At 33.2% G+C, this 115,343-nt stretch carries 102 protein-coding genes, 1 tRNA gene, 2 pseudogenes and 1 riboswitch (1 of these 106 running past the window's edge); of the genes and pseudogenes, 60 read left to right on the top strand and 45 right to left on the bottom strand.

From position 1 onward, the window contains the following. The 5 genes and pseudogenes from ACEN2I_RS11795 to ACEN2I_RS11775 form a co-directional block, all read right to left on the bottom strand. Positions 1-115: the 5' portion of a DUF3347 domain-containing protein gene (locus ACEN2I_RS11795; protein ID WP_441766299.1), read on the bottom strand. It extends 413 nt beyond the left edge of the window; 115 of the gene's 528 nt are visible here — the first part of the coding sequence; it begins with the start codon at positions 113-115; its stop codon lies off the left edge, out of view. A gap of 130 nt (positions 116-245) precedes the next feature. Continuing rightward, on the bottom strand, positions 246-569 hold the full coding sequence (locus ACEN2I_RS11790; protein ID WP_441766298.1) for a hypothetical protein: 324 nt from the start codon (positions 567-569) through the stop codon (positions 246-248). A gap of 126 nt (positions 570-695) precedes the next feature. Next, positions 696-887, bottom strand: a pseudogene (locus ACEN2I_RS11785) (helix-turn-helix domain-containing protein); the annotation flags it as partial. Positions 888-899: 12 nt separating this feature from the next. Beyond that, the gene (locus ACEN2I_RS11780; protein ID WP_441766297.1) at positions 900-1,223 is read right to left on the bottom strand and encodes a hypothetical protein; all 324 of its coding nucleotides are present in this window, start codon (positions 1,221-1,223) and stop codon (positions 900-902) included. 38 nt (positions 1,224-1,261) lie between these two features. Next, complete coding sequence (locus ACEN2I_RS11775; RefSeq protein ID WP_441766296.1) at positions 1,262-1,504, bottom strand: AraC family ligand binding domain-containing protein; 243 nt, start codon at positions 1,502-1,504, stop codon at positions 1,262-1,264. Between the two features lie 128 nt (positions 1,505-1,632). Between ACEN2I_RS11775 and ACEN2I_RS11770 the strand changes: the two genes are divergently transcribed. From ACEN2I_RS11770 to ACEN2I_RS11735, 8 genes are all read left to right on the top strand, one after another. Continuing rightward, positions 1,633-2,799: an MFS transporter gene (locus ACEN2I_RS11770; protein WP_441766295.1), complete on the top strand. Its 1,167-nt coding sequence runs from the start codon at positions 1,633-1,635 to the stop codon at positions 2,797-2,799. Between the two features lie 610 nt (positions 2,800-3,409). Next, on the top strand, positions 3,410-6,694 hold the full coding sequence (locus ACEN2I_RS11765; RefSeq protein ID WP_441766294.1) for a SusC/RagA family TonB-linked outer membrane protein: 3,285 nt from the start codon (positions 3,410-3,412) through the stop codon (positions 6,692-6,694). A 17-nt stretch (positions 6,695-6,711) separates the two neighbouring features. After that, complete coding sequence (locus ACEN2I_RS11760) at positions 6,712-8,559, top strand: RagB/SusD family nutrient uptake outer membrane protein (protein WP_441766293.1); 1,848 nt, start codon at positions 6,712-6,714, stop codon at positions 8,557-8,559. 31 nt (positions 8,560-8,590) lie between these two features. Continuing rightward, positions 8,591-10,168 (top strand): DUF5123 domain-containing protein, encoded by a 1,578-nt coding sequence (locus ACEN2I_RS11755; RefSeq protein ID WP_441766292.1) that lies wholly within the window; start codon positions 8,591-8,593, stop codon positions 10,166-10,168. 97 nt (positions 10,169-10,265) lie between these two features. Then, on the top strand, positions 10,266-11,723 hold the full coding sequence (locus ACEN2I_RS11750; protein ID WP_441766291.1) for a right-handed parallel beta-helix repeat-containing protein: 1,458 nt from the start codon (positions 10,266-10,268) through the stop codon (positions 11,721-11,723). A 169-nt stretch (positions 11,724-11,892) separates the two neighbouring features. Beyond that, positions 11,893-15,135 carry a pectinesterase family protein gene (locus tag ACEN2I_RS11745; RefSeq protein ID WP_441766290.1) on the top strand — a complete coding sequence of 1,081 codons (3,243 nt, stop codon included), beginning with the start codon at positions 11,893-11,895 and terminating at the stop codon, positions 15,133-15,135. Positions 15,136-15,349: 214 nt separating this feature from the next. Beyond that, a complete protein-coding gene (locus ACEN2I_RS11740; protein ID WP_441766289.1) occupies positions 15,350-16,234 on the top strand; it encodes a T9SS type A sorting domain-containing protein in 885 nt (294 codons plus the stop codon). 129 nt (positions 16,235-16,363) lie between these two features. Further along, on the top strand, positions 16,364-17,266 hold the full coding sequence (locus tag ACEN2I_RS11735) for a carbohydrate kinase family protein (protein ID WP_441766288.1): 903 nt from the start codon (positions 16,364-16,366) through the stop codon (positions 17,264-17,266). 50 nt (positions 17,267-17,316) lie between these two features. Here the strand turns inward: ACEN2I_RS11735 and ACEN2I_RS11730 are convergent, their stop codons facing one another. Then, positions 17,317-17,571 (bottom strand): hypothetical protein, encoded by a 255-nt coding sequence (locus ACEN2I_RS11730; RefSeq protein ID WP_441766287.1) that lies wholly within the window; start codon positions 17,569-17,571, stop codon positions 17,317-17,319. Between the two features lie 816 nt (positions 17,572-18,387). Here ACEN2I_RS11730 and ACEN2I_RS11725 point away from each other — a divergent pair. The 8 genes from ACEN2I_RS11725 to ACEN2I_RS11690 all read left to right on the top strand — a co-directional run bounded on the left by ACEN2I_RS11725 (position 18,388) and on the right by ACEN2I_RS11690 (position 31,436). Continuing rightward, positions 18,388-18,933 carry an RNA polymerase sigma-70 factor gene (locus ACEN2I_RS11725; RefSeq protein ID WP_441766374.1) on the top strand — a complete coding sequence of 182 codons (546 nt, stop codon included), beginning with the start codon at positions 18,388-18,390 and terminating at the stop codon, positions 18,931-18,933. A gap of 105 nt (positions 18,934-19,038) precedes the next feature. After that, positions 19,039-20,238, top strand: coding sequence for a FecR family protein (locus ACEN2I_RS11720; RefSeq protein WP_441766286.1), 1,200 nt, complete (start codon positions 19,039-19,041; stop codon positions 20,236-20,238). Between the two features lie 99 nt (positions 20,239-20,337). Next, entirely contained in the window at positions 20,338-23,925 is a 3,588-nt protein-coding gene (locus ACEN2I_RS11715; protein WP_441766285.1) for a SusC/RagA family TonB-linked outer membrane protein, read from the top strand. A 10-nt stretch (positions 23,926-23,935) separates the two neighbouring features. After that, entirely contained in the window at positions 23,936-25,333 is a 1,398-nt protein-coding gene (locus tag ACEN2I_RS11710) for a RagB/SusD family nutrient uptake outer membrane protein (protein ID WP_441766284.1), read from the top strand. A 61-nt stretch (positions 25,334-25,394) separates the two neighbouring features. After that, positions 25,395-27,401, top strand: a complete 2,007-nt coding sequence (locus ACEN2I_RS11705) for a redoxin domain-containing protein (RefSeq protein ID WP_441766283.1) — start codon at positions 25,395-25,397, stop codon at positions 27,399-27,401. Beyond that, entirely contained in the window at positions 27,401-28,816 is a 1,416-nt protein-coding gene (locus ACEN2I_RS11700) for an alpha/beta hydrolase family protein (protein WP_441766282.1), read from the top strand. Before ACEN2I_RS11705 ends, ACEN2I_RS11700 begins: the two co-directional genes overlap by 1 nt. Positions 28,817-28,915: 99 nt before the next feature. Beyond that, on the top strand, positions 28,916-30,985 hold the full coding sequence (locus ACEN2I_RS11695; RefSeq protein WP_441766281.1) for a cytochrome c biogenesis protein CcdA: 2,070 nt from the start codon (positions 28,916-28,918) through the stop codon (positions 30,983-30,985). A 178-nt stretch (positions 30,986-31,163) separates the two neighbouring features. Then, a complete protein-coding gene (locus tag ACEN2I_RS11690; protein ID WP_441766373.1) occupies positions 31,164-31,436 on the top strand; it encodes an insulinase family protein in 273 nt (90 codons plus the stop codon). Between the two features lie 1,032 nt (positions 31,437-32,468). Here ACEN2I_RS11690 and ACEN2I_RS11685 read toward each other — a convergent pair. Next, a tRNA-Met gene (locus ACEN2I_RS11685) sits at positions 32,469-32,542 on the bottom strand. 153 nt (positions 32,543-32,695) lie between these two features. Between ACEN2I_RS11685 and ACEN2I_RS11680 the strand changes: the two genes are divergently transcribed. Together ACEN2I_RS11680 and ACEN2I_RS11675 are read left to right on the top strand one after the other, a co-directional pair. Continuing rightward, entirely contained in the window at positions 32,696-33,088 is a 393-nt protein-coding gene (locus tag ACEN2I_RS11680) for an START-like domain-containing protein (RefSeq protein ID WP_294929927.1), read from the top strand. Between the two features lie 54 nt (positions 33,089-33,142). Then, positions 33,143-33,979 carry an aminotransferase class IV gene (locus ACEN2I_RS11675; protein WP_441766280.1) on the top strand — a complete coding sequence of 279 codons (837 nt, stop codon included), beginning with the start codon at positions 33,143-33,145 and terminating at the stop codon, positions 33,977-33,979. Here the strand turns inward: ACEN2I_RS11675 and ACEN2I_RS11670 are convergent. The 6 genes from ACEN2I_RS11670 to ACEN2I_RS11645 form a co-directional block, all read right to left on the bottom strand. Next, the gene (locus ACEN2I_RS11670) at positions 33,976-34,536 is read right to left on the bottom strand and encodes a YqgE/AlgH family protein (protein ID WP_441766279.1); all 561 of its coding nucleotides are present in this window, start codon (positions 34,534-34,536) and stop codon (positions 33,976-33,978) included. The genes ACEN2I_RS11675 and ACEN2I_RS11670 overlap by 4 nt on opposite strands. Before the next feature lie 129 nt (positions 34,537-34,665). Then, positions 34,666-34,938, bottom strand: coding sequence for an HU family DNA-binding protein (locus ACEN2I_RS11665; protein WP_017498096.1), 273 nt, complete (start codon positions 34,936-34,938; stop codon positions 34,666-34,668). Positions 34,939-35,120: 182 nt separating this feature from the next. Next, positions 35,121-36,068, bottom strand: coding sequence for a methionyl-tRNA formyltransferase (gene fmt / locus ACEN2I_RS11660; RefSeq protein WP_441766278.1), 948 nt, complete (start codon positions 36,066-36,068; stop codon positions 35,121-35,123). Further along, positions 36,068-37,963, bottom strand: a complete 1,896-nt coding sequence (locus tag ACEN2I_RS11655) for a RecQ family ATP-dependent DNA helicase (protein WP_441766277.1) — start codon at positions 37,961-37,963, stop codon at positions 36,068-36,070. Before ACEN2I_RS11655 ends, fmt begins: the two co-directional genes overlap by 1 nt. Before the next feature lie 64 nt (positions 37,964-38,027). Further along, positions 38,028-38,561, bottom strand: a complete 534-nt coding sequence (locus ACEN2I_RS11650) for an AAA family ATPase (protein ID WP_441766276.1) — start codon at positions 38,559-38,561, stop codon at positions 38,028-38,030. 291 nt (positions 38,562-38,852) lie between these two features. Beyond that, positions 38,853-39,767 (bottom strand): alpha/beta hydrolase, encoded by a 915-nt coding sequence (locus tag ACEN2I_RS11645; RefSeq protein ID WP_441766275.1) that lies wholly within the window; start codon positions 39,765-39,767, stop codon positions 38,853-38,855. Between the two features lie 246 nt (positions 39,768-40,013). Between ACEN2I_RS11645 and ACEN2I_RS11640 the strand changes: the two genes are divergently transcribed. The 4 genes from ACEN2I_RS11640 (at position 40,014) to ACEN2I_RS11625 (ending at position 43,329) form a co-directional block, all read left to right on the top strand. Then, complete coding sequence (locus tag ACEN2I_RS11640; RefSeq protein ID WP_441766274.1) at positions 40,014-40,310, top strand: DUF493 family protein; 297 nt, start codon at positions 40,014-40,016, stop codon at positions 40,308-40,310. 1 nt (position 40,311) lies between these two features. Beyond that, positions 40,312-41,025, top strand: a complete 714-nt coding sequence (locus tag ACEN2I_RS11635; protein ID WP_441766273.1) for a DUF4290 domain-containing protein — start codon at positions 40,312-40,314, stop codon at positions 41,023-41,025. Positions 41,026-41,124: 99 nt separating this feature from the next. Beyond that, the gene (gene murA / locus ACEN2I_RS11630; RefSeq protein WP_441766272.1) at positions 41,125-42,438 is read left to right on the top strand and encodes a UDP-N-acetylglucosamine 1-carboxyvinyltransferase; all 1,314 of its coding nucleotides are present in this window, start codon (positions 41,125-41,127) and stop codon (positions 42,436-42,438) included. A gap of 15 nt (positions 42,439-42,453) precedes the next feature. After that, on the top strand, positions 42,454-43,329 hold the full coding sequence (locus ACEN2I_RS11625; protein ID WP_441766271.1) for a cation diffusion facilitator family transporter: 876 nt from the start codon (positions 42,454-42,456) through the stop codon (positions 43,327-43,329). A 308-nt stretch (positions 43,330-43,637) separates the two neighbouring features. On the opposite strand, the gene ACEN2I_RS11620 is transcribed toward ACEN2I_RS11625, so the two are convergent. The 3 genes from ACEN2I_RS11620 to ACEN2I_RS11610 form a co-directional block, all read right to left on the bottom strand. Next, complete coding sequence (locus ACEN2I_RS11620) at positions 43,638-46,127, bottom strand: DUF5686 and carboxypeptidase regulatory-like domain-containing protein (protein WP_441766270.1); 2,490 nt, start codon at positions 46,125-46,127, stop codon at positions 43,638-43,640. 70 nt (positions 46,128-46,197) lie between these two features. Then, positions 46,198-46,611: a type II 3-dehydroquinate dehydratase gene (aroQ, locus tag ACEN2I_RS11615; RefSeq protein WP_441766269.1), complete on the bottom strand. Its 414-nt coding sequence runs from the start codon at positions 46,609-46,611 to the stop codon at positions 46,198-46,200. Positions 46,612-46,741: 130 nt separating this feature from the next. Further along, complete coding sequence (locus ACEN2I_RS11610) at positions 46,742-47,296, bottom strand: porin family protein (protein ID WP_441766268.1); 555 nt, start codon at positions 47,294-47,296, stop codon at positions 46,742-46,744. 345 nt (positions 47,297-47,641) lie between these two features. Between ACEN2I_RS11610 and ACEN2I_RS11605 the strand changes: the two genes are divergently transcribed. The 4 genes from ACEN2I_RS11605 (at position 47,642) to ACEN2I_RS11590 (ending at position 51,591) form a co-directional block, all read left to right on the top strand. Beyond that, the gene (locus ACEN2I_RS11605) at positions 47,642-48,214 is read left to right on the top strand and encodes a porin family protein (RefSeq protein ID WP_441766267.1); all 573 of its coding nucleotides are present in this window, start codon (positions 47,642-47,644) and stop codon (positions 48,212-48,214) included. 119 nt (positions 48,215-48,333) lie between these two features. Next, a complete protein-coding gene (locus ACEN2I_RS11600; RefSeq protein ID WP_441766266.1) occupies positions 48,334-48,954 on the top strand; it encodes a porin family protein in 621 nt (206 codons plus the stop codon). Between the two features lie 81 nt (positions 48,955-49,035). Then, positions 49,036-49,932, top strand: a complete 897-nt coding sequence (gene xerD / locus ACEN2I_RS11595; RefSeq protein ID WP_441766265.1) for a site-specific tyrosine recombinase XerD — start codon at positions 49,036-49,038, stop codon at positions 49,930-49,932. 135 nt (positions 49,933-50,067) lie between these two features. Next, positions 50,068-51,591, top strand: coding sequence for a PAS domain-containing sensor histidine kinase (locus ACEN2I_RS11590; RefSeq protein ID WP_441766264.1), 1,524 nt, complete (start codon positions 50,068-50,070; stop codon positions 51,589-51,591). A gap of 74 nt (positions 51,592-51,665) precedes the next feature. Here the strand turns inward: ACEN2I_RS11590 and rny are convergent, their stop codons facing one another. From rny to ACEN2I_RS11575, 3 genes are all read right to left on the bottom strand, one after another. Further along, complete coding sequence (gene rny / locus ACEN2I_RS11585) at positions 51,666-53,228, bottom strand: ribonuclease Y (RefSeq protein WP_441766263.1); 1,563 nt, start codon at positions 53,226-53,228, stop codon at positions 51,666-51,668. A 207-nt stretch (positions 53,229-53,435) separates the two neighbouring features. Further along, on the bottom strand, positions 53,436-53,729 hold the full coding sequence (locus ACEN2I_RS11580; protein WP_441766262.1) for a cell division protein ZapA: 294 nt from the start codon (positions 53,727-53,729) through the stop codon (positions 53,436-53,438). 5 nt (positions 53,730-53,734) lie between these two features. After that, positions 53,735-54,025, bottom strand: a complete 291-nt coding sequence (locus ACEN2I_RS11575; RefSeq protein WP_441766261.1) for a hypothetical protein — start codon at positions 54,023-54,025, stop codon at positions 53,735-53,737. 180 nt (positions 54,026-54,205) lie between these two features. Between ACEN2I_RS11575 and ACEN2I_RS11570 the strand changes: the two genes are divergently transcribed. The 4 genes from ACEN2I_RS11570 to ACEN2I_RS11555 all read left to right on the top strand — a co-directional run bounded on the left by ACEN2I_RS11570 (position 54,206) and on the right by ACEN2I_RS11555 (position 59,765). Then, positions 54,206-55,900: a M23 family metallopeptidase gene (locus tag ACEN2I_RS11570; RefSeq protein WP_441766260.1), complete on the top strand. Its 1,695-nt coding sequence runs from the start codon at positions 54,206-54,208 to the stop codon at positions 55,898-55,900. Positions 55,901-55,911: 11 nt separating this feature from the next. Further along, positions 55,912-58,371, top strand: coding sequence for a TonB-dependent receptor (locus ACEN2I_RS11565; RefSeq protein WP_441766259.1), 2,460 nt, complete (start codon positions 55,912-55,914; stop codon positions 58,369-58,371). 360 nt (positions 58,372-58,731) lie between these two features. Continuing rightward, positions 58,732-59,013: a hypothetical protein gene (locus ACEN2I_RS11560; RefSeq protein WP_441766258.1), complete on the top strand. Its 282-nt coding sequence runs from the start codon at positions 58,732-58,734 to the stop codon at positions 59,011-59,013. A 29-nt stretch (positions 59,014-59,042) separates the two neighbouring features. Then, positions 59,043-59,765 carry a hypothetical protein gene (locus ACEN2I_RS11555; RefSeq protein ID WP_441766257.1) on the top strand — a complete coding sequence of 241 codons (723 nt, stop codon included), beginning with the start codon at positions 59,043-59,045 and terminating at the stop codon, positions 59,763-59,765. A gap of 33 nt (positions 59,766-59,798) precedes the next feature. On the opposite strand, the gene ACEN2I_RS11550 is transcribed toward ACEN2I_RS11555, so the two are convergent. From ACEN2I_RS11550 to ACEN2I_RS11530, 5 genes are all read right to left on the bottom strand, one after another. Then, positions 59,799-60,500, bottom strand: coding sequence for a DUF2971 domain-containing protein (locus tag ACEN2I_RS11550; RefSeq protein WP_441766256.1), 702 nt, complete (start codon positions 60,498-60,500; stop codon positions 59,799-59,801). Between the two features lie 131 nt (positions 60,501-60,631). Continuing rightward, positions 60,632-62,461 (bottom strand): ABC transporter ATP-binding protein, encoded by a 1,830-nt coding sequence (locus ACEN2I_RS11545; protein ID WP_441766255.1) that lies wholly within the window; start codon positions 62,459-62,461, stop codon positions 60,632-60,634. Positions 62,462-62,802: 341 nt separating this feature from the next. Continuing rightward, positions 62,803-64,530 (bottom strand): phospho-sugar mutase, encoded by a 1,728-nt coding sequence (locus tag ACEN2I_RS11540; RefSeq protein WP_441766254.1) that lies wholly within the window; start codon positions 64,528-64,530, stop codon positions 62,803-62,805. A gap of 130 nt (positions 64,531-64,660) precedes the next feature. Continuing rightward, entirely contained in the window at positions 64,661-65,617 is a 957-nt protein-coding gene (locus ACEN2I_RS11535; RefSeq protein WP_441766253.1) for a glycosyltransferase family 2 protein, read from the bottom strand. A gap of 8 nt (positions 65,618-65,625) precedes the next feature. Further along, on the bottom strand, positions 65,626-66,156 hold the full coding sequence (locus ACEN2I_RS11530; protein WP_441766252.1) for a DUF4199 domain-containing protein: 531 nt from the start codon (positions 66,154-66,156) through the stop codon (positions 65,626-65,628). A gap of 249 nt (positions 66,157-66,405) precedes the next feature. On the opposite strand from ACEN2I_RS11530, the gene ACEN2I_RS11525 reads away from it, so the two are divergent. The 4 genes from ACEN2I_RS11525 (at position 66,406) to ACEN2I_RS11510 (ending at position 71,501) form a co-directional block, all read left to right on the top strand. After that, positions 66,406-66,663 carry a type B 50S ribosomal protein L31 gene (locus ACEN2I_RS11525; RefSeq protein WP_441766251.1) on the top strand — a complete coding sequence of 86 codons (258 nt, stop codon included), beginning with the start codon at positions 66,406-66,408 and terminating at the stop codon, positions 66,661-66,663. A 149-nt stretch (positions 66,664-66,812) separates the two neighbouring features. Next, positions 66,813-67,988, top strand: a complete 1,176-nt coding sequence (locus ACEN2I_RS11520; protein WP_441766250.1) for a GlmU family protein — start codon at positions 66,813-66,815, stop codon at positions 67,986-67,988. A gap of 218 nt (positions 67,989-68,206) precedes the next feature. Continuing rightward, positions 68,207-69,667, top strand: a complete 1,461-nt coding sequence (locus tag ACEN2I_RS11515; protein WP_441766249.1) for an alanine/glycine:cation symporter family protein — start codon at positions 68,207-68,209, stop codon at positions 69,665-69,667. Between the two features lie 199 nt (positions 69,668-69,866). After that, positions 69,867-71,501: an ABC-F family ATP-binding cassette domain-containing protein gene (locus ACEN2I_RS11510; protein ID WP_441766248.1), complete on the top strand. Its 1,635-nt coding sequence runs from the start codon at positions 69,867-69,869 to the stop codon at positions 71,499-71,501. Positions 71,502-71,585: 84 nt separating this feature from the next. Here ACEN2I_RS11510 and ACEN2I_RS11505 read toward each other — a convergent pair whose 3' ends face one another. Continuing rightward, positions 71,586-73,037 carry a S41 family peptidase gene (locus tag ACEN2I_RS11505; RefSeq protein WP_441766247.1) on the bottom strand — a complete coding sequence of 484 codons (1,452 nt, stop codon included), beginning with the start codon at positions 73,035-73,037 and terminating at the stop codon, positions 71,586-71,588. A 244-nt stretch (positions 73,038-73,281) separates the two neighbouring features. On the opposite strand from ACEN2I_RS11505, the gene ACEN2I_RS11500 reads away from it, so the two are divergent. From ACEN2I_RS11500 to yiaA, 6 genes are all read left to right on the top strand, one after another. Next, positions 73,282-73,791, top strand: coding sequence for an RNA polymerase sigma factor (locus ACEN2I_RS11500; protein WP_441766246.1), 510 nt, complete (start codon positions 73,282-73,284; stop codon positions 73,789-73,791). Continuing rightward, positions 73,778-74,236, top strand: a complete 459-nt coding sequence (locus ACEN2I_RS11495; RefSeq protein ID WP_441766245.1) for a hypothetical protein — start codon at positions 73,778-73,780, stop codon at positions 74,234-74,236. Before ACEN2I_RS11500 ends, ACEN2I_RS11495 begins: the two co-directional genes overlap by 14 nt. Before the next feature lie 13 nt (positions 74,237-74,249). Continuing rightward, entirely contained in the window at positions 74,250-74,777 is a 528-nt protein-coding gene (locus ACEN2I_RS11490) for a DUF4252 domain-containing protein (RefSeq protein ID WP_441766244.1), read from the top strand. Positions 74,778-74,789: 12 nt separating this feature from the next. Beyond that, a complete protein-coding gene (locus ACEN2I_RS11485; protein WP_441766243.1) occupies positions 74,790-75,326 on the top strand; it encodes a DUF4252 domain-containing protein in 537 nt (178 codons plus the stop codon). A gap of 152 nt (positions 75,327-75,478) precedes the next feature. Beyond that, complete coding sequence (locus ACEN2I_RS11480; protein ID WP_441766242.1) at positions 75,479-76,153, top strand: TIGR02117 family protein; 675 nt, start codon at positions 75,479-75,481, stop codon at positions 76,151-76,153. A gap of 13 nt (positions 76,154-76,166) precedes the next feature. Next, positions 76,167-76,562 carry an inner membrane protein YiaA gene (gene yiaA, locus ACEN2I_RS11475; RefSeq protein ID WP_441766241.1) on the top strand — a complete coding sequence of 132 codons (396 nt, stop codon included), beginning with the start codon at positions 76,167-76,169 and terminating at the stop codon, positions 76,560-76,562. A 98-nt stretch (positions 76,563-76,660) separates the two neighbouring features. Here the strand turns inward: yiaA and carB are convergent, their stop codons facing one another. Beyond that, complete coding sequence (gene carB, locus ACEN2I_RS11470; protein WP_441766240.1) at positions 76,661-79,516, bottom strand: carbamoyl-phosphate synthase large subunit; 2,856 nt, start codon at positions 79,514-79,516, stop codon at positions 76,661-76,663. Between the two features lie 143 nt (positions 79,517-79,659). Then, on the bottom strand, positions 79,660-79,821 hold the full coding sequence (gene rpmH / locus ACEN2I_RS11465) for a 50S ribosomal protein L34 (RefSeq protein WP_008464848.1): 162 nt from the start codon (positions 79,819-79,821) through the stop codon (positions 79,660-79,662). 166 nt (positions 79,822-79,987) lie between these two features. Between rpmH and ACEN2I_RS11460 the strand changes: the two genes are divergently transcribed. After that, positions 79,988-80,503, top strand: coding sequence for a DUF2892 domain-containing protein (locus ACEN2I_RS11460; RefSeq protein ID WP_441766239.1), 516 nt, complete (start codon positions 79,988-79,990; stop codon positions 80,501-80,503). Positions 80,504-80,713: 210 nt separating this feature from the next. On the opposite strand, the gene ACEN2I_RS11455 is transcribed toward ACEN2I_RS11460, so the two are convergent. Then, on the bottom strand, positions 80,714-81,373 hold the full coding sequence (locus ACEN2I_RS11455; RefSeq protein ID WP_441766238.1) for an alpha/beta hydrolase: 660 nt from the start codon (positions 81,371-81,373) through the stop codon (positions 80,714-80,716). Positions 81,374-81,655: 282 nt separating this feature from the next. Here ACEN2I_RS11455 and ACEN2I_RS11450 point away from each other — a divergent pair, with 282 nt between their 5' ends. Further along, positions 81,656-81,961, top strand: a complete 306-nt coding sequence (locus ACEN2I_RS11450; protein ID WP_441766237.1) for an N-acetyltransferase — start codon at positions 81,656-81,658, stop codon at positions 81,959-81,961. Between the two features lie 121 nt (positions 81,962-82,082). Here ACEN2I_RS11450 and ACEN2I_RS11445 read toward each other — a convergent pair whose 3' ends face one another. The 8 genes from ACEN2I_RS11445 to ACEN2I_RS11410 all read right to left on the bottom strand — a co-directional run bounded on the left by ACEN2I_RS11445 (position 82,083) and on the right by ACEN2I_RS11410 (position 90,603). Further along, the gene (locus ACEN2I_RS11445) at positions 82,083-83,051 is read right to left on the bottom strand and encodes a T9SS type A sorting domain-containing protein (protein ID WP_441766236.1); all 969 of its coding nucleotides are present in this window, start codon (positions 83,049-83,051) and stop codon (positions 82,083-82,085) included. 63 nt (positions 83,052-83,114) lie between these two features. Continuing rightward, a complete protein-coding gene (locus ACEN2I_RS11440) occupies positions 83,115-84,167 on the bottom strand; it encodes a DUF5074 domain-containing protein (protein ID WP_441766235.1) in 1,053 nt (350 codons plus the stop codon). Between the two features lie 4 nt (positions 84,168-84,171). After that, positions 84,172-86,025 carry a TonB-dependent receptor plug domain-containing protein gene (locus ACEN2I_RS11435; RefSeq protein WP_441766234.1) on the bottom strand — a complete coding sequence of 618 codons (1,854 nt, stop codon included), beginning with the start codon at positions 86,023-86,025 and terminating at the stop codon, positions 84,172-84,174. 27 nt (positions 86,026-86,052) lie between these two features. Then, positions 86,053-86,288: riboswitch (cobalamin riboswitch) on the bottom strand. 67 nt (positions 86,289-86,355) lie between these two features. Continuing rightward, positions 86,356-86,892 carry an alpha-ribazole phosphatase gene (cobC, locus tag ACEN2I_RS11430; RefSeq protein WP_441766233.1) on the bottom strand — a complete coding sequence of 179 codons (537 nt, stop codon included), beginning with the start codon at positions 86,890-86,892 and terminating at the stop codon, positions 86,356-86,358. Further along, positions 86,877-87,668 (bottom strand): adenosylcobinamide-GDP ribazoletransferase, encoded by a 792-nt coding sequence (locus tag ACEN2I_RS11425; RefSeq protein WP_441766232.1) that lies wholly within the window; start codon positions 87,666-87,668, stop codon positions 86,877-86,879. Before ACEN2I_RS11425 ends, cobC begins: the two co-directional genes overlap by 16 nt. Before the next feature lie 62 nt (positions 87,669-87,730). Beyond that, positions 87,731-89,410: a nicotinate-nucleotide--dimethylbenzimidazole phosphoribosyltransferase gene (gene cobT, locus ACEN2I_RS11420; RefSeq protein WP_441766231.1), complete on the bottom strand. Its 1,680-nt coding sequence runs from the start codon at positions 89,408-89,410 to the stop codon at positions 87,731-87,733. 128 nt (positions 89,411-89,538) lie between these two features. Then, the gene (cobU, locus tag ACEN2I_RS11415; protein WP_441766230.1) at positions 89,539-90,048 is read right to left on the bottom strand and encodes a bifunctional adenosylcobinamide kinase/adenosylcobinamide-phosphate guanylyltransferase; all 510 of its coding nucleotides are present in this window, start codon (positions 90,046-90,048) and stop codon (positions 89,539-89,541) included. Between the two features lie 192 nt (positions 90,049-90,240). Further along, a complete protein-coding gene (locus tag ACEN2I_RS11410) occupies positions 90,241-90,603 on the bottom strand; it encodes a DUF5522 domain-containing protein (protein ID WP_441766229.1) in 363 nt (120 codons plus the stop codon). A gap of 147 nt (positions 90,604-90,750) precedes the next feature. Between ACEN2I_RS11410 and ACEN2I_RS11405 the strand changes: the two genes are divergently transcribed. From ACEN2I_RS11405 to ACEN2I_RS11385, 5 genes and pseudogenes are all read left to right on the top strand, one after another. Continuing rightward, positions 90,751-91,893 (top strand): ABC transporter substrate-binding protein, encoded by a 1,143-nt coding sequence (locus tag ACEN2I_RS11405; protein WP_441766228.1) that lies wholly within the window; start codon positions 90,751-90,753, stop codon positions 91,891-91,893. Position 91,894: 1 nt separating this feature from the next. Next, positions 91,895-92,923: an iron chelate uptake ABC transporter family permease subunit gene (locus ACEN2I_RS11400; RefSeq protein ID WP_441766227.1), complete on the top strand. Its 1,029-nt coding sequence runs from the start codon at positions 91,895-91,897 to the stop codon at positions 92,921-92,923. A 172-nt stretch (positions 92,924-93,095) separates the two neighbouring features. Beyond that, a pseudogene (locus ACEN2I_RS11395) lies at positions 93,096-93,188 on the top strand (GxxExxY protein); the annotation flags it as partial. Between the two features lie 27 nt (positions 93,189-93,215). Next, positions 93,216-93,410, top strand: coding sequence for a GxxExxY protein (locus tag ACEN2I_RS11390; protein ID WP_441766226.1), 195 nt, complete (start codon positions 93,216-93,218; stop codon positions 93,408-93,410). Positions 93,411-93,510: 100 nt separating this feature from the next. Continuing rightward, positions 93,511-94,287 carry an ABC transporter ATP-binding protein gene (locus ACEN2I_RS11385; RefSeq protein WP_441766225.1) on the top strand — a complete coding sequence of 259 codons (777 nt, stop codon included), beginning with the start codon at positions 93,511-93,513 and terminating at the stop codon, positions 94,285-94,287. Between the two features lie 146 nt (positions 94,288-94,433). Here ACEN2I_RS11385 and ACEN2I_RS11380 read toward each other — a convergent pair whose 3' ends face one another. Beyond that, positions 94,434-94,889, bottom strand: a complete 456-nt coding sequence (locus ACEN2I_RS11380) for a tRNA (cytidine(34)-2'-O)-methyltransferase (protein ID WP_441766224.1) — start codon at positions 94,887-94,889, stop codon at positions 94,434-94,436. A 46-nt stretch (positions 94,890-94,935) separates the two neighbouring features. Next, entirely contained in the window at positions 94,936-95,499 is a 564-nt protein-coding gene (locus ACEN2I_RS11375; RefSeq protein WP_441766223.1) for a pseudouridine synthase, read from the bottom strand. Positions 95,500-95,634: 135 nt separating this feature from the next. Here ACEN2I_RS11375 and ACEN2I_RS11370 point away from each other — a divergent pair, with 135 nt between their 5' ends. The 3 genes from ACEN2I_RS11370 (at position 95,635) to ACEN2I_RS11360 (ending at position 100,603) form a co-directional block, all read left to right on the top strand. After that, the gene (locus ACEN2I_RS11370) at positions 95,635-96,012 is read left to right on the top strand and encodes a hypothetical protein (protein WP_441766222.1); all 378 of its coding nucleotides are present in this window, start codon (positions 95,635-95,637) and stop codon (positions 96,010-96,012) included. Between the two features lie 151 nt (positions 96,013-96,163). Further along, on the top strand, positions 96,164-96,916 hold the full coding sequence (locus ACEN2I_RS11365) for an SDR family NAD(P)-dependent oxidoreductase (RefSeq protein WP_441766221.1): 753 nt from the start codon (positions 96,164-96,166) through the stop codon (positions 96,914-96,916). Between the two features lie 276 nt (positions 96,917-97,192). Then, positions 97,193-100,603, top strand: coding sequence for a choice-of-anchor J domain-containing protein (locus tag ACEN2I_RS11360; protein ID WP_441766220.1), 3,411 nt, complete (start codon positions 97,193-97,195; stop codon positions 100,601-100,603). Between the two features lie 71 nt (positions 100,604-100,674). Here ACEN2I_RS11360 and ACEN2I_RS11355 read toward each other — a convergent pair whose 3' ends face one another. The 5 genes from ACEN2I_RS11355 to ACEN2I_RS11335 are packed head-to-tail and all read right to left on the bottom strand — an operon-like array spanning position 100,675 to position 104,898. Beyond that, a complete protein-coding gene (locus ACEN2I_RS11355) occupies positions 100,675-101,208 on the bottom strand; it encodes a MepB family protein (protein ID WP_441766219.1) in 534 nt (177 codons plus the stop codon). Positions 101,209-101,224: 16 nt separating this feature from the next. Continuing rightward, positions 101,225-103,039 carry a hypothetical protein gene (locus tag ACEN2I_RS11350; RefSeq protein WP_441766218.1) on the bottom strand — a complete coding sequence of 605 codons (1,815 nt, stop codon included), beginning with the start codon at positions 103,037-103,039 and terminating at the stop codon, positions 101,225-101,227. Further along, entirely contained in the window at positions 103,036-103,587 is a 552-nt protein-coding gene (locus tag ACEN2I_RS11345) for an RNA polymerase sigma factor (RefSeq protein ID WP_441766217.1), read from the bottom strand. The genes ACEN2I_RS11350 and ACEN2I_RS11345 overlap by 4 nt, the downstream gene beginning before the upstream one ends. 51 nt (positions 103,588-103,638) lie before the next feature. Further along, positions 103,639-104,031, bottom strand: a complete 393-nt coding sequence (locus tag ACEN2I_RS11340) for a hypothetical protein (RefSeq protein ID WP_441766216.1) — start codon at positions 104,029-104,031, stop codon at positions 103,639-103,641. A 6-nt stretch (positions 104,032-104,037) separates the two neighbouring features. Beyond that, the gene (locus tag ACEN2I_RS11335; RefSeq protein ID WP_441766215.1) at positions 104,038-104,898 is read right to left on the bottom strand and encodes a protease complex subunit PrcB family protein; all 861 of its coding nucleotides are present in this window, start codon (positions 104,896-104,898) and stop codon (positions 104,038-104,040) included. Between the two features lie 186 nt (positions 104,899-105,084). Between ACEN2I_RS11335 and rmuC the strand changes: the two genes are divergently transcribed. The 4 genes from rmuC to ACEN2I_RS11315 all read left to right on the top strand — a co-directional run bounded on the left by rmuC (position 105,085) and on the right by ACEN2I_RS11315 (position 108,257). Next, on the top strand, positions 105,085-106,458 hold the full coding sequence (gene rmuC / locus ACEN2I_RS11330; protein WP_441766214.1) for a DNA recombination protein RmuC: 1,374 nt from the start codon (positions 105,085-105,087) through the stop codon (positions 106,456-106,458). Between the two features lie 48 nt (positions 106,459-106,506). Beyond that, a complete protein-coding gene (locus ACEN2I_RS11325) occupies positions 106,507-107,055 on the top strand; it encodes an acyl-CoA thioesterase (RefSeq protein ID WP_441766213.1) in 549 nt (182 codons plus the stop codon). Positions 107,056-107,058: 3 nt separating this feature from the next. Then, on the top strand, positions 107,059-107,520 hold the full coding sequence (locus ACEN2I_RS11320) for a hypothetical protein (protein ID WP_441766212.1): 462 nt from the start codon (positions 107,059-107,061) through the stop codon (positions 107,518-107,520). A 167-nt stretch (positions 107,521-107,687) separates the two neighbouring features. Then, positions 107,688-108,257 carry a YceI family protein gene (locus ACEN2I_RS11315; protein ID WP_441766211.1) on the top strand — a complete coding sequence of 190 codons (570 nt, stop codon included), beginning with the start codon at positions 107,688-107,690 and terminating at the stop codon, positions 108,255-108,257. A gap of 3 nt (positions 108,258-108,260) precedes the next feature. Here the strand turns inward: ACEN2I_RS11315 and ACEN2I_RS11310 are convergent, their stop codons facing one another. Continuing rightward, positions 108,261-109,172 carry a TIGR01777 family oxidoreductase gene (locus tag ACEN2I_RS11310; RefSeq protein ID WP_441766210.1) on the bottom strand — a complete coding sequence of 304 codons (912 nt, stop codon included), beginning with the start codon at positions 109,170-109,172 and terminating at the stop codon, positions 108,261-108,263. Positions 109,173-109,269: 97 nt separating this feature from the next. Between ACEN2I_RS11310 and ACEN2I_RS11305 the strand changes: the two genes are divergently transcribed. From ACEN2I_RS11305 to ACEN2I_RS11280, 6 genes are all read left to right on the top strand, one after another. Continuing rightward, on the top strand, positions 109,270-109,932 hold the full coding sequence (locus ACEN2I_RS11305; protein ID WP_441766209.1) for a TetR family transcriptional regulator C-terminal domain-containing protein: 663 nt from the start codon (positions 109,270-109,272) through the stop codon (positions 109,930-109,932). Beyond that, complete coding sequence (locus ACEN2I_RS11300) at positions 109,929-111,236, top strand: ABC1 kinase family protein (RefSeq protein WP_441766208.1); 1,308 nt, start codon at positions 109,929-109,931, stop codon at positions 111,234-111,236. Before ACEN2I_RS11305 ends, ACEN2I_RS11300 begins: the two co-directional genes overlap by 4 nt. Beyond that, complete coding sequence (locus tag ACEN2I_RS11295; protein ID WP_441766207.1) at positions 111,233-111,514, top strand: TIGR03643 family protein; 282 nt, start codon at positions 111,233-111,235, stop codon at positions 111,512-111,514. Before ACEN2I_RS11300 ends, ACEN2I_RS11295 begins: the two co-directional genes overlap by 4 nt. Then, positions 111,511-112,194, top strand: coding sequence for an SDR family NAD(P)-dependent oxidoreductase (locus tag ACEN2I_RS11290; RefSeq protein WP_441766206.1), 684 nt, complete (start codon positions 111,511-111,513; stop codon positions 112,192-112,194). Before ACEN2I_RS11295 ends, ACEN2I_RS11290 begins: the two co-directional genes overlap by 4 nt. Positions 112,195-112,200: 6 nt before the next feature. Continuing rightward, the gene (locus ACEN2I_RS11285; RefSeq protein WP_441766205.1) at positions 112,201-113,619 is read left to right on the top strand and encodes an SDR family oxidoreductase; all 1,419 of its coding nucleotides are present in this window, start codon (positions 112,201-112,203) and stop codon (positions 113,617-113,619) included. 320 nt (positions 113,620-113,939) lie between these two features. Then, positions 113,940-115,178, top strand: a complete 1,239-nt coding sequence (locus ACEN2I_RS11280) for a TIR domain-containing protein (RefSeq protein WP_441766204.1) — start codon at positions 113,940-113,942, stop codon at positions 115,176-115,178. On the opposite strand, the gene ACEN2I_RS11275 is transcribed toward ACEN2I_RS11280, so the two are convergent. Further along, a partial coding sequence (locus tag ACEN2I_RS11275; protein WP_441766203.1) for a hypothetical protein occupies positions 115,159-115,343 on the bottom strand: 185 nt, incomplete at its 5' end. The genes ACEN2I_RS11280 and ACEN2I_RS11275 overlap by 20 nt on opposite strands.

Raw genomic sequence — 115,343 nt, 5'->3', positions numbered from 1 at the left:
GGCTGGAATCTGCAGTTTCAATTATTGGTTCTGTTTTTATTGCAGTTGCCTGAATAGTATTTACATTAGTTACTAATGCAATTATTGCTATTATTGTTGAAATTGATTTTTTCATTATGATAGGATTTTTTAGAGAATTGTAAATTTTTCTCTAAGTTAAATAAATTATTTTTTTGTGGTCTTTGCTTAAATCTTCGCTTGTTTTGCGTTTAAACTAAACGTAGTTATGGCTGTCAGGAATAACACTATTTTATTTTTGGTGGTGACCAAATAGAAGTAAACCCATCTGAAATACCGATTTCAGTGTAATATAAAACTTGTTTTTTAAGAGGGAAATTATAAGTGTTGTTGTTGAAATCAAATTCGTTTTCTGAAATCAAACTAAACTGTTGTCCAGATGTTGTACACCCGGAATGATCACATTTTCCACTGCAGCCGTGCTGGTCTTTTTTAGAATTTTGATTTTTTTTACAGCAATCTTTTTCACAAGAATCGCTAAGTTCTTTTTTAGAAATTGCTTTCTCGTTGCAGGATGTTTTTTCAAAAGATTCTCCAAAAGCATAATTCATATTTGACATCAAAGAGAAGCCAAGAGTTAGAACAAAAAATAATATGTGGATTTTTTTGGGCAATGAGTTTGTTTTACAGGTACAAATTTAGCTATTTTTTTTAAGAGCGGCTATTTATTTAAGATTTCAAATGTTACGTTTTTTAAAATCTGTCGACTTCATTTTTTTTCTCTTCTTAAAATAGTTTGAAAGAAGGCTTTCGTCTGTAAAACCAAATTCATGCGCAATTTGTTTAATAGGTAATTTGTTGTTGTGAAATCTTTTTTCAATTAGCGTTGTTCTCAAATTATGTATATAATTACGGTAGCTAATTGTGAAAGTCCTTTTAAACTAAGCACTAAAATAAGTCTGTGCAATATTAAAATTAGCTGCAATTACTTTTATCTGAACCAATTTTGGCTGATAAATATTCTGATGAATATATGACGTGATTTGTTCATTATCAATTGAATTTCCCTTAACAACAAGATTTTGACCGCGCATGTTTTCTTTAATTAATCCAAAAATCGAAAGAATCTGATAAAATACAATAGGCGAACTTGAAATATCTGTTTTACAATTGTATGCTGATAGATTGTCAATCGTGTTTTTTAAAATCGTTTTACATGGATCATCTAATTTTAAAACCGTTTCTTTTAATGTTTTATCACGCATGAAACTTTCTCTTGTATGAATTAAAAATTCATCGCAAGTTAGGTTTTGTTTCGAATTAAAATAGTTATCGGTAAACTTAATGTAAAAAAGCGAGTACTTTTTTTAATATTAATATAATGCTTGTCTTCTGGTGAAATCAAATATAAATCGCCTGATTTGTGAGGTAATAGATTGTTGTTCAAATGATGGATTCCGTTGCATTTTTTGATATAAATAATTTCGTAATACTTATGCGTGTGAGGCGGCAGATGAAATTTCTCGTCTTCAAATTCATCAATCATTAGGGTTTAATTGATTTAGCTTTGGCATAACTCAAATTTACAAGTTTATGTCCTAAATGTACAATTTATTTCTTAGGCTTATAATGTAAATTTGCATCATAGAAAACCTATTCTTTTCTTATAAATAAATGAAAAAAAGTCTTATTGCACTCTCCTTAGGAGGTTTAACAATTGGTATAACCGAATTTGTAATGATGGGTTTGCTGCCCGATATTGCTTCAGATATGAATGTTTCGATTCCGGTAGCGGGATACTTAATTTCGGCTTACGCATTGGGGGTAGTTATTGGTGCGCCGCTATTGGTGATCTTGGGGAGAAATTTTCCTCCAAAAAAAATGCTTTTGATTTTAGCTTTGATGCTAACAGTTTTCAATGCGCTTTCAATCATTGCACCAAATTATAATTTTTTATTCGCATCTAGGTTTCTTTCCGGATTACCACACGGTGCTTTTTTTGGAGTTGGGGCGGTAGTTGCAAGCCGTTTGGCTGATAAGGGAAAAGAAGCTCAGGCTATTTCGATAATGTTTTCGGGTTTAACTTTAGCAAATCTGATCGGTGTACCAATTGGTACATATATAGGACATCATTTTATATGGCGCTATACCTTTATATTAATTGCAATTGTAGGATTGCTCACTTTCCTTTTTATATTTCTATGGATGCCAAAGTTAGAAAAAAGTGGTGATGTGAATATGAAGACACAATTGCTGTTTTTCAAAAAGACTGAAGCTTGGTTAATCATCGGAATCACGGCAATTGGTTTTGGAGGATTGTTTGCCTGGATTAGTTACATTGCCCCTTTATTAATTAATGTTTCCAGATTTTCACCAGAGGATGTATCCTATATATTGATATTAGCTGGTTTTGGAATGGTGGTTGGAAATTTTGTTGGAGGTAAACTGGCTGATAAGTATTCACCTGCACCAACTGTTTTAGCTTTATTGTTTGTAATGGTTATCGATTTGATTATGGTTTATTTTCTCTCTTTTAATCAATATTTATCGTTGTTTTTTACTTTTTTAACGGGAGCCATTTCTTTTTCGGTTATAGCACCAATTCAGATGTTGATGATTAAAACGGCTAAAGATGCCGAGATGATTGCGTCGGCAGCACTTCAGGGAAGTTTTAACATTGGAAATGCTCTAGGGGCTTTTTTGGGTGGATTACCCTTGGCGGCAGGTTACAGTTATGCATCGCCTAATCTTATAGGTGTAGGAATGGCAATTATAGGAATGATAATAACTTTTGTATTAATGCAAAAACATAAAACTGTATTGAAATTACAAACACATTAATTGAATTGTGTTTACATTTAGAACCCTTAAATTTATGTTTAAGGGTTTTTTTATGTCTTTTTTCATTAGATAATACCTTTTTTATTTTTCTGAAGATAATATTGTGTGCATTGTTTTTATAAAGTAATTTTTAATATCAATTAATATGATGGGTTGTAATTTTAAATACAATTATGATAAAATTTCCTAAAAATATGTTTTTTTAAGGGAATTATCAAAATATCTACAGATTATGTAATCGATTGAATTTTGTGCAATAATTTTATCGCATTAAAAATATAAAAGAATATTTCTTAGTTTTCGAGCAAATAAATTACAGATATTATATTTTAAAATTGATTATTTTTTTATATGTAATTTTTTTTATGATTTTTTTATGAAATATAATTTTTTATATAAATTTTTTTTTTATGTTTGTGTAATCGATTACACATTGTTTTATAGTATTTTAAAATATTCATCTTTTGTTTGTTTTCAGGGGTTGCGGAAAGAAACCGAAAATTGGATTTTAACTAAAAATTATATGTTTAAAATATTTAAGGACTAAAATGTAATTCTAAAAACCATAATAAACTTTATAAACAATTAATAATTAACTAAACACTACACTATGAATTTTAAGGAGTTTTTTAATAAAGGAACAAATTGTTGCTTAACAGTTGTTTTCATGTTGTGTTTGCTTGTCAGTAATAAGGCAAATGCACAAGAAGTAACAGTTGAAGGTGTTGTAAAAGATGCTTCAGGTTTAACCTTGCCTGGTGTTAACGTTTTGGAAAAAGGTACAAAAAATGGGGTTTCAACTGATTTTGATGGAAAATACAAATTGAAACTTTCAAGTTCGAAAGCAATTGTAGAATTTTCCTTTATAGGATTTACAACACAGACTGTTCCTGTTGCCGGAAAAAAAACAATAAATGTTGTTTTGGCTGAAGAGGCAAATGCCTTAAATGAAGTTGTTGTTGTGGGGTATGGAAGTGTGAAAAAATCTGATTTAACTGGTTCAGTTGCTAGTATTTCTGGTTCAGATTTGAAAAAAGTACCTGTGTCAAATGTGGCAGAGGCTTTGACAGGTCGTATTGCGGGAGTTCAAGTGCAAACAACAGAAGGTTCTCCGGATGCTGAAGTTAATATAAAAATTCGTGGAGGAGGTTCTTTAACTCAAGCTGCGACACCTTTATATATAGTAGATGGTTTTCCTATAAACAGTCTTAGCGATATTTCTTCTTCGGATATTGAAACAATGACAGTTTTGAAAGATGCTTCATCTACTGCTATTTATGGTTCTCGTGGTGCTAATGGTGTAGTTTTAATTACAACTAAAAGCGGTAAAGATGGGAAGATGGCAGTTAGTTTTAATATGTTTTCAGGTATGAAAACTAGAGCTAAAGAATATGACGTTTTATCTGTAGAAGATTATACCAAATGGCAATACGAATACGCTTTATTGAGTCAGTCAGGTACTAAAGTCGCTAGTAATCCTACGTCGTATACCAAATATTTTGGTAATTGGCAAGATTATGATATGTATAAAGGAATGGCTAGTAATAATTGGCAAAAACAAATTTTTGGACGTACCGGTGAGGTACAAAGTCGTGATTTAGGTATTCGTGGTGGAACTGAAAAATTAAACTATAACTTTAATTACGCGCATTATGATGAAAGAGCAATTATGTTGGGCTCAAATTATAAGCGTAATAACTTATCGTTGGCTTTGAAGAATAAAGTAAATGATAAAATTGATTTAGCGTATACGGTTCGTTATTCTGATACTGAAATTAATGGAGGTGGAGTAAACGAACAAAATGAAAAATCTGCGAGTGACTCTCGTTTGAGAAATTCGGTTATTTATGCGCCACTACCAATTCCTGGTGTTTCTTCGGGAGACACAAATGAGGATGTAGCAAATAGTTTAGTTAATCCAATTGTTTCTGTTTGGGATAATGATCGTCAACAATTGCGTAAAAACTTCAATATGTTAGGGAGTTTTTCTTGGGAATTTGTAGAAAATTTGAAATTCAAAACTGAATTAGGTTTGGATAATTATACCTATCAAGATTCTCGTTTCTACGGTACATCAACATACTATGTAAATAGCGCGCCAGATGTAAGAGCTCCTTTTAAAGGAGAGCCAGCTTTGCTGTTGAGTGATAGAAAAGACAAACGTTTTAGAAATGCGAACACATTAAATTATAATTTCAAAAAGGTATTAAGTGAAAATCATAGGTTGGACTTATTATTGGGTGAAGAAGCAATTAGTACTAATTCTGTAACTTTATCTAACACTTTGCATGGTTTTCCAGATTTTTTTGATTTTAATTTAGCAAAAAAATTAACGACTCAGTCTGGTACTGTTAATCCAAATTATTCAGGAGTTGGTACGGTTAATGATCAAGCTCGTTTTGTTGATAATTTTTATGCGCCAGACGATAAATTATTGTCGTTTTTTGGACGTGCAAATTATAGTTTTAAAGACCGTTATTTGTTAACAGCTACTTTCCGTGCTGATGGGTCAAGTAAGTTTTTAGGCAATAATAAATGGGGATATTTCCCAGCATTTGCTGCAGCTTGGAAAATTTCAGAAGAAGGATTTTTGCAAGATCAAACGTGGTTAAGTCAATTAAAAATTAGAGCAAGTTATGGTGAGGCAGGTAATAATAATATTCCTACTGGCCAAACTGTTCAAAACTTTGTATCTATTCCAGTAACTACAATAGATGGAGTTTCAAATTCTTGGGGTACAAATAGTAAATTTATGGCAAACCCTGATTTGAAATGGGAAACTACGGTTACACAAAATATTGGATTGGATTTCGGTTTCTTCAATAATCGTTTAAGTGGTACAGTCGATTTTTACAACAATAAAACGAGTGATTTGTTAATTGCATTTCCGGTAGCAGGTACAGGTTATGAAAGTCAATATCGTAATATGGGGCAAACACAAAACACTGGTTTTGAGGTGGCTTTAAATATTTCAGCAATAGAGGCTGAAAAATACGGATTAAGTTTTTCTTTTAATGTTGGTGTAAATAAAAATAAAATCAACTCTCTAGGAATTATGGGTGATTTCCCATATTCTTCAAATTGGGCATCTACTCAAATCACAAATGACTACTTAGTTCAAGTAGGTTCTTCTTTAGGACAAATATATGGATATAGAAATGATGGACGTTATGAAGTTTCTGATTTTGATTGGGATGGAACAAAATACACTTTAAAAGGTGGTTTGATAGATAATACCGTAACAGGTGTTGTACAACCAGGTTCTATGAAATTAAAAGATTTGAACGGTGATAATATAATAGATGGAAAAGACCAAACGATTATTGGTAATGCAACTCCAAAAAATACAGGAGGGATGGTAATTAATGCCAATGCTTATGGATTTGATTTATCTGCTGCTTTTAACTGGTCTATTGGACAAGACGTATACAATGCAGATAAAATTGAATTTTCTACGGCTAGTCAAACAAATGGAGAATATAGAAATTTAAGTTCGGTTATGGCTGATGGAAAAAGGTGGACAAATTTAAATCCAATTTCGGGAGAATTAGTAACGGATCCAGTGGAGTTAACAGCTTTAAATGAGAATACATCAATGTGGTCACCATATATGTCACGTTTTGTATTGAGTGACTGGGCTGTAGAAGACGCTTCTTTCTTGCGTTTAAACACCTTGACTTTGGGTTATACAGCTCCAGATAGTTTTGTATCTCGTTTAGGTTTATCAAAATTGCGTGGATATTTTACTGCTAGCAATGTATTTGTATGGACTAACTACACAGGTTCTGATCCTGAAGTTTCAACTAGAAGACAATCGACTTTAACACCAGGTGTAGACGCATCGGCTTACCCACGTAGTAGACAGTTAATTTTCGGTTTAAATCTTAATTTTTAATTTTATAAAGAAACAAAATGAAACATAAAATAATAATTGCATGTTTGGCTTTGGTTACGTTATTTACGGCCTGTGAACAATATAAAGATGATTATTTAGAAGGACCAGCTCAATCAACCTTGGATGAGTCTGTGATTTTTTCAAGTCCTGGATTGACTAGAGGAGCTATAGATGGAATAATGATTCCCTTTGGAGAAACCAATTCATACCGTGGCCGTTTTTTACCGTTTTACGGATTGAACACGGATGTAGAATGGTATAATGCTTCACAAAGTGCAAGTTCTCAAACTGAATTGTGTAACTATGATACTCCTGTAACTAATCAACAAATGAATACATCAAATAATGCTTGGGCAATGATGTTTTCGGGTATAGAGCGTGCTAATATTGCAATTAAAGGTATACGTCAATACGGGAATCCAATGCAAGATGCTGAAATGGGGCAATTGTTGGGTGAGGCTTTAACTTTTCGAGCTATTTATTATGCTGATTTAATGAAGGCATGGGGAGATGTTCCTTATCGTTTTGAGCCTATTAACAATGAAAGTTTGTATCTTCCAAAAACAAATCGTGATGTGATTTACAAACAATTAATTGCCGACTTAGGAGAAGCAGCAACTTTAGTAGCTTGGCCTAATGCAAATTCAGCAACCACAACTGTAGAGCGTATCAATAAAGCATTTGTAAAATCTTTACGTGCTCGATTGGCAATGGTGGCTTCAGGCTATCAATTATATCCAGAAAACGGAGGTACAATTCGTAGAAGTAATGATCCTGAATTATCAGTTGCCAATATGTATGCTTTAGCTTTAAGTGAAACACGTTCTGTTATTCAAAGTGGAACAGTAAGTTTAAATCCTTCTTTTGAAGGTTTTTGGAAAAACGTAAATCAAGACTACATAGCGGCTGGAGGTGAATCGTTATGGGAAATTCCTTTTGCAGAAGGACGAGGACGTATGTTGTATAGTTTTGCAGTGCGGAATTTATCTCCAAATCAATTTCAAGCAAATGGAACTTCTTCGAATGGGGGAAGTGCAGGTCCGCTACCAACTGTATTTTATGATTTTGACGAAAAAGATACTCGTAGAGATGTAACCTGTATTCCGTATCGTTGGGGTACTGCTGTAAATGGTATTGCAAAGCAAGAGTTGGTTGCTTTAAATACATGGTATTTTGGTAAATACCGTTACGAGTGGATGAAACGAAAAGTTAATGCAGCTAGTGATGACGGGGTAAACAAAGTGTATATGCGTTACGCTGAAGTCTTATTAATTGCAGCTGAAGCAGCCAATGAATTAGAAGGTCCTGGTGGTGCTGCGCCTTATTTGAAACAAATCAGACAAAGGGCTTTTGCTGCTGCTGATCAATCGACCAAAGTAGATGCTTATGTAGATGCATTAGGCTCTAAAGAGGATATGTTTCAAGCCATTGTAAAAGAGCATAAATTTGAATTCACTGGGGAAATGGAACGTAAACAAGCTTTAATTCGTTGGAACCTTTTGAAAACAAAATTAGATGAGGCAAAAGTTAAAATGGCAAATCTAAGAGATAGATCTGGTGATTATCTAACGGTGCCTTCAATATTGTATTATAAATATATTAAGGATGCCGCTAATGAAGCTAAATACGAAGGAAAAGACAATACGACTATTTTGCAGGTTTATGGTTTGAATAGAGGTGAGTCTACAAATCCAGGTGCAGATTATTCATCTTTCTCATGGAATAATTTAAACGATGAAAAAGTAAATTCGTTGTATAAAATAGGGGTAAATCCAGACAACCGTCAATACTGGCCTATTTGGCAATATTTTATTAGTAGCAGTAATGGTCAATTAGTTAATGATTATGGGTATCCTGCAAATTAAGGAGTTGGTGTAATTATTTAAATATAGAATTATGAAAAAAACAAATATATTCAAAGGAATAGTTGCCACTTCGATGCTGGTTTTATTTTCGGGAAGTTGCGATAGTTATACAGAAGATGTTATTACAGAATTAAGCACTAATCGTGAATTTTCTCCTACTACTGTAAAAGCTATTGTACGGAATCAAACATCGGTTGAATTAAGTTGGGATGTAAAAGAAACGATAGATCATTACGTTGTAGAAGTTAGTGCCGATGATCCTAATTTTACTACAATTTTAAAGACTCTTGAAGTTACTGGTAAGGAATTACCTGTAACTTTAGCATTGGAAGGGGAAACCTTATATTCTATTCGTGTTAAGGCAATTAGTGGAGTGGGGTTGCAAGAGTCAAAATGGAGTGTTATAACAGCAACTACGCTTTCAGAACAATTGTTTTTACCAATTCAAAATACGGATATTGCTAGTAAACAAGCTACTTTGCGTTGGACTGCAGGCAGTAATGTGACTAAGATTGTTGTGACTCCAGGTGAAATAACTCATGTTATTACAGATGAAGAAAAGGCAGCTGGTGTGGCTATAGTAACAGGATTGAGTCCAGAAACCAATTATCAAGCGGATTTGTTTAACGGTAATAAAAGACGTGGTGCTACTACATTCTCAACCGGAGTTGATATTGGAGATGGAATATTAATTGAGAATGCGGAAGAATTAAAAGCAGCACTTGAAACAATAACATCTGGTGCAAAATTGTTTTTGATGCCAGGTGATTATCAAATGTTAAATAACGATGGTAGTTTGAAAACAGAAATTGCTTTGAGCGGAACAATAACTATTAGCAGTGTGCCTGGAAAAGAAAGACCTGTTTTACATTGTAAAATATCGGCGAATGCAGGTACAAATAACATATCATTATTGAATTTGGTTCTTGATGGGTCTGGTATTGAAAATGCTAGTGTAATTACGGTTTCATCATCAACTGCAGCAAATTTTGGAGATTTCCTAATTAGTGGATGTAGTGTTCACGATTATACAAGATCTATTTTAGGAGCTACTGCTGCTGGAAATTCTACTATAGCTTCATTTACGGTAGAAAATTCTGAAGTTACTAATGTTAATACCAACAACGGAGCTGAATTTATAAATGTGAGAAATGCTTATATAACAAGTTTAGTACTTAAAAATAGTACTTTCAACAAATGTTCTAATTCACGTGATTTTATTCGTATGGATGCAGTAGCAGCTATTACTGGAAAAACATCAAATGTATTGATCGATTCTTGTACATTTAATTTACCTGATATCTTAGTAACTAATAGATTTATGTATGTTCGTTTTGCGAATAATATTTGTGCGGTAAGAAATACTTTGTTTTCAAATACTTTGGCATTTTATTCTTCTAATCAAACAGGTACTACTGTGCCAACATTTTCTAATAATAATTACTTCAATTCTCCAACCTTCCAAGATAGTACTCTTGCAAGTAATAAAGTAGATGCAGCGGGTACTAGTTTAAATCCTGGTTTTACTAACGCATCTGCTGGCGACTTCACAATTAGTAATCAAACTTTAATTGATAATAGAGTAGGAGACCCACGTTGGATTAAATAAAAGAATAAAACTATTTTGTTAATTGAAAAAGGCATGCTGAATTTAAACGTTTATGCATGCCTTTTTTCTTAAAAAGAATTTCTTACGTTATTTTAAAATGAAAAATATAATTAGAATAGTAGTGCTTTTTGCATTATTCTCCTGCCAAAAAGACGATGACACCAATACCCAGATTTCTGATGTCCTGGTTCAAAAAATCGAAATAAAGGGAAATGATATAACATCCGGTTCTACAGGACAAATGACGGCTATAGTAATACCTGAAAATGCAGCTGATAAAACAGTTTTATGGAAAGTTTCTGATGCTGCGATTGCAGATATATCTTCCGCAGGTGTTATAACAGCCAAGAAAAACGGAACAATTACTATAACTGCTACAGCAGCAGATAAAAGTGATGTTGCAGCAACTAAAGTAATTAATATTGCGAGTTTTTCAACTACACCTGTAGCTGATTATGAGGTTTCGACTGTTGCTGAATTAAGTATGGCTTTAGGTAAAGTCAAACCAGGTGAAACTATTATTTTGAATGGAGGCACTTATGCCATGACTTCAAAAATTACCATAGCAACATCTGGGACTTCAGACAAAGTGATTACACTTAAAGCAAAAGCGGGAGGGTCAAGGCCAAAACTGGATTTTTCTGTTATGTCTGAAAATCCGGCTAATCAGGGAATTGTTTTAAGTGCAAATTACTGGCATATTAAAGGGATTGATATTTATAAAGCTGGAGACAATGGAATGCAGGTTAAAGGCAGTAATAATATAATCGAATTTATGACTTTCTCAGAATGTGCTGACTCAGGATTACAACTGGATAACGGTGCTGCAAATAATACGATTCTGAATTGCGATTCATATTTCAATGCCGATGCTACTCTTGAAAATGCTGATGGTTTTGCCTGTAAATTAAACGCCGGAACAGGTAATAAATTTATAGGATGCAGAGCGTGGCAAAATTTAGATGACGGCTGGGATGGTTATTTAAGAGGAACAGATAATATTTCGACAACTTATCAAAATTGTTGGTCGGTTAAAAATGGTTATCTGAAAGATGGAACTAAAGGAGCCGGAGACGGAAACGGATTTAAAACAGGTGGAAGTGATGATAAACTGTTAAGGCACAATGCAAAATACACCAATTGTATAGCGGCAGGAAATGTAGCGGATGGTTTTGATCACAATAGCAATAGAGGTGAAGTTACTATTTATAATTGTTCAGCTTATGATAATGGCAAAAATTATTCTTTTAGCACCTCAAATCCGTTAGCAAAATTGATTATTAAAAATAGCAATGTTTTAGGAGCTTACGGAACCACTCTTGCAGATGTTGTCGATATAACCAATAACAGCTGGCAAAACGGAATAAAAGTTACAGCAGATGACTTTACCAGTATTGATTATGCTCAGTTATTAGGTGCGAGAAAAGCAGATGGCAGTTTACCGGATGTTACCTTCTTTCATTTAAAAGCAGATAGTGATATGATCAACAAAGGAATCGATGTAGGTTTGCCATTTAATGGAACTTTGCCTGATTTAGGAACTTTTGAATTTTAAAAAAGATTTTTGTAATAGTAAAAGCCACTACTACATAAAAAAAGTAATCCGTTGGTATCCTTAGTTTACCATAATGAAACCAACGGATTCAATAATAACAATAATAAACAATTAGCCGGTTAAGCAAATAACCATTAAATATTTTACTTAATTAACCAATTTAACCCTTATGAAAACAAAATTACAATTGCTTATTTTAGCGATACTATTTTCTGTATCGTATGCTCACGCTCAAAAAACAGATGTCTGGGATTTTGGAGGCGCCACATTAGATGTTAATTTGTATAATAACAAATTAACATCTAATGATATTAATGCCTGGTATGCTGTTGCAGCAGGTACTGAAGGAACAAATTTACCCAGTTCGGTAGTTCTTACACTTACTTCAGGTGTGCTAACTCTAAAAACCGGAAATGGAGATAGATTATATACTACTAATGAAGCAATAACCCGAACAGCAACAGGGAATTTAGGAACAACTGATAAAGAGTATACTGCAAGATATTACTGTAATGGTGCGGCAAGTTCGACTACTCGTTTTTTTACTTTAAAATTAAATGAAGATGACGAAGTAACTGTAGTGGCTAGTACAGAAACATTGAGTTATCCATTAGTCGTGACTAATACAACAACCAACACCCAATCTGAATCGCTGCCAGTAGTTGCTTCTGGAACAGCTGTAAGTTTAGCTAAATTTGTTGCTAAACAAGCAGGTGATTTTAAAATAACGTGTTTAGCGGGTAAAGGAAATTATTATAGAATTTATAGAAAACCTGCCTCTTATGCAGCAATAACAGGTAATTTAGATATAGCTCAGGCACCGGGAATTCCTGCAGGATATTCCATTGTTTTTACAAGTACAACAGGTAAATCATGGACAGCTCCTGTAACTTCGGGTACTTACAGCGTGAATCTTCCAAAAGGATTTACCTATAAAATGAGTCTGCTTAATGCAAACGGTTTTGTAATTAGTAACGGAGATTATTTGGCGGTTTCAGATGCTACTACCACTTATGATATTGCTGTTTTAAAAGTAGATTTATTTACGGTAACAGGAAATGTTACAGGACTGGGAACCGATCTTTCTAAAGTAGCTTTGGTTTATACTGCCAATCCTGCAGCCAATAAAACCTATGTACCAAAACCAGTTATTAATACTGCTACAGGTGCATATTCAGTAGATTTAGAAGCGAATGTACCGTATACAATTTCCGGAACAGGGGTTAATAATTACGAAATTTTATCTAATTCTATTACTGCCTCAGCTGCCTCGACTGCTGATGTAGTTTTTTCTCCAAAACCAGTTTATGGAATAACAATTAATACAACCGGACTTGATGCTGCTCAAATTGATAAATTAAAATTAACGTTTACGAATTTAAATGAAAGTGGATATGTATATAATTTTAATTCACCTTCAGGTATTACCTTAAGAAACGGAACGTATAGCTTAGTATATAGTGGCTTGGATGATTATCCGGTTGATTTAGGATTGGTTTCTAATGTAACAGTTAATGGAGTAGCGACTTCAAAAGCATTAGATTTTAAACCCGTAAGCAATTGGTCTTTTGATGATAAAGTAATCAGTACAACCACGACTGCATCCTATAAAGGAATGATTTTTAATGGTACTGTATCAAATGAAATTGCTAAGGGCCATATTTTGGTTAAACCTGCGGCCACGATAAAAGTGCCTGTGAAAGTTGGCGATAAAATTACAGTTACTTATTATTATGCAGCAGATTTTTCTATAGACGGAGGTGCTGCAATTACAACAGCAAGTAATAGTACCAATATTTTTGAAAATGTAGAATATACCTATACAGGTGCAACTGATGGGTTTGTAACGATCACTGCGGGTTCAGGTACTGCCACTACTTATATAACAAATGTTGCTATTGGAGGCAGCATTGCTTATGCTCCAGTTCTTACAGTAGGAACAGATAAAACGTATAAAACCATAAATAGTGCTTTGGAGGCAGTTGCTAAAATGACCCGTACGACTACAGATCGTGTTACAATTATGGTTGATCCAGGTAATTACGAAGAAATGTTAGTCATTAGTCAGCCAAATGTAACATTGAAAAATGCTGCTTCAACACCAAGTATTGCTTTGTCAAATAAAGGAGTTGATATTGATGCTAATGCTGTTCGTGTAACTTCGTATTATGGTCACGGATACAGTTATTACAGTATGTCGTCTGATCAAAAATGGCATGCAGATGTTTTAAAAGTAAATAAAGAAAATGGATATTTATCTTATGCAAATGCAGGTTCAGGAACTACAAACGGTTCTTACTGGAATGCCACTGTTGTGGTAAGTGCAAATGGTTTTGAGGCCAATGATATTATTTTTGAGAATTCTTACAATCAATATATATCAAAAAAAGAATCCGAAGATGTTGTAGTAGAATGGGCAGTGGGAGGAAAAGGAACACGCCCAACAAATATTGGAAATACAACGGTTCAAAATAGAAGTTTTGTAGAGCGCGCTGCTGCAATTTCTATTGTTAATAATGTAGATAAAGTGGTGTTGAATAAATGTAGAGTGATAGGTCGTCAGGATTCTTTTTACGGAGGAACCGGAGCCAGAGTTGTGGTTTACAAAGGAGTAATGATGGGAGCTGTTGATTACATCTTTGGTGGTATGAATGCGGTTTTCTATAAAACTGATTTTGCCATGAATACGAGTGATGTAGGCAGCGATCAGGCTTATATTACAGCGGCTCAACAAGCTGCAGGAAGAGGATACTTGATGTATGAGTGTAAAGTAACAACAGCTATACCAGGTATAGAAACAGCATCTTTATATCGTGCAAAACCAGGTTATTTTGGTCGTCCATGGGCTGCAGCTACCAGTGAAGTTGTTTTTTATAATACAACTATTGAAACTTCAAATTTTCCGGCCAGTGAAAATTTATCTTTAATTGTACCAGCAGGCTGGAATGACACATTAAGCGGTCAGTCGGCTAAAATGTACGAGTACGGTACTATCGAACAATCTGGAGTAAATAATCAGGCAAGTCGTGCTTCATGGGCGACAACTTTGAGTACGGTTACCGGAAAAACAGCAGCAGTTCCGACACTTACAGACGGAACAGCAATTACGACTTTCAATTTCACAAAAGGAAGCGATGGTTGGGATCCCCTGCCACAATTAATTTCTAATGATAATTTAGGTGTAAAATATAATACGCCAACCTCTGCTGTAAACGTTGTGGCTTATAAAAACAGAATTGCCATTTCAAATGTTAAGTCAGAAACTGCAGTAGCAATTTACACGATTACAGGGGCTAAAGTGAAAACATTCAAAACAGCTCAGGATGTTGATTTTGAATTCCAAAACGGAATTTGGATTGTGTTTGTCAAAGCTGAAGATGGTCTAAAATCGGTAAAGGTGATTACACATTAAGAACTATATTTTTAATTATTTTAAAAGCAAGCCTCTGAATTTTTCTTAGGCTTGTTTTTTTGTATAATTACCATAAAACATTACCTTAAAGTTTACTAAGTAACTTATTTTCAAACTGATGTGTAAAAATAAATTGGTAAAAATTTTAGATTGATAAAAAAAATAGCTATTTTTAAGTAATCGATTACAATATAAACTATAAAAACTATCAATTATGAAAAGAAAATTACTTTATTTAACTACTGTTTTACTTTTTTCAGTAGGATTTATTAATGCTCAAACGACTGTTTGGGATTTTGGTAATAGTACTTCTAGTATAAATGGCGGTAATTCTACGGCATCATGGTCAATAACAGCAGCTGGTGTAGGTACTATAGGAGCTGATACAGATGCTGTTTTGAATAAATTAGGTTTATATTCTAACTCCCCAACTTCATTAAATGATATTGTGAATTTTGGAGCAGTTAATAATAGTGCTCCTGCAGATTTTACATCTGTTACTGATGGTGAATCCTATGCAGGTCAAAATCGTTTTCAATTAAATGGTGGAGGATCACCTACTGCGGGGACTTTTGTACCAACACAGCGATATCTTTATTTTAATGTTGATGGAGCTTGTACAGTTAAAGTTTGGTTCAAAACAGGAAGTAATGGTACAGCCCGTACCATTGTATGTACTAATGGGGCTGTAGTTCTGGGCTCAGGAACGTCAAATTCTGGAGGAACCGGTGATTTAGTTGTTTTTACTGCAACAATAACCGCACAACAGGCTGCTGTTGGTAAAATTTATATTTATGCAGACGGCAGTACTAGTAATCTTTATAAAATTCAGGTTTCAGGGGCAAATGTAACAACTCCATCCCTTGGCGTGAATGATTTTCAAGCTGATGCTTCATCAAATGTTTATTCAAACGGAAAATCGGTTTTTGTATCTAATGTAAAATCTGATACTCAGGTGGATGTTTACGGTATTAGCGGTGCTTTAGTTAAATCATTCAAAACAGGAGCAGATACAAGTTTTGATTTGAATACAGGTTTGTATGTAGTAAGATCAAAATCGGCTGAAGGAGAAAAAACTGCAAAAGTATTAGTAAACTAATTTAGTTCTAAGAATAGCAAAAGGGAATATTCATTTAATTGGATATTCCCTTTTTTTATGAAATAAATTTATGGATTGTTCGATCAATGAAAGTTTTAATTAAATCGTAATTTTAGAAAAAAATGTATAATGAACAACAATAAAAAAATAAAAGCTGTAGCATTTGGAGAAATTCTCTGGGATGTTTTTGAAAACGAAAAAAAGATTGGAGGAGCGCCACTAAATGTCGCCCTTCGAATGAAAAGCCTGGGTTGTGAAGTTTCAATGATCAGTGGTGTAGGAAATGATGATGATGGGGATGCAATACTTCTTGAAGTGGAAAGCTTAGGAATTGATACTAATACAATTTCAAAATCAATAATATATCCTACAGGCTTGGTAAATGTAATACTGGATAAAAATGGTTCAGCAACCTACAATATTCATTATCCATCTGCCTGGGACAAAATTGAAATGAACGATTATGCTCAAAAATTGGTAAGCAATGCAGATGTTTTAATTTACGGAAGTTTAGTTTGTAGGGATGACGTATCAAGAAAATCATTAGAATCATTATTACAAAATGAAGTTTTTAAAGTATTTGATGTCAATTTAAGAAAGCCACATTATTCATATGAAATTCTGGAGAGACTAATGTTGGCGGCTGATTTCATAAAGTTCAATTATGAGGAAATTTTTGAAATAAGTGCAGCTTTGCAGTCTCCTTATACTACACTTGAAGAAAATATTGATTTTATATCATCCCGAACCAATACAAAATCTATTTGTGTGACAAAAGGAAAAGACGGGGCTTTGTTGCTGTTGGAAGGGAAATTGTATAAAAATGAAGGTTATGCTGTTCAGGTAACGGATACGGTAGGAGCAGGTGATTCTTTTTTAGCATCATTGATTACTTGGCTCCTTACAGGAAAGTCGCCTCAAATGGCTATCAATTTTGCTTGTGCCGTTGGGGCATTAGTAGCTGCATCATCTGGAGCGAATCCTGAAATTTCTTTAGGAGCGATTGATAAATTGATTAAAAGGGATAAGTAAATTCAAAAAGAGCTCATTTACATATAAAGTTAGTTGTTTGCCTTTTGTTATTAATCATGTTCTAAATTATCGACAGCAGAAATCTGGTCAAGAATATTGGTTTGATTTGGAGAAATGTAATTTTTTACTTCGGTAGTGTTTTCCTTTCTGAAAAGAATATCTAAAGCATTGTATAGTTTTAATAAAACAGCTCTGTCTTCTTTTTCAATTTCTAAGGCAGTATTAAAATTAAAAACATAATTATTCGAATTTCGTACTTCTACTTTTATCGTTTTTGATGTGATTTTAAATTTGACTATATCCATGTGGTTTAAAATTACTTAGTTGGCAAAATGTTATTGTTAACTACATTTATCGCATCAAAGATAGGAAATTTGTCTGAACTCAAATGGTCTGCTGAGGTTTGTCCTAATGTATATCATTAAATTTTTGGTTTCTAAATCAGGATGGCAACTTGCAAAAAAAACATGGTGTTTTTATATTTGTTAGTCAATTGTTGTTTTTTGGAAATTAGATTTTTTTGCTTTTGGATATTTCATGACTGAAATTATATTTCTGACCATTAAATTCATTTGCATTAACAAGAACGTTGATATAATTATGAATTTCAATTCTAATAGTTTGAGATACTATTTCTGCAAGTAGCGAATTATTGTTAGTATTTGACCAAGATGCAAAATGAGTTATTAATATTACAATTCATGCTGCTCCCAAGTTGATTATAAATTTTCGTCTTGACCAATTGAAAAAAATTGAATTCATAAATTTATGTAGTATAACAGTAATTAAGTTTTGAAAACTCTTTAAAAACACTTTGATATGGTAATTCTTAGTTTTTGTAAATCTAGAATTAATTCAATCAATCGTATATAACGAGTTCACCCTTTTCCTTCAGATTTAGTGGTAATTCCTTCAGTAATTAGTTTAATTGTATCCAAAAATCTAAAAAGTATTTTTTAAACTGTAATTTATTTATGATTAAATTCTAAAAATCTCACCCCAGTTTGTTTTTTTAGATTGTTTTTAGAATTAAAGTTCTGAATATTTTATAATTTGCGTGATTAAAAAGACATAAGTATATAAGTATATAAGTGTATTTGTAACATAAAATTTAAACACTAATTAACCCACAACAAGAAAATATAAGAATTGATGAGACATATTATAAGGAACTTTTTTATTCCTTATATCCAAGACTTGTTGGCTATAGCCTCAATTTTGTCAAAGATGATTTTGCAGCGGAAGAAGTAGTAGAAAATGTAATGCTATTGTTATGGGAAAATCGAGTTAAGTTTGAAAAAGTCAATGATATCAAGTCTTATCTATATAAAATGGTAAAAAACGAATCATTATCTTATATAAAAAATAAACAAAAAAGCGTTGAATTGGATCACCATTTATCAGAAGAAGACACTGTTGATTTTGATTTCGCTATCCTTGAAGAAGAAGTTTATGCCACTTTATTAGAAGCATTACATTCTTTACCTCTTAAATGTAAAGAAGTCTTTGAACTGTCCTGTCTGGAAGGAATGAAATACAAAGATATTGCTGAACAACTTAATATTTCTGTCAATACGGTGAAATCGCAACGCGCCCGCGCTATTGAATTATTAAAGGAAAAACTTATAAATCACCCCGAACTTTTATTTATTTTGCTTTTTATTTAAAAAAAACAGAAATCTTTCCACCCATTTTTAGTGTTTTGTACTCTTAGTTATATAACATTTACTTAAACTGTTAATAACTGACACTTAATATTAAAAAATATGTCTTTGGAAAAGAAAGAATTTATAGTTGCCGATCTTATAAGAAAGGAGTTGCTTATTGGGAAACTTTCAGCAGAAGAAAATGTTTTTTTGCAAGAATGGTTTTCAATACCGGGTAATCAGGAATATTATCAAAAACTTATTGATTTCGAAACTTTAAAGTCAAAAGAGAAATTTTATAGTGGTATCAATACTGATATTGCTTTCGAAAGAATTAAAGAGAAAATTAATAAAACCAATACTCCTGTTGTTCCATTATTCAGATATAGAGAATACCTTAAATATGCAGCTGTGTTTTTAGTTTTATTAGGAATTACAGCAACTTTAATATATAATAATACTACAGAAAATAAAAAAGAGGGGATGGTGGTTACCACTATTCAGCCAAAATATAATAATCCAACTTTAGTTTTGGCAGATGGAACAGTAGTTTCATTAGAAACTAAAAAAGAAAAGATTGTTTCGAAAAATGGTGTTATCTCTAATCTTAATAAAGTTTTGGTCTATGATGCTAAAGATTTAAACGGAATAACTTCAACAGGAGATAATACTTTAATAGTTCCTATTGGCGGTATTTATGCTGTAAATCTTTCGGACGGAACAAAAGTGTGGTTGAACTCAGAATCCTCCTTACGATATCCTGTAGAATTTAGTGGAGATACAAGAACAGTGACTCTGGAAGGAGAAGCTTATTTTGAAGTAGCAAAAAATCCGCAGAGCCCCTTTACGGTAAAAACAAAATCGGGAGATGTGACGGTATTGGGAACCCATTTTAATGTTAGTTCGTATATAGAAGATCAAGTATTTGCCACGACCCTTGTTGAAGGAAAAGTTAAGGTTTCAGACATTACGGATGCTTCAAACAAAACAGTCGCTATTTTAACACCCGGGCAGCAAGCGATAATAAATCATAAAAAAGAAGGAATAGCAGTGGCAGAAGTTGACGCTTCAGTGTATACTGCATGGAAAGAGGGCAAATTTTATTTTGAAAATGAAAATCTGAAAAACATTTTGACCAAAATGGCGAGATGGTACAACTTTACTGTGAAGTTCGAACAAAAAGCATTAGAGCAGATTAAATTTACCGGGATCGTTTTAAAAGATGAGCCTGTAGATCGTTTTCTGGATATAATTAGTAAATCATCCAATGTTAAATATAAAATAACCAAAGTTAAACAAGCCTATGAAATAACCTTAAGTAAGTAAAAAAAGAAAACCGGAAAATATTGCAGTATTTCCCGGCTAGTATTTGTTCAGTCGAAAAAAGAGTTCAAAATCATTTAACCAACCAAAACATTTAAAAGTATGAAAAAAAACCTATCCGCAAAAGATTGTGGGGTAAAATCCGCTCTTTGGGATAAATTTCTTTCAATTATGAAGAAATCCCTAATATTATCAATATTCTTTTTCAATATAATAGCTTTTGCCTATTCGCAAAAAGTTACTATATCTGCAAAAAACGTGTCTGTTTCGACAGTTTTAAAATCAATTAGCAAAAAAACCAATGTTGAGTTTTTTTACAGTGATGATATTTTTAATGCTCAAAGAAGAGTAAATATATCCGTAAATAATGCAGATGTAATAAATGTAATTAAAGAGCTGATTGGTGAAGATTTTAAAGCAGAATTTGTAAACAACAAACTGATTGTTATCGCGCTAAATCCGAAAGCAAAAGCAAACCAAGTTTCTGTAATGGAAGAAAAAGTCAAGATTAAGGGGGTTGTAACGAATTCTAAAAAGGAGTTTTTAGTTGGAGCAACGATCTGGGTAAAGGGCACAAAAGATGGTGCGATGACTAATTTTGATGGTTCATACGAAATTATGGCCAAAAAAGGGGATGTGCTGATTTTTGAGTATATGGGTTACAAAAAACTAGAGGTTACAGTTTCGGACAGTTTGATTATCAATCCCATCATGCTGGAAGATATTAGCAAACTGGATGAAGTAAAAATCGTTTCTACAGGTTATCAAAATATTGATAAAGAACGTTCTACAGGTTCTTTTACTGTAATTACGGCAAAAGATTTAGAAAAAGTTCCTGTTAATAACGTATTACACAGACTTGAAGGTCAGGTTGCCGGTCTGCAGCTGGATATTCAGGATTCTGATAATACTTTTGTTTATCAAAATAAATTTGGCAGTAATCAGGGAAAAGGGAGTTATAATGTTACCATTAGAGGAAAATCTACTGTATCGCCTACATCCAATGCAATGCCATTAGTTGTACTTGACGGAACACCTACAGAATTGGACATCAGAATGATAAATCCAAATGATATAGAGAAAATTACTTTCTTAAAAGATGCAGCTGCGGCTTCTATTTATGGTGCAAGAGCAGCAAATGGTGTAATGGTAATTAATACCAAGAAAGGAAAATCTGGACAAACCAGAATTAATTTTTCTCAAAATTATAGTTTCTCCAACAAACCTTCCTTATCAAAATTACCCTTGATGAATTCTTCTCAGGTTTTAAATTTAGAACAGGAATTTGTAGATAAAAACCTGGTTACAGATCCGGCAAGTGTCACCTACATGCTGACTACGCCAGTCAGCCAGGGAATGGACCTGATGTTTCAGTACAAACGCGGGCAGATAACACAGGCTCAAAGAGATGCCGGGTTAGATGTTTTACGTAGTCGTAATACTTACGGCCAGACAGAGCAGTATTTACTGCAAGCTGCAACAAGCCAGAATTATGATTTGTCTTTTAGCGGAGCAGAGAATAATTATTCTTATTTCATGTCAGGTTCGTATTCTAAAGAAGAAACACAGGCAAAAGGAAATAGCGGACAGCGTTTGACTTTGCTATCTAATCAGGATTTTAAGCTTTTTAATTATGTAAAAATGACGACAAGCTTAAGAGGATCGATTTTTAAATACAATGATAATGGTCTAGGACTTTCTCCATTAGGAACCTCAGCAACAACTTTATTGCCTTACGATCAAATCGTTGGAGATAATGGTAATTCAGTTGATTATTACCGTCGTTATTATGCTGCACAAACAATTCCGTTGGAGCAAAAAGGATATCTGCCTTGGACGTACAATTACATCGATGAATTAAATAATATGGACAGAAAAATGGATGAGCAGAATTTTGGAGCTACCGTTTCTGCTACAATTCCTTTATTAAAAGGTTTAGATGCTGTTGGTACGTATTCTGTAGAAACTTCAACTTCATCAAGTGACAATATGTATAATGAAAATACATATTACGCTCGTGATATGATTAATTCTGCTACGTCAATAAACAGTAATGGTGACTTAGTATACGGAATTCCTTTAGGAGGAATTTTTCAAAATAATACATACGGAAAAACGAGTTCTACTATGAGAGGACAGCTAAATTATGATGGCATCATTGGAGAAGATCATTTGATTAATGCTATGGGAGGTATTGAGGCCAGAGAAACTGGAGACACTCAGGATTCGAGAACACTTTACGGCTACAACTCAAAAACGCAGACTTCTGTAGATGTCCCGTCAAAAAATTATGTAGATGTTAACGGATATAATTATCCTATAAGTAATGGTAATGTGCATAAAGATTTCCACAGAAGGTTTTTATCTTATTATGCTAATGCAGGTTATACTTTCAAAAATAGATATACAATTACAGGAAGCGCAAGATTAGACGACTATAACAATTTTGGTGTAGATAAAAAATTAAGAAGAACACCATTATGGTCTACAGGTGCAAAGTGGAATATTAAAGACGAATCTTTTCTTAAAGACGTCAACTTAGTTAATAATTTAGCTTTCAGAGCGAGTTACGGATTTAACGGAAACATCAACTTAGAGGTTTTTCCTTTTACAAATATTAGTATAAGTGATTTAGATACTTTTTCGCAGCAGCCTTATGCTTTTATCTCACAGCCTGCAAATCCAAATTTACGCTGGGAGAAAACAGGGATTTTAAACTTTGGAATTGATTTCTCGATCTTAAACAGCAGATTAAACGGTACAATAGAATATTATAAAAAAGACAGCAAAGATTTAATTGTAGAGTTTCCTGTTTCACCATTTTACGGAGTGTCAAACAATTCATTGGTACAAAATGCAGCAACTTTAGCTGGGCACGGAATCGATTTAAGTTTAACCGGAACCATTCTTAAAGCGAAAGATTTTTCATGGGATTCGGCTCTTGTAGTTTCTTTCAATAAGACAGATGTTACGGATTCTCGTTTCCAAAATTACAGCCAGTATTTAAATGGCTCTGGAACAACTCCGCCTGTTGAAGGCTACCCGCTTAACAGTATTTTTGCTTTTAGATCAGCAGGATTAGACGCAACCGGAAGAACTCAGGTATATGATAAGGACGGTAATATCGTAAATTCTTTTACATCTCTAAAAGATATTGCAGACATGAAGTACATGGGAACCAATATTCCTTCGTATTACGGAAGTTTCAGCCAGACTTTCACTTATAAAAAATTGTCATTGTACATTTTAGCAACTTACAAGTTTGATTATGTATTATTTAAGCCAACTTATGGAGGTTACGTTAACAGACAAGGAAGATTTAGTCAATATGATTTAAATACAGATATCGATCAAAGATGGAGAAATCCGGGTGATGAGGCGAATACTTCTGTACCAGGAATTCAGGGTTCAACAGGATTAAGTTATGTAAGATATATTTATGGAGATGATAGAATTATAGAAGGAGATCATATTCGCTTCAGAGAACTTTCATTAAAATATGATTTGACAAATCTTATTAACAGAGGATTTGTAAGAGGTGCTTCTTTAACGTTTACTGCCAGAAATCTTGGTTTCTTCTGGAGAAAAAATAAAGATGGCTTAGATCCTGACTTTTTACCTTACACAGGAACTAATATGAAACTGCCTGCAATGGCAATGTATTCAATTGGTTTTAATGTTAATTTTTAATTTTTTAAAGATGAAAAAATATTTAAAATATATTGCAATTGCTGCAGCAGGAGTTCTTGTTTTAAGCTGTGATAATTATGTGGATATCAAAACAGAAGGGAAGCTAATACCTGAAGAGACCTCAAATTACAGATATCTTCTAAACGATACATATACATTAGATAAAACTTATGGTAATGTAGATATACCATCAGATGATATCAGTTTTCAAAATGCAGCTCAGACAACAGCATTAGCGGCAGCAGATTACCTTCGCCCTTTTAGAAATTTGTATAAATGGTCTGATGTTGTCTATTTTGACGGCGAGACGGATAATGATATGAGTAATCTTTATAATGCATTATACACTGTTAATATAGTGATCAATGAAGTAATGAAAAGTAAAAATGGAACGGAAGCCGAAAAAGCTGCCATAAAAGGCGAAGCAGAAGTACACCGTGCCTTTATTTTCCTTACTCTGGTTAATGCTTTCGGAAAAGCGTATGATGCCAATACTTCGGCCACAGATCTTGGAATTGTTCTTTTTACAACACCAACTGTTTCGGATGACATTAAAAGAAGTTCTGTACAAGACGCTTATAATGTAATTCTTAGCGATCTTAATGATGCAGTAAATTCAGGATTAAAGCCTGTAAATTCGGGTAACAATGTGGCATTTCCATCCAGAGCAGCGGCCTATGCACTTTTGGCGAGAACCTATTTGTATATGCGCAATTATCCGCTGGCTTTAGAAAATGCCGAAAAAGCACTGGCATTACAAAGTACACTTAACAATCTGACAGATTATGAATTTGCGGCTTACCCTTCAAGAAAACTGGATAAAGAATTGATGTTGTCCAAATGGAATGGATACAACAGTTACTCGTATGCACCGCAAATATTATCGTTAAGCAATGAATTGATCAATTCGTTTGATACCAGTGATTTACGCTACGTATTGTTTACAAAGCCATCAAGCAGTTTTAATTCGGAATATACTTTAGGAAGAACGTATTCTAAAGAAGGCTTAACGGGAGAAAGCAGAAACGCAGGGCCAACTGTACCTGAAATGATGCTGATCAAAGCAGAATGTCTGGCAAGAGCAGGTTCTGGTGCATTAGCCATGGACGAAATAAATAAATTAAGACAAAAAAGATTCAGAGCCGGACAATATGTTGCCATGACTGCAACAGATAATAAAGACGCTTTAATTAAAGTTTTAGCAGAAAGAAGAAGAGAGTTAATGGGAACAGGAGGTTTTAGATGGTTTGATTTGAAACGTTTAAATAAAGAACCTGAATTTGCCAAAACCATTACCCATGATTTTGCCGGACAGACGTTTACACTTGCCCCAAATAGTGATCGTTATCAAATGCCTTTTGCCCCAATTTATTTTGAATATGCACCAAACTTACAACAGAATCCATAATTAAGTTAATTAAAAATGTGCACTCGAATTTTTCGGGTGCACTAAATTCAAAAAAAAGAAAATGAAAAAGTTAAAACTGGTACTATTTTTTCTAAGTATCACAACAGGTTTATTAGCTCAGGATGCAGCACCAATGCAAAAAATTGTGCTTTCTCCTGAACATCCGAACCCGGGTGATGAAATTACCATAACTTATAATGCTGCAAACGGCCCATTAGCCAATGCTATGTATGTAAACGGAGTAGTATATACGTATGATAATTTTAAATGGATTGCTAACGATGTCACTTTAAAAGCAGCTGGAGATAAAAAATGGGAAGCTAAAATGAAACTTTCAGATCATGCTTCGTTTATTAACTGTGTTTTTAAATCGGATACCCTAGTAGACAGAGGGGAAAGAATGCCAAATGCTTATATGTTTGCACAGGTTCCGGGAGCCTATACAGGCTGGGGGATTTTAAGAAGCAAAGCGTTTCAAAATGAAGTTCCAAATGTGGTGAGCGACAGTGCATACATTGCGGATCAGGTTGGATTGATGTGGATAAACTATGAATTGCAATACCATCCCGAAAGCCGCAAAAAAGTTTTTTACTACGGACTAAAATTAAAACAGCTTTCAACGGGTATCGATCAGTCTGCATCAATCAAAAAAGAATTACGAGGCATATTGGCTGAAAAGAACCTAGATAATACAACACAACATGATATTCAAAAGACGTTGTATTTATTAGATAATTCGACAAACAAAGTATTTACAGATTCTGTTCAAAAGGTTTTAGTAACGAAATATCCTTTTGGGGTTTTAGCCAGAGATAAACAAATTCAGGAAATATTTAAGGAGCCTGATTTTTCTAAAAAAGTAAAATCATATGCTGAATTCAATAAAAACTTTCCGCAAAACAAATTTGAAGATGTTTATACTGATGTAGAAAGTTTGTATTATGATAAAATGATTAAAGCAATCGTTTACGGCTATATCGTAAATAATAAAGATTATAATTATGCTCTTAACAGTGTAAAATCAGTTTCTTTTACAAACTTATTGGACTATCACTGGCATTTAGTTTCTATTCCTTTTGACAGAGATCATGAAGGAATCGAAAAAGCTTCTATAGAAACTTTAAAAAAATATGCTGATGTATTTATGGGAGAAATGGAATACAGATTAACCTATGTTCCAAAAATGTATGCCGGAAAATTATCACTAAAAGAATGGCAGGAGCAGGCTTTACAAATGATGGCAAGAGAATATTTTACGTATGCTAAATTGGCTGAAAGCACAAAAAAATATGATACAGAAGAAAAGTATATGGAAAAAATTAAACCCTTATACGGTTATAATGATGCTGTATACAATGAGGTTTATACCAGAATGCTGTTGAGAAAAGGACAAACAGCCGATGCTAAAAATTATATGGCACTTGCCGTAAAACAAAATCAGGTAACACCGCAGATGCTGGCTTCCTTAAAAGAAATTTACCTAAAAGAAGGCGGGGCGGCTGCAGGATTTGAGGCTTACGTAGAATCTTTAAAATCTTTAAGCAATATCGAAGAACATAAAAAGAAAGTAATTTCAGAATTGATAAACCTTCCAATTGCAGGTTTTGATTTAGAAAGCAGTAAAGGCGGCAGAGTAAAACTAGCTGATCAAAAAGGAAAAATTGTAGTACTTGATTTCTGGGCAATGTGGTGCGGACCATGTAAAAATGCCATGCCGGGAATGCAGATGGCAGTTGAGAAATACAAAAAAGATGCGAATGTAAAATTCTATTTTGTAGATACTCAGGAATACATCAAAGATTTTAAAGAGCAGACCCAGGCATTTATCAAAGAAAAAGGATTTGATTTTAACGTGCTGTATGATGGCAAAAATCCTAAAACAGGAAAGTTAGATTTAGTATATGAGCAGTACTCGAAAGCGTTCCAATTTTCTGGTATTCCAGAGAAAATGATCATTGATGCTGATGGAAAATTACGCTGGAAGTCAAACGGTTATTTTGGGAGTCCAAGCGAATTGGTAGATGAAATTTCAATTATTGTTGAATACCTAAAGTCTGAGAAAAAATAATGAAAGTATTATCTAATTTAAAGAAAGCAAACCTTCTTTTAAGATCGTTACTTTTCTTGATGATAACCAGCCAGTATAGTTTTGCACAAACTATCTGGCAAGGCCAGCATCATTCGTACCGTATTATTTTATCAGGAAATATGGACAGCTACAGGACAGATTCGCTGAGTGTCAGTATTCCAGAATTAGATATCAACAAGAAAGTGGTTACTGTAATAAAAGGGGATAGCATATCTTTTAAAAATGAAATGTATGGTTTTTCTTTTAAAGGAAAATTCAATTCTGATCAAAATGCCATTTCAGGAATTTTTAATTATTACTCCATTCCAAATACAGCGGTTGTTTTAAACAAGGAAAAAGAAATACAGCCGTTGTATTTTGCGCAGCATCCTAAAAAACCATATCCGTATCAGGTTATTGATATGACTTTTCTGGGAAAAAGCACCAAACTAACCTATGGGGCAACCTTAACGATTCCGCAGGATAAAAAGAAGTATCCTCTGGCGATTTTAATTTCCGGAACTGGACAGCATGACCGCAACTACACCTATATGGGCAGGGAATTTTTTACAGTTCTGGCTGATGAACTCGCCCGAAAAGGAATTGCTTCTCTGCGTGTTGATGACAGAGGAATTGGTAAAACATCCGGAGACTTTAAAAATGCTACAACAGGAGATTTTGCCGATGATGTTGATGCGCAGATTGCATACTTAAAAAGTGATAAAAATATTGATGCTTCTCATATTGGCTTAATCGGACATAGCGAAGGCGGCATGATTGCCTCCATTGTGAGTGCCAGAAATAAAAATGTAAAGTTTATGGTAAGTTTATCAGGTGTTGCCGTAAGCGGGCTTGAAATGCTTAACCTGCAAAACACGGCAATTCTCAAAAATTATGGTTTTTCAGACAAAGTGGTCAGTAAACAAATGGAAATGTACAACATCATGTTTAAAGCTGTTTATGATACAAAACCAACAGATTCTGTAACACCGGTGCTGCAGCTAAAGCTGGACCAGTGGCTCAAAACACAGGATTCGACTACTCTAAAAGAGATTCATATGTGGGGCGGACGCGAAAAAGATTTTATATACCGTTACGGTAAAGATGCAGAACGAAGATGGTACCGTTACTCGATTCATTACGATCCAAAGGGTTTTTTGCCAAAAATTGAAGTTCCAGTTTTAGCTGTAAACGGAGACAAAGACATTCAGGTTCCGGCACAGGAAAACCTGCAAAGTTTTAAAAAATACCTCAAAAGTTCTGATGTCACAACCAAAATCTATCCAAATCTAAATCATATGTATCAGCACTGCATAACCTGTAAGCAGAGTGAGAGTAAGGAAATTGATGAAGTTTTTGCCCCAGAAGTACTGCATGATATCTCGAAGTGGATTCTGGACAGGTATAAAAAATAACAATCTGAAAACATGTTCCTTACCATTGTCAGGGCTCAACTTTGATAATGGTGGAGAGGATTTGAAAGCTTAAAAAGGCAATTTTTAAATTCCAATAAAATGAAAAAAATATTTCTTTTTATCGTATTTCTCTTTACGATAAACAGCGTTACTGCCCAAATTTACGACCCCGTTTCTTTTATATCTTCGGTGAAAGAGTTAGGAGATAACAAATATGCCCTGACCATAACAGCCAAAATAGATACTGGCTGGCATATCTATTCGCAAAATGTACCAAAAGGCGGACCGGCACCTACAGCTTTCACTTTTCCTAAATCGAAAAATTACAAAACAATAGGAGGGGTTAGTGAACCAGAGGGACATGAAGTAGATGATCCGGTTTTTCAAATGAGGATTAAATATTTTGCAGATAAAGCAGTTTTTACACAAAATATAGAACGAAAATCTACAGATGCTTTTACTGTTAATGCCAGCATATTTTTTATGGTCTGCAATGATAACAGTTGTCTGCCGCCAACAGATAAAGAAGTAAAATTCACATTCAAAAAATCAGATCTGCCGGTTCAAAACCAAGAAACTTCAGAGGTAATTACAGCTCAAAAAAATACTGACTTGTCTGCAAAAGACGAATCTGCAGCTAAACAGGATACCACAAACAACACAACAGATTCTGTTTCTACTGCCGGCAAAGACATTTCTGAAAACGTAAATAATGCGGCTGAAAAAGCTTCAACAGAAAAAACAACTCCAGAAGAAAGCTTATGGACATTATTTTTCCTGAGCTTTTTAGGCGGTCTTGCTGCTTTGTTAACGCCCTGTGTATTTCCAATGATTCCAATGACAGTTAGTTTCTTTACCAAACAAAGTAAAAACAAGGCTGCAGGGATTAAAAACGCAGTGATGTATGGTATTTTTATTATCGTGATTTATGTGATTTTGGGAAGTCTGGTTACAGCTGTTTTTGGTGCAGATGCCTTGAATGCTTTAGCTACAAATGTTGTTTTTAATATAGTTTTCTTTCTTCTCTTACTGGTTTTTGCGTTGTCATTTTTAGGAGCTTTCGAAATTGTACTGCCAAGTTCATGGCTGACAAAAATCGACCAGAAATCAGAAATTGGCGGTGCTGTTGGTATTTTCTTTATGGCATTGGCATTAGCTGTAGTTTCATTTTCATGTACGGGACCAATTGTCGGAACATTACTAGTACAGGCAGCAAGTCAGGCGGGAATTGCACCAATTGTCGGAATGCTTGGTTTTTCATTAGCAATTGCATTGCCATTTGCTCTTTTTGCGGCATTTCCGGGTTGGATGAATTCACTGCCAAAATCAGGTGGCTGGTTAAATTCGGTAAAAGTGGTTTTAGGATTTCTGGAGCTGGCTTTGGCTTTAAAGTTCTTGAGTAATGCCGATCTCGTTTTACAATTACATTTATTAGAAAGAGAAGTGTTTTTGGCACTTTGGATTGCAATTTTCTCTGTGCTTGCGCTGTATTTATTTGGTAAAATTCAATTATCACACGATACGCCGGTAAGTCATATTTCTGTGGGAAGATTAAGCTTAGGAATTATAGTATTGTCCTTTGTAATTTACATGATTCCAGGACTATGGGGAGCGCCGTTACAGTACATCAGCGGATTTCCACCGGCAAAACAATACAGTGAATCACCAAATGGTTTTGGAAATGCAGTAACGCTAAACACAGTAAAAGCTTCTTTACCTGAAGGTGCTGAGGAAGGGCCAAACGGAATTCCAACTTTTCATGATTATGAACAGGGCTTAACTTACGCCAAAAAAATAAACAAACCCGTAATGATTGACTTTACAGGATATGCCTGTGTAAACTGCCGTAAAATGGAAGAACGCGTCTGGCCGGATCCAAAAGTTTTATCACAGTTAAAAAATGATGTAGTTGTAATCTCACTGTATGTTGACGATAAAAGACCACTGGCAGAAAAGGAACAGATTGTGTCAAAATTAACTGGTAAAAAATTAAAATATACAGGTCAAAAATGGAGCGAATTTCAAATTCTGAAATACAAAACTAATGCACAGCCTTATTATGTTTTAATAGATCATAACGGTGATAATCTAAATCAGCCAACAGCCTATAATCCGGATATTGAGTTTTATACAAATTGGCTAAAAGAAGGGATTAATAATTTCAAATGATAGTCCTGAAAAACTAAAAACTCCATGAAATTATTTCAGTCAAAAATATATTCCCATGGCACTTTTGCGCTTCGTTGTTGAAAGTTACGGTCAATTTTCAACAACGATTCCGCTTGACGGAAATGTGGTATCGGGAAAACTTAAAAAATGGAATGAAGTATTATGTGCTTCATAATGAATAGTCAAAAGATCGTGTCTGTTTTTATTTCGCTCAAAATGCAGGTGCTATTCTGGAAAACGACGATCAAACGGATCAGCGCATTTTCTGAAGCATATGGCTTTTAATGGTACGAAAAACTTTGAAGGAAAAAGAAATGATCGGTATGCTCGAGAAAAAAGGAACAAAGTGGAACAGAAGATAATTAAACTTTTTCGGCTATTAAAATACCTCAATATCCAGCGGAACGTTATTGTGTTAAAATTCAAAAAAAGAAGGAAATTAGTAAATTGATATTATTTACAAACAACGTGTTAGTAGTGATGAAATTGAATCAATCAAGAAAGTAGTTACTAATAGTTTTTTGGATTGGTAATTTGAGTGGTATGATTTTGTATGATGAAGGATTTATAAATGATGCAATGTATGAAAAACAGTAGCAGAAATTACTCCGGAAGATATTTAAATTTTTGTCCAACATTTTTTTGCCCAGCCTAAAACAATCGAAGTTGTCATGAAGTCTAAAACAGACTAATTTGTCAGACTAAATACTTATGCCATAGTGGTTTTTCATTAAAATTTATTTTTTTTAAAATTTGAGTTAGTACTTGTAGAAATGAAAAATCATTTAAAGCCGTCTCATACTATAATTTGAGGCGGTTTTTATACTTAAGTTATTTAAAAGTATGTTAAGTTTTTTAACGGCTTGTATTAAATCAGATGAAAGCGATTAAAAAAAGAATATGGTATCGTTTTTTATTCGTAATAAAGCTTCTTGACTGTTGAAACAAAAACATCTTAACTTAAATGTATGAATTTACTTCCTATATTTTTTCCTGAAAGAATTGTTTTGACTATAATAATAATGAATGATATGTCAAAAGCATTTTTAGATTATAGAAAAGGAGTTAAAAATGAAAAAAAATGTTATTTGGAATAATTTAATAAAACATATATAAGCTGAATTAATAATGTAATGAATTAATATATGGTACTTTGTTGTCACATTCAACGCATTGATTTCTGGAAAGACATTATATAAACCCAACAATTATGAATTATGACTGCAATTGATAAAGGAGCTTTAGAAATTCAGATTTTTCGTTAATTTCATTCCTCCGATTCATCCCTCCAAAAGTAAAAGCATTCAGATCAAAATTCAGAGGTGTTAGAAATATAGAATACTTCCTTTTTAGACTAACTAATATTTATGCTTAATTTTTACTGCTCCTCAGGTTTTCGTATTGATCCTATATCTGATTAACAGTACTTTATTTGAAAATAAAAAAGGGATAAAGAAAGATTTACCTTCTTTATCCCGTCAAGTAGCGAGGACGGGAGTTGAACCCGTGACCTCAGGGTTATGAATCCTGCGCTCTAACCAACTGAGCTACCTCGCCAAGATTGCAAGTGAATCGAGTTCCTCATTGCGGGTGCAAATATAAAAATTATATTAAAGCTGACAAGCATAAAATGAAGAAAAAAAAATATTTTTAAAAAACCTTTTTTTTTGAACAGATATTCTTATATTTCCAAAAAATTAAATCTGGCACATGGATTCAAAAATACGTTACGAAATCGAGTTTCCGATCAATTCTTCACCGCAATTATTGTATCAATATATATCAACGCCCTCTGGTCTGTCAGAATGGTTTGCAGACAATGTAAATTCAAGAGGTGAATTCTTTACTTTTATTTGGAATGATTCGCAGGAAAAAGCTCGTCTCGCTTCTAAAAAAACAGGAGAAAAAGTAAAATTTAAGTGGGTTGATGATGCAAGTAAAGACACTGAATATTTCTTTGAGCTGCATATATTGGTAGATGAGTTAACCAAAGATGTGTCATTGATGGTAATTGATTTCGCAGAAAAAGAAGAAGTAGGAGAAGCTAAACAATTGTGGGAGAATCAGATCTCAGATCTGAAACATCTTATAGGTTCTGTTTAGTAAAAGTCTATTTTATGCCTTATATTTGCCCTGAACAAAATTCGGGGCTTTTTTATGATCAATTTTAACGGAAACATTGCACAGGAAGAAAATATATTAACTCAAAATCGTGCTTTTTTGTATGGTGATGGTGTTTTTGAGACACTAAAAATAGTTAACAGCAAAATATTGTTTCTTGAGGATCATTATTTCAGGTTAATGGCTTCTATGCGTGTCGTACGTATGGAAATTCCAATGAACTTTACAATGGAATATTTTGAAGGACAGGTTTTAAAATTGGTTAATGAAAAAGGAATTTCGGCTTCAGCCAGAGCCAGAATAACTGTTTTTAGAAATAATGGGGGATTATATTTGCCAAAAACAAATGAAGTCTCTTATTTAATCCATGCTACACCTATAGATAATGCTTCTTATGCTTTAAATAAGGCTAAATATGAAGTAGACTTGTACAAAGACTTCTATGTAGCGAAACAGTTATTATCGTCGATTAAAACAACTAATAAACTAATCAATGTTACCGCAAGTATTTTTGCTCACGAAAATGGTTTGGAAAATTGTATTTTACTGAATGATACAAAGAATGTCGTTGAGGTATTACAAGGGAATTTATTTATGGTTATGGGTAAAAAACTAACTACTCCGCCAGTTTCTGAAGGTTGTTTAAATGGTGTAATGCGAAAACAAATTTTAGCATTGGCAAAAAAAGTCGAAGGCATAGAAGTTTATGAAGAAATAATTTCGCCATTTGATCTTCAAAAAGCAGACGAATTATTTCTAACAAATGTAATCACAGGGATACAGTCGATAACAAAATACCGAAAAAAAGACTTTATAGACAATCTTGCTCATATATTAGTACAAAAGCTAAATGAATCCATTTCTGAAAATTAATTCAGATACGGATTCTCAGGTGCATTTGACCAAATAAGATAATCACCTCCAAGCTCAATAATCTGCTCTTTCCAAAAATGAGTGGTGGATTTTCCGATAATTTTGTTTTTATAACTATTATCGGTTATAATCCAGGAATTTCCCTGCATTTCACTCTCAAGCTGATTTTCATCCCAACCTGTATATCCTAAGAAAAAACGAATATTATTTTTGTGAATAGATCCTTCATTTATTAGGTCTTTAGTCGATTCAAAATCACCTCCCCAATAGATCCCATTAGAAATCTCAACGCTGTTTGGAATTAAATCAGGAATATTGTGAATGAAATAGAGATTATCCTGTTCTACAGGTCCTCCATTGTATATTTTGAAATTTGCATCAATTTCAGGAATTAAGTCACTAATAGTGTATTTTAACGGCTTATTAATGATAAAACCAATTGATCCTTCTTTGTTGTGGTCTGCTAGTAAAATTACCGATCTATTAAAAGATAAATCTCCAATTATAGAAGGCTCGGCAATAAGCAGGTGTCCTTTTTTTAATTTTTCTGAAATCATACGGCTACAATTTTTATTAAATTTAGTAATAAAATATTTAAAAACCCAAATAAAATCGTTAAACCGTACAAAAAAACCCTCTTTTAAGGAGGGTTTTAATTATATTATAAGTTTAGAGAACTTTCTTACTTAGTTCACTGCACCTTCTAATTCAGCACCAGCTTTAAATTTCACTACGTTTTTAGCAGCAATCTGAATAGTTTTTCCTGTTTGAGGGTTTCTACCATCTCTAGCAGCTCTGGCAGATACTGACCAAGATCCGAAACCTACCAATGATACTCTTCCTCCTTTTTTCAAAGTAGCACCTACGTTTCCTAAAAATGATTCTAAAGCTAATTTTGCAGCAGCTTTTGTAATTCCTGCATCAGCAGCGATAGCATCGATTAATTCTGATTTGTTCATAATAATTAGTTATTAATTGTTGGTTAAAAAAAAAATTGTTAATACACAAATTTAATAGGAAATCCGTTCCTTGCAAGTGTTTTCTCTAATTTTAGTAAAAATTGTTAATAACTTGTTTTTTTTGTTCATAAAACAACTCGTTTTATTACTTAAAAGAGTTATAAACCCCTGTTTTATTGACCTTAATAGACTTTTGCGCTTTCAGAAAAAGAGATCCCGTTTAATAATTCTGATGCCTGCATTCTCTTTTTTCCAGGCAATTGCAAGCTTAATAATAGTATAAAACCATTTTGAACTGCAACTTTAATTTCTTTTTTACTGCAAATCAGTTTTCCTATTTCGTATAAATGATGTTCTAAAACCATTTCTGCTTCGTATATTTTGATACTTAATTCTTCATTTTTATCTTTCAAAAAACACCATGAAGCTGGATATGGACTTAAACCGCGAATTAAATTATTGATTTCATCTCTGGGTTTTGACCAGTCGATCTTGCAGTTTTCTTTATTTAATTTATAAGCAGTTTTAATTTCTTCGCTATCTTCCTGAATAGTGGTGGTTACATTTCCGCTTTCAATAACTTTTAAAGTGTCAATAACAGTCCCGCTTCCTAAATGCATTAATCGGTCGTGCAATTGTCCTGCACTTTCTTCCGGTTCAATCGCGATTTCCGAATTTAAGATCATGGCTCCGGTATCAATTTTGTCATCAATAAAGAATGTAGTGACACCTGTTTTGGTTTCTCCATTAATAATCGCCCAGTTAATTGGTGCTGCACCTCGGTAATTTGGTAATAAGGATGCATGAAGGTTAAAAGTTCCTAAACTTGGCATTTCCCAAACTACTTTAGGCAGCATTCTAAAGGCAACTACAATTTGCAAATTGGCATTCAAACCTTTTAATTCTGCTAAAAATGCTTCATCTTTTAAATTCGTTGGCTGTAATAAAGTAAGGTTGTTCGCCAGCGCATATTCTTTTACTGCCGAATATTTTATCTTTTGTCCGCGTCCTGCCGGTTTATCTGCAGCCGTAATTACGCCAACAACATCGTAATTGTTTTGAATAATGGTATCCAAAATGCCGACAGCAAATTCCGGAGTTCCCATGAATATAATTCTCAATTTTTCCATTATAATTTTAAAGTGTATTTATTATTCGCTAATATGGTAATATGATTGTTTTCTAATAATTCCTGAAGCACCGAAACAATATCATTCGCATCCAGTTTTATTTGAGTCTGAATTTCTCGCGAAGTTAAAGCAGCTGATTTTAATAAGTGCAGAATTTTATCAGCAATCGAATCAGCTTCCGTAATTTTTCCTTTCTGGGTAATACAGTAGGAGCAAACGCCGCAGTTCTCAGTTGTTTCTTCTCCAAAATAATCTAAAATCAACCGGTTTTTGCAGGTTTTGTTCTCCTTAATATAATATAGGACAGACATTAGCTGTTCTTTTTTTAATTGATTTTGTTTTTCCAGATATTTCGAAACCCTGTTTATGGTGAGATCATCTTCGCGTACTTCATTAAATAAGATAGTAGCATCGTTATTTTTTGATTTGTATTCAATGATTTCTTTTTCTTTCAGTTTTTCTAAAACAGCCGAAACGTGTTCTTCGGTATGATGTGATTTTTTTGCAATCAGCGAAAGATTAAAAGGCGTTTTCATTTCGTAAATTCCCGGATAGGTTCTTAAAATCGCCAGTATGATTTCTTCATCATTCGGATTTAAACTCATATACCGAATTACTTCTTTCGATTCAATTAAAAACTGCATGGTAATCTTTTCCGAGAATTCCTGAGACATCGTAATGATTCCCTGTTGATTTAAAAACTGCAAAGCATTGTATGTTGTTAAAGTAGGGAAATCGTATTTATGACAAAAATGATTCAGTTTAAAAGAAAAAGAATCATCTAAACCTTCGCCGTATGCAATCTGAAAATAGTTACAAAGTTTTACATACATGGTTTTTAAAAACTTTTTATCAGGCAAAACACTTAAAAACTGCTGTTCTGTCTGGTTGGCATCTGAATTATTAAAAAGTAAAACAGAAAATGCTTTTTCGCCGTTTCGTCCTGCTCTTCCTGATTCCTGATAATAGTTTTCGATATTTTCAGGTAACTGAGTGTGAATAACTGTTTTTACATTGTCTTTGTCAATTCCCATTCCAAAAGCGTTTGTGGCTACAATAACCTGTGCTTGTTCGGACATCCACAATTGCATGTTTTTGTCTTTTTCTTTTGATGAAAGGCCTCCATGATAATAAGTTGCTCTAAATCCTAACGATTGTAATTGCGTTGAGATATTCAGGCACGATTTTCTGTTTCGTACATAAATAATAGAAGGCTGTGGGTTTTTCTTTAAAATTTGTTCAACACGATACAATTTGTCTTCGACTTCAAAAACCATGTAAGCAATGTTTTTTCTTTCAAAAGATTGCTGAAAAAACTTCGGATCTTTCAATCCTGCCTGCGTTTTAATATCCTCAATTACTCTTGGAGTTGCTGTAGCGGTCAAAGCTAAGAACGGAATCTTAGGGAAATATTTTTTAAGTTCTGAAATCTTCAAATAAGCCGGACGAAAATCGTGTCCCCATTGCGAAACGCAATGTGCTTCATCAATTGCAATTAAATTAATAGGGAGATTTTTGATACGTTCCAAAATCCAGTCAGATTGTAAACGCTCGGGAGAAAGATAAAGGAATTTATAATTTCCATATTGACAATTGTCAAGAAGTTCAATGATTTCCTCTGTGTGAATTCCGCCGGTAAGGGCAATAGCTTTAATGTTTCGTTTTTGCAGATTTGTCACCTGATCTTTCATTAAGGCAATCAACGGTGAAATAACCAAACAAATTCCTTCCTGCATCATCGCCGGAACCTGAAAACAAATCGATTTTCCACCACCAGTTGGGAGTAGTGCAAAAGTATCATGACCCTCCAAAACAGAATCAATAATATCTTTTTGTAATGGCCTAAAACTGTCGTGTTTCCAGTATTTTAAAAGAATTTCCTGTGCTTCTGGCATGGGTCTGTTTTTAAAGTTAAAAATTTAGAAATCAGTTTCTAGTTTTGCAACTTTAACCCAATGCCTAAATTTTATCTAAGATATAAAGAATTCTGTTTTCAACTGTATCTTTTGGTACTTCAATTAAGTTGTAACCGTATTTTTTGTAGGTTTCAATAAGATGCTTCTGAATCATTTTGGCCTGTTCAAAATTCTCATAACGTTCTGTATCACTTTCGTAAATCTCTTCCCAGGGCGGTAAAATAAAAGTTTTAGAATATTTAAAATCTTCGCAGGCTTTTGTAAAATGCGCCGGATATTCATCGCCAATATAATCCATATAAGCTACAACATCAGGGATTCCGCGGTCTATAAAAACTATATTGTCAGGTTCTTGGAGAGCATTTTCAAATTGTTTAATGCGTCCTTCCAGTAACATTTCACTAAACAATAAGGGCTGTTCTAAAAATAATTGATCGATGCCGCGTTGTTGTGCTTCGAGGGTCACTTGTCTTGAAATTTCAGGGTAACAGCAATACCCACGAGCGACTAATTCGTTTAAAAGAGTAGATTTTCCCGTTCCCGGTCCACCAATGATAACTATGATTTCTTTTTGCACTTTCGTAAAATAAAGCGCAAATTTACCTAAAGTTATTGGTATTTAAAAAGAATATTTATCAGAAGCGAATGATTTCGCAATTTGGAAGTATCGCTTCCTGCTTTCGGCTTTATCTTTTATGGCGAACTCCGCCATAATAAGGATAACGACTCAATCAGGGCTAAGAAGGAAATATGGTTTTGTTTTTGGGAAGATTTAAATATTTTGCGCGCCTGCAAGGTTTTCAAAACTTTGGTATATAACAGAACTAGGAAATCTAATCGAATTAATTCCATATTGAAAATAAAAAATTTACTCGCAAAACAAATACTTCCCTGAATTCTTACCTTTCTTCTCCGATGGAATAGTAATATGAGATTCAAATTTCTTTCCTTTCAAAACATCATTTACAAAATCAAGAATATATTGCTGTCCCTGGTGAAAAAGATAACCGGAGAATTCATGCCCGCCACTGCAAAACGTAATCAGTTCAATATCTTTATGTAAATTAAGCATATGATTGTAAACGGCATAAGCCCCAAACAAAATAAGCCAGCCAGATGCATTTGTAGGGCAGGAGTGATGCGAACCTGTTCCGTAAGGTACGGTGTTGTCATTACTTCCATGCGACAATAACATCGGAATCGTATTTTCTTTGGTAATTAAATTAAGATCCATAATGGCACCCGAACCTCCAATTAAACCTTTGTATTTAAAGTTTTCAGGAAGGTTATTTTTGTACAAATTCATCAAATTATAATCCCAAAAAGAAGCGTGAAAACCAATTTCAGCACCCGCGCTAATTCCGGAGATAAAGATTTTTGAAGTATCAAGATTATATTTATTCGCATTTTCGATCAAAAATGAAGTAGCCTGCCACATATCACTCACACCAATCTGAATCGCTTTTATCTTTTCACTTAAGTTGCCTTTGCATCCAAAATTTTTTCCTCTCATATATAAACTGTACGAAATGCTCGCAACTGCATAACCGTTTTTTGCCATAAATATTCCAAATTCTTTTTCGCTCGTGCGCTCTCCGCCTGAAAATCCCCCTCCAAAAGCAAAAAGTATTAACGGGATTTTTTCGTTCATTTTCTTTTGAGGCAAATACAAATCAAGATCCAGTTTGATGGTGTCATTCTGAAAATAAGTCATCGTTTTTATTTCCTGACCTTGGATATTATTAAATAGAAGCGTGATAAAAAGTAAAAGAATTTTTTTCATTGTAATGTTTTTGAATTTCAAAAAAGTCGAAAAGTCAAATGTAAAAAAACCTTTCTGACTTTATGTTTTGTTATTAAATTTCTAAACCTATGTTTTCAAATGTAACTGTAAATTTTTCAAAGAAATAAGGTAGTAAAGTTTTTTTCTTTGCACCTTTGCCACTCTGTAACTTTGGATCTTTTTACAAAGAAAAAAATCAGAAATCAGAAATCAAAACCGTATATTTGCCTTTATTTTTAATTACGAATGGAAAACGATAAAGAAAAAAGCACCGCAGAATTTTACGAAAGACTAAAGGTTGAGTTAGATAACTCAAACACTTGGCCAGCAGAATATTTGTATAAATTTATAGTCCCTTCGGTTGATGATAATGTTGATCGAGTTGAAAAGGCTTTTGACAGAATGGGCGCGGTTATCAAAACAACAAAATCTAAAACAGGTAAATTTACCAGTGTTTCTATTGATGTAACAATGAATAGTGCTGATGAGGTAATTAGCAAATACAAAGAAGTTTCTACAATAGAAGGTATAGTTTCATTATAACATGGTCGAAAAATATAAAAAAGAAGTCGCAAATGATGTTGTTTTTAACTTAGAATATAATTCTGAAAGACAACGTTTACTTATTCCGGAATATGGTCGTCATTTGCAAAAACTGATAGATCAGGCTACTAGTATTGAAGATGCTGAAACGCGTAACAAAGCTGCAAAATACATTATTCAGGTTATGGGAAGTCTGAATCCGCATTTGCGTGATGTACCGGATTTTCAGCATAAATTATGGGATCAGCTTTTTATTATGTCTGATTTTAAATTAGATGTAGAATCTCCATATCCAATTCCGTCACGTGATGTATTGCAGTTAAAGCCGGACGTTTTACAATATCCGCAAAATTTTCCGAAATACAGATTTTACGGTAACAACATCAAATATATGATAGATGTTGCCAATAAATGGGAAGATGGTGAAATGAAAAATGCATTGGTATTGGTTATCGCCAATCACATGAAAAAATCATACTTGAGCTGGAACAAAGACACGGTAAAGGACGATGTTATTTTCGAGCATTTATTTGAATTGTCAGGCGGAAAAATCAATTTGTTACAAAGCTCAGAAGAGCTTCTAAACACAACCGATTTATTACGTACCAACAAACGTATGTCTAATAAAATTACACCTCCGGGTCAGCCAAAAATTCAAGGTAACAAAAACAATAAAGGGCCGGGAAAACCAAAACCTTTTCAAAAAAAACAATAATCAGAAATAAAAGGTACTAAGATACTAAGATACTTAGCTATTAAGAAGTTTAGCTCAGAACGTTAGAACTTTAGAACCTCAGAATCGTAAAAAAAGAATATGGGAGTATTTAAAATCGAAGGAGGAATTCCTTTAAAAGGAGAAATTACTCCGCAAGGAGCAAAAAATGAAGCATTACAAATTTTATGTGCCGTACTTCTTACGGAAGATAAAGTAACAATTAATAATATTCCCGATATTATAGACATTAATAAATTAATCACTTTGTTGGGTAATTTAGGAGTTAAAATTCAACGCAATGAACCGGGTTCGATTACGTTTCAGGCCGATGAGGTAAATGTTGGGTACTTAGAAACTGAGGCTTTCAAAAAAGAAGGTGGAGCGCTTCGTGGTTCTATTATGATTGTTGGACCGCTTTTGGCCCGTTTCGGTAAAGGATATATTCCAAAACCGGGGGGAGACAAAATTGGACGTCGTAGATTAGATACACACTTTGAAGGTTTTATTAACCTTGGAGCAAAATTTAGATATAACAGGGAAGATCACTTTTATGGAGTAGAAACTCCAGCAGAAGGATTACAAGGTACAGATATGTTACTTGACGAGGCATCTGTAACCGGAACAGCTAATATTGTTATGGCAGCTGTTCTAGCAAAAGGAAGAACTACTGTTTACAATGCTGCTTGCGAACCCTATTTACAGCAATTATGCAAAATGCTGAACTCTATGGGGGCTAAAATTACCGGAGTTGGTTCAAACTTATTGACTATCGAAGGTGTTGAAAGTCTAAGCGGATGTGAGCACAGAATTCTTCCGGACATGATTGAAATTGGCTCGTGGATTGGTCTTGCGGCGATGACCAAAAGCGAAATCACGATCAAAAATGTAAGCTGGGAGAACTTAGGTTTAATTCCAAACACATTTAGAAAACTGGGGATTACAATTGAAAAACGTGGTGACGATATCTATATTCCTGCTCACACAAACGGGTACGAAGTAAAAACAGATATCGATGGATCTATTTTAACAATTGCCGATGCACCTTGGCCAGGATTTACGCCTGACTTGTTGAGTATCGTTTTGGTTGTGGCAACACAGGCAAAAGGGGATGTTTTAATTCATCAAAAAATGTTCGAAAGCCGTTTGTTTTTTGTGGACAAACTAATCGATATGGGAGCTAAAATTATGTTATGTGACCCACACAGAGCAGTGGTTATGGGACATAATTTCGAATCTCAACTAAAAGCAACAACAATGTCATCTCCGGATATTCGTGCCGGAATTTCATTATTAATTGCTGCACTTTCTGCAAAAGGCACAAGTACAATTCAAAATATCGAACAAATTGATCGTGGGTACGAACGTATCGATGAACGTTTAAGAGCAATTGGTGCTAAAATTGTGCGTGAGTAGATAAAAAAGTCTCTAATGACAAATGAACAAAAAGCTATAAAAGCTACATATTTTAGTATAGCTGGAAACACCTGCTTAGCCGTTATAAAAGGTTTGGCAGGTTTTTTTGGCAATTCTTACGCCTTGATTGCTGATGCGATTGAGTCGACTACGGATATATTTTCGTCTTGTTTGGTGCTGTTTGGAATCAAATATTCGAATAAACCGGCAGATGAAAATCATCCATACGGACATGGGCGAGCCGAACCTTTAGTTACTTTTTTGGTTGTGGGTTTTTTAATTACCTCGGCCACAATTATTGGATATAAAAGTATTTCCAATATTAATACGTCACACGATTTGCCAAAATCATGGACTCTCTATGTTTTAGGTGCAATTATTATCTGGAAGGAGTATTCGTATCGATTGATGATGAAACGAAGTAAACAAACCAATAGTTCCGCATTAGAAGCTGATGCCTGGCACCATAGAAGTGATGCCATTACCTCGGTAGCAGCGTTTATCGGAATTTCGATTGCGTTGTTTATGGGAAAAGGCTATGAATCAGCAGATGATTGGGCGGCACTTTTTGCTGCTTTTTTTATCTTATACAACAGCTATAAAATTTTCAGACCAGCACTTGGCGAAATAATGGATGAACACTTAAATGATGATCTGGTTGAAGAAATAAGGGTAAAAGCTTTAACGGTAAAAGGCATTTTAGGAACCGAAAAATGTTTCATACGTAAAACAGGTATGCGTTATCACGTTGATCTACATGCAATAGTGTCAGCAAAAATTTCTGTAAAAGAAGGACATGAATTGTCGCATAAACTGCAAGATACTTTAAAAGAAAAGATACCTCAATTAGGCAATGTTTTGATTCATATTGAACCAGATGATTATCATTGAGAAAAAAGATTCTGAAATACTAAGATTAAGTCTTCTTCATTGATATAAAAAACAAAATCCGTTTATTCTTTAATGAGTAAACGGGTTTTTTATTCAGGCGTTACCTCCGGTCGGGCTGTTCACTATATCTTTTTATTTTTAAAGAAAAAATAAAAAGGATATCGCTTCCATCCCTAACGCACTCTAAGGTAAGTTGGGGTTTTGGTTTAAAATATTCTATTAGGTTTTGTCAGTTCTAGCAGAGTCTAGGACCTACAAGGTATTTCGACTTAGTAACTCAGAACCTTAGTAGCTTAGTAACTTTTTTTTTAATCCAACACATTCAAAATCTTCAAACCAAACACAACACCATTCTGCTGAATTTCGCCTTGGTAAGAATGAACGTAATCAACTCTAAACAATTTAAATTTTCCAAAACCTAAATTGTCCAGACCAACTGTAAACTCAGAATACGGTTTTCTGTCGGGAATTGCCAATGAGTGAAATCCAATATTCATAGTTGATTTTAGTAAATTCAACAACGGAATCTTATTCATGATAAATCCGGTATCATTGTGTTCTAGGTGCATTTCCAAATAACTGTCATTGGTGCTGTTTTCATAATACGGCATCAAATTAAAAACATTCAAATAGCGTTCACTGGTTCCAATATGCGTTTGGTTTCCATTGAAATGTCTGTAATCTATAAAGGAGATATTTTCAGCATTAAAGTACTTTCCGGCTCTGAAATTCATTCCCAAAAGACCTTTGTTTCCTAATGATAAATCGTATTGTACAGAAGCTCCTATTCTTTCAAATTCATATTTTTTTTCGCTGGCAGCAAAGGCTTTTTCAAAGGCTAAAAAGACAGTTGGGTATTTTGCATTTTTAATATTATATCTCCCGTCCGGTCTCGAAATGTATTTATTTCCGAAATTAATTCTCGCATTCAAAGCCGTTTTAAATAAATGATGACGATCAAATGCCGCAGTAACAAAATCATCAGGCCTCAACGGATTGTTGGATGAATAAATATCATCCTTTTTAAAAAAAGAATAATCTGTGGTGTTAAAAAGAGGTTTTCTTTGCTCGTAGGCTATTTTGGCATTCAAATTAATTCCGTTTGCAATATCCTGGCCGTAGTTGATTTGAGCAAATTCTAAATTATACAGCTTCATATAATTGTCTTTAAAAAACAATGAGCTTATAGAATTGATCAATTTACTTATAGGTTCAGCATTATTAAATTGTGCCAATTTTGTACCTCCCGATCCCCAAATTGCGGCGTAATTTAGATTATTAAATCGATGATTGAATTCCCCAATAACACGAAAACGATAATCTGAAAAGCCATAATTAAATGTTGTACTAACAAAAGTACTTTTTCCTTTGTCTTCATTCCATTTTCTAAATGAGAATCCCGAATCAAAATTAAATCCCTGTACAGTATTGAACCTTAAAGAAGTTAGATTCAGTAAGCCTTTATAATCAAATGAATGTTTTTTGAATGTATTTTTGTAATCGTATCCCATTAAAATATCCCAAACTTTAAATTTGTTGTTTTTGGCATCGATTGAATCGGTATATTTTCGGGATTTTCTGATGGTTAGCAAACTGTCTTTTTTGGTATAATCAGTGCTTTCTTCAATCGTTAGCGGAATTGGACGTATTTGATTCCAAAAAGCATTGTCTTTTTTATTAGCATTGGCTTCAAAAGCTACAATTTCATTTCCAAAAGTTTTCTTTTCAAATGAATCCGGAAACTCATAATTCGAATAAATGTAATTGAAATTTCCCGAGAATTTCACACCAAAAATGCCGGCATTAAAAGAAAGAGTCTGTGCGTTTTTAGACCAGATTTTATTTTTTGAATTATAGCTGAAGCTCTGTTTTAAAGTCATGATTTCAGTAAATTCATTTTTCATTCGGTAACCTTTAATGTCTAAATCTATAGCATAAATAGCAAAACTATCATCAACAATATAAATATAGCCTTCAAAAACGGGTTCTTTGTCACGCTTTGGTATTACTTTGATTTTAAAAATTTGGTGATTCTTGTCGTCATAGAAAGTTCCTTCGAGTTTGTATTTGTAGTAATTAAACGCATTATCGGCAATAGGAGAGATGAGCCTTACATCGAAGTCTAAAGTATTCTCATAAAAATCATAAGTCGATAATGCGGCGGTATTATAGCTATAACCTCTGTTGTTTCCTGAAATTTTAGAAGCAATGATTTTCTCTTTTAATTTATCAGGTTTTTCAAAAGTGATTTTAGAAATAGTTTCTGATAAATATAAAATTCCGGTTCCGGTTGAATCTAAATTAGACGACATATCTTCGCCTAAATCTACTTTTTGCCCAAGAATTTTTTTAGGGAGATCTTTGACTTTAAACATCCCTTTTGAATAAAAATCGGCAGTATAGCGGGCAGTCTTTTCTGAGTTTTCCTTTTTGTTTGCAATGGCATTTTTTATGATAGCATTTGCAGGATTGTTTTTTTGATCAATGATAACTTCGTTCAAAGCAAAACTTTCTTCCAGCATTTTTACATCCAGAATAACTGCTTTTGATTCTGATGAAAGGGTGATTTTTTGGGTCTTAAAGCCTAAGTACTGAAAGATAATTTTGTTCTTACCAACTTCTTTTACATTGAGCTGGTAATTTCCCTGTTCGTTTGAAGTTGTACTTGAATATGTATTTTCTTCAAGTATAGAAACAAATGGTAAGGGAGTACCTTTTTCATCTGTTATGGTTCCTTTAATTTGAGCAAAGTTGGAAAACGAAAAAAATAAAAAGGTAAATAAGGTATAGTTTCTCATGAAAGTTTTTTCTCTCACAAAAATAAAATAACTATAAAGCGTGGTTATTAATAATTTGTTAAATAACAGATTATAAGAATGACTGAATCGCCAATTCATAACTTTTTAGTCCAAAACCTAAAATAACACCTTTTGCATTTCCGGATAAATACGATTGATGTCTGAAACTTTCACGCGCATAAGTGTTAGAAATATGCACCTCAATAACAGGGGTGGTTACAGCTTTAATAGCATCGCCAAGACCAATTGATGTGTGTGTGTAAGCTCCTGCATTTAAAATGATTCCATCAAATGTAAAACCAACTTCCTGAATTTTTCCAATCAATTCGCCTTCAATATTGCTTTGGTAGTAGGAAAGTTCAAGGTCTGGAAATTTGTGTTCCAATATTTCAAAATAATCTTCAAAAGTCTGGCTTCCGTAAACTTCAGGTTCTCTTTTTCCTAAAAGATTCAAATTCGGCCCGTTGATTATAGCGATTTTCATAAGTAATTTAAAGTTTATTAAAAGTGATTTGAATCCATTTATATTTCACAGAAACATTTCACAAGAATGTAAAAATAAAAAAACCGTTCTAATTAAGAGAACGGTTTTTATAAAAGTATGTGATATTATTTTAGAACATAAATCCGGCAGATAATTGTATCGTTGAATTTTTAACATCCGCATCTTTTGAAGCATCTGTTAATCCTAAGCCATAACGCCCCTGAATAAAAAAGTTTTCTGTAATCTTAAATCCTAATCCGGCATTAAGACCGAATTCGAAAGTTTCTGGCTCTTCAAAATCTACATCATCCTTTTGATTTAACAAAAAGGAAGCTTGCGGCCCAACTTCAAGGCTGAAGGAGTCGGTTAAGTAAAATTTAGCCATTACAGGTATAGACAAATAGCCTAATTCATTTTTAAACTCCTGCACCGCATTTTTGTATGTAGCACCCTGAGTTGAATATAAAAGTTCAGGTTGAATAGCAAATTTGTCCAATAACTTAATTTCTGCTACTAAACCCGCATGGTAGCTAGTAATACCTTCCTTGTCAACGTTTGGAGCATCAAAAGCATCTCCCGTTTGGTTAGCAAAGTTAACCCCGGCTTTTACCCCGATTTTTAATAATTGTGCGTGAACTGACGCAGATGCTACAAGGAGCATAGCCGCTAAAAGTATCTTTTTCATAATGTTAATTTTAAGATTTGATTAATACAAAATAATAGAATTAAAAACTCTGTCTTTTTATATTTATTGTATTGGAAGTTTCAAGATTACCATTTGTTCTAAATTAACAGGAAATTGTTTTAAATTACAGTATTAAGAAAGAATTTTACTATTAATTATAAATTTATACTACTAACGGTTTTTAGTGATTTTTAAAAATGTAATCGTTTGATATTTAGTTTTTTGTTAATTTTAACAAGATTTTTATAACACCTCTTAACGATTATTTTAAAATATAATTTGGTTTGTTAATGTTAATTGATATAGATTTGCCCTACTAAATAATCTATTAATTTTATAAAAAAAATGAAAAAAATTACATTATCTATTATTGCTGTTTTAGCATTTGGATTCACAAATGCACAAGGTGTTAAATTTGGAGTAAAAGCAGGTGTTAACTTCGCTAATGTTGGTGGTGATGCTGAAGATACTAAAACTTTAGTAGGATTTCAAGTAGGTGGTTTTGCTGAAATTAAACTTACTGAAAAATTTGCTATTCAGCCAGAGCTTTTATATTCTGCTCAAGGAGCAAAAAATGAAGACTCCTTTGGTGGTGAAACATATAAATATGACACAAAATTGGATTATTTAAATGTTCCAGTTATGGCTAAGTATTTTATTACTGAAGCATTTAGCGTTGAGGCTGGTCCTCAAATAGGTTTCTTATTATCAGCTAAAGAAGATGGTGAAGATTTTAAGGATTATGCAAAATCAATTGATTTTGGTTTGAATTTTGGAGCAGGTTATGATTTTACTGAAAATTTATCAGCAGGAGTTCGTTATAATTTAGGTCTGTCAAATATCAATGATGGAGAAGGTTCTGATGACTACAAAGTTAATAACAGTGTTTTCTCTTTATCTGTTGGATATAAATTCTAATATTTTCTTTTGGAATATATTTTATAAAACCTTCCTTAATCAGGAAGGTTTTTTTAGTTCAATAATTAATCAATTTGATTTAAATGACATATCTGAGAATCAATTTATAAATCAATAAAATGAAAAAAAATATTTTAGTTGTTGCAGTAGTTTTGGTGTTTGGATTGTCAAATGCACAAACCGCTAAATTTGGTATAAAAGGTGGAATGAATATCTCTAATTGGGTAGGTGATACAGAAGGACTGGATGTTAAATCGAAAATAGGATTTAATATTGGTGGTTTTGCTGAAATCAAATTATCGGATAAGTTTTCGATACAGCCAGAGCTTTTATATTCTGCTCAGGGTATGAAAGTAGATAATTTTGAGGTAGAATTAGGAGATGGGTTTTATTCAACAGATGTGAAGTTTAACTTAGCATATTTAAATGTACCTGTAATGTTTAAATATTATGCTGCAGAAAAATTTAATCTTGAGGCAGGACCACAGGTTGGATTTTTAACATCAGCAAAGCTGAACGTAAAAGTTGATGGATACGGGAGTTCTGATCAGGATGTTAAAGATAACTTTGAATCCGTTGATTTTGGTTTGAACTTTGGAGCCGGATATGATTTTACAGAACATTTTTTTGCTAATGTGAGATACAATTTAGGTTTGTCTAACATTGCAAAAACAGAAGGAGGAGAAGATGCAACAATTAATAATAGTGTTTTCTCATTGAATGTTGGATATAAATTCTAATCATTGAATAAAAATATTTATTAAAACCTTCCCTAATCCGGAAGGTTTTTTTTATACTCAAAATATGTTTACTTTGTAAGTATGAAATGGAATACCTATATAAAAGATTATCAGTCGTATTTGCGTATTGAACGAGGTTTGTCAAAAAATACAATTGAAAATTATGGTTTCGATATTGAACGATTGTGTCTGTTTTTAGAAACCAATCAAATAGATATTTCTCCCATAAAAATAGCAGATGAAACGGTTCAGCAATTCATTTATTCGGTTTCAAAAGAAGTCAATCCTCGCTCACAGGCTCGAATTATTTCAGGTTTAAAAAGTTTCTTTAATTATTTAGTTTTCGAAGATTACCGTACAGATAACCCACTGGAATTAATTGAAACTCCTAAAACAGGTCGTAAATTGCCAGATACATTATCTGTCGAAGAAATTGATAGTTTGATTGCGGCTATAGATTTAAGTTCAAACGAAGGAGAAAGAAACAGGGCGATGCTGGAAACTTTGTATGGTTGCGGACTTCGTGTATCGGAATTGGTATCCTTAAAAATTTCAGATTTGTTTTTTGAAGAAGGTTTTATAAAAATTACCGGAAAAGGCAATAAAGAGCGTTTTGTTCCTATTGGTAATTTGACCCAAAAATATATTACCATTTATCAGAAAGAAGTTCGGGTTCACTTAAAAATAAAAAAAGGATATGAAGATACTTTGTTCTTAAACCGAAGAGGAAATCAGCTTACACGCTCCATGATTTTTACTATCATTAAAGATTTGGCGGTAAAAATAGAGCTAAATAAAAATATTAGTCCGCATACTTTAAGGCATTCTTTTGCTACGCATTTATTAGAAAACGGTGCCGATTTACGTTCAATTCAACTCATGCTTGGGCATGAATCAATAACTACTACTGAAATCTATGTGCATTTAGACAGAAGTTTCTTAAAAGAGGTAATGCACACTTTTCATCCCCGAAGATAATTTTTTTTAGAAAAATTAGTTATTAACAGTAACTTTCTTGGAAAAATAATACCTTGTAGTGGAAATTAATTCCCTTTAAAAGAAGGTTTTAAGTCCTGATGTTTTAATTAATTTGCTTAACCTACAGAAGTGATTATGGTTTTTGATTTGTATGAAAATGAAGATTGTAATAATGTAAATGATTTTTATAAAAAATTGTTTGCAGAAATTCCTGATTTGATTTTTCAGTTTGTGATTGATGTTGATAATAATTATTCATTTCCATTATTTAGTAAATCAATTGAAGAACTTTTTGAGTTAAATTCAAATGATGTCCCAAATGATATAAAGTCTGCAATTGCTGAAAGAATCCACCCTTCAGATTATAAATTATTCATACAGTCATTTTTAAAAGCTAAAACAGAAATTTCCAGATGGGAGGTTGAATTTAGGGGGATTTTGCCTGAAAAAGGGTTAAGGTGGTTTAAAGTTTCATCTAAATCTGAGTTGTGTGCTGATGGTAAAGTGAACTTTTATGGACATCTTTCGGATATTACAGATTTAAAGGATAAAGAGTTGAAGCTGCTTATTTCTGAAGAACGATTTCAGTTTGCTTTAGAAGCTTCTACTACCGGTATTTGGGATTGGAACATGCTTACCAATAAAGTCTTTTATTCTTCCTTGTCCTTGAGAATTTTAGAGGTTGAATCAGCTGATGTATTTGATGATCCTGAACGCTGGGATCAAATTGTTCATCCTGAAGATTTGCCTAAATATTATTCAGATATACAGGAACATTTTGATAATAAGATTCCTTATTATGAAAATTATCATCGGGTAATGACCTCCAGTGGAAATTATAAATGGATTTTAGACAGAGGGAAAGTGATTGTACGTGATGAAAACGGAAAGCCTTTGAGGGTAATTGGAACTCACACAGATATTTCGGCACAAAAAGAAAAAGAATTAGAGCTAGTAAAAACGATGAATTTATATAGTGAGCAAAATAGCCGATTGCTGAATTTTTCTCATATTGTTTCGCATAATTTAAGCACACAGGCAGGTAATATTAAAGCGATATTAGATTTTATTGATATTGATGAAAAAAAAGAAACAATTATAGAGATGTTAATGCATCTCAGAACAGTTTCTAATGATTTGAATGATACTATTTTGAATTTAAATCAAATTGTTCAGATTCAGGGCAATATAAATATAATAGTCAAACCATTGAGTTTGTTTGGATACATTAATAAAACGATTTCAACTATCAAAGATTTTAATTCAGAGACAAAGGCAAATATCATAAATAATGTACCGGAGTATGTAACAGTAAATTTTAATCCGGCTTATCTTGAAAGTGTCTTGTTGAATTTTGTAACAAATGCAATAAGATATGCGCATCCGAAGAGAAGTCCGGTAGTAGTTTTTGATTATGTTATTGAAAAAGACGGTGCTAAGGCACTAAAAATTAAAGACAATGGCCTGGGTATTGATTTAGAAAAATATGGAAACTTGTTGTTCGGAATGTATAAAACCTTTCATAAACATAAAGATGCAAGAGGGATTGGTTTGTATATTACCAGGAATCAGATAGAGGCCATGAATGGAAAAGTTTTTGTTGAAAGCGAAGTTGGAGTAGGAACAATCTTTAAAATTGTTTTTAGCGATGAATTATAATTTGTTTTAGTGAAATAAAAAAAAACTTCTCATTGGTGAGAAGTTTTTTTATGGAATTATATTTTTTAGAGAATTTATTTGGCAATATTTACGGCTCTGGTTTCGCGAATAACCGTCACTTTTACCTGACCTGGATAAGTCATTTCAGTTTGAATTTTTTGTGAAATCTCGAAAGATAAATTAGCAGCATTATCATCAGATACTTTTTCGCTTTCTACAATTACTCGAAGTTCTCTACCTGCCTGAATTGCATACGCATTTTTAACTCCGCTGAATCCGTAAGCAACTTCTTCAAGATCTTTCAAACGTTGAATATAGGAATCCAAAACCTGGCGTCTAGCACCTGGTCTTGCCCCAGAAATAGCATCACAAACCTGAATTATCGGAGATAATAATGATTTCATCTCAATCTCATCGTGGTGAGCTCCAATTGCGTTGCAAACCTCTTCTTTTTCACCATATTTCTCAGCCCATTGCATACCTAATAGTGCATGTGGTAAATCACTTTCAGTATCTGGAACTTTACCAATATCATGAAGTAAACCTGCTCTTTTGGCTAGTTTTACGTTTAAGCCTAATTCAGCAGCCATAATACCACAAAGTTTAGAGACTTCTCTAGAGTGCTGTAATAAGTTTTGTCCGTACGATGAACGGTATTTCATTCTGCCAACTACTTTTATCAATTCTGGATGTAAACCATGAATTCCTAAGTCAATAACAGTGCGTTTACCAACTTCAATAATTTCGTCGTCAATTTGCTTAGCGGTTTTAGCTACAACTTCTTCAATTCTGGCTGGGTGAATACGTCCGTCGGTTACTAATTTGTGTAATGACAATCGGGCAATTTCTCTACGAACTGGATCAAAACAAGAAAGGATGATAGCTTCTGGTGTATCATCAACAATGATTTCTACTCCTGTTGCAGCTTCAAGAGCTCTAATGTTACGTCCTTCACGACCAATAATTCTACCTTTTACATCATCTGATTCAATGTTGAAAACAGAAACGCAATTTTCTACTGCTTCTTCAGTTCCAACTCTCTGAATGGTGTTGATAATAATTTTTTTAGCTTCTTGCTGCGCTGTAAGTTTGGCCTCTTCAATAGTGTCCTGAATATGAGACATCGCTTTGCTCTTAGCTTCAGCTTTTAAGCCTTCTACTAATTGCTCTTTTGCCTCTTCAGCAGAAAGTCCTGAGATTACCTCTAATTGCTGTAATTGACTTTTATGTAGTTTATCAACCTCAGATTGTTTTCTGTCTAAAAGTTCAATTTTATTATTGTATTCAAGGGTTTTAGCTTCATAATCATCATTTACTTTTTTAGCTTTTGAAAGCTCATTTGAAATTTGTGATTCTTTATCGCGAACTCTTTTTTCGACTTCGGCCACTTTTTTATCTCTGGATAAAATTACCTGTTCATGTTCTGATTTTAATTCAATAAATTTCTCTTTAGCCTGAAGAATTTTATCTTTTTTAATGTTTTCCGCCTCTAAATTAGCATCCTTTAATATTGAAGCGGCTTCCTTTTTAGCGTTTTTTATTAAATTAGAAATATTGCTTTTTTCGATAATTTTAGCAATTGCAAAACCTGCTGCAATTCCTACAATACCTGAAATAATGATCGTTATGATGTCCATGTTTGTTAAAATTTATATATAAAAAAGCCTACATTAATTGCTTGAATAAACTCGTAAAGACAAGTTTTGAGCTAACTCACTGTTCAAGTTTCCAAGCCGAGGCATGGCATACTATAGTAGCGACGATTTGCTCATTCTAATTTGTTAGTGTTGAGTTTACCAATTGTGAACTAATGTAGGCAGTATCTTAGTTTATGTAAAGAACGTTTAATTTTCGAGATATTGATCTAATAGCGAATTTAATCTTTTAATCCTTTCGATGGTTTCCTCGCCATCGATAGCGTTATCAATCTGTTTTTGCTCTACTTGTGATGCAAACTGCAGGGCACACATGGCTAACACATCTTGTTTGTCGCGAACCGCGTAACTTTCTTCGAATTGCTTAATCATAGCATCAATTTTTTTAGAAGCACTTCTAAGTCCTTCTTCCTGAGCGGGTTCCACCGTTAACGGGTAAACGCGATCTGCAATTGATATTTTAATTTTAAGCTTTCCGTCCATATTTTCTAATCTGATAGTTGTGCAATACAGTAATCAATTTCGCGAATTAATGAATTTATTTTAAGCTTTGTCTCTCTCTTGTTATTGTCGCTGCCGAGCAACGAATTGGCTATTTTAAGTGTTTCATATTGCTTCTTCAAAGCTTCAATTTCTTCAGATTGTTTCTGGATGATTTGCACAGCTTTGTTTAGTTCTAATCGTAAATCCTGATTGTTTTTTTCTAAAGCTTTTGATTTTGAAAAAAGCTTTTCGACTTTATATTCAAGAGTATCAATTATTTCGGCAATTACACTCATTATAAATCCTATTCATTACTTAATCATACAAAGTTAGTATTCCTTTTTATTAATGCAATTTTTTATCGATTTTTTTGCATTAAAAATAGACAAATAAATGAAATTCAGTGAATTGTGTTTTTGAGGGTTTGATCTTCGTTTTTCGCTCCTTAATTTTTTATCTTAGCAAAAATGTTACTTATGAGATTTTCACTAATTACCCTGTTTTTTTGCCAGTTTATTTTTCCTCAAACCCAATATCCTAAAGATTATTTTAGATCTCCGTTAGATATTCCGATGCGGCTTTCAGGAAATTTTGGAGAATTGAGACCCAATCATTTTCATGCGGGCTTCGATTTAAAAACCAACCAAAGAGAAGGTTTGAATGTTTATGCAGTCGCTGATGGCTATGTGTCAAGGATAAAAATTTCGACTTTTGGAAACGGAAAATGTATCTACATTACCCATCCAAATGGATATACAAGTGTTTACGGACATTTGCAAACGCCTGTGGGAGCCATTGAGGAATATGTTAAAAACACACATTGTAAGGAGAAGTCTTTTGAAATTGAAATGTTTTTAAAACCGGATGAATTACCTGTTACAAAAGGGCAATTAATTGCACTTTCCGGTAATACTGGCTCTTCTCAAGGGCCGCATCTGCATTTTGAATTGCGTGATTCAAAGACGGAGTTCATTATAAATCCGCTTTTTTTTGGATTTGACCAAAATATAGAAGATAATAAAAAACCAACTATTTCAAGTTTATTTGTTTACCCGATTGATAATACAGTAGTTAATCAATCCAAACAGCCCTTATTATTGAACCTTTCCCTTCAAAAAGACGGAAATTATTTAGCAGGAAAGGTAAAAGCAAATGGAAAAATAGGTTTTGGAATTAATGCCGTTGATTTTGATGATGTTTCAGGCAATAGAAATGGTGTTTTTAAGGTAAGTACTTTTTTAAATGGAAACCCAAATTACAGCTATAAGTTTAGCACCTATTCTTTTGATGAAATGCGATATGTAAACGCTCTTATCGATTATTCAAAATATAGAAAAACAGGACAGCGGGTACAAAAGTTATTTATGAAAACGCCTTTTGCACTAAGTATTATAAAAACGGATTCGCTTAACGGAATACTTCCTGTTGAACCCAATTTAGGTTTAACTTACAGAATCGAAGTGTCTGATTATTTTGGAAACCTGAGGTCAATTACGATACCGGTGGAATACGATTCTGAAACACCAGTTATAAATGCTGAGCCTGTAACTTCAAAATATTTAATTCGATATAATAAAGATTCGAATTTTGAGAAGGATAATATGTCTGTGTTTTTTCCTGCCGGAACTTTTTACGAAGATTTTAATTTGAATTTCGATGTAAAAAATAACAGAATTTATATTCACGAAGATGTAGTTCCTGTGCATTCAAATTTTACAATAACAATAAAAGACAGTACTTATCCTGAAGATTTACGAGGTAAGATTTTTATAGCAAGAATAAGCGGAAATAGCAAAAGCTATAATATGACTACCAGAAAAAATGATGTTTTTACTGCAAAATCAAAAACGTTAGGACAATATGGTTTGGTTTTAGATACGATTGCACCAACTATAAAAATCAGCAAATCAATTGAAGGCAAATGGATTAGTGGAGTTAAAGCCATTCAGTTTACAATTAATGATAATTTATCGGGAATCAAATCTTATAATGGCTATTTAAATGGAAATTGGATTTTGTTTGAGTATGACAATAAAACGAGGAAAATCACACATGTTTTTGATGATACATTAGTTGCAGAGGGAGCTAATGATTTAAAAATTGAAGTGGTTGATAATGTGGGGAATTCTGCTATCTTTGAAACTCATTTTTTTAGAAGTCAACAAAAATAAAACCAAAACGTTTGAATAATTTTAAATCAATAATTGTTTTTCTTTTTTTATGCATTGGTTATGCTTCATCTGCCCAAAGTGCTAAAGTTAAAGGAATTATTTTAGACAATGAAAATCATCCCGTTGCAGATGTAAATGTTTCTGCTGGTGATAAAACTACGCAGTCTGATGCTAAAGGTCATTTTCAGGTTTTTGTTCCATCAAACAAAAAAGCAGTTTTGATTTTTAGGCACATTTCTTTAAAAATGATGACATTAACGGTGAATTTGAAACCTTATGAAACTTTTGTTTTTAATCCTGTCATGAACAATTATGAAGAACAGATGGGAGAAGTTTTTGTAACTTCAAAAAACAAAAAACTGGTTCAGGGTATTACGATTATTGATCCTGCAACTATAAAAAAGATTCCCGGAGCAAATGCAGGAATTGAAAATGTTTTGAAAACATTGCCAGGAGTAAATTCAAATAATGAATTGAGTACCCAATATGCCGTTCGTGGAGGTAATTATGATGAAAATCTGGTTTATGTAAATGAAGTCGAAGTATATCGTCCCTTTCTAATTCGATCTGGCCAACAAGAAGGATTGAGTTTTACCAATACAGATTTAGTACAAAATATTGATTTCTCGGCTGGAGGATTTGAGTCAAAATATGGTGACAAACTTTCTTCAGTATTAGATATTACGTATAGAAAACCAACTAAATTTGGAGCTGTCCTTGAAGCCAGTTTTCTTGGAGGGAGTTTGGCAGTTGATGCTGTTTCGAAAAATAAAAAATGGTCAGCTGTAACAGGCGTTCGTTATCGTAATAATAGTTTACTGGTAAATAGTCAGGATACACAGACTAATTATACACCAACATTTGCTGATATTCAGACGAATATTAATTATGATATTTCAAGCAAATGGCAATTAAGTTTTTTGGGAAATATTTCGCAAAATAAATATTTGTATCAGCCCTTAACCCGTGAAACAAAATTTGGAACAATCGATAAACCAATGGCACTTGCTGTTTATTATGAAGGTAAGGAAAGGGATCAATATGATACTTATTTTGGAGCCATAAAAACTACATATAAAGTTTCGTCTACTTTTACTTTGAAGTTCATAGGATCGTTATTTCATACCATTGAACAGGAACATTTTGATATTTTGGCGCAATATCGATTGGGGAATGTTGATGGAACTACAAATCCTGAGGATGTAGATTTTACAAGAGGAATTGGCGCTCAGCTTAATCATGCCAGAAATGATTTGGATGCTTTGATTGCAAATGCCGAGATTAAAGGTTTTAAAGAATGGAATAATAATAATCAGCTAGAATTTGGATTGAAATTTACACGAGAATCTATTCGGGACAGGATAGTGGAGTGGGAGGTAATTGATTCGGCTGGATTTTCTATAAATCCACCCATTTTAGATCTTCCAAAAAATGACCAGCCATACGAACCTTATACTGGACCCCTTTTACCGTACCAAAATATTCGCGCTACCAATTTTAATGACATAAACAGATTTTCAGGTTACGCACAATGGAATAATAAAACAGAATTAGGTTCAAATCAATTTTGGTATACAATCGGAGCACGCTTTCAAAGCTGGCAGGTTTCAGGCGCAGCTGAAGAAGGTAAGTATCAGACTGTTTTTAGTCCGCGTGCACAATTTGCCTTAAAGCCGGATTGGGATAAAAATATGATTTTTAGGATTTCGGGCGGATTGTATTATCAGCCACCTTTTTATCGGGAACTTCGTGATTCAAATGGAGAAGTTAATACAGATGTAAAAGCACAGCAATCGATACATTTTGTACTAAGTAACGACTATAATTTTAAAATGTGGAAACGACCTTTTAAATGGGTTACGGAACTTTATTATAAATCACTTTCAGATGTAAATGTATATTCGATTGATAATGTACGCATTCGTTATATAGCGGATAATAATGCCAAAGCTTACGCACAAGGTTTAGATTTTAGGTTAAATGGCGAGTTTGTGCCAGGAACTGAATCATGGATCAGTTTCGGATATTTAAAAACTGAGGAAAACTACGATAACAAAGGGTATATAGCCAGACCAACTGCCCAAAGATTAAAATTTGCAATATTGTTTCAGGATTATATGCCAAATATCCCCAGCATTAAATTATACTTAAATTTAGTTTACAATACCGGTTTGCCAGGAGGATCTCCTTCGTATTCTGATCCTTATTTATACCAAAACAGATTAAACGATTACAGAAGAGCAGATGTTGGTTTTGCTAAAGTTTTTATTGATCAGACTAATGGAGCCAAAACCGGCTGGCTGAAAAATTTCAAAGAATTATCATTAGGTTTGGAAATATTTAACCTTTTTAATAATCAAAATGCAATAACCAACACCTGGGTTAGAGATGCTTATTCGAAAAATCAATATGCAATTCCGAATTATATGACTTCGAGAGTTTTTAATATAAAACTGAATGCGAGGTTGTGATACAAGAACATAAAAAGAGAAAGAAGATTTTTTATGTTCCTGGAATGATTTCTTTGGTTTTGATTCCTTTGTTTTGTTTTTACCATTTTTATAAGGTTAATGCTTTTAAAGTTGAGGGATCTTTGGCTATTTCCGTTTCGACTAAAGAGGAATTTGTGAACTATAAAATTAAGAGTCTAAGGAAATATAAAAACTTTAATTTTAAAAAAGATAAATTTGAAGAATTAAAGGAGTTGCGATTTTTTGTTAGGGATTTGGTAAAAAAAATACGATACAATTAATGGCGCTAAAATTCATTTTGATTCAAAAATAGATTATAATACATTTATTAGTGTTATTAATATTGTATCTGAAGAAAAAGTGCAATTATGGGCTCATTATGAAGATGATATTTATGTTTTGTCAAGTCCAAAGCCAAAGCCAAGACAATCTAATTTGGAAAAAATAAAATATTTTTCATGTGGATATTACGAAGAGAATAAATTGTATTTTTTGGAAATGGAGAGAGAAAGACAATTTCATTATATTGTATCCGTTTATAAAAAATGCTGGATAATTTTTCTGGGGTATTTCGGAATTGTTCTTTTAAACATCTTCGGATTAGTAAAATTCAATAAAAACCAGAATTACAATCAAAAATAGTATATTTGATAATTGAATATAATTTGCAGATGAAAAAGTACTTAAAATATATAGCCTTAGCAATTGTCGGAACACTAATAATCAGCTGTCGTGAGGAAGTTAAAAAACCAAAAGTCACTTACGATGTATCAAATAAAGTAAGTATTGCTAAAACAGATTCTACTCAGATAGAAATTGCTGATCTGCCCATTCAAATGGAAGGGACGGAATATTTGATTCATCCGGTTGGAGATTTAAGGGTTTTTGAAAAAGGAACAAAAGCACGTTACGGATCATCAACTGTTAATGATGTGAGTTTTACAATTTCTAATTTAGGTGAATATGAAATTACTGGATATTTGCAAAACCTGAAATTTCAAAAAACAGATTCAGACTCCATCAGGCCTTTATCTGATAAACCTGTTTTGATTTTAACGGCTACGTATTTAAAGCCAATTGCTGATAAAACACTGAATCAGGTTATGGTTTATACCCTTGCTGATGCTGATACCAATAAAGACGGTAAAATTGATACCGGAGATATTAAAACATTATACTTAAGTAATATTAGCGGAGAAAATTTCACTAAAATCTCTGAAGATTTTCAGGAATTAGTGGACTGGAATTTAATAGAATCTAAAAATCGTTTATACTTTAGAACCATTGAAGATACAAATCAAAACGGACAGTTTGATAAAAATGATGTTTTGCATTATAACTACATAGATTTAGCTTCTAAAAAGTGGGAAGCGGTAAGTTATAAGCCAATATAATTTAGGTTTTAGATTGATAAATAAAGAAAATGCCTAAATCAAAATATCACTTTCTAAATCAGATTTTTCTATTTCGAATCCAAATCCTAAACGTTCGACTAATTCTATTACCAGTTTTTTATACCAGTTTTCTGATTTGGGATGAATGTATATTTTTTCGATTAACTGATTGATGTCAACATTAATCTTTAATCCATCGTTTAGTTTTATAGTGCTTTTTGAAGTGTCGGTTAAAATACGTACTTCACGTTCATACTGAAAACTTTTTCTTTTAAACAAAAACGGAAAGAATAAATCATCAAACGGAATGTATTCTTTTTTGTAGTCGATATAATTTACTTCACCAATATATTGATCAAAATTATTTTCAGGTTTAACAGCTTCCTGTAGTCGGCCAATTGTGGATTGAATAGCTAATCCTTCACTGTTTTGAGTAAATATCTGCCACATAGCAAATGATTCATATTCATTAATATGCCAGCTGCTGACTGCTACTTTTTCACGATGGGTTTTGTAATAATTTAAAAATTGAGGATTGTCAGTTGCCAGTTTTTTAATCTCTTCAAATGTTGGTTCGCTAAAAGTACCTTCATACTGATCTTCAAATTTATCAGAACGGGACATGAATAATTTTCTGGAGAGCAATAAATCAAGAAATTTAGATAAGTCTAAGTATTTCCAGACAATTGTATCACGGTTTTCAGGTAATTTTATGTTTGGATTGTTAAGATACATTTTTGAAGAATTAAACGATTAATCGTTACTAGTATCTAAGTTAAAAAAATAAACACAGATTAATGATAATTAAAAACAGTTTTAATAATTCTTTAATCTGTGAATAGCTATATAGTTAAAAAGCCTGAGTCTTAAGATTCAAAAGACTGCATGGTTACAAGCTTATTATAAGTCCCGTTATGAGAAATTAATTCATCATGAGTTCCTTGTTCTACAATTTTTCCTTTTTGCATTACAACAATTACATCCGCTTTTTGGATTGTAGAAAGTCGGTGAGCGATAACAATCGAAGTTCTGTTCTGCATCATGTTTTCAAGGGCAACCTGAACAAATTTTTCACTTTCGGTATCCAATGCAGATGTTGCTTCGTCCAAAATCATAATTGGAGGGTTTTTAAGTACTGCACGTGCAATCGATAAACGTTGTTTCTGACCGCCGGATAATTTATTTCCGCTGTCACCAATGTTAGTGTAGATCCCTAAAGGTAATTCTTTTACAAATTCAAAAGCATTGGCGATTTTTAAAGCTTCAATAATTTCGTCATCCGTTGCATCTAATTTTCCTAAAGCAATATTAGCTTTGATAGTGTCATTAAATAAAATACTGTCCTGAGTGACCAATCCCATTAATCCTCGAAGAGACTGCAGGTTCATTTCTTTTATGTTTATCCCGTCAATAGAAATTGTTCCGTCATTGACATCATAAAAACGTGTCAGTAAATTGGCAATCGTGCTTTTTCCGCTTCCTGATTGTCCTACCAGAGCAACAGTCTGGCCTTTTTTAATTTTAAGAGAAAAATCTTTTAAAACCGTTTCATTTTCATATTTAAAATTAATATTTTGAACACTTATGTTATTGTCAAAAGTTGTTTTTTCAATTGCATCAGTTTTTGATGTAATTGTATTTTCCTGTTCCAGAATTTCCAGAACTCTTTCTGCAGCAGCATTTCCTTTTTTTACCGCATAAGATGCTTTTGATATTGACTTTGCAGGCGTAAGAATATTATATGCCAGACCCATATAAGCAATAAAAGAAGCTCCGTCTAGTGTTTTTTCAATTAAAACCATCTGTCCTCCATACCATAATAATATGGTAATAACCATAATTCCCATAAATTCACTTGCAGGTGAAGCTAAGTTTTGACGATTTCCTATACTATTCGATAATTTAAAAAAACGCTCGGTTGAGTTTTGAAAAACTGTATTAAAATAGTTTTCAGAGTTATATCCTTTTACAACTTTTAATCCTCCAATAGTTTCTTCAATAGTCGATAAAAAAGCGCCTTGTTCCTGTTGCGCTTTACTTGATTTCTTTTTAAGCTGTTTGCCGATTAAAGAGATAATATATCCTGAAACAGGTATAAAAATAAAAACAAACAAAGTTAGTTTAGCGCTAATGATTAACATAGCGATTATCGTAAAAATGATCGTTAAAGGTTCTTTTACAATAAGTTCTAATATGGCTAAAAAAGAAGTTTGAACTTCATTTACATCGGCAGAGATCCTTGAAATAACATCTCCTTTTCGCTTCTCAGAGAAAAACGCCAAGGGTAATTCGAGTGTTTTTTTATACATCGCATTTCGCATGTCCCTCAAAACACCATTCCGTAAAAAAGTAATAAAAAACATAGCCAGATAGTCGGCTAGGTTTTTTAATAAAAAGATCGAAATAATGATGGCAACCATAACCGAAAGTACAAAACCAGGATTGTTTGTATCTGTATGAGTTGTAATATAGTAACTTAAGTAGTTTTCTCCATATTCTTTTAAATGTGCAATTCCTTCATATATAGGCATGACAGTGTTTTTTTTTGTTTTATCAAATAAAACCTGTATCATAGGAATTAATGCCATGAATGAAAGGGTACTGAAAAGAGCATACAAAACATTGAAAAAGATGTTTAAGTAGGCGTATTTTTTATACGGATATATAAAAGGAAGTGTTTTTTTGAAATTACTCATTTATTTTATGGATGTTATTTTCTGCTATAGCGATGCTATTTCGAGTTTCTCCAGCAACAATTTTTTTTCAGGTAATTGAGTTAAATATGCGGAAACTTTAATTAGTTTATCACTGTGCAGTATTAAATAGTTAATTTATTTAGGAGGTTTTTCACTGCACAAAATTAATTGAATTGGTTTGTTTTCCCCTACTTTTTTCTTTTTTTTATAAAAAAAAGACTCTAATTTACGTTATTTCTTAACGCAAAATAGAGTCTTAAATGGTAGAGATGCTTAATTTTGTACAACCTGTGTGCACAATTGTAATATAATTATAAAGAGTGTATGACTCATTTATTGTGTTATTTCAACTGCATGTCTGCAATGATATTTTGTATTTTTTGATCTAAAAAAGCTTCTGCAGCATCAAAATCTTCCACCGATTCTAATTCGGCATTAACACTGATATAGAATTTAATTTTTGGTTCAGTTCCGCTTGGTCTTGCACAAATCTTAGAGCCATCCTCTGTGTAATAAATCAAAACGTTTGATTTTGGCATATCCATCGTAGATTCTTCAGCTGTCAATAAATTCAAAGCAATAGATGACTGATAATCTTCAACCATAATTACACGTTGTCCGTTAATTTCTTTCAAAGGATTTTCACGTAAATCAACCATCATCTGATTGATTTCTTCTAAACCTTCCATTCCTTTTTTAGTCAGCGAAACCAAATATTCTTTATAAAAACCATTTTCAACATATAATTGCAACAGCTCTTTGTAAACAGAACTTCCTGCAGCTTTTGCCTGTGCAGCAACTTCACATATTAACAAGGTAGCCGCAACAGCATCTTTATCTCTAACGGCGTCACCAACCATAAAACCAAAGCTTTCTTCACCGCCGCCAATAAATTGAAGTTCTGGAAAATCTTTAATCATTTTGGCTATCCATTTGAAACCTGTTAGTCCCACTTTGCACTCTACACCATAGCTTGTTGCCAATTCCATGATCATCGGAGTCGAAACAATGGTTGAACCAACAAATTGTCTTCCGTTAATTTTGCCTGCTTTTTTCCATTGTTTTAATAAAAAGGAAGTCATTAAAACCATAGTCTGGTTTCCATTAAGCAAAATCATTTTGCCTTCGTTATTTCTAACAGCAACGCCCAAGCGGTCACAATCAGGATCTGTTCCAACTACAATATCTGAATTGGTTTTTTCGGCCAAAGCCAAAGCCATAGTTAATGCTTCAGGCTCTTCTGGATTTGGAGATTTAACCGTTGGAAAATCTCCGTTCGGTTCTGCCTGCTCAGGAACAATATGTACATTTGCATACCCTGCTTGAGATAAAGTATCAGGAATTGATTTTATAGAAGTCCCGTGCAATGAAGTAAAAACAATTTGTAAATTGTCTTTGGCTTCAGTTGGAGTATTAAAACTTGCGTTTTCTATAGATGATTTTATAAAAGCTTTGTCGATTTCAGTATCGATATACTGAATCAGGCTTTCGTTTGCGTTGAATTTGATTTTATCATAATCTAAACTTTCGATTATTTTAATGATAGCAGCATCTTCTGGCGGAACAATTTGGCCTCCATCTTCCCAATATACTTTATATCCGTTATATTCTGGTGGATTGTGAGATGCAGTAAGAACAATTCCGCATTGACAGCCTAAATATTTAAGTGCAAATGACAATTCCGGAGTTGGTCTCAAATCTGAAAACAAATAAACCTGAATTCCATTTGCAGAAAATACATCAGCAACAACCTTAGCTAAAGTATTACTGTTATGACGACAATCATAAGCAATAACGACTTTTATAGGCTGATTTGGAAAAACTTCATGTAAATAATCTGAGAGTCCCTGAGTGTTTTTTCCAAGTGTGTATTTGTTGATTCTGTTGTTTCCAACCCCCATAACTCCTCGCATTCCGCCTGTTCCAAATTCCAGATTTTTATAAAAACTTTCTTCAAGTTCTTTCGGTGATGTTGTTATCAATTCTTTAACAGCAGCTTGTGTTTCGTTATCAAATGTAGGCGTCAGCCATTCGTTTACGGCGCTTAAAATGTTAGGTGCAATATTCATGTAAATGTCTTTTTAATGTTTTAATTAAAGATAAGTATTTTTCAGGAGCTAATCCTGCTGTCCACTATATCTTTTTTGGCAGAAAAAAGCCAAAAAAGGATGCCGCTTCCATCAGGGCTAGGGTTTTGTATTAAAAATTAACTTCTCGGGATACTTTGTAACGTGATTCGTTGTTTTTAGTTCGCAAAATAATTTCACCCAGAAAACCTGCCAAAAATAATTGCGTTCCTAAAATCATAGTAGTTAAAGCAATAAAAAACCATGGATTACTTGTAATTAAACTATATCTCATTCCATTATACATGTGGTATAATTTCGAAATCCCAATATAACCGGCCAGTAAAAATCCAATGATAAACATAAAAGAACCCATTGCTCCAAACAAGTGCATAGGTCTTTTTCCAAATCGTGATAAAAACCAAATCGTAATCAGATCAAGGAATCCATTTATAAATCGTTCCATTCCAAATTTGGTTTCACCATATTTACGTGCTTGATGTATGACAACTTTTTCCCCAATTTTTCCAAATCCGGCATTTTTTGCCAAAACCGGAATATAACGGTGCATTTCGCCAGATACTTCAATGTTTTTTACAACTGTATTTTTATACGCTTTCAATCCACAGTTAAAATCATTCAATTCAACTCCCGAAGTTTTTCTGGCTGCCCAATTAAATAATTTCGAAGGAAGGTTTTTTGCCATAACAGAGTCGTAGCGTTTCTTTTTCCAGCCGGAAACCAAATCAAATCTCTGAGTCGTAATCATTTCGTACAATCCGGGAATTTCATCCGGACTGTCCTGTAAATCGGCATCCATTGTAACAATGACATCGCCTTTTGCTTTAGCAAAACCAGCGTGTAAAGCCTGCGATTTTCCAAAGTTTTTCATGAAGCGAATCCCTTTTACATTTGGATTTTCGTTTGAAAAACTTTCAATAATATTCCAGGAATCATCTGTACTTCCATCATCAACAAAAATGATTTCATAAGAGTAATTGTTGGATTGCATCACTTTAATAATCCACGAATAGAGTTCTTGTAGTGATTCCTCTTCGTTCAGAAGCGGTATAAGTATAGATAGATTCATTTAATTTTTTATTCTTGTGTAGTTTTGCTTTTAAAAAAGGCAGCGAAAATTAATCCAAAAATGCAGCTGATAACAATCGCAAAAATAGATCCTTTTAATAATTCTAAAGTTGAATATGGATTGCTTACTTTCATTTTTGCTATAGTTTCATTAATAACTGAAGCCGGTGATCCAAATTTCTGCATCATATTTACCGTATACTTAATCATTAATTCGCTTAAAGTCTCTTTCGCCGACGGATCAATAACATTAAATAGAAGAATGTTAAAAGTTGTAGAAATCAAAATTCCAATTACAGCCGCTATAAAATAAGTAGTAAAGGCTTCTTTAAAGGGAAAAATTCCATTTAATTCTTTCTTTGTTTTAGATAGTAAAAGGATAGATATTGTAAGGCTGATAGCAATGCCTAACAATCCCATCCACCATGCGGTAAATAAGTTTAAATCAATTGCATATATTGTAGCAGTAATTAATGTTGATGCAATTCCAATCATTACACCATAGGTAATTCCGTTCTTTTTTATAACTTCGTTAATCATATTTTCTATATGTTTTAAAATTAATCCACAAATATAGCAATTCCCAATATATTCGAGGATAAAAAGCTTTTTGAATTTAACTAAAAAAAAGTGCGCTAAACATTTGTATATTAAAAAAGAATTGTAAATTTGCAAACTCAAAATAATTAAAATTTTTAAACAAAAAAAGAGTACCGTTTGTTTACACCTTTTTCTAACCATGAAAAAGCTTCAAAATAAAAATGCTCTAAACAATAAATAAAAGAAAAGATGAAAAAAGGAATTCACCCAGAAAATTACAGATTAGTTGCATTTAAAGACATGTCAAATGACGAGGTTTTTATCACTAAATCTACTGCAGATACAAAAGAAACAATTGAAGTTGACGGAGTTGAGTATCCAGTTGTAAAAATGGAGATTTCCAGAACATCTCACCCTTTTTATACTGGTAAATCTAAACTTATCGATACTGCAGGACGTATTGACAAGTTCAAAACTAAATATGCAAAACACGCTAAAAAAGAATAGTCTGTTTTTATTGATACAAAAGCCTTCCAATCGGAAGGCTTTTTTTATGATTTTTAGTTAAGGCTTCTGTTTAATGATACAAATAAAATATTTGTAACTTTGAGCCTGATAACCAAATCAAGATTTTAACAAGTGCCAAATTTATATTTATGAATTACATTCTTTTTGACGGTCCCGTAAGGAATGCTTTATTGCCCTTTACTTTTACCAGACCAGTTGCTGATATTTTAATCGGAATCATGACGATTCGACAAAAATGGGAAGCGCGTTTGGGTTCTACTATAACAACTATTACTGAAGAATATTTATCAGCTAAATTTCCAATGGTGGAAATGGAAGAAAATATTATGATTAACGCAGCATATTTGCCTAATGATATGCTTGCTGAATTGGTTTCTGATCTAAAAGAAAATCAGGCAATCTTTAAAGGCGATGATGTAATTGCTTTTTTTACCACCGAAAATCAGGAAGAAGTCGATTTTGATTCTTATGAAATCATTCAATATAATGAAGATGTTCTTACTGTAGAGCATACCTGGGATATTTTCTCAAAAAATGATGCGGCCATTCGTGCTGATTTTGATTATTTAACACAGGATCGAAAATCACAGCCTATTCCAAAAAGTGTAAATGTTATTTCTCCGGAGAATATTTTTATTGAAGAAGGAGCAAAATTAGAATTTGTGACGCTGAACGCTTCAACGGGTCCTGTATATTTAGGTAAAAATACCGAAATTATGGAAGGAACCGTAATTCGTGGTCCTTTTGCTTTATGCGAAAATGCACAAGTGAAACTGAATGCTAAAGTTTATGGAGCAACCACTGTTGGTCCGGGATCCAGAATTGGAGGAGAAGTCAAGAATTCGGTTCTTTTTGCAAATTCAAACAAAGGGCATGACGGATTTTTAGGGGATTCTGTTTTGGGTGAATGGTGTAATATTGGGGCTGATAGTAATAATTCAAACCTGAAAAACAACTATGAAGAAGTAAAATTGTGGAGTTACGAAACAGAAAGTTTTGCTAAGACAGGACTTCAGTTTTGCGGCTTAATGATGGGCGATCACAGTAAATGCGGAATCAATACGATGTTCAATACCGGAACTGTTGTAGGAGTGAGCGCCAATATTTTTGGAACTGGTTTTCCGCGTAATTTTGTTCCGAGTTTTTCATGGGGAGGTGCTGCTGGATTTACAACATATGTTACTAAGAAAGCCTTTGAAACAGCAAAGTTAGTAATGGGAAGAAGAAATATTGATTTCGATGAAGCTGAAGCAGCGATTCTGGGGCATGTTTTTGAAGAAACAAAAAAGTGGAGAAAAGACTAACTAGGAGAACGTAATTAGTTAATTTTAAAAAGAGATAATTTTTGAAAGCTTAGTGAAGGTTGTAACTTCATTAAGCTTTTTTTATTTTTAATTGTTTTTGTCTTTTTTAATGCAATTCTATTAGTTTTTTTTGTGCAGATGTTATAGTTTTACCCAGTATATTTCTCTTTTGAGAGATTTTATTGCGTTTTTGATAATTGTAAAAAAGAAATAAATTTATGGAAGAAGCTATTGGGTTTTTAAATGGTATTGTATGGAGCAATGCTTTAATTGTTTTGTGTCTTGGAGCTGGTCTCTATTTTTCATTACGAACCCGGTTTTTGCAAGTGCGTCATTTTAAAGAAATGTTTCGTTTATTATTTGATGGCGAAAGTTCAGAATCTGGTGTGTCTTCTTTTCAGGCATTATCAATGTCTTTGGCCGGTAGAGTAGGTACAGGAAATATTGCGGGAGTAGCAACTGCTATTGCTTTTGGAGGGCCTGGTGCTTTATTTTGGATGTGGATGGTAGCTTTTTTAGGTGCTAGTACTGCTTTTGTAGAAGCAACTTTGGCACAAATTTATAAAGAAAAGGATAAAGGATTGCTTCGAGGTGGTCCTGCTTTTTATATTGAAAGAGGTTTAGGAGTAAAATGGTTTGCTATTCTGTTTGCAGTTGTTTCCGCTGTAGCCATGGGCATTTTATTGCCAGGAGTTCAGGCAAATTCTGTGGCTGAGGGAGTTCAAAATGCATTTCATTTAGATCCTTGGATTACTGGAGTAGGGATTGCAGTAATTTTTGCAGCTATTGTTTTTGGAGGTGTAAAACGTATTGCAAAATTCACAGAACTAATTGTTCCTTTTATGGCGATAGGTTATATTCTGGCTTCCATTATCATTGTTGTAATTGATTTTAATAAATTGCCAGAAATTATTTCTTTAATTTTCAAAAGTGCTTTTAATCAGGAAGCTGGTTTTGGAGCCGTATTTGGATTGGCGATACAATGGGGAGTAAAACGCGGAATTTATTCGAACGAAGCGGGCCAGGGCTCTGCACCTCATATTGCTGCTGCTGCCAATGTTTCGCATCCAACAAAGCAAGGATTGGTTCAGGCTTTTTCAGTTTATATTGATACCCTTTTGGTTTGTAGTGCTACTGGATTTATGATCTTAATTACTGGAACTTATAATGTTTTAAATCCTGCTTTCGGCACGGGTAATGCTTCTAAATTTTTATATAAAGGAGTTGATGATGTAACAGCAGGAGCAGGTTATACACAAAGTGCGATGGATAGTGTTTTTCCGGGTTTTGGTTCTTATTTTGTTGCTGTAGCATTATTTTTCTTTGCTTTTACAACGATTTTGGCTTATTACTATATTGCAGAAACGAACGTTTCATATCTAACTAAAAATCTAAAATCACCAATTGCAAATCATATTTTGAGAGTAGTGATGGTTTTTATTATTGTTTATGGAAGTGTAAATACTGCTAAACTGGCGTGGGATATTGGTGATCTAGGAGTTGGATTAATGGCATGGTTTAATATTATTGCTATTTTCTTATTACAAAAACCGGCATTGGCAGCTCTAAAAGATTATGAAAAACAGAAAAAAGCAGGTAAAGACCCTGTTTTTAATCCTGAAGATATTGGCGTAAATAATGCACCAATTTGGGACGAATTAAATAATAGTTCAAAATAAAATATTCTGAGTTTATAAAAAAAGTATCCGATAAAACTAGTCTTGTTTTATCGGATTTTTTTTGACTTCCTTCATATGTATTTGAAGTTGTAATTATCTGATTATCTAATTGCTCAATTCTCTAATTAATCTATCTTTGCACTTTTAAAAAAACTTGCTAAGGTCTAATGATCCAGCAATCTAAAATCTATAATTCTAAATGATTACAGTTAACGATATTTCGGTTCAGTTTGGTGGAACTACATTATTTAGCGATGTTTCTTTTGCTATTAATGAAAATGATAAAATTGCCCTTATGGGTAAAAATGGTGCGGGAAAATCGACGCTTTTAAAAATAATTGCAGGTCAAAGCAAACCTTCTACAGGAAGTATTTCGACCCCCAAAGATGCCGTAGTGGCTTACTTGCCTCAGCATTTATTAACACAAGATGGTTCGACTGTTATGGAAGAAGCTTCTAAAGCTTTTGGTGAAGTTTTTAAAATGAAAGCTGAAATCGATGAAATCAACGAACAATTAACGGTGCGTACGGATTATGAAAGCGATGCTTATATGAAACTGATTGAAAGGGTTTCTGACTTAAGCGAGAAATATTATGCAATTGAAGAAGTGAATTACGAAGCTGAAGTTGAGAAAATTTTAGTTGGTTTAGGTTTTGAACGTGAAGATTTTAATCGTCAAACCTCTGAGTTTTCTGGAGGATGGAGAATGCGTATTGAATTGGCTAAGATCCTTTTGCAAAAACCGGATTTAATTTTACTGGATGAGCCAACCAACCACATGGATATTGAAAGTATTCAGTGGTTAGAGGAATTTTTAATTAACCAGGCTAAAGCTGTTGTGGTAATTTCGCACGATAGAGCATTTGTAGATAATATTACAAATCGTACGATTGAAGTTACGATGGGAAGAATTTATGATTACAAAGCTAAATATTCTCATTACCTGGAATTAAGAAAAGATCGTCGTGTTCACCAACAAAAAGCTTACGATGAGCAGCAAAAAATGATTGCTGATAACAGAGCATTTATTGACCGTTTTAAAGGAACATTTTCTAAAACTGATGCCGTTCAGTCTCGTGTTAAGATGTTGGAAAAACTGGTTATCGTACAAGTTGACGAGGTTGATAATTCTGCATTGAAATTAAAATTTCCTCCGGCAGCACGTTCAGGACAATATCCTGTTGTGGTAAAAGAGTTGTCTAAATCTTACGGAGATCACGTAGTTTTTAAAGATGCTAATATCGTAATTGAAAGAGGGCAAAAAGTAGCTTTCGTTGGTAAAAATGGTGAAGGAAAATCGACTATGATCAAAGCCATCATGAAAGAAATTGGTATTGATGAAGGAAGTGTAGAAATAGGTCATAACTCACAAATTGGTTATTTTGCTCAAAACCAGGCTTCTTTGTTAGATGAAAATGCTACCATTTTTGAAACTATTGATAATATTGCTGTTGGAGATGTTCGAACTCAGATAAAAAATATTTTGGGGGCTTTTATGTTTCAGGGTGATGATATTACCAAAAAAGTAAAAGTGCTTTCAGGAGGAGAAAAAACGCGTTTGGCAATGATCAAATTGTTGTTGGAACCAGTTAATTTATTGATTCTGGATGAACCTTCGAATCACTTAGATATGAAAACGAAAGATATTATCAAAGATGCTTTACGTGATTTTGACGGGACTCTAATTCTGGTTTCTCACGATCGTGATTTTCTGGATGGATTAGCTACAAAGGTTTTTGAATTTGGAAATAAACGTGTAAAAGAACATTTTGAGGATGTTGCAGGATTCTTAGCACATAAAAAAATGGATTCAATGAGGGAAATCGAAAAGTAATAATTTTTTTTCTTCACATAAAAAAATGCCCTAAATAGTATGTAACTTTTTAGGGCATTTTCTTTTTTTGTCTTCCTTTTAAAATTATTTAGGATTTTCTATATACATTTCTTTTCCAAATCGTCGCATTGATTTTGAATCTGTAAAATAAGGAAGAGCTAATCCTTTGTCGATTTGTGACCTTTTTGACGTATTGCCTGTAATTTTAGAAAGGGCGAGATTTAGTAAAGGTTCAGATGGATCGCCTAAAACGCCATAACTGCTTACATATTCGTCTTGTGCGAAAGTTGGTGTTAATCCACTTGTATAATCCCCAAATTTTTGTGCGTTAGTGATTTTAAAAGTTAGAGGCTGCATAGCGTATTTATGAGTAGGATTTACTTTTGTTTTTGTTAGAGTTTCTGAATCATAAATCGTATTAGAGCCAACATTTTTTCCTATAGTTGTTTCACCAATTTGTATTACATTGATATAGGGTTTTAAGCCATTGATAACCAGTTCGCTTGCAGAAGCAGTATTGCTAGTTGTTATAATGTAAACTGTATTTAAGTTTAAACTGTTTACAGCATTTCCATCAAGCGTTGATACAAATCTTTCATTTAATGATTCTAAATCTTCAGTGCTAAATGTTGAAGTTTGTTTTGCATTGTATTGACGAATAGAAAATATTTGTCCGGTAAACTGTCCTGTAATCATACTCGCTAATCTGGTTGAAGAACGAACAGAGCCTCCGCCATTGTACCTTAAATCTAAAACTAAATCTGTAGCGCCTCCAGCTTTTAATTGAGCGAAAGCCTGATTCAAATCATTATCATATTCACTATAAAACCCATTATACATTAAATAGCCTATTTTGTGACTTCCTGAAGATATTATTTTATTGATTAAAATTGGATTTTCTTCTAAAACAGTTTTTGTTAATATAACTGATTTTCCGTTTGTAACAAAATCATTACCGTTATACTCGGCTAAATTTAAGGTGAAGCTATCTGAATCCAGTAACAATTTTTCGTAATTTGAAACTGTAAGTGCTGTTCCATTAACTTTTGTGAATAAATCACCACGTTTAATGTCTTTCTTTGAAGCATCTGAATTCGGAATGATATAGCGTATGTAGCCTACTAAATTGTCTGAATCTTTAGACTGCCTGCTTAATCTAAAATCAATACCACTGTTTTTTGTAATACCATTTAATTCCTGCTCCAAAACAGTGTAGTCGTCAACAATCCAGCTAAAACGATCTATAGCGTCTCCGTTTGGATATTTACTTACCGGTTTGTTTAATAAATCCTGGAATAAATTTTCGGGTTTTGAATAGCCTTTCAAGAAAGAGTCCAAGGCATCCGGATTTGCAAAACGATTATCAGCTAAATTGGGAACATCGACCTGCCATAAATAAACTTTATTTAATCCTCTCCAGATAAAATTATTTATTTGTAGCTCTTTTGAAGTGACGACATCATCTTTATCATCACAAGATTGCAGACTAAATGCAATTAAAAAAAAGTAAACGAAACATCTTAATGTTTTTTTCATAAAATAGGGGTTTCAATATAGTATATACGTAAAAATAGTACCTTTAGTTTTAACTAAGATAAATGTACAGTTTTTTTTACAATATTTTTTTAAGTTGCTTGTAACAAAAATAATACTGTATCGTCTTGACTATATAAGCTAATGAACCATCTTTGATTTAAAAATGAATATGGCCGTAAAATAGTCAAAAAACATTGATAGAATATGTGAATTACATATTTCAGAAATCAATAAATAACCAGATATGAACCAAGTTGTATTTATAGAATTGATAAATCCTTTTAAAGACAAAGTTTTTCGTCTGGCAAAAAGATTACTAACCAGTACTGAAGAAGCTGAAGATGCAACTCAGGAAGTAATGGTGAAATTATGGAACAAAAAAGACAATTTACATGCTTATCATAATATCGAAGCCATGGCGATGACAATGACAAAAAATTATTGTCTGGATCAATTAAAATCTAAAAGGGCAGGTAATCTTAAAATTGTACATAATAATTTTACTGATCGGGAACCTCAATTAGATAAAAAACTGGAAGACTCAGATAGTTTACAATGGGTTGAAAAAATAATAAGTCATTTGCCTGAACAGCTTCAAATACTAATTCAGCTAAGGGATGTTGAACAATATGAGTTTGATGAAATTGCGAAAATTGTCAACATGAATGAAACGGCTATCCGGGTGGCACTTTCCAGAGCGAGAAAAAAAATACGAGAATCAATGGTTAATACACACAGTTATGGAATTCAATAAAATAGAAGATATATTAGAAAAATACTTTCAGGGAGAAACTAGTATTGCCGAAGAAAATCAATTAAGAGAATATTTTTCTTCATCAAATGTTGCGCAGCATTTACAACAATACAAACCAATGTTTGGTTATTTCTCTCAGGTAAAAGAACAAAAATTGACGCAAGAGATACCACTAAAAACTAATAAACGAAATGTGGCGTGGTTATCAATTGCGGCTTCTGCCGTTGTTTTACTAGGAATTGGAACCTATTTTTATATGAGCGAAAAAAATACAACTCAGGTTGTATCGCAATCAGAATTAGGAACCTATGATGATCCGGAAGAAGCTCTTGCCGCGACGCAAAAAGCTTTGGCCTTATTGTCAAGCAATGTTAATGTAGGTATTGGAAGTGTACAATACATTAAGGAATATGAGCAATCAAAAAACAAAATTTTTAAACAATAAAATATCAATCAAAATGAGAAATTTAATTCTAACACTAATCTTTGCATTCGTTACCACTACTTTTTATGCACAGGGAGCCTTTGATAAATATGATGGCCAGGACGATGTAACATCTGTAATTGTAAACAAAAAAATGTTTGACTTAATGAGTAAGGTAAAAGTTGACGCTTCTGACAAAGAAACTGCTCAATACATTAATTTGATTAAAAAATTAGACTACTTAAAAGTGTTTACTACAAAAAACCCTAAAATTGAAGCCGACATGAAAGCGTCAGCGGAAAAATATGTAAAATCTGCCGGCTTAGAAGAGCTAATGCGAATTAATGACGGCGGAAGAACCGTAAAAATATCTGTAAAATCGGGCGCTACAGATTCTCAGGTCAGAGAGTTATTAATGTACGTTGACGGAGCCAAAAATGACGAAACTGTTTTATTATCCTTAACAGGTAATTTTGATATTAACGAAATTTCTGTACTTACAGATAAAATGCAGCTTCCTGGAGGTGCCGATCTAAAAAAAGCCTCTAAAGGGAAAAAATAATTCAAACTAATTATGAAAGCAAGCGTTTTTACCTCAGTCCTTCTAGCATTACTAACTTTAGTAAGTTGTAATTCTGATCCTTCATTGCAGAAATATTTTGTAGAGAATACAGATAATAAAAACTTTATCGCACTTGATGTTTCTCCCAGCATTTTAAACGTAGAGAAAACAAAATTATCTGCAGATCAAAATGAAGCCTTAAAATCATTTGATAAAATGAACATTTTAGCTTTTAAGGCAACTACTCAAAATCAAGCTGAATTTGAAAAAGAACGAGCAAAAGTTAAGGAGATTTTAAAAGACCCAAAATACCAAAAACTTATGTCGTTTGGTTCAGGTAAAGATGGCGCATCCATTAGTTATTTAGGTTCTGATGATAATATCAAAGAGTTTGTCGTTTTTGCCAACAGAAAAGAAAATGGTTTTGCTGTCGTTCGTGTATTAGGCGAGAACATGAATCCTAATAATATTATGACACTAATGTCGGTCTTAAAAGAATCCAAAATCGATATGGAACAATTGAAGCCTTTGCAGCAATTGATTAAATAAACACATCTTATTTTTAATTCACAAAAAGCTCCGTAATTGGAGCTTTTTGTTTTAATATCATGAAAGATTATCCTTAATAATTTGTTTTAATTTTATTTTGATGTTAAATGAATTTAATTACATTTACTGGATAATTTTATTTTAAATATTCATTGAAAAAAGTTTTAAAAATCACACTCAAAATATTTCTAGTTTTTTTAGGATTTATTTTAATTTACTTAGCAGCTGTATTTTCTCTTTCTAAAATTACAGTAAATCAGGAACCAAATACAAAACCCGAATTAGCAATTTACATTTTGACTAATGGTGTGCATACCGATATTGTAATGCCCGTTAAAAATAACCAGATTGATTGGAGTCAGCTTGTTAAATTTGAAAACACAAAAGCTGCTGATTCTACGTATAAGTATTTGGCAATGGGCTGGGGTGATAAAGGGTTTTATCTGGAAACGCCTGAATGGTCTGCTTTAAAAGCTTCAGTTGCTTTTAAAGCAGCTTCCGGATTGAGTACTACTGCTATTCATGCCACTTACTACAAAAAATTAAAAGAAGGCGACGATTGCAAAAAAATGATGATAAGCAAAGAGCAATATCGTCGCTTAATAAAATATATTTCCGAAAGTTTTCAAAAAGACCCATCCGGAAATTTCTTAAACATAAAAACTAATGCGGTTTATGGCAAAACGGATGCTTTCTATGAAGCAAACGGTAGTTATAGTTTATTTCATACCTGCAATACCTGGGCTAACAGCGGTTTAAAAGCTAGTGGTCAAAAATGCTGCTTTTGGACAGCTACCGACTCGGGAATTTTTTCTAAATACAAATAAAATTAATATAAAAATGGAACAAAAAACTTCGAATGCCTTTATAGCAGCATCTTGGGTAGCTCTGGGAGCTGGAACAGTTGGATTTATAGTTGGACTTGCAAGAGCAGAAATGCTGTTAAACGAAAAAGGATATTATTTTACTGTTTTAATGTTTGGCCTTTTTGCGGTTGTTTCGCTGCAAAAAAGCGTTAGGGACCGACTTGAAAAACTTCCTGTAACGGATATTTATTACGGTATTTGCTGGTTTGGAACGCTTTTATCCATTGTTTTATTAGCTGTAGGACTTTGGAACGCTACTATTCTTCCAAGCGAAAAAGGTTTCTATACTTTTGCCTTTTTATTGGCATTGTTTGGTGCTATTTCTGTGCAAAAAAATACAAGAGATAATATGTCATTTTCTAATGAATAATCTCTAAAATTTATAATAAACAAGAATAACTTTCTAATTTATTAAATATTAAAAAAGCTCCAATTATTTGGAGCTTTTTTAATATAAGGATTTGAGAATTATTTACTCAAATACATTTTTCTTCTTGAATACAATTCGTAGAATTGATCGTCTTTTAAGTCATCAATAAATAAGATGCTTTCTCCTGTTGATTTCATCTCAGGGCCTAATGCTTTGTTTACATTTTGGAATTTGCTGAAAGAGAAAACCGGCTGTTTGATGGCGTATCCTTTTAATTGGGGATTAAAATCGAAATCAGTTACTTTATTGTGTCCTAACATTACTTTTGTAGCGTAGTTTACATAAGGCTCTCCGTATGCTTTTGCAATAAATGGTACTGTTCTCGAAGCTCTTGGATTTGCTTCGATAATGTAAACGGTGTCATCCTTAATCGCAAACTGAATATTGATTAAACCAACTGTTTTTAAAGCTCTCGCGATTTTATAAGTATGGTCTTTTATCTGCTGCATTACGAACTCCCCTAAGTTAAAAGGAGGTAATGTAGCATTACTGTCTCCTGAGTGTACTCCACAAGGTTCAATGTGCTCCATAATTCCTATGATGTAAACGTTTCCGTCAGCATCACAAATTGCATCAGCTTCAGCTTCGATTGCTCCGGCTAAATAATGATCTAAAAGCAGTTTGTTTCCTGGAATCGTTTTCAATAAATTGATAACGTGCTCCTCCAGTTCTTTTTTATTGATAACAATTTTCATTCCCTGACCTCCTAATACATAAGAAGGACGAATTAATAATGGAAAATCTAAAGTATCTGCAAGAGCAGAGGCTTCATCAGCAGTTTCAGCAATTCCGAATTGTGGGAAAGGAATATGTAGTTCTCTCAGTAAATCTGAGAAGCGTCCTCTGTCTTCAGCTAAATCAAGCGCATCAAAACTGGTTCCGATAATTTTTACTCCGTATTTAGATAATTTTTCAGCTAGTTTCAAAGCAGTCTGACCTCCTAACTGCACAATAACACCTTCTGGTTTTTCATGCTGAATGATATCGTAAATATGTTCCCAGAAAACTGGCTCAAAATATAATTTATCAGCTGTATCAAAATCTGTCGAAACCGTTTCAGGATTACAGTTGATCATAATCGTTTCGTAACCACATTCTTTTGCGGCCAAAACTCCATGCACACAAGAATAGTCAAACTCAATCCCTTGTCCAATTCTGTTTGGTCCTGAACCTAAAACGATAATTTTCTTTTTATCAGTAACAATACTTTCGTTATCTACATAACGCTCGCCATTTGCTTTTTCAATTTCAGCCTCAAAAGTGGAGTAGTAGTAAGGTGTCTGAGCTTTAAACTCAGCTGCGCAGGTATCAACCAATTTAAATACACGGTTGATGTTTTTGTCCATTCTTAAAGTATGAACTTCGCTTTCCAGACAATTCATCATGTGTGCAATTTGTCTGTCGGCAAAACCTTTTTGTTTGGCTTCCAGCAAAAGCTCTTTTGGAAGATCTGAAATTTTATAGTTCGAAATTTCTTTTTCTAAAGTATAAAGTTCTTCGTATTGTTTTAAAAACCACATATCGATTTTTGTGATTTCATGAATACGGCTCAACGGAATCCCCATTGCAATTGCATCATAAATAACAAAAACACGATCCCAGCTTGCAAAAGTCAGTTTCTCGATAATTTGCTCGTAATTAGTATATCCTTTTCCGTCAGCTCCTAAACCATTTCTTTTGATTTCTAGTGATTGCGTAGCTTTGTGCAAAGCTTCCTGAAACGAACGTCCAATTCCCATTACTTCACCAACAGATTTCATCTGGAGGCCTAAAGTTCTGTCAGCACCTTCGAATTTATCGAAGTTCCAACGCGGTATTTTTACAATTACATAATCCAATGTCGGCTCGAATAAAGCTGAAGTGGATTTTGTAATTTGGTTCTGTAATTCATCTAAGTTGTATCCTAAAGCCAGTTTAGAAGCAATTTTAGCAATCGGGTAACCTGTTGCTTTTGATGCTAAGGCAGAAGAGCGAGAGACACGAGGGTTAATTTCGATGGCAACAATATCTTCTTTTTCATCTGGAGAAACTGCGAATTGTACGTTACATCCTCCCGCAAAATTTCCGATACTTCGCATCATAAGGATAGCATAATCACGTAATTTTTGGAAAGTTGTATCAGATAAAGTCATAGCTGGTGCAACCGTAATCGAATCTCCGGTATGAATCCCCATTGGATCCATATTTTCTATTGAACAGATAATGACAACGTTGTCGTTTTTATCTCTCAAAAGTTCCAATTCGTATTCTTTCCAGCCTAATAAAGCTTTGTCAATCAGTACTTCATGAATTGGTGACATTTCTAATCCGTAGGTTAGTTTTTCATCAAATTCTTCTTTACTGTGAACAAAAGCGGCTCCGGTTCCTCCAAGTGTGAACGAAGGGCGAATTACTAATGGAAATCCAAACTCCTGAGCAATTTCTTTTCCTTCAAGGAAAGAAGTAGCTGTTTTTGCAGGTGCCGTAGGGACATTTATTTTATGTAGCAGTTGTTTAAATTGCTCTCTGTCTTCCGTAATATTGATGGCATTTACATCAACACCAATTAATCTTACTCCAAAATCCTGCCAGATTCCTTTTTCATCTGCTTCCAGACACAAATTCAGAGCTGTTTGCCCGCCCATTGTTGGTAGAACAGCGTCAATTTGTGGATGTTCCTTCAGAATTTCAATAATCGATTTTGTAGTTAATGGTTTCAGATAAATATGATCGGCCATTGTTGGGTCGGTCATGATTGTCGCTGGATTTGAGTTTATCAAGATAACTTCAATTCCTTCTTCGCGAATAGAACGTGCAGATTGAGATCCTGCATAATCAAATTCACAAGCTTGACCAATTACGATAGGTCCTGAACCTATTATTAAAACTGATTTTATTGATGTGTCTTTAGGCATTTTGTTTGTATTGTGTAGTTATATTTAATTTAAATGGGCAGTAGTTTGTTAAAAACCAGGATTTTAACCGCTTTTTTTACTGACAAGGTATAAAAAAAGGCGATACTAAAAAAGTAATCGCCTTATGTATGTTTATGAAAACATTATTTTTTGTGTCTAGGTTCGCTAGAAACAGTTAATTTATGTCTTCCTTTAGCTCTTCTACGCGCTAGAACTTTTCTTCCATTCGCAGAAGCCATTCTGTCCATAAATCCGTGCTTATTTCTTCTTTTTCTTTTCGATGGTTGAAATGTTCTTTTGCTCATTGCTTTGTATCTTTAAAATGGTATCTAATATCTATTTTCTGTTTTTGAATATCGTTATCCCAAAACCGAGTGCAAATATACAAAGACTTTTTTTTCTGGCAAGTACTTTAATAAAAATATTTTTAATTCATTTTACTATATTTGCAGTTACAAATATACATCTATTATGTTTCATAAAAATATTAAACTTATTTTAGCCGGACTTCTTGTAGTTGCTGGCATTTGGCAATTTACTGAAAGTAATATCGGAAATGGTATTTTCCTTTTGTTATTGACTGCAATTCCAATTTTTCTTTATTTCAAAAACGAATTTATCCTTTTAGCTTTCCTTAAATTAAGAAAACAAGACTTTGAGGGCGCTAAAAAATGGCTGGCATACATCAAAAATCCTGAAGCGGCTTTGGTAAGAAAGCAACAAGGCTACTTTAATTACCTTCACGGAATCATGTTATCTCAAACGAATATCAACCAGGCCGAGAAACATTTCAAAAAAGCAATTGAATTGGGATTGTCTATGGATATGGATTTAGCTGTAGCAAAATTAAACCTTGCAGGAGTTGCTATGTCACGCAGAAGAAAACTGGAAGCAACCAATTTGTTAAATGAAGCTAAGAAATTAGACAAACAAGGAATGCTAAAAGAGCAAATCACCATGATGAAAGAGCAAATGAAGAAAATCTAAATTTTTTTAAATAAGAATTTTTAAAATCCCAAATCCCAATTCAGGTATTTGGGATTTTTTTGTTTTATAATTTTAATTTGAAATTTATTTATTAGAATTTTTAGGAGCTGTTTCCTGCTATCCGTTACAATCTTTTGTATCGCTGACAGCAGCGCCACAAAAGGATTTTCACTTCTATCAGGGCTATGAGTTTAAGTTTTATAAGAATACTTATTCCTCTAATATAATCGATGGTAAATTCTCATTCAGCCATTTGTATTTATTCAGAATCATAATATGAGTTCCACCTTTTACAACAATGCATTTATTGATATATTTTATAGGAAAAACATCATCCTGATCACCATGAATATGGACTACTTTTTCGTCGATTTCACTTCTGTCCCAACAAATCACAGATTCTACAGCCCATTGCAGATAATTTAAATCTCTGACAGCAAGAAACTTTTCATATAATTTAATACGTTTATTTATTTTTTCGCCAAAAGAAAATTTAGCAAGATTCTCTATATTCAAAATTAACTTCATCGGAATCAATTTGTAGGCTTTTGTATTTTTTCCGATTTTCATTCTCCTTGGAAACTCCATATTGCTTCTTACGCTCGAAATAATAATCACCTTTCGTACTTCGATATGTTTTGCCATTTCCTGAACTAAAATTCCACCAAAAGAAACTCCAATCAAAACCGGATTCTTATGGTTGATATCTTTTGTAATTCGAAGAGCATAATCAGATAATGATTCTTTTACCTGCGGAATTTTCCATTCAAGCAAACAAACTTCAAAAATAGATTCATCTAATTGGATTCTTTCAAAAATAGCCGGACTGGCTGCCAAACCGGGCATAAAATAAACAGGAATTTTACTCATTTGATAGAAAAGGAATTTAATTAGAGAAGCTAAAATTACTTTTTTTACTAATATGCACAGCGAATATTCCTTTTTTAATTAATTATTAAAATAAATGAAGCGCAAAATTATTTATATGTTAACTGTATGGAGCTATTAAAAAAAAATAATTTCATATTGAAAATCAAATGATTAACTTTGCAATCCAAATCATTCGTGTTTAGTATTATTTTATGATTTTTAAACCGAGACAATTGCCCTAAATCTATATTATATTTTTAACCTTCTAAAAAATGACAAATTATGGAACCTATTGAAACTATTATGGTAATCAAAGACAACACTTTTGCTAGACAATTTGAAGCCATACTGCCTGAAGGAATGCTTTCTGTTGAATATTCATTTCAGGAAAAGAAAATCTTTTTAACTAAAATCAACACTCCTGAAGGCTTTGAAAATCAGGATTTAATTAATGCACTGCTTAAAAACATCATGGAGATTATTATCGAAAAGAAGTTTAGATTGATGCCTATTCATCCAAAAATTGTATTATTTATTAAAAAGAATCCACAATATAAGGAATTGCTTCCACCGGGAATCAGGATTTAAAAAGGCAAATTGCCCATACGTGTATATTAAATTTCGATGTAAATAAAAAGTAATATTAAAAAGGCTTTCATTTCTGAAAGCCTTTTTTGTCCAAAAACAAATTCTAAAAAACAACAATTAACTAATTTATAATTATTTTTTTGACCATTTTTTTATCCAGAAGTGTTACTTCAAATATATAAGTGCCTGAATTTATATCGGAAATTGTAATTTCTCCATAATTTGATTTCGGCAAATCTTTTACAATCTTTCCGGTAATATCATAAATTAAAATGCTGCTTTCTTCCTTACTATTTAGATGAATAATATCTGAGGCAGGATTTGGATATAGTGTAACAGATTCTGAAGTAAAATTTTCATTTCCTAAAGTATTTTGGTTAATAACACCAATGCCATTCAAATCAAATCCTCCAGATGCAAAAGGTGTAGAGTAAGGTTCGTTAATTATATTTCCAAAACTGTCATAAGAGGCATACAAAGGATCAATTGTGCCTATTACATCTATTATTTTGACATGTGTAATCTTGTTTTTATCTAACAAAGCATTATCCGGAATATCTGATAAATCGAAAGGTGTTCCAAAATTAGCACGATATTTTCCGGCTAGATTATTAATGTATCTGCAATCCACTGCTCCAAAACCCCCAATTTGAGTTGTGGTTTGTGTTTCACTATGAGACGGGAATCTGAAAAAGTTAATTCCATCTGAGCTTACTTCTACAAAAGCTAGTTCTAAAAAGGTATCAGAAAAACCATTTTCAAAAACGGCAAAATCAAATCCTGAACCATTGCTAATGGGTGTATCAAAAGTTAAGACTGCGCTTCCGCCGTCACCTAAACTAACAATTCCAGTTCCTGAAGTTCCTCCTTTCATTCCGTCTGCTGGTGTTCCGGCAGTAGCTAAAGGACTATTTGGAACTGCAATATCCTGTGGACCTCTTACCACAGTAATTCCTGTTGCCCAGCCTATGAAAACCGAACTACTTTTAGCTATTGCTGTGCTGCCAGCCTGGTCAGCAGGCGGAGCATAAGATTGAGCCGTGATTATTGATGAACTAAGTAGTAAATTATAAAGTAATTTTTTTATCATTATATATATATATATTAATTTAAAATGCCCTTATATTTTTGTTTATAAGGGCATTTTTTTGTTTTAGTCGTTAAAGTAAAAACCATTAGGCCCTATACCAACTGCGATTTCTTTTTCTAATGTACCTGCCAGGTTATAAATGAAAGCTTTACTATTGGCTCCAAAATCTCCTCCATCAGCAACATAAATACGATTATCATTTACAGCAAAACCATAAACATAGCCTTTAGCTGAAAGTGTAGCAGTTAAAATAGGTGTAGTTGATGCAGTTGTAGCATTAGCATTAATAACATAAACTGAACTTCCTACTGTATAATATACTTTGTCATCTTCAATATCCATGTATCCTGCTCCGTCTAAAGATTCCGGGAAAGTAATTTTAGAAACTGATTTATCAGATAATTTTACTTTTACAATTTCACTTCTACTTCCAAAAGGACCTCTTAAAATATATAAAAACCCGTTTTCTTCCTCAATACAATCAGCACTTGAACCAATTTCTATTGGTGCTTCAAGTTTTTTTGTTGCAATATTTACTACCAATAATTTAGTACTGTTATAAGGTTCTGTAATGTATAGCTTACCATTTTCTAAAACTAATCGATTGGCAGTTGCGTTCAAATCAATTTTAGACTCATATTTATTGGTTTTTAAGTCGATAATAGCAACATAATCATCCGTATGTCCGGCAGGATTACTAGATGAGCCATAAGTATTTGCATTTGTTACATATGCTTTGCCATCTTTTGCAACACCATATCTTGGATTTTCAAGACCTGTTTCTATTTTGTCTACCAATTTAAAAGTATATCTGTTGACAACATTAATTACATCAGATCCTCCTGAAATTATATAGGCATTGTCCCCATTAAAGAATATGTTTTGCAAATAACCGCCCGGGTTATCTTCATTATTAGCAGGTCCATATGCATCTTTCGTAAATGTGATTAAGTCATCATTTAAATAAGATATTGTCCCTTTGACATCAGATCCTTCGTTCAGGATAAAAACACCTTTGTCATAAACTCCTTTAGGCTCATTAGATTCTTCATCATTTGAACACGAAACGAATAGTGATGCACTAAGTGCTATTAAAAACAATTTACTAAACTTCATTATATTAAAATTTTAAGGTTATATACATATTAAAATTGCGACCTGGCATAGGTCTGTTTTCAAGGCTTTCGAATGCTTCATTAAATAAATTCAGAACCTGAAAACCAAGTTTAAAAGATTCCAGAAATTTAAAATCATAATCGATTCCTACATTTGATATCATATAATCATTAATGATTTCATCTGGATCATTATCTGCTCTCGTATAAACAAAACCATTATATAAAAACTGATAATTGGCTGAAATTCTATTTCTGGAGTAAGCAACAGAAGCTGTAGCTTTATTAAAAGGAACAAAAAAGAGTTGTTTTTTAGTATCACTATTTTCAGAAATAGTATGAGCATAGGTAGCATTGACGGCAAAAATATTTTTACCAAACTGCTTTTTCCAGCTTAATAAAGTTTCTGCCCCATAGCTGTTTACCTTGTCTGTATTTTGAGGAGACCAAATGCCATTTTTGCCCGGAACCCACTGCAATAAGTCTTTTATTTTGATATAATAAAAAGTCTGTGTCAGAGTAATGTTTTTAAAAGTAAAGACATTCCCTAATTCGGCCTGATAAGAGCTTTCAGGTTTCAAGTCAGGATTTCCGCCTTCTTCCCAATACAAATCATTAAAGGTTGGAATTCTGAAATTTCGTGACAAATTCAACTTCAGTTTATATAATTCACCAAATTGATAAGATGAACCTATAGAGAACAGAACCGGCGATTTGTAATTATCCGTGAATTCTTTTCGAACACCAAATTCATTTTTCCAGTATGTCGAAACATCTTGTTTTATTAATAAAGAGGCAGAACTTATTTCTCGTGTATTAGTTCCAAAACCGCTTCCGGTACCCGTAGTCTTATTATAATCTATAATACCGTTTATTTGTGTGGATTTAAAAAGAGTGTAACCAACATCTGCTTTGGCAATTAAACTTTCTGTTTTTCCGTAAGTATAATTATTTGTTGAATTGTCAGCATAATATTGGTAGTTTTCGAATATATAGGCTGTCTTTAAATTAGTAGTCAATTTGCCAAAATTACCATCATATTCTAATAAGTTACGATTAAAACCATTGATGTATTTACTTGGCGTTTCGGTTTCAGTAATTAAAGAAGTGTTTCGGTCTGTATTAGAAGTTTGACTGTATAATTTAAAGATATTTCTCGCATTCAATTTGTAACCTAAATTAGCACTCATTGTTATTACATCATATTGCCCATTTTGGTTCCACCGCTGTACGCCTTTCCAGGTATATTTATTCAGATATTTATAATCGTTTGTTGAGCTGTTTTTAGAAAAACCAATTTGTCCGCTCCATTTTTCGTTTGAAATATTGGTTTTATAATTGATTCCAATTGTATTGAAACTTCCGTAATCAAATTTTAAATTGTTTTCAAAACGATTATAAAAAGGCATGTCATTATTTAGATGCACAGTCCCTCCAATAGCACCACTTCCGTAAATAACACTTCCGCCACCAGCTTTAATGCTTATCGAATTATAATCAGAACCGGAAATGGTATTAAAATCAGTACTTCCGTTCATTTGTGAATTGATGTTGATCCCGTTCCAGATTACAGCTGTCTGAGAAGAAGTTGTTCCTCTAAAAGAAACCGTAGAAAGCATGCCGCGTCCGTATTCCTTGAAATAAAGCGTCGAATTGAAATTTAATAAATCAGTTAGTAAAGCCTCATTTTTATTGATAATCGAATCATTGAGTTTCAAAACCGATTGAGAATCCGAGTATTTTTTTAAATTTTTATCTGATACAACAACTTCTTTCAGTTTTGTAATAGAGTCATGCTGCGCCAAAATAATCTGGCACAAAAGCAGAAAGCAAAAAGTAAATCGTTTGTTTAAAGTCATAATTTCTACACTCTTTTTCCCGAGAGTTCGATATTTGTTAATAAGGCAGGTCTCCTGGCTTGCGTTTTGTTATTTACCTTCCCATCGCGCATGGCATGACAGTGGTTTTGTAGCTAATAACAAACATTCTTTTAAAAAGAACTAAGCTTACAGTTGCGGGTACAGCTCAAGATTTGTGGTTTTAAGATATTTAAAATCAGTAACTTGATTCCCTTTTAATGTGTTTTCGTAATTAAAACACAACCTTAATTGGGCGCAAAGATAAAGTTAAAAATATGTAAAAATCAAATTTGTTTTACTTTTTAAAAGAAATTCTAAACAAAAGGAGTTTTAAAAATCTATTTTGACGACTCCTCCAAAATCTACTTTATTTTGAAAAGCGTCTTTTAACGGCAGTGACGTATGATGGCATAAAAAGCTTCTGATAATACCGGCATGAGCTATAATGATAACTGGATAATTTATTTTTGTTGCTATTTTTTCAGATAAGAAATCTCCAGTTCTTTTATGCAATTCAACAAAAGATTCTCCATTTGAAACTTTAATATTGACAAAATCTTCCATCCACGGATTGAGTTGTTCCTGCGGAATAGTGTTCCAGTTTTTCATTTCCCAATCACCAAAATTCATTTCCATCAGTCGATTGTCTTCCTCATAAGAAATGGTTTTTATATTATTCTGGATGTATTTTGCCAAAATAACACATCGCTTCAATGGACTCGAAAAAATTATTGCTTCAGCAGGTAATTGCGAAAGAATGTTTTCGAAAGCAGATTCAAAAGGTTCAGCTAAATCTACATCAGATTGTCCGTAGCAAATACCTTTCTCGCATATCGTTTCGGTATGACGGACTAAATAAATTTCCATACAAAAAGAATACTTAAATAATAAACTACTTCGCATACTTGTTGCGTAGCACCCAAACAATCTCCGGTATAACCATCAATCCATTTCTGGAAATAACGAGCCAAAAAATGACGTGTCAGGAAAACAGGAATTAAAGTTAAAAGTATTTTATAGTGATAAAAGGAGATAGTCAATAAAGGAAGTAATCCGAACAAAAAAGCTCCAAAAACTTCTTTCCAGGTATTTTTTTTTGCAATGGGCTTGCTTTTGCTCGAAGCATCGTCACGTGAATATTCATGTGTAAAAATAATCGATATCGCTGCTAAACGGCTTAAAGCGTGAGCAGAAATAAACAACAAATAAATTTGAAAATAGGAATTTTCGGTTCTTAAAAGTAAAATAGATTCAGAAAGCAATTTGAATTTCAATAAAAAAAGTAACACCAAGCCAATCGCGCCATAAGCACCTATTGCACTATCTTTCATAATTATCAGTATTTTTTCTTTGGTCCAGCCTCCGCCAAAACCATCACAAACGTCTGCAAAACCATCTTCATGAAATGCTCCGGTAGTCAATATAGAAGTTATAATCGCAAAAATTACTGCTATTTCTAAGGAAAGGAAAAGAGAAAAAATATAAAAAGAAATAAAAGAAAAACTACCCACAATCCAGCCAATCAAAGGAAAATATCGGGTAGCTTTATTTAAATAATCAGGATGATGATTGATATTTTTAGGACAGGGAATCCGGGTGTAAAACATTAAAGAAGTGAAGAAAATATGTAGTTCTTTTTTCATTGAAAATTAATTTTTATTCAGTTTTGTGATTTCTCCTCTTTCGAAATGACAGACTTCGGCGTTTATTTATGACTAATCCCAGCACTCTCAAAACTAGCCATTTCATTAAGAAAAACCTCAGCGGATTTTAAAATTGGAAAAGCAATGGCACAGCCGGTACCTTCACCAAGACGCAAATCTAAATTTAAAATTGGTTTTGCCTCTAAGTAATCTAATAATTTTTGATGTGCTTTTTCGGCAGAACAATGACAAAAAACAGCATTTTGTATAATCTCAGGATCTATTTTTGAAGCAATTAAAAATGCCGTACTGCAAATAAATCCATCAATCAGAATAATCATTTTATTTTCGAAAGCCGTTAGCATGCCGCTAGCCATTTGTATGATTTCAAAACCTCCAAAGTAGGCGAGCTGTTGCATTAATTCGGCTGGGCCGTAATAATTTTCGATCGCTTTTTTAAGTAAACTTTTTTTCTGAATCAGTTTCTCACCTTCAACACCAGTACCTTTTCCAATGCAATCTTCAATAGGAAAACCAGTTAAAAGGCTCATTAAGACCGAGGCTGTGGAAGTGTTTCCTATTCCCATTTCACCAAAACCAATACAGTTAGAACCTGTTTTGGCAATAGTTGTGACAATTGATTTTCCTTTTTCAAAACACAATTGAAGTTCGGTTTCGCTCATTGCCGGAGCATGCAAAAAGGATTGAGTTCCTTTGGCAATTTTAGCATTGATTAATTTAGCATTTGTCGGAAAATCATAATTAACTCCAGCATCTACAATTGACAATTCGATATTATGCTGCTTGCAAAAAACATTGATAGCACCACCATCATTGAGGAAATTCTCAACCATTTGCCTTGTCACATCTTGCGGGTAAGCACTGACTCCATGATTTGCAATTCCGTGATCAGCTGCAAAAACAACTATATTCGGATTTGTTATTTTGGGATTTAAAGTTTCGAAAACTGTTGCGATCTGAAAAGCCAATGTTTCTAACATTCCCAAAGCACCAACAGGTTTGGTTTTAGAATCTATTTTTTCCTGTAAAATTATGCTGAAATCTGTTTTTTCTTCGATTTGAGATTTAGTTTTTAAAATGAAGTCTGCAATATGAGTTTGGTTTATATTTTTAATCTCTGTAAAATCCGGAGCTTCCGATTTTTGTTTCCAGTGCAATTGCTGTAACATCGGCTGACTGTCATAATTCGTAGCCGGTTTACCGATGCAGAAATAACCCAAAGGCTCAATATTTTCAGGTAAATCGAGTATTTTTTTAAACTGATAATAATTCAGAATAGAAACCCAGCCCATTCCGTAACCTTGTTCTGTTAGTGAAAGCCAAATATTTTGTGCCGCACAAACCGAGCTAAATTTCACAGCCTCATTACTGCCAACAGTTCCAATCGTAAATTGATTCAAGACAGATCGGTCGTAGGCAATGATAAGCCCAATGGGTGCTTCTTTAATTGCTTCGAGTTTCAGGGATTTGTAGTGTTCTTTTTGCTCCGGATTATCTGTCAGTTCTTCGGCTTTTTTATTATAATCCAAAAACAAATCTTTGATAGCGCTTTTTAATTCAGCTGATTTGATGATATAATAGCGTGTAGCATCCGTTAATCCAACCGAAGGTGCCCAATGTCCTGCCTGTAAAGCTTTTTCGATCACCTCATCAGGAACATTATCAGCCGTAAAATGTCGGGTATCACGTCGTGATCTTAAAATATCATCTAAATAGCTCATTTTCAAAAATCAATTTACAATTACAAAAACCAATATTATTCTGAATGTAAAGATACTCTACCAATATTGAAATTAGAAATTTAAAGATTTAGATTTTTTATTGTTTTTGCCATTGCCATTAATATTTTCTAACCTTTTATTTTAACCGGTATTCCGGAAACCATCAAAATAACTTCGTCTGCATGTGATGCAAGAAACTGATTCATCCAGCCTTGCAATTCGGTAAATTTTCTACCAATATGGGTTTGGGCATGAACGCCCATTCCAATTTCGTTAGTCACAATTATCAGATTTATATTTTGCTGATTTTCTATAGAGAGAAATTCCTTTTTTGCCTCTTCCAGACTTTGGGCTACATCATTTTTAGTATCAACAAAAAAATTGGTCAGCCATAAAGTTACACAGTCGATCAAAGCTGTTTTTCCTGAAAAATCAATTTCGCTCAAATGTTTTTCTTTCTCTATATTCGTCCATCGCTCGTCACGTTCCTGTTGGTGCTGGTCAATTCTATTCTGAAAATCATCATCCCATTTTCTGGCAGTTGCAACATAAATTGGTGTATTTGAAAGTTGTAAAGCTAAATTTTGCGCATAGCTGCTTTTTCCTGATCGTTCGCCTCCGGTAATTAAGTAAATCATTATTTGAATTATGAATTTTGAGTTATGAATTATTATGGCGTTCCCCAAGGGTCGGGCTATACGCTATATCTTTTGTTCCGGAAATTTAGTTGTTCATCAAGACGAATAATTTTGTCACAAAAGGATGCCACTTCTATCCCTAACGCAAAGACCTTTAGTTTTTTAATGCCTGATAGAAAATAGAATTAACCATTAATAAGGGCAATGACGACAGGCATTTCCACAGCAGGTTCCTCTTTTTAAATGAAACCAGGTTTTAAAGACATAATTGCCATTTTCAATATAGTAATCAATATCTTCAATTAGTTTTTCAGTTTTGGGTAAAGATGTAGCTTTATTTTGAAGTGCTTTTTTTGGAGTAATGGTTTCGACATACGCATCAATTTTGTCAATACAGGCTTCTTTAAAACATTCCGGACAAAGACAATCTCCTTCTTCTGAGAGATTAAAAATAGGAGGAAAATCATTACACCAGCAAGTATTTTCAGATGAAATATTTCCACAGCTAAAAGAGGATTCACAGCTCGAACAAACTTTTGTTTTTATATTATTCATATATGTAAAATTGGTTTGTCTAAATTTGTAAGAATAAAGGTAAATAAAAAAAATAATAAATTACCTTACCTTTGTACTTATTGATAAAGACATCAAGGTGAGCAGACAATAATAATGCCATATTACTTGAAACAATATAACACACATATGAAACATTTATTTCCTAAACTTATTTTTATTGCATCTTTTTTTCTTTTGACAGGATGTAAAAAAAATGAAAATACAGAAGTTCTAACGTCAAAAATTCCTCAAAACAGCATCGAATATGCTTCAGGGCTTTCTATCGTAAAACACGAAGGGTATTCCGTAGTGACTGTTTCAAATCCCTGGCCAAATGCTACGAAAAATTTCGTGTATATTTTAAAAGAAAAAGAAGCTGAACTTCCGGATAGTTTACAATCGTACACAACTATTATGGTTCCTTTAGAATCTGTTGTGGTAACTTCAACAACCAATATTCCGTTTCTTGAAATGCTAGATGTCGAAAATAAACTAACAGGTTTTCCGCATACGGATTATATTTCTTCTGAAAAAACAAGAGCATTAATTGATAAAGGCTCCGTTAAAAATGTAGGTCAGAATGAAAAATTAAATATAGAACAGTTAATAGAATTATCACCCGATTTAATTGTAACTTTTGGAGTAGACAATAATAATCCAATGCTGGATAATTTGAAAAAAAGTGGTTTAAATGTATTAATTCAGGCAGATTGGATGGAGCAGTCTCCATTAGGAAAAGCCGAGTGGATCAAGCTTTACGGCGCTTTATTTGGCAAAGAAGACAAAGCAAAAGAATTATTCGATAAAATTGTGACAAGTTACAATCAGGCAATAAAATTAGTAGCTGAAGCACCTGCAAGTTCTAGCGTTTTGTATGGCTCTATGTATGAGGATGTCTGGTATGTAGCAAAAGGAAACAGCTGGGTTGCCCAATTTATGAAAGACGCTCACGCCAATTATTTATGGTCAGATTTAGAAGGAACCGGAAGCCAGGGTTTGTCATTTGAAAAGGTATTAGATAAAGGAAAAACGGCAAACTTTTGGATTGTTTCAGGTTCTTTTAAAACCTTAGAAGAATTACAGAAAGCGAATCCGCATTACAGCGAATTTGATGCTTTTGCGAATAAATCAATTTATTGTTTAGAAAGTAATTTTGGTGCTACCGGCGGAACTGTTTATTATGAATTATCACCTAGCAGACCGGATTTGGTTCTGAAAGATTTCATCAAAATTTTTCACCCGGATTTACTGCCAAGTTATGAGTTTACTTTTGCAACTAAACTGAATTAAATTGGCTCACCAAAAAAGAAATACAATTTTATTTGCCATTTTGGCTTTAGGACTTCTTATGATGTTTCTTATGAGTATTAGTCTGGGTTCAGTTAATATTCCCTTTAAAGATGTTTATACAAGTTTAACCGGTGGCCAGGCCAGTAAAACAACATGGGAGTATATTATTATCAATTATCGTTTGCCCAAAGCTCTTACAGCAATTTTAGTCGGAACAGGACTTTCCATAAGCGGTTTGTTAATGCAGACGTTATTCCGTAATCCGCTTGCAGGACCTTATGTTTTAGGGTTAAGTTCAGGTGCAAGCCTGGGAGTAGCATTTGTCATTTTGGGAGCCGGATTTTTACCCTCTTTTTTAAGAACGATCGCATTATCATCATATGGAATTGTGTTGGCTTCAACATTAGGAAGCACACTTGTCTTATTATTGGTTTTATTGGTTTCACAGCAATTAAGAGATACGATGGCAATCTTAATTGTCGGGTTGATGTTTGGAAGTTTTACCACGGCAATTGTGAGTGTTTTAACCTATTTTAGTACAGCCGAACAGCTTCAGAAATTTACTTTCTGGTCGTTAGGAAACCTTGGTAATCTTTCCTGGAAATCAATCATTGTTTTGGCAATAAGCGTGTTCTTGGGCTTAATTTTAAGCGCAGGCAGTATCAAGCCTTTAAATGCATTGCTTCTGGGTGAAAACTATGCAAAAAGTATGGGATTAAATATCAATAAAGCACGTTTGATCATTATTTTTGCAACCAGTATTTTGGCCGGAAGTATCACGGCTTTTGCAGGTCCGATAGCTTTTATCGGCCTTGCAGTTCCACACATTGCAAAACTGACTTTTCAAACAAGTAATCATACGATTTTATTTTGGAGCACATTGCTTTTTGGGGCCATTATCGTTTTATTTTGCGATATCGTTTCTCAAATGCCGGGCTTTGATGTCACACTTCCAATAAATGCAATTACGTCTATAATTGGTGCTCCGGTTGTGATTTGGTTATTGGTACGAAAAAGAAATTTTAAGTAAAAACATACATTTTTTGCATCTTAGTTTTTTAAACACATAGAGACATAGTTTTACAAGCTTAAAAAGGCGTTTCACTTTTCTTCAAAAAACAGAGATGAGTAAAATTGAAAATTGGTTTCTATTTTAATTATCACTAATGATTACTTAAAAATATTTAGACGAGTTAACTTATAATGTAATTGGAGCTTGTATCGAAGTGCATAAAATAATCGGAAAGGGATTACTTGAAAATGTGTATCATCAATGTTTGAAAGAAGAGTTATAATATCGGAAATTGAATTTTTTAACTGAAATGAAAGTCCCATTGGTTTATGAAAATAAAGAATTGAATGCAGATTTATGTCCTAGACATGAAGCACAATTAACTTATATGAAACTATCTAAAGCACCAAAGGGAATTATAATTAACTTTAATTGTCATAATATTTTTAAAGAAGGTCAGAAAACATTTGTAAATGAATATTTCAAATTATTACCAAAGTTTTAGGGAAATCAGCTATGTGTTAATTTACAAGGAATTTTAAAATCACTAAAAATTAAACACATAGAAAAACTATGTCCTCTATGTGTTTAAAAAACAAGTTACGATGAAAACCATTTTAAAAACTTCAAATCTAAATATTGGCTATAAATCCAAAAAAGGAATTGTAACTATCGCCCAGGATTTAAATTTAACTTTAGATTCCGGAAAACTCATCGCCTTAATTGGTGCAAATGGTATTGGAAAATCGACTTTACTGAGAACCATTACCGGAATTCAATCCCCTTTGGCAGGAAATGTTTTTCTGAATGATAAAAGTATAAATACCTACAAACCTTTAGATTTAGCACAAAACCTTAGCTTGGTTTTAACCGAAAAATTGCCTCCAAGTAATCTGTCCGTATTTGAACTAGTTGCTTTAGGTCGCCAGCCTTACACGAATTGGATTGGGACTTTATCCCAAACAGATATAGAAAAAGTTCAGGAAGCCATGCAGCTGACACAAATCGAACATTTAGCTGTAAAAAGGCATTTTGAGATAAGCGACGGACAATTACAAAAGGTCTTGATCGCAAGAGCTCTGGCACAAGATACACCTTTGATTATTCTTGACGAACCCACAACGCACCTAGATTTATTGCATAAAGTTTCGCTTTTCAAATTGCTAAAAAAGCTAACGCAGGAAACCCAAAAATGTATTTTATTTTCAACTCATGATATCGATCTGGCGATACAATTAAGTGACGAAATGATTATCATGACTCCGGAAATGGTGGTTCAGGACGAACCTTGTCATTTAATTTCGAAAGGAAGTTTTGCGACTTTGTTCAAGGATGAACATATTGTTTTTGATGCTGAAAAAGGGAAGTTTATCATTACGTAACTATAACAATTTTCAGGAGCTGGTCCTGCTGTCCGTTATATCTTTTATGGCGAACCGCCATAAAAGGATGTCACTTCCATCAGGGCTAAAACATCAGGTTTCATGAGGGCTTCTCAAATCAATTAAACACCTCAATAAATAAACGATTAAACCTTTAATCCAATCTGTCTCTTAGCTTCCCCAACCACAAAAGCCACAGAATTCGCAATATTAAAACTACGGATCAATTTCGACATCGGAATTGTTAAATGATTTTCAAACAAAGCCAGAACTTCTTTGCTCAATCCAACACTTTCCTTCCCAAAAACCAGCCAGTCTCCATCCTGAAATTCGGTTTCCAAATACGACTTTTCAGCATGAGAGCTCATTAAAAATACACGTGAATGATCCGGAATTTGCGAAATCCATTCTTCTATATTTTGATATTCGGTTACATCAAGATGCACCCAGTAATCCAATCCCGAACGTTTTAGGTTTTTGTCATTAATCACAAATCCAAAAGGATGAATTAAGTGTAGTCTGCTTTCTGTACCCACACATAATCGGCCAATATTTCCGGTATTATTTGGAATTTCCGGTTCTACAAGAACAACGTTTAGCATTTTTTTAGTTATAAGATTTTAGTAATTATATAATTGACACATTTTCTTATTTAAAATCTGAGACTTCTAAAACCTCACCGGCTTTTAAGTCTTGCAAATATACATTTCCTATTCGTACCCGCACAAGCCGCAATGTAGGAAAACCAACTGCGGCAGTCATTTTTCGAACCTGACGAAACTTTCCTTCATTAACTGTTATAGAAGCCCAGGATGTGGGTCCGTGACGTTCATCTCTTATTTTTTTTGCTCTTGGACCAAAGTCAGGAATTTCAGCAACGATAAAAGCTTTGCAGGGTTTGGTCATATATTTTCCGCCATCAAAACCAATTTCTACACCTATTTGCAATTGTTCGATCGCTTCGGGAGTGATTATGCCGTCAACCTGAACATAATATTCTTTATCGACTTTTTTGCTTCTTATCTGTTCGCTTACTTTTCCGTCAGTTGTCAGCAAAAGTAAGCCTTCAGAGTCTTCATCTAATCGGCCAATAGCCATTGTGCCTTCAGGAAAAACATATAATTCGCCTAAAAGCTTTTTCTTCCTTTTTAATTCATATATAAATTGGCTTAGGTAGCCGTAAGGTTTAAAAAGAATGAAGTGTTGATGCATGTTTTATTTTTTTTGCAAAGATAGTCTTGTTTCATTCTGTTTTAATGATTTAATAAACTAAAGCTATGTTAAACCATTTCGTTTTAAAATTTAGAATTCGTAATATTAGAATAGAAACTCAAAATAATAAAGCATATGGAAACTAATAATTTAGGCGCTAAAAAGATAAACGGAGTACAGAAAGATATAGATGAAGCCAAAGGAAAAAATATTTCGCATGATGGAAAATCAGAAGATGCGAATTTAAAAAAAGAGGTAGTTACAGATTCAGCTGGGAATAAAACAGTTGTAGAAAGAGCCAGAAATGAAAATGAAGATATTAAAAAAGTAAAAGATGATGTAAATCCAAATAATGCAAATGCAAACCGTGGTGTTGCTACTGAAGAAGAAGCAAAAAAAACAGTAGAGAATAAAGATCGAAATTCGGACATAACACCAAATCGTTACCCAAACTCAAATCCGGAAAGCCATGAAGACAGAGGGAATATGAAATTGGATGAAGAAGAGAATTGATTTACGGAATTTTTTTCTAATTCAGGTAATGATATTGTCAAATAACATTTGATTAGCACTTCGCGTTAATCTTATTGTAAACTCTCTCATTATTTTTTCTGTCTCTTTATATGTTTGTAAATTGTAGGTACAAATTTAAATATATAAAAAAATGGCACTTTTAGAAAACAAAGTAGCTTTTGTATCAGGAGGCGGTTCAGGAATTGGACGCGCTGTTGCAGAAGCTTATGCCCGTGAGGGAGCAAAAGTAGTACTATCGGATATAAATACGGAACACGGTGATGAAACCGTAAAAGCGATAAAAGATGCAGGTGGAGAAGCTTTTTTTATTAAAGGGGATTCTTCAAGCGCAGCTGATAATAAACGAATGGCAGAGGCTGTTGTTGAAAAATATGGCAGTCTGGATATTGCCTGCAACAATGCAGGAATGGGAGGGCCGGCAAAACCTACAGGAGAATATGAACCGGAAGAATGGGACAAAGTAATTGCACTGAATTTAAACGGTGTTTTTTACGCTTGCCGCTATCAGCTGGAACAAATGGATAAAAACGGCGGCGGAAGTATCGTAAATATTGCGTCGATTCACGGTCAGGTTGCCGCTCCAAACAGTCCGGCCTACACCGCTTCAAAACATGCTGTTGTGGGGTTAAGTAAAAATATTGCCGTAGAGTATGCTCAAAAAAACATTCGCTGTAATGCCGTAGGGCCAGGTTACATTGAAACGGCATTGTTAAAAGACAATTTAGATAAAAGTGCCATGAATGCCGTCGCAGCAAAATCTCCTGTGAATCGTTTAGGAACTTCGGAAGAAATTGCCGAATTGGTTGTTTTCTTAAGTTCTGAAAAATCTTCTTTTACGACCGGAAGTTACATTATTGCCGATGGAGGTTACACTGCCGTTTAGGGATTTTTGAAATAGTATGATGAGGCTGTCTGTTTTTTAGACGGCCTTTTTTATGTATTATCTGGTGATTTTTTTGTTAAAATAGATAGGTGTAAAAAATGTTAATTTGATTGCTTAATGATTGTTTTGTTAATAATATCAGATAAAAACTTTTTAAAAACAGCATTTTGTTATTAAATGTTCATAAGTTTAAAGTGCTTAAGTTAAAGGTTTTATAATATTCCCTTAACTTTAAAGGATATAAATTAGGCTTCTAAAAACTCTATATTTTAAACTATGAAAAATATTTACACGGTACGCCATATAATGGTAATTTTAAGTTTTTTTTGTTGCTTTTCTGAGGGTCTGTTTGCGCAGACTTTACCCACACTGCCTTATACGCAGGATTTTGTTGGATTAGGTGCAAGCTCTACAGTTTATCCATTAGAATTTAAGGGATCGAGTGTATCTGGATCGCCTGGAACAGCTTTTAAAACAACGGCAGGTTTAACTGATAGAACGATGTCTGCTGCTACTGCTGCTACTGGAACTGGAAATATTTATAACTATAATGAAAAAATTGGTTTCCTGAATACCAGCTCTTTAGATTTAACGATAAGTTTTACTTTTGATGCTACAGGAGCGTCTGCGATAGAAGTTCAATATGATGCTATGACGATCCGTAATCCTTATGGGACTACCATAAGCGGAACTTATTCTGATCGTATTAATGAAATGGTTTTACAATATCGTGTGGGTACAACAGCTGCTTTTACTTCACTATTACCAACGGCATACAGAAATAACACTACTGATCAGATTACTGCTATCGTAACTCCTCAAAATCCTCAGGTAATAAAAGTAACTTTACCGGCAGAATGTGATAACCAGCCTTTAGTACAAATCAGATGGATTTCAAGACAAGTTTCCGGTGGAGGTTCCCGACCTTCTTTTGCAATTGATAATATTGATATTAAAAGTGATGAGGAAGCTCCTGTAAGTGAAGCGGGTTATCCAAAAGCAGAAAATATTCTAGGGGAAAGTTTCGATTTTTCTAATAAATTAGACGAGACAGGAAAAACATATTACGTTTTATTGCCATCTGGAAGCACAGCGCCAAGTGCAACTCAAATAAAAAATGGTCTTGATGCAAATGATTCAGCTGCATTACAATCCGGATTTTTTGATGTTACAAATAGTGCTCTTATTTACACAAAGACTTTTTTAGGTTTGAATCTTAGCACGGCTTATAGTGTCTTCTCTGTTTCTGAAGATTCTCACGGCAATATACAATCAATAGTCAGAAAGGTTGATGCAACAACTTCAAACGTTGCAATTCCCTCATTATCTACTTCAGTTACTTCACTTAATTTAGGGTTTTCTGAGGCAAATTATGATTCTGAAAGTTTAAGTTATCAAGTACAGGGTTCTAATCTTACAAACGATGTTGTGGTGAGTGCTCCTGCAAATTTTACAATTTCTAAAGATAATAACACGTTTGGCTCTTCTTTAACCTATACGGTGTCAGATTTTGCTTCCAATACGGCTCAAACAGTTTATGTCCGGTTTACACCCACTTCTACAGTTAATTTTTCGGGACAGATAACTCATGAATCAACAGGAGCCGTTACTAAAAACATCACTTTATCAGGTGCTGGAATTAATCCATATATTCAGGGCTTTAATGATGTAAGTGTATTGACCAATAGTGGCTGGACACAATATAATATAGCAGGTACTACCAATAGCTGGACGAGTACAACCGTTCCCAGAAATATAAACTCAGGAACCGGGGCTGTACTTATGAATGGATATTCTGATGGGGGAGCCAGTAAGGACTGGCTTATTTCGCCAAGATTGCGTTTGGATAATTTTAGTCAATTTCCATTGCTATCTTTTTATTCCCGTAAATATTATGCAGGACCGGCTTTAAAATTAATGGTTTCAACTAATTATGACGGTAAAAGCAATCCGGAAACAGCAACGTGGACAGAATTAGATGCAAATTTTCCAACAATAACAGAAACTTATGTGCAGTCGCAATCTATAAGCCTGGCAGAATATAAAACAGATCATACTTATATAGCCTGGGTATATGAAACAACAGCAGGAGGAACTAATTTTGCCGCAGAATGGTCATTAGATGATGTGGCGATTACCAATGAGGCAGCTTATGTGGCTTCAAATCCTGTTTTAGATTTCGGAGTTGTAAATGTGAATACGGTTTCTGTAAGCCAGTCTTTTGTTTTCAAAGCAGGAGGTTACGGAGATATTACGATTACTGCTCCTGCAGATTATGAGTTGTCTTTAGATGATAATTTGTTTCAGTCCAGCGTTGTGGTAAACGCTCCTGATGCATTAGCCGGAAAAACGGTTTACGCAAGATTTATACCTTCTGTAAAAGCATTAACTATTTCCGGAACATTAACTGTAAGCGGAACTTCTTTGAATAAACAAATGGGGAATTTGACAGGTTCTTCTATATCAAAAGAAGATACTTTTGATGTTGTAACCTACAATTTAGAGTTTTTTGGTACCGACGTAAAAGGAACTGATAATGTAGAGTTTGGCCCAACGGATGATGCTTTGCAAATTGAGAACGTGGCGAAAGTAATGAACAAGCTAAATGCCGATGTGTATGTGGTTCAGGAAGTCTCTGATGACCCGTCTTTGAATATTTTAATTCAGAAATTAAATATCAACGGTAAAACATTCGATAAAACCATTTCAACATCATGGTCGTACTCATTTAATGCACCGGATCCGAATTTCCCTCCTCAAAAATTAGTGGTACTTTATAATACGCAAACCACCACAGTAAAAAAGACCCGCGTCATGTTTAAAAAATTATACGATGAGGTTCGAGCGGGAACTACAACTTTACCTAATTATCCGGGCGGAAACGGAGCAAGTTTTTTCTCATCAGGGCGTTTGCCTTATCTGGTACAAATAGAAACCAATATTGGCGGTGTTAAAAAAGAAATCAACCTGATTGATCTTCATGCCCGTGCCAACAGCGGATCAGATATGGCGAGATACAATATGCGTAAGTATGATGCTGAATTGTTAAAAGACAGTTTGGATGTTCATTATCCAAATTCTAATTTGATGATTCTGGGAGATTTTAATGATGATGTAAAAGCATCTGTAATTACTCCGAATCCTTCATCTTATGAAGCATTTGTTAATGATACCAGCAACTACAATGCGCTTACTTTAGGAATCAGTCAGGCTGGTGCTTATAGTTATTTGAGTTCAAACGGATTTCTGGATCATATTGTTATTTCGAATGAATTAGCAGATGAATATATACAAAATTCAATTGCAGTTTATGATCCTCGTACAGATATTCCAGGTTATACAACTACAACTTCAGATCATGGACCTGTAATGGCCCGTTTTGAATTAAAAGAAGATAATCTGGGTACCATTGATTTTGAAACCAACAAAGCATTTGCTGTAAAGGCATTTCCTAATCCTGCGACAGATGTCGTAAATGTTCTTGTAAAAAGTACTACAGACAAAAATCTAAAATTAAGATTTTATGATAGCAACGGACGTTTAGCAGGGAATCCTGTTGAGGTTAAAGCAAATCAGGATGTAAGCACTACAGCAGTTCCGGTAAGTTATTTACAAAGGGGACTTTATATTTATACGCTGACAGAAAATAACAAAGTTGTCTTTAAAGGAAAAATTATAAAAAAATAAGCACCAATAATCAGTTACTAAAAAGGCAGTTCAGAAATTTTTGAACTGCCTTTTTTATTTTTAAAAAGTACTTATTGAATATCAAATAATTGTTTTGCTTTTGAAACAATAGATTTATTTTCTGATATTTCTAAAAAATAATCCAATTGCCATTGTTGTGTTTTTTGAGCCTGTTTACTGGCAGTAACATCCCAGGGCGGATAAACTCTTGTTGCTCTTTTGCCTTCTTTAGCTGAAGTAGAAAAAATTCCTTTTTCTAATAAAACAGCTTTCGGAAAAATAAATTGACCAAATTTATTTTCTTTTCGGACACTAATAATAACGAAATCTATGGCGTCAAAAAAATTAAAAGGTTCAATTGTTCCGGATTCATTACGTTTCCATAAAGTGACAAACTGCCCAGTTTTAGTTGGCGTAGTTTTAGCTTCCCTGTAACAGATTTTCTTTTTATTGATTTCAAAACGATAAGCGTTATATTCGGCGCTTTCAGCTTCTGGAATTGGCTGTGTACATTCGAAATTGCAGCTGTTATAAACTAAATCTTTAGCTAAAATTAATTTATGCGGTAAAATGTTCGAATTAATCCAGGTTTTCTGAATGGTCATAAGTTAATATTTTCATCTAAAATGAAACATTCAAACCAAAATTGAATGACCATTGAAATTGATTAAAAGTTTGATTGTTTAAAGGGTTGATGTAATAGTTCATGCCAGGTTCAACAAAAACATGTGTTTTTTTGTATAAAAGATATTGAAAAGTACTGCTTAGTAAAGAGCCATAAACAAAGTCATTGGCATTTAAATTATCACCTATTGAATTTCCGTTTAAGGTTACATCGTTAGAAATTAATTTTCCTACAAATCCTCCAGTATTCAAACTAATACTGGCTTTATTTTTATTGAAAACAGCATACGAAACCTCAAGAGGCATCTCGATATATTTTAAACTCTGATCAATATTTCCGCTTTCAAAACTTTCGCTTTTTAAAGCCGTTAGTGTATTTTTAGAAACAAAAACATAACTCGGACTGTTTGTTATTTTTGGTGAAGATGCAGTTGTGTTGGGGCTCAGATAATTGCTTGAACTAGGAAATGATTCAGTATTATAAGTCTTGTAATAGGAAACATTTGCAATGCTTTGTCCCAATTCATTAATTTTTAAACCGGAACTTACAGCCCATTTTTTATTAAGTTTTAAGTTTGTTTTTACTCCGTATGTACTGGTTTGTTTCGATTCATTAACATTCCCAAAAGTCTTTTGGTTATTGTAATTTTCAGAATTTGCAATTCCTGCAAAAACTCCCAATGACCATTTTTCAGAGTTAGAAACTGACTTGGTTTCTTTGTCTTTTTCAGTTTTAATTTCGGCAATGCCTTTTTCTAAATTTTGCAATTCGGCCAATTGAACAGAGTCTTGTTTGCTCAATGAATTATTATTAGCTATGTAATTCGTCTTTTGAACATTTTCTGAAAGGATTGCTTTTTCAGTTGTTATAGGTTCAACTGTAAGTTCTTTTCGGATTTTTTGCTTATTATCTGAATTTAAATTTAAAGTTATAGCAGCATTGTTTTTTGAAGCCAATTTATCTTCAAAAATAGAGTTTGGCAACTGATTATCTGAAGAAGGGTTAAATGAATTTTGTTTTCCTGTAACGAATGTTTTTTCAGCCACAGTCTGATTTTCATTTCTTTTTTCAGTTTGTAGAGTTTGGTTATCTGAAGAAGGGTTAAATGAATTTTGTTTTCCAGTAACGAATGTTTTTTCAGCCACAGTCTGATTTTCATTTCTTTTTTCAGTTTGTAGATTTTGGTTATCTGAAGGAGAGTTGAATGGGTTTTGTTTTCCTGCAACGAATGGTTTTTCTGCTATAACCTGATTCTCTTTTCTTTTTTTAGGTTGTACTGTTTGATTATTTGATAAAGAATTAAACGAATTTTGTTTTCCTGTAACAAATGTTTTTTCCGCTACAGCCTGGTTTGTGTTTTCTGTTGTATTGTTTGATTTCGGGACATAAATACCGGAATTGATATTAGTATCAGAATCTGTATGAGTAATTACTTTTTTATGTGTGTTGTTATTTTTAGAATTATTTAATTGATTTACAGTGTTTTCTATCGATGAGTTTTCGACAACATCAGTTTTTATTCCGATATTGTTTTCTTCAGTAGAAATTGTTTTGTTTTCATCAAGAACGACACTTTTTTCAATTGATCCGTTATTTATTGTTTCGATTACTGAATCAGAATCTAAACGTAAAACAGAAGGAATTAACAATCCTAATAAAAGGCATGCTGCAGCTGACCACCAAAGAACTACTGTTTTTTTCTTTTTAGGTTTATCAAGTTCTTCTTCGATTTTACTCCATAATTCGGGCGGCGGAACACTCGAGAAGTTTTCTATCGATGAAAAAATATCTTCTATTTTTTGCTTTTTCATGCTGTTTTAAAATTTTTAATACTCAAAATTCGTTTTTGTAAAATTCGTTTAGCTCTGTTTAAATTAGATTTGGAAGTTCCTTCTGAAATTTTGAGTTGTTCGGCAATTTCTCTATGTTTCATTTTTTCAAAAACATACAAGTTAAATACCATGCGGTACTGATCAGGTAATTCTCTGATATATTCGAGTAATTTTTCTTGTGCTATCGGAATAACTTCTAATTCCTCTTCTTCTATAAAATCGGTATCAGGATCAAAAACATCTAAAAAGAAACTTTCTTTTTTTTTCTTATTTAATGTTTCGATTAGTTTATTGATAAAAATTCGTTTTAACCATCCTTCAAAACTGCCTTCAAATTTATATTGATGGATTTTTTGAAAAACGATAACAAAGGCTTCCTGAAAAACATCTTTAGCATCGTCTTCATTTTTCATATATTTTAAACAAATACCATACAAGACAGGAGAGAACAACTGATAAATTTTCAGTTGTCCTGCTCTGTCATTCTGTACACATTGTTTTATATATATTTCTAAATCGTCTTTCAAAAAAGAGGGTTGTTTGATTTTGGCAAAAATAACTTTTTTTAGACTCTTAACCTATTTTTTATAGATAGTACGTGTGCCTTCAGAATCATTACTTATGATTGTTAGATTTTGATTATCAAGGTTTTCTATGATATATGTTTTGCCTTCAAAAGTAATCAGCTCTTTTTCTGACTGGTCAAAAAAACTAATTCCTTTTTTGATTTCATACAAACTGTTACGAATTTCGATATCATCTTTGTAAGTAATGATTTTTCCATCAGGAGTAAAAACTATCTTTTTATTAAAACCTATTATTTTGGGAGTAGAGATATAAGGATTGCTTTCTCCGCCTATCGTTTTTTCCCAGGTCCAGGTATCAATTATCTGGCTGGTTTTGTTATCTTCTAAGGAATAAGCAGTAGTAAAAACACTAAATACAATAAAAAGGAATAGTTTTTTTGTCATGATTTGTTAAATTTTTAAGAGTTCAATTTTGTCTTTAATTGCCTTCTTGAAAACTTTTACTTCTGTACTCTGATCTGCAGTATCGGTATTGTCGATATAGATTTTTGTTGTACTGGCGCCTTGATGTAATTCAAAATAAACACCACCCTGAGCTGCTGCATCAGGAGATCCGTAGGTTTTGGTTTGGCCTTTTAAGTTTAAGATTTCAGTTGGGACACTTTTTAGGAACAACGTGTATTCTCCCCTTTTTATTGTAGCAGTATATTTATATTGACCAAATTCATAACTGCCTGCAGCAACATTTAAAAATTTAAGAACGTTGTAATCATTTAATTGAAAAAAGTCATTAACGCTGCCAAAAGTACCAATTACAATATTGTCTTTGTTTTCTGTGGTTTTGTTAAAATAGATTGGTTTTGTCGTTTTCGGGATCAAAATATAATCTGCAGGATAGGTTGTAGTTGGAGTAGTCGTTTCTCCGGTTTGTGGACCATTTTCGAAGAAATTAACAACTATCTGGCAATTGTTTTCTACTATCGAAGTGATTTTTATCCCATAACCGCTCGTTGGTTTCTGACCGGAAAAAATGCCAATTAAAAAGTTTTTAGTGAAATCAATATTTGGATCACTTGCTACCGTGCACGTATTATCGTGTTTTGTGAAATACTGATTCAATTTTTCCTGCGTGGTTATAATTAAAACTGAAGGATTAAGAAATTCTTCTTTAATAGTATAGTTGCAGGAAAGAGGAAAGCCGCTAAAAGAAACATTCGTATAATCTCCACAAGTATCATTAGGTAAATCATCATTTAGGGAACAGGCACTGAATCCAAAAGCTATAAATAAGCTTAACATTAACTTTTTCATAAATTTTATTATTAGGTTTATATTTAGTAGATGGAATCGTTTTTAAATGGTTGCGTTTAATTTTATTTTTTTAAATTGACTCGAATGTTTATTTAAATTAGAATGGATACTAATTCGTGATTTTTTAATTTTAAAAATTTAGAACTACGTATTATTGCGTACTTTTACTTAAAAATTAACGTAGATATGTTGGATTTTGCCCCTCTTTTAATAGTTTTTGTTATTGCTTTATTTTTAGGTCTTTATTTTGGAAGAATATTATCTTCGGCTAAATTTGAATCAGAGAAAGTGAGTTTGAATGAAAAACTCAATGGAGCAAATTCACAATTTCAATTGCACAAAGAACAGTTTCAAAATGAAAAGAACAGTTTCGAAAAACAAATTCATATACTAAATTCTGAGAAGGAATATATTCGAAATGAGAAAGATAGTTTGGCGATTCAGTTTTCAAAAAAAGAAGTTGATTTTGAAAATTTATGGGAGCGCCATAAAGAACAGAAGAATGAAATAACAGCATTACAGGAAAAATTTACAAAAGAATTTGAAAATTTAGCCAATAAAATTCTAGAAGAAAAATCAGCAAAATTTACAGAACAAAATTCTGTAAATATGAAAAATATTCTGTTGCCTTTGCAGGATAAAATTCAGGGTTTTGAGCAAAAAGTAGAGCAGACCCATAAAGAAAGCATCGATTATCATGCGGCTTTGCGTCAGCAGATTTTAGGCTTAAGCGAAATGAATATTCAAATGAGTAAAGAAACTTTAAATTTAACAAAAGCCCTAAAGGGCGACAGTAAAATGCAGGGTAATTGGGGTGAGCTGGTTTTAGAACGTGTTCTCGAGAAATCAGGCCTGGAAAAAGGAAGGGAATATGAAGTCCAGCAAAGTTTTACCAATGCTGATGGAAATAGGGTTTTTCCAGATGTGGTAATCAATTTACCGGATGGTAAAAAAATGATTATCGATTCTAAAGTTTCTTTGACCGCTTATGAAAAATGGGTAAACGAAGAAGAAGAAAGTTTTAAAAATGAGTTCCTAAAAGAACATGTTTTATCAATAAAAAGGCATGTTGAGCAACTAGGAAGTAAAAATTATCACGATTTATATCAAATTGAAAGCCCTGATTTTGTTTTGCTCTTTATTCCTATTGAACCGGCTTTTGCTATTGCCTTAAACCAAGACGCTACTTTGTATAATAAAGCTTTTTCAAGAAATGTAGTAATTGTTACACCCACAACCTTATTGGCTACTTTGAGAACTATTGACAGTATGTGGGCAAACCAGAAACAACAGGAAAATGCTTTTGAAATTGCACGTCAGGCCGGAGCATTATATGATAAGTTTGAAGGATTTGTAACTGATTTACTGAAAATAGGGAACAAAATAAAAGATACCAAAACCGAATATGAAAATGCAATGAATAAGCTTGTTGACGGAAGAGGAAATTTGATTTCGAGTGTCGAAAAATTGAAAAAAATGGGTGCAAAAGCTAAAAAGGCACTTCCTGAAAATATTATTGCCAGAGCTTCAAATACTGATGAAAATGAATTATTAAATTAAATTTTCATTTTAAAATAAACAAACCAAAAACTATAAAAACATACCTTAATGACTACAGATTTTAAACCCGTTTCATCATCAAAAATAAGTATTTCAGAATTAATGCTTCCGTCACATACCAATTTTAGTGGTAAAATTCATGGAGGATACGTTTTGCAATTATTAGATCAGATTGCTTTTGCCTGTGCTTCAAAATTCTGCGGAAATTATTGTGTCACAGCCTCGGTTGATACCGTAAATTTTTTAAAGCCTATTGAAGTAGGTGAGTTAGTAACCATGAAAGCATCAGTAAATTATGTGGGACGCAGTTCGATGATTGTGGGTATTCGTGTCGAGGCAGAGAACATTCAGACCGGTGTAATTAAACATTGTAATTCGTCTTACTTTACAATGGTTGCCAAAGATAAAGAAGGTAAAAGTGTTCAGGTTCCGGGACTAATTTTAAGCAATCTGGATGAAGTACGCCGTTTTAGAAAATGCATCAAGCAAATTGAAACCAAAAAAGAAATAGAAGAACATGCCAAGGTAGCCAAAGTAAATTCGATTGAAGATCTGGCAAATTTAGACAAGTATAATGTTTTACTTGAAATAGGATAAAGCATGATTAACTGTATTTCAGGGAAACCTTATTTTTTTTTAGGTATCCTAATTCCAATATTTCTTTTGTTGGGATACTTAAATTCAGATGAAATTTTGGATATTAATATTCACGACACCTATTTTATAATTAAATATCCTCATTTAGGAATATTATTGTCATTACTATATGGTTTTCCTGCATTGCTGTATTTTGTTTTTATGAAGCTGAATTTCAGATTTATAAAATGGATGACTGTTATTCATATTGTGGTGAGTATTGCTGGTATCTTATTAATTTGTTTTTTGAAGCAATTGATAAGAAAAAGTGATTTTGGCGATTTAAATTCAATCCTGACCGATATGTACTTCAATCAAAAAATCATGGGAAGTATTGTGCTGCTTTTTTTGAGTATAGTGGCAGTTCAGATATTTTTTTTTATAAACTTTTTTTATGCTCTCATAAAGGGAAGAGTCAGACATTGAAAATTCACAAATATTTAGCATTTATTATTCGACCGCATTCCTGAAAATTTCGTAACTTTAAGAATAATGATATAGATTATACTATGTCTTCACGGAGTACGCCATTCGATTTTTTCAACTTGAAAATAAAAAAAACGAATGACATAATTGTTTAATTGCAGACGATTATGAAAAAAACTATTTTATTTATTTTACTATTTACCGCTTATTCAATTATCGCTCAGGAAAAAATTACTACCAACCAGGCAGTAATAAATTTTGAAGCTTCAGTTCCTTTTTTTGAAGGAATAAAGGCTGTGAACAGGTCGGTTACGATTGTTTTGGATCCTAAAACAAGTACATTATTATGTACTGTTTTAATAAAGGACTTTCATTTTAAACTGGATTTAATGGAAGAACATTTTAATGAAAACTATCTTGAAAGTAATCGATATCCTAAAGCTGTCTTTAAAGGTAAAATTGAAAAATTTGATTTAAAAGACATTGATGAACATGGAAAAGAATATCAAATAAAAGGAAAATTAACCGTACGAGGAAAATCGAAAGAGATTGTTGTAAAGGCATTGCTGAAAAAAGTATATGGAGGAATACAGATTATATCAGATTTTCCAATTTCTATAGCTGATTTTGATATTGATGTGCCTGATAGAATTGCGTCAAAAATTTCAAAAACTGCCAAAACACAATTAAGTGGTGTTATTGGAAATGATGAACTAATTCTTCTGACTTTAAAATGAAATTTAAGGTAAACAGTGAGAAAGTGCTGTTTCTAGATCTTCAAAATGAAAGTTGAGGCCTGTTTTTTTTATTTTTTCTGATGAAACTCTTTGACCGTTTAAAATGGCAACACTCATTTCTCCTAAAAAAAGTTTAAGAATAAAAGAAGGAACTTTAGGCAGCCAGATAGAGTAGCCGTACAAATTTGCCAGTGTCTGAGACAAAACAGTATTTGTTGTATTATCCAGAACAGTTGCGTTATAAGAACCGTTTATTCCTTTTTCCTGAATTGCCTTTACATAAATAGCACATAAATCTTCAATATGAATCCAAGGTAAATATTGTTTTCCCGTACCTAAAATTGCACCAAATCCGAATTTGAAGCTTGGTGTCAGTTTTTTTAAAAATCCTCCATTTCTGCCTAAAACAATTCCTGTCCTGATTTTTACAGTTCTTATTTGTAAGGATTCAATTTTATTAACAGCATTTTCCCATTTTTGGCAAGTTGTTCCTAAAAAATCATTTGCAGGGGGAGTGTTCTCTGTGCAAATTTCAGCTCCGTTTACAGCTCCGTAAATTCCAATTGCTGAAGCAGAAACAAAAGTATCTAATGCTTTGTTGTTTTTTTGCAGAACAGAATGTATAAGATCAATTGGTTTTATACGGCTTTCTAAAATATCCCTTTTGCGTTTGGCTGTCCATCTTTTCTCTACAATTCCTTCACCTGCCAAATGGATTATATAATCTGTTTTAAGAATAGCTTCTTCGTCAATATAATTGTGTTCTAAATCCCATTTGTAATACGTAATTAAATCGGTATTTTTTCTCTCACTCCTGCTCAGAATAGATACTGAAAAACCATTAGCGATCAATACATCGGTAAGATATTTACCAATGAATCCGGTGCCTCCTGTTAGCAAAACATTTTTAGCCATATAGTTTATAATATATTTAACAGTGGATAATGTTTAACGATAAGTAAAGATACTTAAACATTCCTTACCTTTAAGGCAAATTCTAAATTTAAATGAAATGGCTGCTAAAAAGAAGATAATCGGCAAAGAAGATATAGTTTCAATGTACATGAATGAAATTTTAGAAAAAGGGCAAAAACCAAAATCAGTTTATCATTTTACCAAGGAAAATAATTTTTCGGAAACTGAGTTTTATGCTTTTTTTGGAACGCTGGAAGGTTTAGAAAAAGAAATATTTAGATTGTTTTTTGTCAATACAGTTGATTTGCTGAACAAAAACACCGACTATTTAGAATACGATATGAAAAACAAAATGTTGAGTTTTTATTTCACGTTTTTCGAAATAGTGACAGCCAACAGAAGTTATGTTTTGCAGTCCTTAAAACTGGAAAGAAATCCGTTGAAAAATTTAGTACAATTGACCTCACTCCGAAATAGTTTTAAAGAATACGTTTCTGAAATCCTTACTGATGATTATAGATTGCAACAGGAAAAACTTCAAAATTTTCAGGAAAAAGCGATTCAGGAAAGTGCCTGGGTGCAGTTGATGATGACGATAAAATTTTGGATGGATGATGAATCAGCCGCTTTTGAAAAAACAGACATTTTCATAGAAAAATCGGTAAATGCTTCTTTCGAATTGATGAATGTTGCACCAATGAATCACTTGATTGATTTAGGGAAATTTCTGTTCAAAGAAAAAATATACAGCAAACAATGAAAACCATAGATTATATACCGACTTCAAAAATAGAAAGAGCCAGTAAGCTGGTACAAACAGGTGCGAAAATAGGTGTAAACTACGTTAAGCATTATGCAGAGAAAATGGTCAATCCTGAGTTGACCCGTGATAAACTAAACGAAAACAATGCCGAAGATATTTATGACGGGTTAAAAAGTCTAAAAGGAAGTGCGTTAAAAGTCGCTCAGATGCTCAGCATGGATAAGAACTTTCTGCCTCAGGCTTATGTAGAGAAATTTTCTTTGTCACAATTTTCTGTTCCGCCGCTTTCGGCGCCATTGGTTTTAAAAACCTTCAAGAGCAATTTTGGTAAAACGGCTTATGAAATCTTTGACGAATTCAATGCGAATTCCGTAAATGCAGCCAGTATTGGTCAGGTACATTTGGCAAAGAAAGATGGTAAAAAACTGGCCGTAAAAATTCAGTATCCGGGCGTTGCCAACAGCATTTCTTCAGATTTGGCTTTGGTGAAACCGATTGCGATCCGAATGTTTAATCTGCAGGGAAAAGATTCTGATAAGTATTTTCAGGAAGTGGAGGATAAACTGATTGAAGAAACCAATTATCTGCTTGAATTAAAACAAAGCCAGGAAGTTGTAAAAGCCTGCAGTAAAATCGAAAACATAATTTTCCCCAATTATTATCCCGAATTTTCATCAGAGAAAATCATCACAATGGACTGGATGACCGGAATTCATCTTTCGGAGTTTACTGCAAAAGATTTTGATCGAGAAACGGGAAACAAAATTGGTCAGGCTCTGTGGGACTTTTACATGTACCAGATTCACGTTTTACGAAAAGTCCACGCCGATCCGCATCCGGGTAATTTTTTGGTAAATGATAAAAACCAATTGATTGCTCTGGATTTTGGCTGTATGAAATCAATTCCAAATGATTTTTATGAGCCTTATTTTGAACTAATCAATAAAAATGTTATTACAGATGAAAATCGTTTCAACGAGAAACTATTCGAATTAGAAATTCTTCGTCAGGACGATTCGTCTGCTGAAGTTGAATATTTTACCGAAATGTTCCATGATCTATTGTCGCTTTTCACGAAACCATTTCAAGAGGAAACCTTCGATTTTGCGGATGAAACTTTCTTCAATGCCATTGCCGAATTAGGAAAACGTTTTTCAGAAGATACTAATCTGAAAAAAATGAACGGTAACCGTGGCTCCAAGCATTTTATTTATATGAATCGTACTTTTTTCGGTTTGTACAATCTAATGTTTGATTTAAAAGCTAAAATTGTGGTTAACCAATTTCAAAAATACAAATGACAAAAGAAGAAATGACCGATCTGGAAAAAGACAGGATCATAGAAATGGCATGGGAAGACCGAACAACTTTTGAAGCTATCTTTATGCAATTTGGTTTAAAAGAGCAGGAAGTTATCGATTTAATGCGAATCGAAATGAAAGCTTCAAGTTTTAAAATGTGGCGGGAACGTGTACAAGGGCGGAAAACCAAGCATGAAAAATTGAGAGACTTTAAAGAAGGCCGTTTTAAATGTTCGAGACAAAGACATATAAGTCATAACAAAATTTCGAAAAGATGAGAAATATTCTAATCATCGGTGGAAGCAAAGGTATTGGGAATGCAGTTTTGCAGCAGCAGCTAGAGCATAATAACGTTTTTAATATCAGTCGAACCGAGCCAGATCTTACTCATTCAAACCTGACTCATTTTAGTTTAAATGTCTTGAAGGATGAACTTCCTGAAATCGAAAATATAGACACTTTAATTTATTGTCTGGGATCGATTACTTTAAAACCTATTTCGGGTTTGAGCATTGATGATTTCAGGAATGATTTTGAAATCAATGTAATTGGTGCCGTAAAAGTGATTCAGAAATATCTCCCTGTTTTAAGAAAAGGCAATCAGCCTTCCATTGTTTTGTTCAGCACTGTGGCTGTAAAATTAGGAATGCCTTTTCACGCGAGTATTGCCACAGCAAAAGCAGGCGTTGAAGGTTTGGTAAAATCACTTGGAGCAGAACTGGCGCCAACAGTACGTGTCAATGCGATTGCACCCACAATCACCGAAACGTCACTTTCAGCTTCCATACTGCGAAATGACCGTATGAAAGAAAATATGACAGAACGCCATCCTATGAAAAGTTACCTAAAACCTGATGAAGTAGCTAATATGGTCGATTTCCTGATTTCTGAAAAAGCAAATTCCATTTCAGGTCAGATTTTCGAAATGGATTATGGTCTGGTGAGTTTTAAAATATAAAAGTCCATGAGAATTCTCTTAACAGGCGCAACAGGTTACATAGGAAAACGTATTTTGCCTCTTTTAGCAGCAAAAGGACATGATGTAATTTGCTGTGTAAGAGATAAAAACAGATTTTATATTCCGGAAGAGTTGCAGCAAAATGTACACGTTATCGAAGTTGATTTTTTAGATAAGGAAACTTTAGTAAATATTCCAACAGCTATTGATGCCGCTTTTTACCTCATCCACTCCATGTCCGGTTCTGATACCAATTATGATGAACTGGAAAGTATTTCGGCAACGAATTTTTCAGAAAGAATCAATCAAACCCAGGCACAGCAGATTTTATATTTAAGCGGAATCGTAAATGATAAAGCACTCTCAAAACATCTCTCATCCCGAAAAAATGTCGAAAGTATTTTAGCAAAATCAAAAGTGCCTTTGACAACCTTAAGAGCAGGAATCATAGTAGGATCCGGAAGTGCTTCTTTCGAAATTATCCGTGATCTGGTCAACAAACTTCCCATCATGATTACGCCCAAATGGCTCAATACAAAATGCCAGCCCATTGCCATCAATGATGTATTGGAATTCCTTTCAAAATCACTTTTAAATCCGCTTACTTATAACCAGAGTTTTGATATTGGAGGTCCGGATATTCTAACCTACAAAGAAATGTTACTGGCTTTCGCCGAAGCAAAAAAGCAAAAAAGATATATTTTTACCATTCCCGTAATGACACCTAAACTGTCATCGTACTGGCTGTATTTTGTCACCTCGACTTCTTATAAACTGGCAACAGCCCTGGTGAGCAGCATGAAGGTTGAGGTGATTTGCAGTGATCATCGCATCAACGAACTTTTAGATGTGCAGCCCATCAGTTACAAAGAAGCACTTTCAAGGGCTTTATTAAAAGTGGATGAGGATAAGGTCGTATCCAGCTGGAAAGATTCACTCATCAGCGGCAGGTTCAGCCAAAGCATTTCCAACCATTTAAAAGTACCCAAAAAAGGCTGTTACATTGACCGAAGAAAAAAAGAAGTTCTGGATCGGGACTATACTATTAATCAAATCTGGTCGATAGGAGGTGAAACCGGCTGGTACTACGGCAATTGGCTCTGGAGTTTCAGGGGATTTATCGATAAGCTTTTTGGAGGGGTGGGTTCCCGTCGCGGCCGAACCAATAAACATAACATTTACGCTGGCGATGCACTCGATTTTTGGCGCGTTCTCTATGCCAATAAAAAAGAAGGAAAACTGATTTTATACGCCGAAATGAAACTGCCCGGCGAAGCATGGCTCGAATTCAAAATCATTCACAATACGTTATATCAGGCGGCGACTTTTAAGCCAAAAGGAATCTTAGGAAAATTATATTGGTATTCCGTACTGCCTTTTCACGGCTTTATCTTCAACGGAATGCTCAATAAACTCATTAAGTAGTTTCAGGAGCTTAATCCAGCTGTACACTCTATCTTTTGTGGCGAACCCCGCCACAAAAGGATGCCGTTCCCATCTGGGCTAGGGTATTAGTTTTCATAACAGGTTTTTTATTACAGAGTGCATACAATAGAATTACATCTCATAATTTGTAAATATTTATTTATACATTCGTAAATAAATGTTGTATGTAGTTGTCAGATATAGCTACCTAAAATGCGGTGGCTTTATATGAGTTTGTCATATATAATATATACAAGTTACCTGAAATTTTAGAAAACCGACGGAAAACAACCGAAATATTTCACCTTTTAAATTTAAAAATGAGTAAAAAACCAACAATATTTATCTCTTATTCTTGGCAAACAAAAGATATAGCAGACAAGATTTATAATGACTTACAGGTGATTGGTATTTCAATTATAAAAGATAATCAAGAATTGGGCTATACTGATAATATTCCGAGTTTTATGAAAAGAATAAGGTCTTGTGACTATGCAATTTTGCTGATTTCGGACAATTATTTAAAATCAAAAAACTGTCTTTACGAAATTTTAGAGCTACAAAAAGAAGAAAATCATTGGAATAAAGTTCTACCCTTAGTTTATAATGGAACTAAAATTTATTCAGCTTTAGAAAGATTAAATTACATTCAATTTTGGGAGCAAAAAATCAAAGAATTAGAAAGCGCATTACAAAACATCGACCCAATTAATTGTGCAGAAATATATAGTGAACTTAAATTATTTAAGGATATCGCATATAGTATTGATAGTTTTCTGAAAAAAATATCAGAAAGTCTACATTACTCCCCAGAAGAAATTATTGAAAAAAAATATGAACCAATAATAAGCAAATTAGCGATTGATTATGAGCCAATTTCATTAATTAAATTATTGAGTATTGCTCTAATTGAAAATTTAGAACATAGAGAAATTGCATTAGATGATTATGTAAAAAACAACCCCGAAAGTAGCTATTATTTCTCTATTAAAGCAGGTACTTCAAGAGATTTATCCAAATTTGAGCAGGCCATATATTATTACGAAAAAGGATTAGAAAAAGATCCATTTAATTATGAAATATTAAACAATCTTGGACAAATAATAGAATTCAAAACCCAAGATTTTGAAAAAGCGAAAAATTTATATGAAAGAGCAATAGAAGCATCTCCAAATTTTGATATTCCAAGGCTAAATTTAGGTGTTTTATTAAAGAGACATTTTAATGATATTGAGGGTTCGAAACAACAATATCTTAAAATACTTGAATTCGATCCAAATAATGCAAAAGCTCATAATAATTTATCAAATTATTATAAATTGATTAATCCTGCAAAACCGAGCGAAGAAAATTTACAGAAGGCAGAATATCATATTTTAAAGGCTATCGAAATTAATCCTGAATATATTGAAGCACTTTTAAGCTATGGAAATTTTCTAAAATTGTTTCGAAAAGATTTTAAAAAAGGCAATGAATATTATGAAAAGGTTAGAGAATTAGATAAAGAGAATAATTTAAAAGAAATTCTAGATATATTAATTAAATCAGATAAAGGCTAAAAAAAACGCAGGCATAACAGCCACTACAACGGATTTGGGCATTAGGCTTGAATGGAAATGGTTTTGTACTTGGAATAATTTGGTAAATCCCCTCTGGTGCTCGTTTGCAACGAGTACCTACTTCCTTATTAACGAAAATAAAGCGTTTGCAACGCGGCTTATAAA

Source organism: Flavobacterium sp. W22_SRS_FK3, assembly GCF_052113665.1.
In the GTDB taxonomy this organism is placed as follows: Bacteria; Bacteroidota; Bacteroidia; order Flavobacteriales; family Flavobacteriaceae; genus Flavobacterium.
The sequence above is the reverse complement of the archived record's forward strand: the minus strand, read 5'-3'. Positions and strand labels throughout refer to the sequence as shown.

Coding starts and splice junctions, on each gene's coding strand:
- ACEN2I_RS11525 (WP_441766251.1), top strand. CDS start 66,406: ATGAAAAAAGGAATTCACCCAGAAAATTACAGATTAGTTGCATTTAAA.
- ACEN2I_RS11760 (WP_441766293.1), top strand. CDS start 6,712: ATGAAACATAAAATAATAATTGCATGTTTGGCTTTGGTTACGTTATTT.
- ACEN2I_RS11285 (WP_441766205.1), top strand. CDS start 112,201: ATGAGAATTCTCTTAACAGGCGCAACAGGTTACATAGGAAAACGTATT.
- ACEN2I_RS11380 (WP_441766224.1), bottom strand. CDS start 94,889: ATGCTAAACGTTGTTCTTGTAGAACCGGAAATTCCAAATAATACCGGA.
- ACEN2I_RS11280 (WP_441766204.1), top strand. CDS start 113,940: ATGAGTAAAAAACCAACAATATTTATCTCTTATTCTTGGCAAACAAAA.
- ACEN2I_RS11695 (WP_441766281.1), top strand. CDS start 28,916: ATGAAAAAAATATTTCTTTTTATCGTATTTCTCTTTACGATAAACAGC.
- fmt (WP_441766278.1), bottom strand. CDS start 36,068: ATGGAAAAATTGAGAATTATATTCATGGGAACTCCGGAATTTGCTGTC.
- ACEN2I_RS11350 (WP_441766218.1), bottom strand. CDS start 103,039: ATGAAAAAGCAAAAAATAGAAGATATTTTTTCATCGATAGAAAACTTC.
- aroQ (WP_441766269.1), bottom strand. CDS start 46,611: ATGAAAATCGCTATAATCAACGGGCCGAATTTGAATCTTTTAGGAAAA.
- ACEN2I_RS11495 (WP_441766245.1), top strand. CDS start 73,778: ATGGAATTCAATAAAATAGAAGATATATTAGAAAAATACTTTCAGGGA.
- ACEN2I_RS11710 (WP_441766284.1), top strand. CDS start 23,936: ATGAAAAAATATTTAAAATATATTGCAATTGCTGCAGCAGGAGTTCTT.
- ACEN2I_RS11780 (WP_441766297.1), bottom strand. CDS start 1,223: ATGCGTGATAAAACATTAAAAGAAACGGTTTTAAAATTAGATGATCCA.
- ACEN2I_RS11435 (WP_441766234.1), bottom strand. CDS start 86,025: ATGACTTTAAACAAACGATTTACTTTTTGCTTTCTGCTTTTGTGCCAG.
- ACEN2I_RS11300 (WP_441766208.1), top strand. CDS start 109,929: ATGAAAACCATAGATTATATACCGACTTCAAAAATAGAAAGAGCCAGT.
- ACEN2I_RS11485 (WP_441766243.1), top strand. CDS start 74,790: ATGAAAGCAAGCGTTTTTACCTCAGTCCTTCTAGCATTACTAACTTTA.
- yiaA (WP_441766241.1), top strand. CDS start 76,167: ATGGAACAAAAAACTTCGAATGCCTTTATAGCAGCATCTTGGGTAGCT.
- ACEN2I_RS11770 (WP_441766295.1), top strand. CDS start 1,633: ATGAAAAAAAGTCTTATTGCACTCTCCTTAGGAGGTTTAACAATTGGT.
- ACEN2I_RS11730 (WP_441766287.1), bottom strand. CDS start 17,571: ATGGATATAGTCAAATTTAAAATCACATCAAAAACGATAAAAGTAGAA.
- ACEN2I_RS11580 (WP_441766262.1), bottom strand. CDS start 53,729: ATGGACGGAAAGCTTAAAATTAAAATATCAATTGCAGATCGCGTTTAC.
- xerD (WP_441766265.1), top strand. CDS start 49,036: ATGAAATGGAATACCTATATAAAAGATTATCAGTCGTATTTGCGTATT.
- ACEN2I_RS11545 (WP_441766255.1), bottom strand. CDS start 62,461: ATGAGTAATTTCAAAAAAACACTTCCTTTTATATATCCGTATAAAAAA.
- ACEN2I_RS11555 (WP_441766257.1), top strand. CDS start 59,043: ATGAAAAAGTACTTAAAATATATAGCCTTAGCAATTGTCGGAACACTA.
- ACEN2I_RS11325 (WP_441766213.1), top strand. CDS start 106,507: ATGACTACAGATTTTAAACCCGTTTCATCATCAAAAATAAGTATTTCA.
- rpmH (WP_008464848.1), bottom strand. CDS start 79,821: ATGAGCAAAAGAACATTTCAACCATCGAAAAGAAAAAGAAGAAATAAG.
- ACEN2I_RS11775 (WP_441766296.1), bottom strand. CDS start 1,504: ATGATTGATGAATTTGAAGACGAGAAATTTCATCTGCCGCCTCACACG.
- ACEN2I_RS11610 (WP_441766268.1), bottom strand. CDS start 47,296: ATGAAAAAGATACTTTTAGCGGCTATGCTCCTTGTAGCATCTGCGTCA.
- ACEN2I_RS11505 (WP_441766247.1), bottom strand. CDS start 73,037: ATGAAAAAAACATTAAGATGTTTCGTTTACTTTTTTTTAATTGCATTT.
- ACEN2I_RS11570 (WP_441766260.1), top strand. CDS start 54,206: ATGAGATTTTCACTAATTACCCTGTTTTTTTGCCAGTTTATTTTTCCT.
- ACEN2I_RS11370 (WP_441766222.1), top strand. CDS start 95,635: ATGGAAACTAATAATTTAGGCGCTAAAAAGATAAACGGAGTACAGAAA.
- ACEN2I_RS11290 (WP_441766206.1), top strand. CDS start 111,511: ATGAGAAATATTCTAATCATCGGTGGAAGCAAAGGTATTGGGAATGCA.
- ACEN2I_RS11365 (WP_441766221.1), top strand. CDS start 96,164: ATGGCACTTTTAGAAAACAAAGTAGCTTTTGTATCAGGAGGCGGTTCA.
- ACEN2I_RS11340 (WP_441766216.1), bottom strand. CDS start 104,031: ATGACAAAAAAACTATTCCTTTTTATTGTATTTAGTGTTTTTACTACT.
- ACEN2I_RS11735 (WP_441766288.1), top strand. CDS start 16,364: ATGAACAACAATAAAAAAATAAAAGCTGTAGCATTTGGAGAAATTCTC.
- ACEN2I_RS11590 (WP_441766264.1), top strand. CDS start 50,068: ATGGTTTTTGATTTGTATGAAAATGAAGATTGTAATAATGTAAATGAT.
- ACEN2I_RS11635 (WP_441766273.1), top strand. CDS start 40,312: ATGGTCGAAAAATATAAAAAAGAAGTCGCAAATGATGTTGTTTTTAAC.
- ACEN2I_RS11740 (WP_441766289.1), top strand. CDS start 15,350: ATGAAAAGAAAATTACTTTATTTAACTACTGTTTTACTTTTTTCAGTA.
- ACEN2I_RS11680 (WP_294929927.1), top strand. CDS start 32,696: ATGGATTCAAAAATACGTTACGAAATCGAGTTTCCGATCAATTCTTCA.
- murA (WP_441766272.1), top strand. CDS start 41,125: ATGGGAGTATTTAAAATCGAAGGAGGAATTCCTTTAAAAGGAGAAATT.
- ACEN2I_RS11355 (WP_441766219.1), bottom strand. CDS start 101,208: ATGACCATTCAGAAAACCTGGATTAATTCGAACATTTTACCGCATAAA.
- ACEN2I_RS11640 (WP_441766274.1), top strand. CDS start 40,014: ATGGAAAACGATAAAGAAAAAAGCACCGCAGAATTTTACGAAAGACTA.
- ACEN2I_RS11375 (WP_441766223.1), bottom strand. CDS start 95,499: ATGCATCAACACTTCATTCTTTTTAAACCTTACGGCTACCTAAGCCAA.
- ACEN2I_RS11705 (WP_441766283.1), top strand. CDS start 25,395: ATGAAAAAGTTAAAACTGGTACTATTTTTTCTAAGTATCACAACAGGT.
- ACEN2I_RS11510 (WP_441766248.1), top strand. CDS start 69,867: ATGATTACAGTTAACGATATTTCGGTTCAGTTTGGTGGAACTACATTA.
- carB (WP_441766240.1), bottom strand. CDS start 79,516: ATGCCTAAAGACACATCAATAAAATCAGTTTTAATAATAGGTTCAGGA.
- ACEN2I_RS11405 (WP_441766228.1), top strand. CDS start 90,751: ATGAAACATTTATTTCCTAAACTTATTTTTATTGCATCTTTTTTTCTT.
- ACEN2I_RS11675 (WP_441766280.1), top strand. CDS start 33,143: ATGATCAATTTTAACGGAAACATTGCACAGGAAGAAAATATATTAACT.
- ACEN2I_RS11790 (WP_441766298.1), bottom strand. CDS start 569: ATGAATTATGCTTTTGGAGAATCTTTTGAAAAAACATCCTGCAACGAG.
- ACEN2I_RS11515 (WP_441766249.1), top strand. CDS start 68,207: ATGGAAGAAGCTATTGGGTTTTTAAATGGTATTGTATGGAGCAATGCT.
- ACEN2I_RS11445 (WP_441766236.1), bottom strand. CDS start 83,051: ATGATAAAAAAATTACTTTATAATTTACTACTTAGTTCATCAATAATC.
- ACEN2I_RS11540 (WP_441766254.1), bottom strand. CDS start 64,530: ATGAATATTGCACCTAACATTTTAAGCGCCGTAAACGAATGGCTGACG.
- ACEN2I_RS11655 (WP_441766277.1), bottom strand. CDS start 37,963: ATGCCAGAAGCACAGGAAATTCTTTTAAAATACTGGAAACACGACAGT.
- ACEN2I_RS11390 (WP_441766226.1), top strand. CDS start 93,216: ATGAAAGTCCCATTGGTTTATGAAAATAAAGAATTGAATGCAGATTTA.
- ACEN2I_RS11645 (WP_441766275.1), bottom strand. CDS start 39,767: ATGAAAAAAATTCTTTTACTTTTTATCACGCTTCTATTTAATAATATC.
- ACEN2I_RS11425 (WP_441766232.1), bottom strand. CDS start 87,668: ATGAAAAAAGAACTACATATTTTCTTCACTTCTTTAATGTTTTACACC.
- cobC (WP_441766233.1), bottom strand. CDS start 86,892: ATGGAAATTTATTTAGTCCGTCATACCGAAACGATATGCGAGAAAGGT.
- ACEN2I_RS11440 (WP_441766235.1), bottom strand. CDS start 84,167: ATGAAGTTTAGTAAATTGTTTTTAATAGCACTTAGTGCATCACTATTC.
- rny (WP_441766263.1), bottom strand. CDS start 53,228: ATGGACATCATAACGATCATTATTTCAGGTATTGTAGGAATTGCAGCA.
- ACEN2I_RS11450 (WP_441766237.1), top strand. CDS start 81,656: ATGGAACCTATTGAAACTATTATGGTAATCAAAGACAACACTTTTGCT.
- ACEN2I_RS11750 (WP_441766291.1), top strand. CDS start 10,266: ATGAAAAATATAATTAGAATAGTAGTGCTTTTTGCATTATTCTCCTGC.
- ACEN2I_RS11755 (WP_441766292.1), top strand. CDS start 8,591: ATGAAAAAAACAAATATATTCAAAGGAATAGTTGCCACTTCGATGCTG.
- ACEN2I_RS11625 (WP_441766271.1), top strand. CDS start 42,454: ATGACAAATGAACAAAAAGCTATAAAAGCTACATATTTTAGTATAGCT.
- ACEN2I_RS11500 (WP_441766246.1), top strand. CDS start 73,282: ATGAACCAAGTTGTATTTATAGAATTGATAAATCCTTTTAAAGACAAA.
- ACEN2I_RS11455 (WP_441766238.1), bottom strand. CDS start 81,373: ATGAGTAAAATTCCTGTTTATTTTATGCCCGGTTTGGCAGCCAGTCCG.
- ACEN2I_RS11315 (WP_441766211.1), top strand. CDS start 107,688: ATGAAAAAAACTATTTTATTTATTTTACTATTTACCGCTTATTCAATT.
- rmuC (WP_441766214.1), top strand. CDS start 105,085: ATGTTGGATTTTGCCCCTCTTTTAATAGTTTTTGTTATTGCTTTATTT.
- ACEN2I_RS11700 (WP_441766282.1), top strand. CDS start 27,401: ATGAAAGTATTATCTAATTTAAAGAAAGCAAACCTTCTTTTAAGATCG.
- ACEN2I_RS11715 (WP_441766285.1), top strand. CDS start 20,338: ATGAAAAAAAACCTATCCGCAAAAGATTGTGGGGTAAAATCCGCTCTT.
- ACEN2I_RS11310 (WP_441766210.1), bottom strand. CDS start 109,172: ATGGCTAAAAATGTTTTGCTAACAGGAGGCACCGGATTCATTGGTAAA.
- ACEN2I_RS11765 (WP_441766294.1), top strand. CDS start 3,410: ATGAATTTTAAGGAGTTTTTTAATAAAGGAACAAATTGTTGCTTAACA.
- ACEN2I_RS11600 (WP_441766266.1), top strand. CDS start 48,334: ATGAAAAAAAATATTTTAGTTGTTGCAGTAGTTTTGGTGTTTGGATTG.
- ACEN2I_RS11320 (WP_441766212.1), top strand. CDS start 107,059: ATGATTAACTGTATTTCAGGGAAACCTTATTTTTTTTTAGGTATCCTA.
- ACEN2I_RS11550 (WP_441766256.1), bottom strand. CDS start 60,500: ATGTATCTTAACAATCCAAACATAAAATTACCTGAAAACCGTGATACA.
- ACEN2I_RS11385 (WP_441766225.1), top strand. CDS start 93,511: ATGAAAACCATTTTAAAAACTTCAAATCTAAATATTGGCTATAAATCC.
- ACEN2I_RS11620 (WP_441766270.1), bottom strand. CDS start 46,127: ATGAGAAACTATACCTTATTTACCTTTTTATTTTTTTCGTTTTCCAAC.
- ACEN2I_RS11335 (WP_441766215.1), bottom strand. CDS start 104,898: ATGAAAAAGTTAATGTTAAGCTTATTTATAGCTTTTGGATTCAGTGCC.
- ACEN2I_RS11520 (WP_441766250.1), top strand. CDS start 66,813: ATGAATTACATTCTTTTTGACGGTCCCGTAAGGAATGCTTTATTGCCC.
- cobU (WP_441766230.1), bottom strand. CDS start 90,048: ATGATTTACTTAATTACCGGAGGCGAACGATCAGGAAAAAGCAGCTAT.
- ACEN2I_RS11460 (WP_441766239.1), top strand. CDS start 79,988: ATGTTTCATAAAAATATTAAACTTATTTTAGCCGGACTTCTTGTAGTT.
- ACEN2I_RS11530 (WP_441766252.1), bottom strand. CDS start 66,156: ATGATTAACGAAGTTATAAAAAAGAACGGAATTACCTATGGTGTAATG.
- ACEN2I_RS11295 (WP_441766207.1), top strand. CDS start 111,233: ATGACAAAAGAAGAAATGACCGATCTGGAAAAAGACAGGATCATAGAA.
- ACEN2I_RS11665 (WP_017498096.1), bottom strand. CDS start 34,938: ATGAACAAATCAGAATTAATCGATGCTATCGCTGCTGATGCAGGAATT.
- ACEN2I_RS11575 (WP_441766261.1), bottom strand. CDS start 54,025: ATGAGTGTAATTGCCGAAATAATTGATACTCTTGAATATAAAGTCGAA.
- ACEN2I_RS11535 (WP_441766253.1), bottom strand. CDS start 65,617: ATGAATCTATCTATACTTATACCGCTTCTGAACGAAGAGGAATCACTA.
- ACEN2I_RS11605 (WP_441766267.1), top strand. CDS start 47,642: ATGAAAAAAATTACATTATCTATTATTGCTGTTTTAGCATTTGGATTC.
- ACEN2I_RS11305 (WP_441766209.1), top strand. CDS start 109,270: ATGGCTGCTAAAAAGAAGATAATCGGCAAAGAAGATATAGTTTCAATG.
- cobT (WP_441766231.1), bottom strand. CDS start 89,410: ATGAGCTATTTAGATGATATTTTAAGATCACGACGTGATACCCGACAT.
- ACEN2I_RS11490 (WP_441766244.1), top strand. CDS start 74,250: ATGAGAAATTTAATTCTAACACTAATCTTTGCATTCGTTACCACTACT.
- ACEN2I_RS11360 (WP_441766220.1), top strand. CDS start 97,193: ATGAAAAATATTTACACGGTACGCCATATAATGGTAATTTTAAGTTTT.
- ACEN2I_RS11670 (WP_441766279.1), bottom strand. CDS start 34,536: ATGATTTCAGAAAAATTAAAAAAAGGACACCTGCTTATTGCCGAGCCT.
- ACEN2I_RS11410 (WP_441766229.1), bottom strand. CDS start 90,603: ATGAATAATATAAAAACAAAAGTTTGTTCGAGCTGTGAATCCTCTTTT.
- ACEN2I_RS11745 (WP_441766290.1), top strand. CDS start 11,893: ATGAAAACAAAATTACAATTGCTTATTTTAGCGATACTATTTTCTGTA.